This is a genomic window from Pseudomonas sp. TAE6080 (genome assembly GCF_018732265.1).
Classification (GTDB): domain Bacteria; phylum Pseudomonadota; class Gammaproteobacteria; order Pseudomonadales; family Pseudomonadaceae; genus Aquipseudomonas; species Aquipseudomonas brenneri.
On the sequence record NZ_JAHIDY010000008.1, the window covers coordinates 57672 to 168666 of the forward strand.

At 60.2% G+C, this 110995-nt stretch carries 96 protein-coding genes (1 of these 96 running past the window's edge); 58 read left to right on the forward strand and 38 right to left on the reverse strand.

The genetic code is table 11. The features are described from left to right. A protein-coding gene (locus tag KL786_RS08385) for a mechanosensitive ion channel family protein (protein WP_032863262.1) crosses the window boundary here: on the forward strand, nucleotides 1-1100 show its 3' portion. It extends 1078 nt beyond the left edge of the window; the window shows 1100 of its 2178 coding nt (coding positions 1079-2178); the start codon falls outside the window, past its left edge; its stop codon occupies nucleotides 1098-1100. Here the strand turns inward: KL786_RS08385 and KL786_RS08390 are convergent. Next, nucleotides 1076-1789, reverse strand: a complete 714-nt coding sequence (locus KL786_RS08390) for a UTRA domain-containing protein (RefSeq protein WP_076964627.1) — start codon at nucleotides 1787-1789, stop codon at nucleotides 1076-1078. The two genes, KL786_RS08385 and KL786_RS08390, sit on opposite strands and share 25 nt — an antisense overlap. Before the next feature lie 349 nt (nucleotides 1790-2138). Between KL786_RS08390 and KL786_RS08395 the strand changes: the two genes are divergently transcribed. The 6 genes from KL786_RS08395 to KL786_RS08420 all read left to right on the forward strand — a co-directional run bounded on the left by KL786_RS08395 (nucleotide 2139) and on the right by KL786_RS08420 (nucleotide 7447). Then, nucleotides 2139-3206 carry an ABC transporter substrate-binding protein gene (locus tag KL786_RS08395; RefSeq protein WP_076964626.1) on the forward strand — a complete coding sequence of 356 codons (1068 nt, stop codon included), beginning with the start codon at nucleotides 2139-2141 and terminating at the stop codon, nucleotides 3204-3206. 133 nt (nucleotides 3207-3339) lie between these two features. Next, nucleotides 3340-4146 carry an alkaline phosphatase family protein gene (locus KL786_RS08400; RefSeq protein ID WP_032863265.1) on the forward strand — a complete coding sequence of 269 codons (807 nt, stop codon included), beginning with the start codon at nucleotides 3340-3342 and terminating at the stop codon, nucleotides 4144-4146. Further along, nucleotides 4143-4988 carry an ABC transporter permease gene (locus KL786_RS08405; protein WP_215517307.1) on the forward strand — a complete coding sequence of 282 codons (846 nt, stop codon included), beginning with the start codon at nucleotides 4143-4145 and terminating at the stop codon, nucleotides 4986-4988. The genes KL786_RS08400 and KL786_RS08405 overlap by 4 nt, the downstream gene beginning before the upstream one ends. Continuing rightward, entirely contained in the window at nucleotides 4975-5775 is an 801-nt protein-coding gene (locus KL786_RS08410) for an ABC transporter permease (RefSeq protein ID WP_032863267.1), read from the forward strand. The genes KL786_RS08405 and KL786_RS08410 overlap by 14 nt, the downstream gene beginning before the upstream one ends. Beyond that, nucleotides 5772-6761 (forward strand): ABC transporter ATP-binding protein, encoded by a 990-nt coding sequence (locus KL786_RS08415; protein WP_076964623.1) that lies wholly within the window; start codon nucleotides 5772-5774, stop codon nucleotides 6759-6761. Before KL786_RS08410 ends, KL786_RS08415 begins: the two co-directional genes overlap by 4 nt. A gap of 32 nt (nucleotides 6762-6793) precedes the next feature. Continuing rightward, nucleotides 6794-7447, forward strand: a complete 654-nt coding sequence (locus KL786_RS08420) for an HAD family hydrolase (RefSeq protein WP_215517308.1) — start codon at nucleotides 6794-6796, stop codon at nucleotides 7445-7447. 151 nt (nucleotides 7448-7598) lie between these two features. Here KL786_RS08420 and KL786_RS08425 read toward each other — a convergent pair whose 3' ends face one another. Next, nucleotides 7599-8561 (reverse strand): zinc-binding dehydrogenase, encoded by a 963-nt coding sequence (locus KL786_RS08425; protein ID WP_215517309.1) that lies wholly within the window; start codon nucleotides 8559-8561, stop codon nucleotides 7599-7601. Nucleotides 8562-8699: 138 nt separating this feature from the next. On the opposite strand from KL786_RS08425, the gene KL786_RS08430 reads away from it, so the two are divergent. Beyond that, nucleotides 8700-10781: a carboxy terminal-processing peptidase gene (locus KL786_RS08430; protein ID WP_174553792.1), complete on the forward strand. Its 2082-nt coding sequence runs from the start codon at nucleotides 8700-8702 to the stop codon at nucleotides 10779-10781. Nucleotides 10782-10899: 118 nt separating this feature from the next. Further along, nucleotides 10900-12657: a bifunctional diguanylate cyclase/phosphodiesterase gene (locus KL786_RS08435; protein WP_286675707.1), complete on the forward strand. Its 1758-nt coding sequence runs from the start codon at nucleotides 10900-10902 to the stop codon at nucleotides 12655-12657. 18 nt (nucleotides 12658-12675) lie between these two features. Here the strand turns inward: KL786_RS08435 and KL786_RS08440 are convergent, their stop codons facing one another. The 5 genes from KL786_RS08440 to bamJ form a co-directional block, all read right to left on the reverse strand. Next, on the reverse strand, nucleotides 12676-13062 hold the full coding sequence (locus KL786_RS08440) for a tetratricopeptide repeat protein (RefSeq protein WP_032863273.1): 387 nt from the start codon (nucleotides 13060-13062) through the stop codon (nucleotides 12676-12678). Beyond that, nucleotides 13063-13434, reverse strand: coding sequence for a hypothetical protein (locus tag KL786_RS08445; protein WP_076964618.1), 372 nt, complete (start codon nucleotides 13432-13434; stop codon nucleotides 13063-13065). Further along, nucleotides 13431-13769 (reverse strand): helix-turn-helix domain-containing protein, encoded by a 339-nt coding sequence (locus KL786_RS08450; protein WP_215517311.1) that lies wholly within the window; start codon nucleotides 13767-13769, stop codon nucleotides 13431-13433. The genes KL786_RS08445 and KL786_RS08450 overlap by 4 nt, the downstream gene beginning before the upstream one ends. Nucleotides 13770-13866: 97 nt before the next feature. Then, on the reverse strand, nucleotides 13867-14322 hold the full coding sequence (locus KL786_RS08455) for a YkvA family protein (protein WP_076964616.1): 456 nt from the start codon (nucleotides 14320-14322) through the stop codon (nucleotides 13867-13869). Between the two features lie 444 nt (nucleotides 14323-14766). Further along, nucleotides 14767-15495 (reverse strand): BamJ family beta-barrel-assembly machinery protein, encoded by a 729-nt coding sequence (gene bamJ / locus KL786_RS08460; protein ID WP_032863277.1) that lies wholly within the window; start codon nucleotides 15493-15495, stop codon nucleotides 14767-14769. A gap of 258 nt (nucleotides 15496-15753) precedes the next feature. Here bamJ and KL786_RS08465 point away from each other — a divergent pair, with 258 nt between their 5' ends. Together KL786_RS08465 and KL786_RS08470 are read left to right on the forward strand one after the other, a co-directional pair. After that, complete coding sequence (locus tag KL786_RS08465; RefSeq protein WP_215517312.1) at nucleotides 15754-17562, forward strand: di-heme-cytochrome C peroxidase; 1809 nt, start codon at nucleotides 15754-15756, stop codon at nucleotides 17560-17562. A gap of 29 nt (nucleotides 17563-17591) precedes the next feature. Then, on the forward strand, nucleotides 17592-18725 hold the full coding sequence (locus tag KL786_RS08470; RefSeq protein WP_215517313.1) for a catalase family protein: 1134 nt from the start codon (nucleotides 17592-17594) through the stop codon (nucleotides 18723-18725). Between the two features lie 49 nt (nucleotides 18726-18774). Here the strand turns inward: KL786_RS08470 and KL786_RS08475 are convergent, their stop codons facing one another. The 3 genes from KL786_RS08475 to KL786_RS08485 are packed head-to-tail and all read right to left on the reverse strand — an operon-like array spanning nucleotide 18775 to nucleotide 23405. Beyond that, on the reverse strand, nucleotides 18775-19734 hold the full coding sequence (locus tag KL786_RS08475) for a LysR substrate-binding domain-containing protein (RefSeq protein ID WP_215517314.1): 960 nt from the start codon (nucleotides 19732-19734) through the stop codon (nucleotides 18775-18777). A 50-nt stretch (nucleotides 19735-19784) separates the two neighbouring features. Continuing rightward, nucleotides 19785-21794 carry a CocE/NonD family hydrolase gene (locus KL786_RS08480; protein WP_215517315.1) on the reverse strand — a complete coding sequence of 670 codons (2010 nt, stop codon included), beginning with the start codon at nucleotides 21792-21794 and terminating at the stop codon, nucleotides 19785-19787. 27 nt (nucleotides 21795-21821) lie between these two features. Further along, nucleotides 21822-23405 (reverse strand): BCCT family transporter, encoded by a 1584-nt coding sequence (locus tag KL786_RS08485; protein WP_215517316.1) that lies wholly within the window; start codon nucleotides 23403-23405, stop codon nucleotides 21822-21824. A 395-nt stretch (nucleotides 23406-23800) separates the two neighbouring features. Here KL786_RS08485 and tal point away from each other — a divergent pair, with 395 nt between their 5' ends. After that, nucleotides 23801-24727, forward strand: a complete 927-nt coding sequence (tal, locus tag KL786_RS08490; RefSeq protein ID WP_032863284.1) for a transaldolase — start codon at nucleotides 23801-23803, stop codon at nucleotides 24725-24727. Between the two features lie 134 nt (nucleotides 24728-24861). Here tal and rssC read toward each other — a convergent pair whose 3' ends face one another. Beyond that, nucleotides 24862-25344, reverse strand: coding sequence for an anti-sigma factor antagonist RssC (rssC, locus tag KL786_RS08495; RefSeq protein WP_032863286.1), 483 nt, complete (start codon nucleotides 25342-25344; stop codon nucleotides 24862-24864). Continuing rightward, nucleotides 25344-26525, reverse strand: coding sequence for a two-component system response regulator RssB (gene rssB, locus KL786_RS08500; protein WP_032863287.1), 1182 nt, complete (start codon nucleotides 26523-26525; stop codon nucleotides 25344-25346). Before rssB ends, rssC begins: the two co-directional genes overlap by 1 nt. A gap of 277 nt (nucleotides 26526-26802) precedes the next feature. Here rssB and KL786_RS08505 point away from each other — a divergent pair, with 277 nt between their 5' ends. Next, complete coding sequence (locus tag KL786_RS08505) at nucleotides 26803-27099, forward strand: PilZ domain-containing protein (protein ID WP_032863288.1); 297 nt, start codon at nucleotides 26803-26805, stop codon at nucleotides 27097-27099. Between the two features lie 60 nt (nucleotides 27100-27159). Here the strand turns inward: KL786_RS08505 and KL786_RS08510 are convergent, their stop codons facing one another. Next, nucleotides 27160-27846: an MlaA family lipoprotein gene (locus KL786_RS08510; protein WP_032863289.1), complete on the reverse strand. Its 687-nt coding sequence runs from the start codon at nucleotides 27844-27846 to the stop codon at nucleotides 27160-27162. Between the two features lie 196 nt (nucleotides 27847-28042). Between KL786_RS08510 and pcrP the strand changes: the two genes are divergently transcribed. Next, complete coding sequence (gene pcrP, locus KL786_RS08515; protein ID WP_215517317.1) at nucleotides 28043-28654, forward strand: HAD superfamily inactivated hydrolase PcrP; 612 nt, start codon at nucleotides 28043-28045, stop codon at nucleotides 28652-28654. Nucleotides 28655-28764: 110 nt separating this feature from the next. Then, the gene (locus tag KL786_RS08520; RefSeq protein WP_154843437.1) at nucleotides 28765-29031 is read left to right on the forward strand and encodes a DUF4404 family protein; all 267 of its coding nucleotides are present in this window, start codon (nucleotides 28765-28767) and stop codon (nucleotides 29029-29031) included. Nucleotides 29032-29167: 136 nt separating this feature from the next. Here KL786_RS08520 and queF read toward each other — a convergent pair whose 3' ends face one another. Both queF and copI read right to left on the reverse strand, forming a co-directional pair. Then, nucleotides 29168-29998 (reverse strand): NADPH-dependent 7-cyano-7-deazaguanine reductase QueF, encoded by an 831-nt coding sequence (gene queF / locus KL786_RS08525; protein ID WP_215517318.1) that lies wholly within the window; start codon nucleotides 29996-29998, stop codon nucleotides 29168-29170. Between the two features lie 67 nt (nucleotides 29999-30065). Further along, complete coding sequence (gene copI, locus KL786_RS08530) at nucleotides 30066-30590, reverse strand: copper-resistant cuproprotein CopI (RefSeq protein WP_032863293.1); 525 nt, start codon at nucleotides 30588-30590, stop codon at nucleotides 30066-30068. 156 nt (nucleotides 30591-30746) lie between these two features. Between copI and KL786_RS08535 the strand changes: the two genes are divergently transcribed. Both KL786_RS08535 and KL786_RS08540 read left to right on the forward strand, forming a co-directional pair. Then, nucleotides 30747-31427, forward strand: a complete 681-nt coding sequence (locus KL786_RS08535; protein WP_032863294.1) for a heavy metal response regulator transcription factor — start codon at nucleotides 30747-30749, stop codon at nucleotides 31425-31427. Continuing rightward, entirely contained in the window at nucleotides 31427-32788 is a 1362-nt protein-coding gene (locus tag KL786_RS08540; RefSeq protein WP_286675708.1) for a heavy metal sensor histidine kinase, read from the forward strand. Before KL786_RS08535 ends, KL786_RS08540 begins: the two co-directional genes overlap by 1 nt. A gap of 106 nt (nucleotides 32789-32894) precedes the next feature. Here the strand turns inward: KL786_RS08540 and KL786_RS08545 are convergent, their stop codons facing one another. From KL786_RS08545 to KL786_RS08555, 3 genes are read right to left on the reverse strand one after another with little or no spacing between them, the layout of a single operon-like run. Beyond that, on the reverse strand, nucleotides 32895-34139 hold the full coding sequence (locus tag KL786_RS08545) for a lipoprotein-releasing ABC transporter permease subunit (RefSeq protein WP_169992488.1): 1245 nt from the start codon (nucleotides 34137-34139) through the stop codon (nucleotides 32895-32897). A 60-nt stretch (nucleotides 34140-34199) separates the two neighbouring features. Continuing rightward, nucleotides 34200-34883, reverse strand: coding sequence for a lipoprotein-releasing ABC transporter ATP-binding protein LolD (gene lolD, locus KL786_RS08550; protein ID WP_167360824.1), 684 nt, complete (start codon nucleotides 34881-34883; stop codon nucleotides 34200-34202). A 7-nt stretch (nucleotides 34884-34890) separates the two neighbouring features. After that, nucleotides 34891-36141, reverse strand: a complete 1251-nt coding sequence (locus tag KL786_RS08555) for a lipoprotein-releasing ABC transporter permease subunit (protein ID WP_215517320.1) — start codon at nucleotides 36139-36141, stop codon at nucleotides 34891-34893. Nucleotides 36142-36235: 94 nt separating this feature from the next. Between KL786_RS08555 and KL786_RS08560 the strand changes: the two genes are divergently transcribed. After that, nucleotides 36236-36820, forward strand: a complete 585-nt coding sequence (locus tag KL786_RS08560) for a PilZ domain-containing protein (RefSeq protein WP_032863301.1) — start codon at nucleotides 36236-36238, stop codon at nucleotides 36818-36820. A 44-nt stretch (nucleotides 36821-36864) separates the two neighbouring features. Beyond that, complete coding sequence (locus KL786_RS08565) at nucleotides 36865-37587, forward strand: glycerophosphodiester phosphodiesterase (protein WP_029300106.1); 723 nt, start codon at nucleotides 36865-36867, stop codon at nucleotides 37585-37587. A 42-nt stretch (nucleotides 37588-37629) separates the two neighbouring features. Here KL786_RS08565 and sthA read toward each other — a convergent pair whose 3' ends face one another. Then, the gene (sthA, locus tag KL786_RS08570) at nucleotides 37630-39024 is read right to left on the reverse strand and encodes a Si-specific NAD(P)(+) transhydrogenase (RefSeq protein ID WP_024074093.1); all 1395 of its coding nucleotides are present in this window, start codon (nucleotides 39022-39024) and stop codon (nucleotides 37630-37632) included. Between the two features lie 190 nt (nucleotides 39025-39214). Continuing rightward, nucleotides 39215-40228: an FAD:protein FMN transferase gene (locus KL786_RS08575; protein ID WP_215517321.1), complete on the reverse strand. Its 1014-nt coding sequence runs from the start codon at nucleotides 40226-40228 to the stop codon at nucleotides 39215-39217. 262 nt (nucleotides 40229-40490) lie between these two features. Between KL786_RS08575 and KL786_RS08580 the strand changes: the two genes are divergently transcribed. After that, nucleotides 40491-41789, forward strand: coding sequence for an MFS transporter (locus tag KL786_RS08580; protein ID WP_032863304.1), 1299 nt, complete (start codon nucleotides 40491-40493; stop codon nucleotides 41787-41789). A 160-nt stretch (nucleotides 41790-41949) separates the two neighbouring features. On the opposite strand, the gene KL786_RS08585 is transcribed toward KL786_RS08580, so the two are convergent. Beyond that, nucleotides 41950-43413, reverse strand: a complete 1464-nt coding sequence (locus KL786_RS08585; RefSeq protein WP_215517322.1) for a glyceraldehyde-3-phosphate dehydrogenase — start codon at nucleotides 43411-43413, stop codon at nucleotides 41950-41952. 338 nt (nucleotides 43414-43751) lie between these two features. Here KL786_RS08585 and mfd point away from each other — a divergent pair, with 338 nt between their 5' ends. From mfd to KL786_RS08600, 3 genes are read left to right on the forward strand one after another with little or no spacing between them, the layout of a single operon-like run. Next, nucleotides 43752-47201 carry a transcription-repair coupling factor gene (gene mfd, locus KL786_RS08590; RefSeq protein ID WP_215517323.1) on the forward strand — a complete coding sequence of 1150 codons (3450 nt, stop codon included), beginning with the start codon at nucleotides 43752-43754 and terminating at the stop codon, nucleotides 47199-47201. A 10-nt stretch (nucleotides 47202-47211) separates the two neighbouring features. Then, complete coding sequence (locus tag KL786_RS08595; protein WP_215517324.1) at nucleotides 47212-47778, forward strand: CsiV family protein; 567 nt, start codon at nucleotides 47212-47214, stop codon at nucleotides 47776-47778. Nucleotides 47779-47787: 9 nt separating this feature from the next. Further along, entirely contained in the window at nucleotides 47788-50481 is a 2694-nt protein-coding gene (locus KL786_RS08600) for a DEAD/DEAH box helicase (protein WP_215517325.1), read from the forward strand. A 95-nt stretch (nucleotides 50482-50576) separates the two neighbouring features. On the opposite strand, the gene nagZ is transcribed toward KL786_RS08600, so the two are convergent. After that, nucleotides 50577-51587, reverse strand: coding sequence for a beta-N-acetylhexosaminidase (gene nagZ / locus KL786_RS08605; protein WP_215517326.1), 1011 nt, complete (start codon nucleotides 51585-51587; stop codon nucleotides 50577-50579). A 140-nt stretch (nucleotides 51588-51727) separates the two neighbouring features. Continuing rightward, nucleotides 51728-52435, reverse strand: coding sequence for a transcriptional regulator PsrA (psrA, locus tag KL786_RS08610; RefSeq protein WP_032863310.1), 708 nt, complete (start codon nucleotides 52433-52435; stop codon nucleotides 51728-51730). A 263-nt stretch (nucleotides 52436-52698) separates the two neighbouring features. On the opposite strand from psrA, the gene lexA reads away from it, so the two are divergent. Together lexA and sulA are read left to right on the forward strand one after the other, a co-directional pair. Further along, the gene (gene lexA, locus KL786_RS08615) at nucleotides 52699-53307 is read left to right on the forward strand and encodes a transcriptional repressor LexA (RefSeq protein WP_029300096.1); all 609 of its coding nucleotides are present in this window, start codon (nucleotides 52699-52701) and stop codon (nucleotides 53305-53307) included. Between the two features lie 10 nt (nucleotides 53308-53317). Next, nucleotides 53318-53797: an SOS-induced cell division inhibitor SulA gene (gene sulA / locus KL786_RS08620; protein WP_032863311.1), complete on the forward strand. Its 480-nt coding sequence runs from the start codon at nucleotides 53318-53320 to the stop codon at nucleotides 53795-53797. A 149-nt stretch (nucleotides 53798-53946) separates the two neighbouring features. Here the strand turns inward: sulA and KL786_RS08625 are convergent, their stop codons facing one another. The 6 genes from KL786_RS08625 to fadB all read right to left on the reverse strand — a co-directional run bounded on the left by KL786_RS08625 (nucleotide 53947) and on the right by fadB (nucleotide 61400). Next, complete coding sequence (locus KL786_RS08625) at nucleotides 53947-54180, reverse strand: hypothetical protein (protein WP_029300092.1); 234 nt, start codon at nucleotides 54178-54180, stop codon at nucleotides 53947-53949. A 137-nt stretch (nucleotides 54181-54317) separates the two neighbouring features. Further along, nucleotides 54318-54839, reverse strand: a complete 522-nt coding sequence (locus KL786_RS08630; RefSeq protein WP_032863313.1) for a DUF6586 family protein — start codon at nucleotides 54837-54839, stop codon at nucleotides 54318-54320. Between the two features lie 140 nt (nucleotides 54840-54979). After that, nucleotides 54980-57601, reverse strand: coding sequence for a type I DNA topoisomerase (topA, locus tag KL786_RS08635; RefSeq protein WP_215517327.1), 2622 nt, complete (start codon nucleotides 57599-57601; stop codon nucleotides 54980-54982). A gap of 114 nt (nucleotides 57602-57715) precedes the next feature. Next, the gene (locus KL786_RS08640) at nucleotides 57716-57952 is read right to left on the reverse strand and encodes a DUF1653 domain-containing protein (RefSeq protein WP_071483627.1); all 237 of its coding nucleotides are present in this window, start codon (nucleotides 57950-57952) and stop codon (nucleotides 57716-57718) included. A 95-nt stretch (nucleotides 57953-58047) separates the two neighbouring features. Continuing rightward, complete coding sequence (gene fadA, locus KL786_RS08645; RefSeq protein ID WP_029300086.1) at nucleotides 58048-59223, reverse strand: acetyl-CoA C-acyltransferase FadA; 1176 nt, start codon at nucleotides 59221-59223, stop codon at nucleotides 58048-58050. A gap of 29 nt (nucleotides 59224-59252) precedes the next feature. Beyond that, complete coding sequence (gene fadB, locus KL786_RS08650; RefSeq protein WP_032863316.1) at nucleotides 59253-61400, reverse strand: fatty acid oxidation complex subunit alpha FadB; 2148 nt, start codon at nucleotides 61398-61400, stop codon at nucleotides 59253-59255. 17 nt (nucleotides 61401-61417) lie between these two features. Between fadB and KL786_RS08655 the strand changes: the two genes are divergently transcribed. Continuing rightward, the gene (locus KL786_RS08655; RefSeq protein ID WP_215517328.1) at nucleotides 61418-61759 is read left to right on the forward strand and encodes a hypothetical protein; all 342 of its coding nucleotides are present in this window, start codon (nucleotides 61418-61420) and stop codon (nucleotides 61757-61759) included. 238 nt (nucleotides 61760-61997) lie between these two features. Here the strand turns inward: KL786_RS08655 and KL786_RS08660 are convergent, their stop codons facing one another. Then, entirely contained in the window at nucleotides 61998-62435 is a 438-nt protein-coding gene (locus tag KL786_RS08660) for a hypothetical protein (protein ID WP_215517329.1), read from the reverse strand. A 105-nt stretch (nucleotides 62436-62540) separates the two neighbouring features. Here KL786_RS08660 and KL786_RS08665 point away from each other — a divergent pair, with 105 nt between their 5' ends. Beyond that, on the forward strand, nucleotides 62541-62978 hold the full coding sequence (locus KL786_RS08665; RefSeq protein WP_032863318.1) for a universal stress protein: 438 nt from the start codon (nucleotides 62541-62543) through the stop codon (nucleotides 62976-62978). Nucleotides 62979-63072: 94 nt separating this feature from the next. On the opposite strand, the gene KL786_RS08670 is transcribed toward KL786_RS08665, so the two are convergent. Continuing rightward, nucleotides 63073-64989 (reverse strand): ATP-binding cassette domain-containing protein, encoded by a 1917-nt coding sequence (locus tag KL786_RS08670; RefSeq protein WP_065942391.1) that lies wholly within the window; start codon nucleotides 64987-64989, stop codon nucleotides 63073-63075. A gap of 212 nt (nucleotides 64990-65201) precedes the next feature. Here KL786_RS08670 and KL786_RS08675 point away from each other — a divergent pair, with 212 nt between their 5' ends. After that, nucleotides 65202-67130 (forward strand): transglycosylase SLT domain-containing protein, encoded by a 1929-nt coding sequence (locus KL786_RS08675; protein ID WP_215517330.1) that lies wholly within the window; start codon nucleotides 65202-65204, stop codon nucleotides 67128-67130. Between the two features lie 62 nt (nucleotides 67131-67192). Here KL786_RS08675 and KL786_RS08680 read toward each other — a convergent pair whose 3' ends face one another. Next, on the reverse strand, nucleotides 67193-68968 hold the full coding sequence (locus tag KL786_RS08680) for an ABC transporter transmembrane domain-containing protein (protein WP_215517349.1): 1776 nt from the start codon (nucleotides 68966-68968) through the stop codon (nucleotides 67193-67195). 245 nt (nucleotides 68969-69213) lie between these two features. Between KL786_RS08680 and KL786_RS08685 the strand changes: the two genes are divergently transcribed. After that, nucleotides 69214-69387 carry a PA1571 family protein gene (locus KL786_RS08685; protein WP_032863322.1) on the forward strand — a complete coding sequence of 58 codons (174 nt, stop codon included), beginning with the start codon at nucleotides 69214-69216 and terminating at the stop codon, nucleotides 69385-69387. Nucleotides 69388-69430: 43 nt separating this feature from the next. Here the strand turns inward: KL786_RS08685 and pdxB are convergent, their stop codons facing one another. Then, nucleotides 69431-70576 carry a 4-phosphoerythronate dehydrogenase PdxB gene (pdxB, locus tag KL786_RS08690; RefSeq protein ID WP_215517331.1) on the reverse strand — a complete coding sequence of 382 codons (1146 nt, stop codon included), beginning with the start codon at nucleotides 70574-70576 and terminating at the stop codon, nucleotides 69431-69433. A 142-nt stretch (nucleotides 70577-70718) separates the two neighbouring features. On the opposite strand from pdxB, the gene KL786_RS08695 reads away from it, so the two are divergent. Further along, the gene (locus KL786_RS08695) at nucleotides 70719-72101 is read left to right on the forward strand and encodes an MATE family efflux transporter (protein ID WP_215517332.1); all 1383 of its coding nucleotides are present in this window, start codon (nucleotides 70719-70721) and stop codon (nucleotides 72099-72101) included. Between the two features lie 142 nt (nucleotides 72102-72243). On the opposite strand, the gene tusA is transcribed toward KL786_RS08695, so the two are convergent. Both tusA and rlmM read right to left on the reverse strand, forming a co-directional pair. Then, nucleotides 72244-72495, reverse strand: a complete 252-nt coding sequence (tusA, locus tag KL786_RS08700) for a sulfurtransferase TusA (RefSeq protein ID WP_032863325.1) — start codon at nucleotides 72493-72495, stop codon at nucleotides 72244-72246. Between the two features lie 38 nt (nucleotides 72496-72533). Next, nucleotides 72534-73607 (reverse strand): 23S rRNA (cytidine(2498)-2'-O)-methyltransferase RlmM, encoded by a 1074-nt coding sequence (gene rlmM / locus KL786_RS08705; protein ID WP_032863326.1) that lies wholly within the window; start codon nucleotides 73605-73607, stop codon nucleotides 72534-72536. Nucleotides 73608-73797: 190 nt separating this feature from the next. Here rlmM and acnA point away from each other — a divergent pair, with 190 nt between their 5' ends. The 10 genes from acnA (at nucleotide 73798) to KL786_RS08755 (ending at nucleotide 91858) form a co-directional block, all read left to right on the forward strand. Further along, nucleotides 73798-76539: an aconitate hydratase AcnA gene (gene acnA, locus KL786_RS08710; RefSeq protein ID WP_215517333.1), complete on the forward strand. Its 2742-nt coding sequence runs from the start codon at nucleotides 73798-73800 to the stop codon at nucleotides 76537-76539. Between the two features lie 209 nt (nucleotides 76540-76748). Next, a complete protein-coding gene (locus tag KL786_RS08715; RefSeq protein ID WP_032863328.1) occupies nucleotides 76749-77540 on the forward strand; it encodes a CPBP family intramembrane glutamic endopeptidase in 792 nt (263 codons plus the stop codon). Between the two features lie 221 nt (nucleotides 77541-77761). Continuing rightward, nucleotides 77762-78913, forward strand: a complete 1152-nt coding sequence (gene wecB / locus KL786_RS08720; protein ID WP_215517334.1) for a non-hydrolyzing UDP-N-acetylglucosamine 2-epimerase — start codon at nucleotides 77762-77764, stop codon at nucleotides 78911-78913. After that, the gene (gene wecC, locus KL786_RS08725; RefSeq protein WP_215517335.1) at nucleotides 78910-80172 is read left to right on the forward strand and encodes a UDP-N-acetyl-D-mannosamine dehydrogenase; all 1263 of its coding nucleotides are present in this window, start codon (nucleotides 78910-78912) and stop codon (nucleotides 80170-80172) included. The genes wecB and wecC overlap by 4 nt, the downstream gene beginning before the upstream one ends. Before the next feature lie 10 nt (nucleotides 80173-80182). After that, the gene (locus KL786_RS08730; protein WP_215517336.1) at nucleotides 80183-83794 is read left to right on the forward strand and encodes a glycosyltransferase family protein; all 3612 of its coding nucleotides are present in this window, start codon (nucleotides 80183-80185) and stop codon (nucleotides 83792-83794) included. Nucleotides 83795-83884: 90 nt separating this feature from the next. Continuing rightward, complete coding sequence (locus KL786_RS08735; RefSeq protein ID WP_252193649.1) at nucleotides 83885-86080, forward strand: heparinase II/III domain-containing protein; 2196 nt, start codon at nucleotides 83885-83887, stop codon at nucleotides 86078-86080. A gap of 13 nt (nucleotides 86081-86093) precedes the next feature. After that, complete coding sequence (locus tag KL786_RS08740; protein ID WP_215517337.1) at nucleotides 86094-87800, forward strand: hypothetical protein; 1707 nt, start codon at nucleotides 86094-86096, stop codon at nucleotides 87798-87800. Between the two features lie 11 nt (nucleotides 87801-87811). After that, the gene (locus tag KL786_RS08745) at nucleotides 87812-89023 is read left to right on the forward strand and encodes a glycosyltransferase (RefSeq protein ID WP_215517338.1); all 1212 of its coding nucleotides are present in this window, start codon (nucleotides 87812-87814) and stop codon (nucleotides 89021-89023) included. Continuing rightward, complete coding sequence (locus KL786_RS08750) at nucleotides 89020-90198, forward strand: glycosyltransferase family 4 protein (RefSeq protein WP_215517339.1); 1179 nt, start codon at nucleotides 89020-89022, stop codon at nucleotides 90196-90198. The genes KL786_RS08745 and KL786_RS08750 overlap by 4 nt, the downstream gene beginning before the upstream one ends. 94 nt (nucleotides 90199-90292) lie before the next feature. After that, a complete protein-coding gene (locus KL786_RS08755) occupies nucleotides 90293-91858 on the forward strand; it encodes a methyl-accepting chemotaxis protein (RefSeq protein ID WP_065942356.1) in 1566 nt (521 codons plus the stop codon). Between the two features lie 83 nt (nucleotides 91859-91941). Here the strand turns inward: KL786_RS08755 and KL786_RS08760 are convergent, their stop codons facing one another. After that, complete coding sequence (locus KL786_RS08760; protein ID WP_215517340.1) at nucleotides 91942-92634, reverse strand: alpha/beta family hydrolase; 693 nt, start codon at nucleotides 92632-92634, stop codon at nucleotides 91942-91944. A 79-nt stretch (nucleotides 92635-92713) separates the two neighbouring features. Between KL786_RS08760 and ccoN (KL786_RS08765) the strand changes: the two genes are divergently transcribed. From ccoN (KL786_RS08765) to hemN, 16 genes are all read left to right on the forward strand, one after another. Then, nucleotides 92714-94138, forward strand: a complete 1425-nt coding sequence (gene ccoN / locus KL786_RS08765; protein WP_029300057.1) for a cytochrome-c oxidase, cbb3-type subunit I — start codon at nucleotides 92714-92716, stop codon at nucleotides 94136-94138. 10 nt (nucleotides 94139-94148) lie between these two features. Further along, a complete protein-coding gene (gene ccoO / locus KL786_RS08770; RefSeq protein WP_029300055.1) occupies nucleotides 94149-94757 on the forward strand; it encodes a cytochrome-c oxidase, cbb3-type subunit II in 609 nt (202 codons plus the stop codon). 3 nt (nucleotides 94758-94760) lie between these two features. Next, nucleotides 94761-94979, forward strand: coding sequence for a cbb3-type cytochrome oxidase subunit 3 (locus KL786_RS08775; RefSeq protein WP_032863336.1), 219 nt, complete (start codon nucleotides 94761-94763; stop codon nucleotides 94977-94979). Further along, on the forward strand, nucleotides 94976-95899 hold the full coding sequence (ccoP, locus tag KL786_RS08780; protein WP_032863337.1) for a cytochrome-c oxidase, cbb3-type subunit III: 924 nt from the start codon (nucleotides 94976-94978) through the stop codon (nucleotides 95897-95899). The genes KL786_RS08775 and ccoP (KL786_RS08780) overlap by 4 nt, the downstream gene beginning before the upstream one ends. Before the next feature lie 536 nt (nucleotides 95900-96435). After that, nucleotides 96436-97878 carry a cytochrome-c oxidase, cbb3-type subunit I gene (ccoN, locus tag KL786_RS08785; protein ID WP_215517341.1) on the forward strand — a complete coding sequence of 481 codons (1443 nt, stop codon included), beginning with the start codon at nucleotides 96436-96438 and terminating at the stop codon, nucleotides 97876-97878. Then, on the forward strand, nucleotides 97878-98486 hold the full coding sequence (gene ccoO / locus KL786_RS08790; protein WP_029300047.1) for a cytochrome-c oxidase, cbb3-type subunit II: 609 nt from the start codon (nucleotides 97878-97880) through the stop codon (nucleotides 98484-98486). The genes ccoN (KL786_RS08785) and ccoO (KL786_RS08790) overlap by 1 nt, the downstream gene beginning before the upstream one ends. Nucleotides 98487-98491: 5 nt before the next feature. After that, nucleotides 98492-98677 (forward strand): CcoQ/FixQ family Cbb3-type cytochrome c oxidase assembly chaperone, encoded by a 186-nt coding sequence (locus KL786_RS08795; RefSeq protein WP_003175465.1) that lies wholly within the window; start codon nucleotides 98492-98494, stop codon nucleotides 98675-98677. Then, nucleotides 98674-99648 (forward strand): cytochrome-c oxidase, cbb3-type subunit III, encoded by a 975-nt coding sequence (gene ccoP / locus KL786_RS08800; RefSeq protein ID WP_032863339.1) that lies wholly within the window; start codon nucleotides 98674-98676, stop codon nucleotides 99646-99648. Before KL786_RS08795 ends, ccoP (KL786_RS08800) begins: the two co-directional genes overlap by 4 nt. A gap of 158 nt (nucleotides 99649-99806) precedes the next feature. After that, nucleotides 99807-100061 (forward strand): type II toxin-antitoxin system Phd/YefM family antitoxin, encoded by a 255-nt coding sequence (locus KL786_RS08805; protein WP_215517342.1) that lies wholly within the window; start codon nucleotides 99807-99809, stop codon nucleotides 100059-100061. Next, nucleotides 100061-100471 carry a type II toxin-antitoxin system VapC family toxin gene (locus KL786_RS08810; RefSeq protein ID WP_090291672.1) on the forward strand — a complete coding sequence of 137 codons (411 nt, stop codon included), beginning with the start codon at nucleotides 100061-100063 and terminating at the stop codon, nucleotides 100469-100471. The genes KL786_RS08805 and KL786_RS08810 overlap by 1 nt, the downstream gene beginning before the upstream one ends. 207 nt (nucleotides 100472-100678) lie before the next feature. After that, a complete protein-coding gene (gene ccoG, locus KL786_RS08815; RefSeq protein ID WP_215517343.1) occupies nucleotides 100679-102094 on the forward strand; it encodes a cytochrome c oxidase accessory protein CcoG in 1416 nt (471 codons plus the stop codon). Nucleotides 102095-102108: 14 nt separating this feature from the next. Next, on the forward strand, nucleotides 102109-102648 hold the full coding sequence (locus KL786_RS08820) for a FixH family protein (protein ID WP_169873946.1): 540 nt from the start codon (nucleotides 102109-102111) through the stop codon (nucleotides 102646-102648). A 121-nt stretch (nucleotides 102649-102769) separates the two neighbouring features. Further along, on the forward strand, nucleotides 102770-105220 hold the full coding sequence (locus KL786_RS08825; RefSeq protein WP_215517344.1) for a heavy metal translocating P-type ATPase: 2451 nt from the start codon (nucleotides 102770-102772) through the stop codon (nucleotides 105218-105220). A gap of 22 nt (nucleotides 105221-105242) precedes the next feature. Further along, complete coding sequence (gene ccoS / locus KL786_RS08830; RefSeq protein WP_032863344.1) at nucleotides 105243-105470, forward strand: cbb3-type cytochrome oxidase assembly protein CcoS; 228 nt, start codon at nucleotides 105243-105245, stop codon at nucleotides 105468-105470. Next, entirely contained in the window at nucleotides 105463-106146 is a 684-nt protein-coding gene (locus KL786_RS08835; RefSeq protein WP_215517345.1) for a sulfite exporter TauE/SafE family protein, read from the forward strand. The genes ccoS and KL786_RS08835 overlap by 8 nt, the downstream gene beginning before the upstream one ends. A 102-nt stretch (nucleotides 106147-106248) precedes the next feature. After that, entirely contained in the window at nucleotides 106249-107631 is a 1383-nt protein-coding gene (gene hemN, locus KL786_RS08840; RefSeq protein ID WP_215517346.1) for an oxygen-independent coproporphyrinogen III oxidase, read from the forward strand. A gap of 6 nt (nucleotides 107632-107637) precedes the next feature. Here hemN and KL786_RS08845 read toward each other — a convergent pair whose 3' ends face one another. Beyond that, complete coding sequence (locus KL786_RS08845) at nucleotides 107638-108108, reverse strand: hypothetical protein (RefSeq protein WP_215517347.1); 471 nt, start codon at nucleotides 108106-108108, stop codon at nucleotides 107638-107640. 154 nt (nucleotides 108109-108262) lie between these two features. Here KL786_RS08845 and fnr point away from each other — a divergent pair, with 154 nt between their 5' ends. Beyond that, on the forward strand, nucleotides 108263-108997 hold the full coding sequence (gene fnr, locus KL786_RS08850; RefSeq protein WP_032863348.1) for a fumarate/nitrate reduction transcriptional regulator Fnr: 735 nt from the start codon (nucleotides 108263-108265) through the stop codon (nucleotides 108995-108997). 90 nt (nucleotides 108998-109087) lie between these two features. After that, on the forward strand, nucleotides 109088-109636 hold the full coding sequence (locus KL786_RS08855; RefSeq protein WP_032863448.1) for an adenine phosphoribosyltransferase: 549 nt from the start codon (nucleotides 109088-109090) through the stop codon (nucleotides 109634-109636). 63 nt (nucleotides 109637-109699) lie between these two features. Here KL786_RS08855 and KL786_RS08860 read toward each other — a convergent pair whose 3' ends face one another. Continuing rightward, nucleotides 109700-110848, reverse strand: a complete 1149-nt coding sequence (locus KL786_RS08860; RefSeq protein WP_215517348.1) for an acyl-CoA dehydrogenase family protein — start codon at nucleotides 110846-110848, stop codon at nucleotides 109700-109702. Nucleotides 110849-110995 lie beyond the last annotated feature (147 nt).

Here is a 110995-nt window from a genome sequence, read left to right on the forward strand (position 1 = left end):
TTTCCGCCGGCGACACCAGCACCGCGCTGCGCCAGTCGCTGTTTTGCACGGTGTTGCTGGTGTTGTGCATGGTGATCAATGGCCTGGTGCGCCGCCAGGCCCTCAAGCCGCAACGCGGGCACAAGCGTCATGCGCTGTATTCCGAGCGGCTGAAAAGCTTCTTCTACACCCTGGTCCACCTGTTGGTATGGCTGGTATTTATCGAGCTGGGCCTGCGCGTCTGGGGCTGGTCGCTGATCCGCTTTACCGAAGGCGACGGGCATGAAATCAGCGTCAAGCTGTTTGGCCTGGCCGGTACGCTGCTGTTTTCGTGGCTGATCTGGATCCTCGCCGATACCGCGATCCATCACGCACTCACCCGCTCACGCAAAGGCCTGGCCAACGCGCGGGCGCAGACCATGATGCCGTTGATCCGTAACGTGCTGTTCGTGACGATCTTTATCATCGCCGCCATCGTCGCCCTGGCGAACATGGGCATGAACGTCACGCCCCTGCTGGCCGGTGCCGGTGTGATCGGCCTGGCCATCGGCTTTGGTGCGCAGTCCCTGGTGGCGGACCTGATCACCGGCCTGTTCATCATCATCGAAGACTCCCTGGCCATCGATGACTACGTGGACGTCGGCGGCCACCTGGGCACCGTCGAAGGCCTGACCATCCGCACCGTGCGCCTGCGTGACATCGACGGCATCGTCCATACCATCCCGTTCAGCGAGATCAAGAGCATCAAGAACTACTCGCGGGAATTCGGCTACGCGATTTTCCGCGTCGCGGTACCCGCCAGCATGGACATCGACACCGCGATCAAGCTGATGCGCGATGTGGGGCAGAAAATGCGCGCCGACCCGCTGCAACGTCGCAATATCTGGTCGCCCCTGGAGTTCCAGGGTGTGGAGAGTTTCGAGTCCGGCAACGCCATCCTGCGCGCACGCTTCAAGACCGCGCCGATCAAGCAGTGGGAGGTGTCGCGGGCGTTCAACCTGTCGCTCAAGCGGCATCTGGACGAGGCCGGGATGGACCTGGCGATGCCGCGCTTGAGTGTGCAGGTGGTGACAGCGGCGAGCGGCCCGCAGGACACTCAGGTCACATCCACCCCCACATGAATCGCGTCATGGCGCCAGAACTCCAGATCGCAATCGATCAGCCGCTCATGTTGATCGTAGTTGACCCGGGCGATCCGCAGCCCGGGGCTGCCCACTGAGACTTTCAGGGCCGCTGCCGCTTCTACCTGCAATGAGGTCGGCACAATCTCGAAGCGCACGCGCCCGTAATGCAGGTCGTACTTGCGGGCATACAACTCGGTCATCGATTCATTCAAGTCGCACGCCAGGATCCCCGGGAAATACTGGGGATTGAGGTAGTGTTCGACATACAGCACCAATCGCCCATCAATCCGTCGCCTGCGGCAGATCTGGATCACACTGGACAGGGCCGGCAGTTGCAACCACGCGCAGACTGCCGCCGACGCCGGTTGCAGGCGTGCCGAGATGACCTCGGTAGACGGCACCCGACCCTGGGCGCTGACCATGGCGTGGAAGTGGCTGCGCTGCATCAGGTTGTAGGCCAAACGGGGCGGCGAGACAAACCAGCCGCGGCGTTCTTCGCGGTAGATCTGGCCCTGGGCCTCCAATTGCAGCAAGGCTTCGCGCACCGTTATCCGGGTGGTACCAAACAACTCACTGAGTTTGCGCTCGGCCGGCAATTTGCTCGCAGGCGTCAATAAGCCGTGGCTGATCTGCTCTTGCAGCGCCTGGCCAATGGCTGTCACCGCTTTGGTTGCCTCATCACGCATCAACGTTACCTATCTGGACTAGGCCAGCACTGTTTGGGTGCACCAAATGCCCCTGGAATGGGCGGCGGTCATTGCGTGCAAGCCTAGGCATCACACATGACCGACAGATGACAGCGCCTTGCGCCGCTGCCTCATACGCCCTGCAATACATCGGCCAAGTCCTGTAAATACGGGGCCCATGCATTGGTCTACGCTTACCCGGCAGGCGCCTGCGCAGGCGTTATAAAAACGACATCGACATGAAACTGTCATCCAGCGCGCCTAAATTGGCTCGTGTATTGCTGACCTAGACCAAACCAACCGCGCATCATAAAAAACGCAGCGTTGAAAACGCCCAAAGGAGCTTCGGATGAAACAGCTTTTCCTGGCATCACTGTTAGGCTCGACCATTGCCATGTGCACCGCCGCCATGGCCGCTGACACCGACTTGAAAACCCTGGAGGCTGCCGCCAAGGCAGAAGGCGCTGTGAACAGCGTCGGCATGCCCGATGACTGGGCCAACTGGCGCGGCACCTGGGAAGACCTGGCGGCCAAGTACGGCCTCAAGCACATCGATACCGATATGAGCTCGGCCCAGGAAATCGCCAAGTTCGCCGCAGAAAAAGACAATGCCAGCGCCGATATCGGTGACGTGGGCGCAGCCTTTGGCCCGATTGCGGTCAAGCAGGGCGTGACCCAACCCTACAAGCCAAGCACCTGGGAGCAGATCCCGGCCTGGGCCAAGGACAAGGACGGCAACTGGGCACTGGCCTACACCGGCACCATCGCGTTTATCGTCAACAAAAAGCTGCTGCACGGCTCCGAAGTCCCGACCAAGTGGGCTGACCTGAAGACCGGCAAGTACAAGGTCTCGATTGGTGACGTGAGCACCGCCGCCCAGGCCGCCAACGGTGTGCTGGCCGCAGCCCTGGCCAACGGTGGCGACGAAAAGAACATCCAGCCGGCGCTGCTGATGTTCGCCGAGATCGCCAAGCAGGGGCGGATCTCCCTGGCCAACCCGACCATCGCCACCATGGAAAAAGGTGAAGTGGAAGTAGGCGTGGTCTGGGACTTCAACGGCCTGAGCTACAAGGCCAAGATGGCCAACCCGGATGATTATGTGGTGCTGATCCCATCGGATGGCTCGGTGATTTCCGGCTACACCACCATCATCAACAAATACGCCAAGCACCCCAACGCCGCCAAACTGACCCGCGAATACATCTTCAGTGATGCCGGGCAGATCAACCTGGCCAAGGGCAATGCGCGGCCGATCCGTGCCGAACACCTGACCCTGCCCCCAGAAGTCCAGGCCAAGCTGCTGCCCAACGAGCAGTACAAGGGCGTGACCCCGATCAAGGACGCCGATGCCTGGGAGAAGACCTCCAAGGCGCTGCCGCAGAAGTGGCAGGAAGAAGTCATTATCAATATGCAGTAAGCCCAGCACCCACATTGGCAATCCACTGGAGATCCAATGTGGGAACAGGCTTGTGTGGGAGCGGGCAAGCCCGCTCCCACAGCTTTGACCCTGTTCCTCCAGACATACCGATGTTTACTGTTGCGGAGCCCCTATGAAGCACAACGTCATCCTTGTGGTGCTCGACGGTCTGAACTACGAGGTCGCCCGGCATGCCATGGGGCATCTCCAGGCCTACGTCGGCGCAGGACGCGCAGCGCTGTACAAGCTGGAATGCGAATTGCCCTCCCTCTCCCGCCCGCTGTACGAATGCATCCTCACCGGCGTAGCGCCGATCGACAGCGGCATCGTCCACAACCACGTCTCGCGCCTGTCCACCCAGCGCAGCATTTTCCATTACGCCACAGATGCCGGCCTGAGCACCGCAGCGGCGGCTTACCACTGGGTCAGCGAGCTGTATAACCGCTCGCCCTTCAGCGCAGCCCGCGACCGGCATACCGATGACGAGGCCCTGGCGATCCAGCACGGGCATTTCTACTGGAGCGATCATTACCCGGACGCCCACCTGTTTGCCGATGCCGAAAGCCTGCGCCTCAAGCACGCGCCGAACTTTTTGCTGGTACACCCGATGAATATCGACGACGCCGGCCACAAGCACGGCCTCGACACCCCGCAATACCGCAACAGCGCCCGCTCGGCCGACATCATCCTGGCCGACTACCTGCAAGGCTGGCTCGATGCCGGTTACCAGGTGCTGGTCACCGCCGACCACGGCATGAACAACGACCGCTCGCACAACGGCCTGCTGGCGGAAGAGCGCGAAGTACCGCTGTTTGTACTGGGAGATGCGTTCAGCCTCGACCCCAAGGCCCAGCCCAAGCAAACCGAAATCTGCGGCACCGTTTGCGCCCTGCTTGGCGTGGCCCACGACAAACCTGTCTGCCAGGAGCTGTTGAAGTGAATTCAGTAATCCGTGGCAAATGGCTGGCCGCCCTGTGCCTGGTGCCCTTCGCCCTGTTCTTTATCGTGTTCCAGATCGCGCCGCTGTTCTGGGTGATGGTCAACAGCCTGCAATCGGAAGAGTTCGGCTGGGGGCTGGCCAACTTCAGCAAGATCTTCAGCTCGAAGTTCTACGTGCAGGCAATCAAGCACAGCCTGGAGATCAGTTTCTACTCCAGCATCTTCGGCATCATCATCGCGTTGCTGGGCAGCTATTCCCTGCGCAAGGTGGATTCGCCGCTGCGCAACTTCGTCACTGCGTTTGCCAACATGACCAGCAACTTCTCCGGCGTGCCCCTGGCCTTTGCCTTCATCATCCTGCTGGGGTTCAACGGCAGCATCACCATCATGCTCAAGCAGGCCGGGATCATTCAGGACTTCAACCTGTATTCCAAGACCGGCCTGATCATCCTGTACACCTACTTCCAGATCCCCCTGGGCGTGTTGCTGCTGTACCCGGCCTTCGATGCCCTGCGCGAAGACTGGCGCGAATCCGCCTCTTTGCTGGGGGCCAATGGCTGGCAGTACTGGCGGCATATCGGCCTGCCGGTGCTGACCCCGGCGCTGCTGGGCACCTTCGTGATCCTGGTGGCCAATGCCCTGGGCGCCTACGCCACGGTCTATGCGTTGACCACCGGCAACTTCAACGTGCTGCCGATCCGCATCGCGGCGATGGTTTCCGGCGATATTTCCCTGGACCCGAACATGGCCAGTGCCCTGGCCGTGATCCTGGTGGCGCTGATGACCGTGGTCACCGTGGTCCATCAACTGCTGCTCAAGAGGAGCTACCATGTCTCGCGCTGAAGCCAGCCCCGTCGCCCTCTATCATCGCGTGGTGGTGTACCTGCTGTTCGCAATCCTGGTGCTGCCGTTGATTGGCACCCTGGTGTATTCCCTCGCCAGCAGTTGGTCGGCAACCATCCTGCCCTCTGGCTTTACCTTCAAATGGTATGTGCAACTGTGGAGCGATCCGCGCTTCCTGCACGCCTTTGGTCAGTCATTGCTGGTCTGCGTCGGTGCGCTGATCCTGTCGGTGGTGCTGATCCTGCCGCTGCTGTTCGTGGTGCATTACCACTTTCCCAAGCTCGACGCGCTGATGAACATCCTGATCCTGCTGCCCTTCGCGGTGCCGCCGGTGGTGTCGTCGGTGGGGCTGTTGCAGTTATACGGCTCGGGGCCACTGGCGATGGTCGGCACGCCGTGGATCCTGATTGGCTGCTACTTCACCGTGGCGCTGCCGTTCATGTACCGCGCGATCACCAACAACCTGCAAGCGATCAACCTGCGCGACTTGATGGATGCCGCCCAACTGCTCGGCGCCAGCACCTGGCAGGCCGCGATCCTGGTGGTGTTGCCTAACCTGCGCAAGGGCCTGATGGTGGCGTTGCTGCTGTCGTTCTCGTTCCTGTTCGGCGAGTTTGTGTTCGCCAATATCCTCGTCGGCACGCGCTACGAAACCTTGCAGGTGTACCTCAACAACATGCGCAACAGCAGCGGCCACTTCACCAGCGCCGTGGTCATTTCCTATTTCCTTTTCGTGCTGCTGCTCACCTGGGCCGCCAACCTCTTGAACAAGGACAAAAGCCAATGAGCTTCGTCAGCGTCCAGCACCTGCAAAAAAGCTATGCCGCCACCCCGGTGTTCAGCGATATCAATTGCGAGATCGCCAAGGGCGAATTCGTCACCCTGCTCGGCCCGTCCGGTTGCGGCAAGTCCACGCTGCTGCGCTGCATCGCCGGCCTGACGCCGGTGGACAGCGGGCAGATCCTGCTGGACGGCCAGGACATCGTTCCTGTTAGCCCACAGAAGCGCCATATCGGCATGGTGTTCCAGAGCTACGCGCTGTTCCCCAACATGACCGTGGAGCAGAACGTCGCCTTCGGCCTGCGTATGCAGAAGGTCAACAGCGACGACAGCCATAAGCGTGTCCAGGAAGTGCTGCAACTGGTCGAACTCAAGGATCTGGCCGGGCGCTACCCGCACCAGATGTCCGGCGGACAGTGCCAGCGCGTCGCCCTCGCCCGCTCCCTGGTCACCCGGCCGCGCCTGTTGCTGCTCGATGAGCCGCTGTCGGCGCTGGACGCACGGATTCGCAAGCACCTGCGCGAACAGATCCGCCAGATCCAGCGTGAACTGGGGCTGACCACGATTTTCGTGACCCATGACCAGGAAGAAGCCCTGGTCATGTCCGACCGCATCTTCCTGATGAACCAGGGCAAGATTGTGCAGAGCGGCGACGCCGAAACCCTGTACACCGCCCCCGTGGACGCCTTCGCGGCCGGTTTTATCGGCAACTACAACCTGCTGGATGCCGAGCAGGCCAGCAAACTGTTGCAGCGCCCGGTCAGCAGCCGCATTGCGATTCGCCCCGAATCCATCGAACTGAACCACAGCGGTGAACTGGACGCCCTGGTCCGCAGCCATAGCCTGCTGGGCAATGTGATCCGCTATCGGATCGAAGCCCGGGGCGTGGAATTGGTGGTGGACGTACTCAATCGCTCGGCCCAGGATCTGCACGCGGATGGCCAGCGCCTGGCACTTTCTATCGATCCCGCTGCCCTGTGTGAGGTAGCCTGAGGGATGCCGCGTTTATTGAGGAAGCATGACTGATGGCTTTGGTAATTTTTGATCTGGACGACACCCTGATCCACGGCGACTGCGCCACCTTGTGGAGCGAACAGATGGGCCGCCTGGGCTGGGTCGACCCCGACTCGTTCATGCGCAAGAACCATGAGCTGATGGCCGCCTACAGCCGGGGCGAACTGGCCATGGAAGAATTCATGGACTTCAGCCTGGAACCGATGATCGGGCGCACCCCGGAAGAAGTCGCCCACCTGGTAGAGCCCTGGGTGGAAGATATTATCGAACCGCTGATCTACAGCGACGCCACCCGGACCATCGCCCGCCACCGCCAGAACGGTGACCGGATCCTGGTGATCTCGGCCTCGGGCACGCACTTGGTCACACCGATAGCGGCGCGTATTGGCATCGATGAGGTGCTGGGGATTGAACTGGACGTGGCGCATGAGGTGTACAGCGGCAAGACCGTCGGTGTACTGACCTACCGTGAAGGCAAGATCACCCGGCTGATGCAATGGCTGGAGCAGGAAGGTGAAAGCCTGGAAGGCGCGTACTTCTATTCGGATTCGCGCAATGACTTACCGCTGTTGAGCAAAGTCGATTACCCACAGGTAGTGAACCCGGATCCCGTGCTGCGGGCCCACGCAGAACAGGCCGGCTGGCCGATCCACCAGTGGACCTGACACCCCTTTTCCTGAATTGAAACCCAATCAAAATGTGGGAGCTGGCTTGCCTGCGATAGCGGTGTATCAGGTTAAGACTTGTTACTGATCCACCGCTATCGCAGGCAAGCCAGCTCCCACCTTCGGCTGCATTTCAACCCTGGATTGGTATTTAAACCAGGCTTGCGTCGATCACCAACACCAACTTCCCGGAAATCTGGTTGGTCGCCAACTCCGCAAACGCAGCCTCGGCATCCGTGATCGCAAAGGTCTTGGCCAACTGCGGGCTCAACCGCCCTTCGCCAAACAACGGCCACACATGCTGACTCAGATCACTGAACAAATCGGCCTTGAACTGATCATCACGGCTACGCAAGGTCGAGCCCAGCACCTGCACGCGTTTTGCCAGCACCTGCGCCAGGTCCAACTGAGCCTCGCGCCCGCCCATCAGGCCGATCAACACCCAGCGCCCATCGCGGGCCAGCAGCTTGAGGTTGATCGCGGCGTAATTGCCGCCCACCGGGTCAAGAATCACGTCGAACGGGCCGAAATCGCGCAAAGCCTCGATACCGTCGGTACGTACCACACCGCCCTGGGCGCCGAGGGCTTCGCAATAGGCCAGGCGATCCGCCGAGCCGACACTGACCCAGCACGGGCTGCCAAACGCCTTGCACAGCTGGATCGCTGCCGAGCCGACGCCACTGGCGCCCGCGTGCAACAGCACCTTTTCACCGGGCTTGAGCGCCGCCAACTGGAACAGGTTGAGCCAGGCCGTGCTGTACACCTCCGGCAACGCCGCCGCCTCGGCCAGGGACAACCCCTCCGGCACCGGCAGTACGTGGCGTGCATCCACCACCACTTCTTCGGCCATGCCACCGCCCGCCAGCAGCGCACAGACCCGGTCTCCCACTTGCCAGGCCGAACCGGCGCCGACTTCGCTGATGACCCCGGAACACTCCAGGCCCAGCACTTCGCTAGCCCCTGGCGGTGGCGGATAGAGCCCTGCACGCTGTAATAAGTCGGCCCGATTCAAGCCGGCTGCCGCCACACGAATACGAACTTGACCTACATCACATGTAGGACTTGGGGTCTCAACCCACTCCACATGACCTTCAACGCCTTGCAATGCTTTCACAGTGCCTCCATAGTGAGTCTGGACTGAGCCCGTTGCTGTAGCGCCGGGCTTTTTGCATTATGCGACCGGCCCAAATGGAACCGGCGACTTCAAAGACGGCCTAATATGCGTTATCAATTGCCCCCGCGTCGAATCAGCATGAAGCATTTGTTCCCCAGCACCGCCCTCGCTCTTTTCATTGGTCTCGGCCTGTTGCCGCTGTCGACCAATACGTTCGCAGCCAACAGCTGGGACAAGCTTCAGCCCGATCGCGACGAGGTGATTGCCAGCCTTAACGTCGTTGAGTTGCTCAAGCGCCACCATTACAGCAAGCCGCCGCTGGACGATGCGCGTTCGGTGATCATCTATGACAGCTACCTCAAGCTGCTGGATCCCTCGCGCAGCTACTTCCTGGCCAGCGATATCGCTGAGTTCGACAAGTGGAAGACCCAGTTCGACGACCTGCTCAAGAGCGGCGACCTGCAGCCTGGCTTCACCATCTACAAGCGTTACCTGGACCGTGTCAAAGCGCGTCTGGACTTCGCTCTGGGTGAGCTGAACAAAGGCGTCGACAAGCTCGACTTCACCCAGAAGGAAACCCTGCTGGTGGATCGCAAGGACGCCCCTTGGCTGACCAGCACCGCCGCCCTGGATGACCTGTGGCGCAAGCGCGTCAAGGATGAAGTCCTGCGCCTGAAGATCGCCGGCAAAGAGCCCAAGGCGATCCAGGAACTGCTGACCAAGCGCTACAAGAATCAATTGAGCCGCCTGGAGCAGACCCGCGCCGAAGATATCTTCCAGGCCTATATCAACACCTTCGCGATGTCCTACGATCCGCACACCAATTATCTGTCGCCAGATAACGCGGAAAATTTTGATATCAACATGAGTCTGTCCCTCGAAGGCATCGGTGCCGTGCTGCAGAGCGACAACGATCAGGTCAAGATCGTGCGCCTGGTGCCGGCAGGCCCGGCGGACAAGACCAAGCAGGTGGCTCCGGCCGACAAGATCATCGGCGTGGCCCAGGCTGACAAAGAAATGGTCGACGTAGTCGGCTGGCGCCTGGACGAAGTGGTCAAGCTGATCCGTGGGCCGAAAGGCAGCGTGGTGCGCCTGGAAGTGATTCCGCACACCAATGCGCCGAACGACCAGACCAGCAAGGTGGTGTCGATCACCCGCGAAGCGGTGAAGCTCGAAGACCAGGCCGTGCAGAAGAAAGTCCTCAACCTCAAGCAGGATGGCAAGGACTACAAGCTGGGTGTGATTGAAATCCCGGCCTTCTACCTGGACTTCAAGGCCTTCCGTGCTGGCGATCCGGACTACAAGAGCACCACTCGCGACGTGAAGAAAATCCTCACCGAGCTTTCCAAAGAGAAAGTTGACGGTGTGGTCATCGACCTGCGCAACAACGGTGGCGGCTCCTTGCAGGAAGCCACCGAGCTGACCAGCCTGTTTATCGACAAGGGTCCGACCGTGTTGGTGCGCAACGCCGATGGCCGCGTAGATGTGCTGGAAGACGAAAACCCGGGGGCCTTCTATAAAGGGCCGATGGCGTTGCTGGTCAACCGCCTCTCGGCTTCGGCCTCGGAGATTTTTGCCGGGGCGATGCAGGATTACCACCGCGCATTGATCATCGGTGGCCAGACCTTCGGCAAAGGCACGGTGCAGACTATCCAGCCGCTCAACCATGGCGAGCTCAAGCTGACGTTGGCCAAGTTCTACCGGGTTTCCGGGCAGAGCACCCAACACCAGGGCGTGCTGCCGGACATTGATTTCCCGTCGATCATCGACACCAAGGAAATCGGCGAAAGCGCCCTGCCCGAAGCCATGCCGTGGGACACCATCCGCCCGGCCATCAAGCCTGCCTCGGACCCCTTCAAGCCGTACCTGGCCCAGCTCAAGACAGAACATGACGCTCGCTCCGCCAAGGATGCCGAGTTCGTGTTTATCCGCGACAAGCTGGCCCTGGCCAAGAAGCTGATGGCCGAGAAGACCGTCAGCCTCAATGAAGTGGACCGTCGTGCGCAGCACACCGACATCGAAAATCAGCAACTGGCCCTGGAGAACATCCGACGCAAGGCCAAGGGTGAAGAAGCCCTCAAGGAGCTGAAGAAAGAAGACGAAGACGCGCTGCCGACCGAACCTGAAAAGACCAAGCCGGAAGATGATGCCTACCTGAGCGAAACCGGGAGGATTCTGCTGGACTACCTGAAAATCAGCAAGACGGTGGCCAAGCAGTAAGTGATGGCAATTTAATGTGAGCGCTCCACGGAGCGTCATCAAATAGACATCATTCTGTCGTGAAATGAAGGACCGGGCGCCCCAGGCACCCGGTCCTTTTTTTTCGACCGAGATCATCATGACCATGACCGAACAGCTGAATGCCCTGGGCTCCATCCTGGCTCAAGGCAGTTTGCACAGTCTGTTCCAACCGATCATTTGCCTCTCCGAACGTCGCATCCTCGGCTACGAAGCCCTGAGCCGCGGCCCGTCCAACAGCCCGTTGCACTCGCCCCTGGCGCTGTTTTCGGTCGCACGCCAGGGCGGGCTTCTCAATGAGTTGGAGATGGCGTGCCGGCAAAGCGCATGTCGGCGCTTCAGCGAGCAACAGTTGCCGGGCAAGCTGTTTCTCAACGTCTCACCGGAATCGTTGCTGGAGACCACCCACCAACCAGGGCGCACCTTGCACATGCTGCGCGACTTCGGCATCGCGCCCAGCCAGGTGGTGATCGAACTCACCGAACAATCACCGACCGACGACTTCCAACTGCTGCAAACCGCCCTGCATCACTACCGCAACATGGGGTTTTCGATTGCCCTGGATGACTTGGGTGCCGGCTATTCGAGCCTGCGGCTGTGGTCTGAATTGCGCCCCGACTATGTGAAGATCGACCGACACTTTATCGACGGGATCCACCAGGATGCGCTCAAGCGTGAGTTTGTCGGCTCGATCCTGCAAATCGCCAGGGCCTCCCGCGCGCAGGTGATTGCCGAAGGTATCGAGTTGCAGGAAGAGTTGGCGGTATTGACGGAAATGGGTGTGGACCTGATCCAGGGCTACCTGCTGTGTCGTCCCCAGGAGCATCCACCCCAGGAAGCGCGGTTGATGCTGGCCAGGCCCGACAGCACCAGCGTCTCGCTCAACGAAGAAGCCAGCGACCTCAGCGCCCTGCTCAACGAACAACCCGCCGTGGCCCAGCACACGCCTACCGCCAATGTGCTGGAAGCCTTTCGCCGCCAGGCCAACCTCAATTCCCTGGCGGTGCTGGACGAGCTTGGCCAGCCCATCGGTATCGTGCATCGGCACTCGTTGTCTGATGTGCTGCTCAAGCCGTTTGCCACCGACCTGTTTGCGCGCAAGCCCATCAGCCGCTTGATGAGCGATGACTTCCTGGCCGTGGAGCTGAGCCAGTCGTTGCAACAGGTCAGCCGCCTGCTGACCAGTCGGGCGCGGCAACGGATCGAAGAAGATTTCATCATCACCCAGAACGGCAACTACCTGGGGTTGGGCCGGGTGATCGACGTGCTCAAGTTGATTACTGAGCTGAAAATCCAACAGGCGCGCTACGCCAACCCGCTGACCCTGCTACCGGGCAACGTGCCAATCCAGCAGTGCCTGACACGGCTGTTGCAGCAGCAGCGCGAGTCAGTGATTTGTTATGTGGATATCGACAGTTTCAAGCCGTTCAACGATATCTATGGCTATGGGCGTGGCGATGAAGTGCTGCTGTGCCTGGCACAATGCCTCAACGACCGGGTGGACCCCAGCCGCGACTTTGTCGGGCATATTGGTGGCGATGACTTTTTGCTGGTGCTCGGCGCCCAGGATTGGCGTAAGCGGCTCAACCAGTTGGTGGATGATTTCCAGACCCAGTGCCGGCGTTTCTACCGCAGTGAGCATCTGGAGGCCGGCTGTTTTATCGCCCTGAATCGCCAAGGCCTGCGTCAGGAGTTTGCCCTGCTGTCGTTGTCCATCGGCGTGGTGCATCTGCATCCATTGAGCTGTGGCCACCTGGATGCCAGCCAACTGGCCGAATTGGCCTCGCAGGCCAAGCATCACGCCAAGAACGTGGCCGGCTACAGCATCCACGTGATCGACAGCCGCGAACTCCTGTAGGAACTGGCTTACCGGCGCCTACAACTGCTCCAGGCGTATCTGCGCCAGCGGATGCCCGGCCTTGGCGGCGATGGTCCACCAACGTGCGGCTTCAGCCGGGTCCGGGGCCTTGCCCAGGCTGCCTGCCAGGCTCAGCACACCGACTTGATAGGCCGCCTTGCCATCGCCTGCCTGCCCCGCCAGGCGCAGCAAGCGCACGCCTTCTTCCCGCGCGCCCAGCCCTTGGCCACGAAAGGTCAGGATATGCCCATAAAAACTTTGTGCATCGACATTGCCCAGGTTGGCCATGCGTGCGAACTGGCCCTCCAGCCAGTGCCAGCCACGGGGCTGACGCACAAACCATGACCAATGAAACAACCGGCGTGCCAGCCAATAGCTGGCATACGCTTTGAGCTTCCAGAACACTCAGGCCTCCGCTGATTCAGGATATTGGTACTCGAACACTCGGACCACTTCCGAGGCATGCCAGGATGCTGCGGCGACACCATCGGAAGGTCCACAGAAACGCCCAAGGCGTTCGACACATTCAAAAAAACCGGTACGCGGCAACCGGCTCGCGCCCTGGCTGATTACCAGGGAACTGCGTAGCGGTTGCTCGGCCTTGGCATCCAGGGCAGCCAGGTGTTCCAGGGCCGCGGTCAGGGTTTGCATCGCCGGCGTCGGAAACTGCAGGCGCTCAAGCAATGCACGATAAGTCAAAAGATGGCGTTGGCGACGGGCCTGATCAAGTTCGTTGAGCAACCCATCCCAATGTTGACGGCTGATGCGCACACTCACGTTTCATCCCTCCACCCAGCAATCCCCAACTCCCAGGCCAGGCTGCGACGGATCGCGGCATCCGGCTGGCGTTCACCACTTTCAATCAAGCCCAGGTAGGACGGGCTGATGCCCACGGTGCGGGCCAATGCCTCAATGGCCAGGCCCTTGGCTTCGCGCAGGTTGCGCAAGTGCGCCAGGGGGCGTAGATCCGTCGCGGTCGCGACGGGAGGGGTCTGTACAGCAGGAGTGCTTGGTTGCTGCAGGCCGGCGGCTGTTAACAGCGCCTGGTACTGAGCCCATGGCAGAACCGCATATTCGGGTTCGCCATCCCGTGAAATGATCTGTATATCCATGACTGCCCCGTAGGATCACAACACTTACGAAGTAAGTACTTTCCTTAGGAGTGTAATCCTAACAGCCGCAAAGAGCGCAGGGGGATAATCCGCGCCTTCAGTTTTTTTTCGGGTTTTCCTGCTCCAGAAGCTGCGGTGTGGCGGGCAAGCGCTCGACCACCACCAGCTTCTCCGGGCGTTGGCGTTCACGCCAGGCGCGGAAGGCACTCAACTCACCGTCCAGGGACTTCATGACCCAGGCCAGTACCGCGATGTCATCGAGCATGCCGAACATGGGCAAAAAGTCCGGGATCGCATCAATCGGGCTGAGAAAGTACATCAGCCCCGCTACCACCGATATCAGCGCCTTGGGGCTGATCGCCCGGTACTCGCCACGCCAGTAGGCCAGGCACAGCGCCTGGAGCAGCTTGAGGTCGTCCTTGAGCTTGCCCAGGCGGTTACCCTGGCTTGAGCCTTTGGCGGCGACCGCGAACAACAAGGTCGGCAGGCGTCCACGCCCGAGCAGCCGTGCGGCCAACGGTAGGAAGCGGGTGAAATTCCAGGGTGCTTTCATCGTCACTCCAGTTCCAGGCGAGAGAAAAGGTTATCCACACAACTTGTGGATAACCTTGTGAACAGAGGCCATTTTCGCGGCTGAAAGCCCCGTAATACAAGGCCTACAGTCAGATCGGGCGTTTTTTGCGCACATAAAAAAATCCCAAGATTTCATTGACTTGGGGTGCATCTGCGGCTACCCGTGCCGAGGTATAGCATCAGACTGCTCTAAGTCGCAGGCGTTCGTTCGGATTTAACCCACGCCCCTCCACAACCACGGTCAACTGTGGGAGCTGTCGAGCTTTAGCGAGGCGGCGATGGCGGCGGCATTACCAGCAGCAATGTTGCCTGACCCACTGCTATCGCAGCCTCGCCGGGGCTCGACAGCTCCCACACGGATCAAGCCCTGGCCCAGAAACAACAACGCCCCGTATAAACGGGGCGTTGGATGTTCAACTGCTGCTTACTTGGCAGCAGGTGCCTCAGGAGCCTCGGCCTTGGCCGGGTCCTTGATTGCCAGCAGCTCCAGGTCAAAGACCAGTACGGAGTTGGCTGGAATCGCCGGGCTCGGGCTCTGGGCGCCGTAGGCCAGGTCGGACGGGATGTACAACTCGACCTTCTCACCCACGTGCATCAGTTGCAGGCCTTCGACCCAACCCGGGATCACGCCGCTGACCGGCAGGTCAATCGGGCTGCCGCGATCCACGGAGCTGTCAAAGGTGGTGCCGTTGGTCAGCTTGCCGGTGTAGTGCACAGTCACTACGTCGGTCGGCTTGGGCTGGGCGCCTTCGGCCTTCTTCACGATCTTGTATTGCAGACCGGAAGCGGTGGTGACCACGCCGTCTTTCTTGGCGTTGTCTTCGAGGTATTTCTTGCCGGCGGCTGCCGACTCTTCGCTCATCTTGGTCATGCGCTCTTCAGCACGCTTTTGCAGTGCGGAAAAGGCTTCAACCAGTTCTTCGTCCTTCAGCTTCTGCTCTTTCTTGCCGACGGCATCTTCGATGCCTTGGGCAACTGCCTTGGAGTCCAGGTCATCCATACCTTCCTGAGCCAGGCTTTTGCCCATGTTCAGGCCGATACCGTAGGAAGCTTTCTGCGCCGGGGTTTTCAGCTCTACGCTGGTTTGCGAATCACAACCCGCAAGTACCAGGCTAACCAGGGCCACCGCCGCCGCCAACCGATGCTGTTTCATGCTATTTCCTTGTTCATGCGCCAAAAGGGCATTCGAATAAAGTCGCGAGCTTATCAGGCGGCCACGACCAATGGCTACCGGCATGTGAGCAGGAAACTTCTGATAAGTTCACGTGTTTAAAAGCATTTTCATCTGCGTCAAAGTCCGACGAAGGACAGCAGGCAAGCCGAAAACCGCCGGTGCAGACCGATCATGGCTACTTGCCGCCTGCCTCGCTCGGTGGCATAAGGACGCAACAACTCGACAAGGATAGTTATCTTGCGCATTTTTTCCCGTGTTTTACTCCTGATCCTGTCACTTCTGGGACTGGCTCTGGCCGTGGTGCTTTATTACGTGCTCAACCCGAAGCTGCCGGATTACGTGCCGGTGGACCAGGTGCACTACCAGGACCAATGGACCACCGCCGACCGCCAGGTCTACTACTTCACGCCCCAGGGCACCCAGGTCAAGGGCCTGCGTTATAACTGGTTCACCGCGCTGGAGCTGCCGTTTTCCGAGCAGCGCTTTGCCGAACCGGCTTACCTTGCGCGGTTCGGTTTCCTGGTAGACCCGCGGCAACAGGCCACACCCCAGAACCCCGGCAACCTGCCCGCTGGCTTCGCCCGGCACAAGAATGCCGGCAGCAACGCGGAGTTTCTCGATATCACCTGCGCCGCCTGCCACACCGGCGAGTTGCGCTTCAATGGCCAGGCGCTGCGCATCGACGGGGGCGCAGCGCAACACGTGCTGCCCTCCAGCGTACCGACCCTGCGCGGTGGCAGCTTCGGCCAGGCCCTAGTGGCCAGCCTCGCCGCCACCTATTACAACCCGCTGAAGTTCAGGCGTTTTGCCCACAACGTGCTGGGGGATCAATACGACGCCCAGTACGATCAGTTGCGCCAGGACTTCAAAAAGTCCCTGGACACCTTCCTCAAGGTGGCCTGGAACGATACCCACCGTGGCCTCTACCCCACCGAAGAAGGCCCGGGGCGCACCGACGCCTTCGGTCGTATCGCCAACGCCAGCTTTGGTGATGCCATTTCGCCGGACAACTACCGTATCGCCAACGCGCCGGTGGACTACCCGCAGTTGTGGGACATGTGGACCTTCGACTGGGTGCAATGGAATGGCTCGGCCCAGCAACCCATGGCGCGTAATATCGGCGAGGCGTTGGGCGTGGGCGCGACCCTGGACTTCTTCGACAGCGCCGGCCAGCCGCTCAAGGGCGAGGCGCGCTACCCCTCCAGCGTGCGGGTGCGTGACTTGAACCTGATCGAAGAAACCCTGCAACGGCTCAAACCACCGACCTGGCCTGAAGCGTTGTTCGGTGCCGTGGACAAACCCCTGGCCGCCAGGGGCCGCGCGCTGTTTGCCGAAAACTGCGCCGGCTGCCACGTACCCAGCGTAACCCTGGTCAACGGGCGCCCGGTGCAACAACTGAAAATGCTGCCCGTGGACTACATCGGCACCGACCCCGGCACCGCCAGCAATATTGCCAACCAGCGCTATGACCTCAGCGCCCTGCAATGGGACCCGGCCGAGTTGGCGCAGTTGAATGTCGAGTTGCACCCGACACCGACCGAACCGCTGGACCTGCGCAGCCTGTCTGTGGCCAAGGGCCTGGCTTATGTCACCGCATTTGTCGAAGAACACGCCTACCGCGCCGCCGGCATCACCCCGGCAGAACGCCCACGCCTGGACGGCTACGGCCTGCCCATCGGCGTGCGCGAACTGTGGGCCTACAAGGCCCGCCCACTGGCCGGCGTGTGGGCCACGCCGCCGTTCCTGCACAATGGCTCGGTGCCTACGCTCTACCAGTTGCTTTCGCCACAGTACGAGCGCAGTCGTACCTTCTATAAAGGCACCTTCGATTACGACCCGCGCCACCTGGGTTATCGCACCGAAGCCTTTAAAAACGCCTTCCTGTTCGATACAAACATCACCGGCAACCACAACAGCGGCCACGAATTTCGCGCAGGCAAGCGTGGCAACGGGGTGATTGGCCGGGGCCTGGAGCCTGAGGAACGCTGGGCGCTGCTCGAGTACCTGAAAGTACTGGGCGGCCCGTTGGAGCAGCAACTGCCATGACTTCCCCCTTTCGATACAAGGATCGTTCCATGCTCGCTCGACTGTGGTTGCGCCTCGGCGCATTTCTCGGCAAGACACTGTTATGGCTGGTGGGCCTGGGCTTGCTCGGCTGGCTGGCGGCCACCCTGTGGTTCGCCTGGCACCACAGCGGCCCGGTGCCTGTAGAGGAACAGATCCCGCCCGGCGAAGCCGCCATGACCCAAGGCATCATTCAGACGGCGGTGCGCATCGTCGACCAGCATCGCGAAGGCACCCGCTACCTGCGTGATGCGCATGCCAAGGCCCACGGCTGCGTGAAAGCCGAAGTCAGCGTGCTGCCGGGCCTCGACCCGGCGTTGCGCCAGGGCGTGTTCGCTGAACCGGGCAAGACCTGGCAGGCGCTGATGCGCCTGTCCAACGGCAACGCTTATCCACAGTTCGATAGCATCCGCGACGCCCGCGGCATGGCGATCAAACTGCTGGACGTGCCGGGCAAGCAACTGCTGGCCGATCAACAGGCGCGTGCCGAGCAGGACTTTGTGATGTTCAGCCACCCCAACTTTTTCGTCAGCGACGTGGCGGAGTACGCGCAAAACATCGGGGCCCAGGCCGATGGCCAGAAAGCCATGGCGTTTTTCCCCAGCCTAGACCCACGCAGTTGGCAGGTGCGACATCTGTTTATCGCCCTCGCGACGCTGGCGCCGGCGCCGGCCAGCCCGACAGAGGCGACGTACTTTTCAGTATCGCCCTACAAGTTTGGTGCGGCCAACGCCAAGTTCCGCGTTGCGCCAGACCCGCAGAGCTGCCCGCCATACAGCCTGCCGAAACAGAACCAGGACTTGCCGAACTTCTTGCGCAGCGCCTTGAACCAGCAGTTGTCCACCGACCGTATCGACGCGTGTTTTGTGTTGCAGATCCAGCGCCAGAACCCACAGAAATACATGCCTATCGAAGACACCAGTATCGAATGGAAGGAAAGCGACGCGCCCTACGAGAGCGTGGCGAAAATTCGCATTCCGGCGCAGGATTTCGACACACCTGCGCTGAACCTGGCCTGTGACAACCAGTCGTTCAACCCGTGGTTTGGCGTGGAGGAACACCGGCCGATTGGTGGGATCAACCGGTTGCGCAAGGCGGTGTATGAGGCGGTGAGTGATTATCGGCATAGCCGTAACACTCCCTGACTAAACCCTGGAGGAGCTGGCTGGCCAGCGATGACAATCAGGGTGTCAGTCACCCAGCGTTATCGTTGACGACCATCGCGGGCAAGCCCGCTCCCACAGGATTGGCCAGCAACCATTGCTGAAAGCTGCGCGCCGCCGAGGGCGGGTTGCGGTGCTGCGGTTGCATCAGTTGCAGGCGGCCACGGCTGTGCATGTGGTGGGGCAAGGCCAGTTGCAGGCGGCCAGCCGCCAGTTCACCCTCCAGCAAGCACTTCCAGCCCAGGGCCACACCGTGCCCCATCACCGCCGACTGCATCAGCAACTGATAGCTGTTGGTGCGCAAGGCATGACGGGGCGTGTGGTATTGCGCACCGATATCGGCGAACCAGTCGGCCCAGGTCAGCCAGTCGTGATAGTGGTCTTCGACGATCAACAAGGTGTGACTGTGCAGCAGGTGTTGGGCATCGCGGATCGTGCCGTGACGCTCAATGTAGCCGGGGCTGCACACGGTAATGACCTGTTCGCTGGCAAATACCGGGGTCAGTTCCAGGCCGTGGGGCGGCGGCAGTTCGTCCAGGTGATAGAACAGGCCCAGGTCATATTCGCTGACATCCAGGTGGCTTGGGCTTTCACTGCACAAGATGCGGATATCCAGGTCCGGGTGCTCACGCTGGAAGGCCGGCAGCAGCGCAGCAAGCCAGATGGAACTGATAGTCGGCGTGCTGGCCAGGGTCAGTTGGCGATCGGCGCCACGCCGGCGCAGCTCCGCCGACTCGCGATCAAGCTCGCGCAGCAGCCGCTGGATGGTGCGAAAGTAACGCACGCCGGCCGGTGTCAGGCTCAGGCCCAAGGCCAGCCGATAAAACAGCGGCCGCGCCAGGTCTTCCTCCAGGCGCTTGATCTGCCGGCTCACCGCGCTTTGGGTCAGGTTCAGCTCATGGGCCGCCTGGGTGAAACTCAAATGACGGGCGGCCGCTTCAAACGTCTGCAAACAATTGAGCGGTGGAAGATCGACGTTTCGGCGCGACATGCAGGGGCCCGTGGTTGATCAGACAAGCAGGCATCCTGCCATTTGCCCGCTCACAACGCGACCCGCGCGACACGTTTGTTCCAGGTTCGGTGATGGACCTGTACCCCGTTTTCCCGCGCGTGCTGTTGGGCCTCGACGTAGAACCACTGGGCGTCGGCATGCACCTGCAGGCGGCTGTCGACTTCCACCGACCACGGCCCGCGCTCGACGCGGTAGTGCCACTGGATATCGGCCCGGGTCGACAACGGGTCCCAGGGCAAGGTGCGATAGAGCTCGGTGCAGCGCTGGTCCACCGCCAGACCGTGCTCGGTGAAGCGCACAGCGCCCAGGTCGTCCTCGATTTTCACGCAGACTTCGCCACTGCCCACATCCTCGATCAACGTGCGCTTGGGTGCGGCCGCCCGCAGAGTCTGCAGTGCCGCCGGGGCAGCCGCTTGCGGTGCGCCGAATGGGCATGGCACCGCCGCACCACTGAAGATCGGCAATTGCACACGTTGCAGGGCGGGTAGCACGGTCAGGGTGGTCAGCTCACGGCTGGGCCACAGCAACGGAAAACTCGCGGTGCTGAGGGCCAGGCGCAGACGATGGCCAGCCGGCACCCGCGTGCCGATGTGATCCAGGCTCAACTGCACGTCCATGGGTTCGCCTGGCACGGGTGGTGTCAGACGCGAGGCATCTTCACGCAGGGCAAGGTTAAGCACGCCGTAGGTGATCTGCGTGACCTGGCCGTCGGGCGCCACGGCATTCAGTCGCGCCACCAGTTGCCCGCAGGTGGTATCGCTGGCCAGGCGCAGTTGCAAACGCACATCGCCCAGCAGCGCCAGGGGTTCGGCCAGTGGCTGGGAGTCGAAACACAGCGATTGCGCATCGTCGCGACGCTGATCGGTCGGGCCGTCAGGGCCGAACCAGATGGCGCAGTATTCGCCCTGGTGCAGGCCAGTGGTCAGTGGCGAACAGATCCTGCGTGCGCTGCCCAGTGGCTGCAGGCCGGGCGTGAGGCCACGGTCGTCGAGGCTGTAGTCAGTCCATTGGACCTGGGAATCGGGCCAGCCCGATGTCTGCACCCAGATGCCCGGCCGCTCGGCATAACTGCCTTTGGGTGCCAGTACATCCTGTAGGTAAAAGGTGCAGGCTGCGTCGTCCATTACCCCATTATCGATACCTTTGAGCCAATGGTCCCACCAGCGCTTGGCCTCCTGCAGGAAACCAATGGCCGGGTTGGGCACGGCAAAATGCGGGTACTTGTGGATCCATGGGCCGATCATGGCTTTCTTCGGGCCTGGCAGATGCTGCATCAGGCGCGGCACCGCATTCTTGTAGGCGTCGCCCCAACCGCCCACGGCGTACACCGCCGCCTTGATCGCCGAGTAGTCCTCGCAGACCGAGCCGTGACGCCAGTAGGCATCGCGGGTCTGGTGCTGCAACCAGGTTTCGGCCAGCAACGGCATGGCGTCCAGGCGTTGATGCCACAGGGTTTTCCAGGCATCGCCGACCAGTTGCGGGTCCGGCACCGCCGCGCTGAAGTTGAGCATGGTTGCGGCCCAGCCGAAGTTCTCCAGCAGCAGGTTGCCGCCCTTGTAATGGATGTCATCGGCAAAGCGGTCATCGGTGGAGCACAGGGTGATGATCGCCTTCAACGCCTCGGGCTGGCGCGCCGCGACTTGCAGGCTGTTGAAACCACCCCAGGAGATGCCCATCATCCCCAGGTTGCCGTCGCACCAGGGTTGCTGGCACAGCCATTCGATCACTTCGAGGGCGTCATTCTGTTCCTGCAACAGGTACTCGTCGGCCATCAAGCCCTCGGATTCGCCGTTGCCGCGCATATCAACGCGCACGCAGACATAGCCCTGCCCCGCCATCCACGGATGGGTCAGCGCATCGCGCACCGCCGTGCCATCGCGCTTGCGATAGGGCAAGTATTCGAGGATCGCCGGGAAGGCCTGCGCGCTGGCGGTTTCAGGCAGCCAGATGCGAGCCGCCAGTTGCGTACCGTCGCTCATGGGGATCAGGCAATGTTCTATTTCACGGACTGTGTAGGCAAATTCGGTGACGATTTCCATCGGTAACTCCAGCAACAAACAGGCAAGTCAGCGGGCAAAATCCGCCACGGGGCTGGCATCACGCAGGCCAGGCTCAATCGTCGGTGCCACTGCCTTTACCTCCAGCAGCGCCGGGTTCTTCAACCAGTAGATCAACGACGTGCTGGCCAGCAGCACCAGGATCATTCCCGGCAAGCCGCCGAGGTTGGAGAGCATCTTCACCCCGTCGATACCGACAAAGGCCACCATGACCCAGGACACCGTGCCGATGATCACGCCCCAGACGATCTTCAGCAGCGGGTTGCCGTCCAGGTCCGAATCAGCGGTAACCCCCTTGCTGCACAGGTTGGCGATCACGTCGGTGCTGGAGTCGGCGGCAGTGACGAACGAGATGAACGCGACAAACAGCAGGAACGCAATCATCAAGCCGCTGGCCGGCAACTGCTGGAACATCTGGTACAACACATGCTCCACGCCTTGTTCGTTGAGCACGCGGTTCAAACTGCCGTCGCCCAGCGCATCGAAGTACAGGCTGCTGCCGGAAAAGATGCAGATCCACAGCGCGGTGAACAACGCCGGGTACAGCATGTTGATATGGATAAATTCGCGCACCGTGTAGCCCCGGCCGATCTTGCCGAGAAACAGCGCACTGACCGGGGCCCAGGCGAACCACACCGACCAGTAGAACACCGTCCAACTCTGCGGCCAGCTGTCGCCACTGGCAGCGCCGGTGAACAGGCTGCGGCTGAAAAAGGTGTCGAGGTAGACCCCCAGGGACTCGACGCCCAGGCTGAACATGTACAGGGTCGGCCCGCACAGCAATACAAACCCGCCCAGGGCCAGCATGATCCAGGTGTTGAACGACGACAGCATGACGATGCCGCGTTGCAGGCCGCTGGCAGCCGAGGCCACGAAAGTGATGACGATCACCGCGATGATCAGCGCCAGGCGCAACGGCGTGGTTTCGCCGCCGATGTATTGGCTCAGGCCGCCGGACAAGGTCAGCGCGCCGGTGCCCAGGGACGAGGCCATGCCCGTCACCAGGGCGAACATTGCCAGGGTGTCGATCAGCCCGGCATACCGCTTGACCCGCGCGGCGCCGAGCAAGGGTTGCAACATGGCGCCAATCGAGAAATGGCTGCGCAGGTTGTAGAACACCAGGGCAAAGACCAGGGAGGGCACCAGGTAAATCGCGTAAGGGGTGATCGTCCAGTGCAGGAACATCGTCGACAGGGCAAAACTTTTGGCCGCCGCGCTGCCCGCCTCGATCGGCAGGCTGCTGGGCGGTGAATACACATGGTAGAGCGGTTCGGCCGTGGTCCAGAACAACACGCCCACCGCCAGGGTGGTACACAGCGCGACCATGAACCAACGCCATTTGCTCAACAGGGGCGTAGCGCCCTCTCCGCCGATGCGCACCTTGCCCAGGGGCGAAAAATAGACGATCGCGGTCAGTACCACCATGGCAAAGGAACCGGCGCTGAACAGCCAGGAAAAGTTTTGCAGGATCACCGTATTGAGTTGCTTGCTCACGGCGAGGAATGCCTTGAGGTCGACGTAGCTGGCGATCACCGCCACCAGCAGAATCAGAAAGGTTGGCCAGAAGACCAAAGGACGCAATGGGTATTTCATCTCGTGCGCTTCCCCAGACAGACTATTTTTATTGCCTTTGCAGGCCATTGTTAGAAAGCGGGCACCGTGAGCGCCCGCCTTGAAGTCTTCGCGTGGGTATAGATAAGCGTGAGTGCCGGCTGCGATGCAATCGACCAATAGGTATGGGGGTATTCCGTCAGCTCATGAGCTGATCAGAGACTTTCAACAAAAGCAGAATGACATTCACTTGATCTATGAAGGTCAAAAATGTGAGAGCTTGCTTGCCTGCGATGGCGAGGATAGGTGCAAGTGTATGGTCATTCAAACGACTGTTTTCAGGTTGTTGCCCTCGCAAACGATCGAATGCATTTGCGCCCTTGAGCGGCTATCGACCCTCGGGTAATGTCATCAGACCCATAGGATAGAGCACGCCCATGACTTCCAAGCTGGAACAACTCAAGCAATTCACGACGGTAGTGGCCGATACCGGCGACTTTGAAGCTATCGCCCGCGTCAAGCCGCAGGATGCCACCACCAACCCGTCCCTCTTGCTCAAGGCTGCGTCAATTCCAGCCTACGCCAAGCTGCTGGATGCCTGCGTACAGGATTGCAACGGTGATGTGGGCCTGGCCAGTGACCGTTTTGCGGTGGCCGTCGGGCAAGAGATCCTTAAAGTGGTGCCAGGGCGTATTTCCACCGAGGTGGATGCCCGCCTGTCGTTCGACACTGACGCGGTACTCAAGCGCGCACATCGCCTGATCGGCCTGTACGAAGACGCTGGCATTGGCCGCGACCGCGTGCTGATCAAGATCGCATCCACCTGGGAAGGCATTCGCGCCGCCGAGCAGTTGGAAAAGGAAGGTATCCAGACCAACCTGACCCTGTTGTTCTCCTTCGCCCAGGCCGTGGCCTGCGCTGAAGCCGGGGTGTTCCTGATTTCGCCGTTCGTGGGTCGTATCTACGACTGGTACAAAAAGGCCAATGGCAACGACTACACCGGTGCCGATGACCCAGGCGTGCAGTCGGTAACGCGCATCTACAACTACTACAAGGCCAATGGCTACAAGACTGTGGTGATGGGCGCGAGTTTCCGCAACCTGAGCCAGATCGAAGAGCTGGCCGGCTGCGATCGCCTGACCATCAGCCCGGATTTGCTGGAGAAGCTGGCAGCCGACAATGGCAAGCTTGCGCGCAAGTTGGCCCCAGGCCATGCCGGTGAAGCCCGTGTGCACATGACCGAGGCGCAATTCCGTTGGGAGTCCAACGAGGATGCCATGGCCACTGAGAAGCTGGCTGAGGGCATTCGTCAGTTTGCTCGTGACCAGGAGAAACTGGAGGCGTTGTTGAGCGCCAAGCTGTAAAAAGCGGGCGCGGTAAAAAGGGCGGTATCCGTTAGGATGCCGCCCTTTTTTGTACCGTTCAGTATGTGTTGGCTGGGCTGGCGCTATCGCAGGCAAGCCAGCTCCCACATTTTGACCGTGCTCCAACAGTCAGATCAGTGGCGCTCCAGGGCGTTGACCAGGTCGTGGAACGCTTCGCGGTTGGATTCGTTCAAGCCCATCAGGATCTTGTGCGCCTCCAGCACCTTGAGTCGTACCACTTCCTCGGACTGGTCCTGGGAGGGCAAGTCGGTCAGGCATTCCGGGCACGGGATCGGGCGGTCAACGATGTTGAACACTTGATCGAAACCCATCGACTGCAAGAGCCGAGTGATGTCTTCGTGGGTGGTGACGACGGTCGGCAGCAGTCCGACCTTCTGCCGAGACAGAATGGACAACTTGGCCAACAGCCCAAGGGTGGTGCTATCGATGCTGCGGGTTTCGGTCAGATCGATCACGATCGCCGAGAAGTTCAAGGCTGTGAAAATCCGCTCAATCGTTGCATCCAGCGCCGAACACAAGGTCAGGCGCACTTCACCGACAAATTTCAGGACGAAGGTCCCTTCTTGTTCGGCGAATTGGATTCTTCCGGTACTCATCAAAGATTCCTGCTCAACACCAATAGGGCGATATCATCCGGCATCTCCCCTAGCGTGGCCAATCCAAAAACCTGCCGCAGACCATCCAGGCTGCCGCCCGCCGACCTGACCCGTTGGGGTAAGGCGGCTTCTTTCTCCTTGAGTGTAGGCTCTGGAAGAAGGTCCAGGATGCCGTCGGACATCAGCGTCAGGCTGAAGGCCGGCGGCAGTTCCAGGATGTGGTCTTCATAGGTGGCTTCATTGAACAAGCCAACCGGCAGACCACGCCCTTCCAGATAACGCACACTGTCTGGAGTGTATAAAACCGGCAATGGCAGGTGACCGCCAATGCTATAGGTCAAAAGACCGGTTTCTTCGTCAATCACGCCGCCTACCATCGTCACGTGCTTGCCCAGCTTGCAGCTGATCAGGCCCCGGTTGATGTGGCCCAGCACTTGCGAGGGGGTGAACTCTGGCAAGGTGCCATTGCGCTTGGATTCGAACAACAACCGTGTGGTCATGAACTTCAACAACACGGTGACAAAAGCGGAGGAAGCACCGTGTCCGGAGACGTCGGCCAGATAAAACGCGACCCGGCGCTCATCCACACGGAAATAGTCGACAAAATCACCCGACAGGTACAGCGACGGAATGATCTGGTGGGCGAACTGGAACTCGTCGATGCTCCACGGACTCACCGGCAGCATGTTCATCTGCACCTGGCGACCGGCGTTCTGGTCTTCCTGGAGCAGGTTGAGGCTGGCTTCGAGTTCACGGTTGGCGGTTTCGAGCTTCTCGCGGTAGCGCTGGTTTTCCAGCAACAGGCGGGCACGATCCAGCGCACGGCGCACCGAGTGCTCCAGTACGGCCAGGTCTTCCAGGGGCTTGATCAGGTAATCGGCGGCGCCCAGGCGCAAGGCTTCCACGGCGTCGTTCATCACCCCGGCACCGGACACGACAATCACGGGTGTCTGTGGGGCAAGCTCGGTCACCTGGCGGATCAGCTCAAGGCCGCCCATCTGGGGCATGCGCAGGTCGCAGATCACCAGGTCGGGCTGGTCGCGCTCGAACACCTGGAGACCCTGAAGACCATTGCCGGCCTGCAGGACGCTGAAGCCACTGTCTTCCAAATAGGCCGCGAGACTCGCGCGCACTACTTCGTCGTCATCGATTATCAGCAGCGTGGCACTGGTTTTCTGCATGTGGGCAAACGGCGCCAGAATTAGGTTGGCGTAGGCAGTCAGGCAATGGCCCGGCTCGCACTACTGGATTCGCTTTCTAGCCTCTCTGTCCTACAAAACATGCGCTTTTAACCGACGCACAAAGGTAAAGCAGAGGTGCCCTTCTAAGGCGCAGACGGTACTCCCATCCGTCAGGGGTTTCAAGCTCATGCCGATGGTCGCTGGGCGTCTTTACATCGCAAATCACCGGGAGTTATAAGAACAGGCAAAACCACAACGCAATGGACGGATGAAACCTATGAGCGCAAATGAACGTGACTATGCAGAAAAGCGCGATTTCATCCGCATGCGTGTGGATGCTGGCGTGTCGTTGATCCATGCCGGGCAGGAGATTGCCGGGGTCTGCCTGGACCTCTCCAGCTCTGGAATGCAGGTTCAGGCGCAGCACCCATTCAATGTGGGTGACCAACTGAAGGTGCGCATCGACTCAGAGCACGCCGCGCTCAAAGGCCTGGAAGCCGACACTGAGGTGGTATGGGCCCGCAAAGAAGGCGACGACCAGCACCTGGGCCTGAAAATCCTCAAGATGTACTGAAATCAATGCACACAAAAAAGGCGGCCCCGAAGGCCGCCTTTTTCATTCAAGGCATGTGCCTTAAAAGTCATCCACCACATTGCCGTCTTTTACCTTGAACTCGCGGTTCTGCAGGTAGGCATTGCGGATAAAGGTGTATTTGTCACCGTTGATCAGCTTTTCCGCCGACAGCAGGCTGGCGCGGGTATCAATGATATCGAGGCCAAAGGCGCTGTTGCGCGATGGAATGTCGTTCATATAGCGGTACGGTTCGGTGTAGCTGTCGACGTACTTGGACGGCGCATCACGCAGGGTGCTTGGGCCCAGCAGTGGCAGCATCACGTAGGGACCGCTGCCTACGCCCCAGTAGCCGAGGGTCTGGCCGAAGTCTTCATCACTGCGCTGCAGCCCCATTTTGGTGCCGACGTCAATGAAGCCCAACACACCAAACGTGGTGTTGACCAGCAGGCGCGCAGTATCGACACCGGCCTGATGGGGCTTGAGTTGCAGCACGTTGTTGGCCAGGTTGCCTACATCGCCGATGTTGCGGAAGAAGTTGTGGATACCGTCTTCGACAAATTGCGGGGTGATGAACTGGTAGCCCTGGGCCAAAGGCTTGAGTGCGTAGGTATCAACGGTATCGTTGAAGGTGAAAATCGGGCGGTTGATGCTTTCCCACGGATCCTCTTCCGCAGCCTGGGCGGCGAAAGGCACCAGCAGGACGCTGGCACACACGGATAGTTGAGCAAGACACTGGCTCCAGCGCATAGCTTGAACTCCTTGATTGATTTGTCACGGGCGCTATGCCCTGAATAAGGCCGCCAGTATATGACGTAAGTGTAAGATTAGGCAGCTTGAAGGAATTGTCATTCAGAAAATGTACAATTTCCCCACAATCTCATCAGATGTCATCTGCCTGTCACGGACCTCCGATAGCGTCACAGCTATTTTCAGGGACGTCGAAATGCCTCACCCCCAGATCGTTGCAGACAACGCCCCCTCCTTGACCGCCGTGTTGTTTGGCCTCAGTGGTTGCCTGGTGGACTTCGGTTCCATGGCCCATGCTGACTCCGTACCCGCGAGCGAAACCCTGGCCACCCCTGGCGCCCTGAAAATTCTGCAATGGCTCAATGATCAAGGCACCCCCTGTGCCTGGCTGGATGAACTGCCGCCCACCGTCACGACACCGCTGGCCGCAGCCCTGCCGCAGTGGCTCCAGGGCACCCGCCCCGCCACCACGCCCTGGCCTGCGCCCCATGCCTGCTGGCAAGCCCTGATGGACCTCAACATCGAACGCCTGGATGGCTGCGTGCTGGTCAGTGGCGAGCCGCGACTGCTGCAAGCGGGGCTCAACGCCGGGCTCTGGACGATTGGGCTGGCGTCCTGCGGGTCATTGTGCGGGCTCTCTCCGACCCAATGGCAGGCACTGAGCGAACAGGCGCGCGAACACAAACGCGCCAAGGCCACCGTCGCGCTGTACGGGCTGGGCGTGCACTCGGTGATCGATCATCTGGGTGACTTGGGCACGTGCCTGGCAGACATCGGCCTGCGCCGGCTCAAAGGCGAGAAGCCCTGATCAAGATCATGCACAGTTGCTGCCAGTGGATTAATCTACAGGTCATCCCGTAGACCTTTCTCGGCGTGCCGTGGTCTATGCCAGTGCCTATCGATAAAAGGAAGAACGTCATGCCTGCCCGCGAAAAACTGCAAGAACAGGTCTCCATCCTGCGCGAGCAATTGAATCAGGAGCCGCCCCTGCCGCTCGAAAAACGCGAAGCGCTGGAAGCCTTGATTGCCAAGTTTGAAGTGCAACTGGAACTGGAGCCTGCCACTCAGCCACCCAGCATCGCCGATGATGTGAACCTGGCAGTCGAACGTTTCGAACTGGACCATCCGGGCATTGCCGGGACATTGCGCAATATTGTGGTGGCCTTGGGCAATATGGGCATCTGACCCAAATCCCAAGCCAAGCCCAGAACCCAATGTGGGAGCTGGCTTGCCTGCGATGGCGGTGTATCAGTCACCTGATTGTTGACTGAAAGACCGTTATCGCAAGCAAGCCAGCTCCCACATTTGTTGGATGTGAAGCTTACTGCCGGGCCAGGCGCAGGTTCTTGAACGCCACATCCTCGGTACTGCGATACGGGTTGATATCCAACCCGCCCCGACGCACATACCGCGCATACACCGTCAATTTCTCAGGCTTGAGCAACCGCTGCAGGTCGAGAAAGATCCGCTCCACACACTGCTCATGAAAGTCCGAGTGCTGGCGGAAACTCACCAGGTACGCCAACAAGCTGGCGTGATCCAGCGCCGCGCCGCGGTACTCCACCGCCACGCTGCCCCAATCCGGCTGGCTGGTCACCGGGCAGTTGGATTTGAGCAGATGGCTATGCACGCTCTCCTCCACCACGCGGGAATCGTCACAGCGCAGCAGTTCCGGCCGTGGGTGCTCGTAGTTGCTGACACTGATATCCAGCTCATCGATACACACGCCCGGCAGGCTGCCCACACCTTCGCCTTCCACTTCGGCCAGGCTGCGAATGCGCACGCCTACCGACTTACCGGCTGCCGCACTCAGATCCACGCGCAGGGTCGCCTCAAGACTTGGCACGTCGGCAAACGGCGTCTGGTTCAACGAGTTGAGGTAAAGCTTGAAAGATTTCGACTCGATGATGTTCGGCGAGTCAGCCGGGATGCTGAACTCACCGATAGCCACCACCGGCTTGCCAGAGGGCAGCAGCCAGGACAATTCAAAGCAGTTCCAGAAATCCACGCCTTTATAGGGCAGCGTCTCGGCGCTCAGGCCCAGCTCGGCCCACTTGGCCGCGCGCGGAATCGGGAACAGCAATGAAGGGGTGTAAGTGGAGATGTATTCACTGGACTTGCCCAGCGGCGAATGTTCGGCTGCGGGATGCATGGCGGAAACCTGGCTAAATAAACCCCGCCAGTCTAACAGCCTTTGCTCCCGCCTTTGAGCTCCGGGTTTACTTGCTGATAGTCAGCTTGCCGACCATCCCTGCCTGATAGTGCCCGGGGATATTGCAGGCAAACTCCAGCGCACCGGCCTTGCTGAAGGTCCAGGTCAGTTCGGCGCTCTTGCCCGGCTCCACCAGCACGCTATTGGGATCGTCATGTTTCATGCCGCCCATGTCGCCATGGCCCATGGCTGCGTGGTCCATCTGGCCCATGCCGGTGGCGGTCAGCATGCCACTGGCCTGCATCTTGAGCATTTCCTTCTGGTGATCGGCATGCATGGTCGCGTCACCCAGGTTGAATTCGTGCAGCAACTGGCCCTTGTTGACCAGCACAAAGCGCACCGTCTCACCTGCTTTTACGTCAAGAGACGTAGGGGCAAAGGAAATATCCTGCAGCACCACCTCCACTGTACGAGTGGCCTTGGTTGCCGGCGCAGCCTCGCCAAACGCGAAAGTGTGGGCGCCATCGGCCAGTGCCGGGACGCTCAACACCAGCAGGCAACTTGCCAACCACCAAGATTTACGCAAAAACATGTTTATCCTCCGAAGGTATAGGAACAGCCTGTGGGACACTCTAATAATGCACCGCTGCCAGCTACCTGACTGCTAGATTACAAAATTGTCAGGTTGTGCCAGTCCCCCGGTGCGCACGGTATAAAGCCCGCTGCTACCCGTTGCCATGAGTTGCCTATGAAACTGCTGATCGTCGAAGACCAACCTAAAACCGGCCAATACCTGCGCCAGGGCCTGGCCGAAGCCGGATTCAATACCGAACTGGTGGCCGACGGCACCACCGGCCAGCACCTGGCGCTGACCGGCGACTACGACTTGCTGATCCTCGATGTGATGCTCCCGGGTCGCACTGGCTGGCAAATTCTCCAGGCGGTGCGCAGTGCCGGTCTGGAAATCCCGGTATTGTTTCTGACCGCGCGGGATGCGGTCGAGGACCGGGTCCACGGCCTGGAGCTGGGCGCCGATGATTATCTGGTCAAGCCTTTCGCGTTCTCCGAACTGCTGGCCCGGGTGCGCAGCCTGTTGCGCCGGGGCAGCAGCACACCCCAGGAGACCAGCCTGCACCTGGCCGACTTGCGCCTGGACTTGATCCGGCGTCGCGTGGAGCGCAGCAACCAGCGCATCGACTTGACCGCCAAGGAGTTCGCCCTGCTGGAAATGCTCCTGCGCCGCCAGGGCGAAGTGCTGCCCAAGTCGCTGATTGCCTCCCAGGTCTGGGACATGAACTTCGACAGCGACACCAATATCATCGAAGTGGCCATTCGCCGCCTGCGCTTGAAGATCGATGACGGTTTTCCCAACAAGCTGATCCACACCGTACGCGGCATGGGCTATGTGCTGGAAGAGCGGTTCAGTTGATGAAACGCATCTCCCTGTCCAGCCGCCTGGCGTTGTTGTTTGCCGGCTGCACCGCCGTGGTCTCGCTGCTGGCAGGCGTGTTGTTCAGCCAGGCCAGCGAAAAGCACTTCATCGAACTGGACCAGCAACTGCTCGACAGCAAGCTGATGGCCCTGCGCAGCGCCCTGCAAGACGCCGATTCCCAGGCGCTGTTCGCCCAGCGCCAAGGCGCACTGGCAGACGAACTGAGCCATCAACCCGACCTGTCCGTGCGCATCAATGCCGCCGATGGCCAGCGCTGGTTTGACAGCTCACCGCGCATTCCCGCCGAACTGCCCACCACACCCGGCCTGCACAGCCTGCAAAACGCCGGCACCAATTACCGGGTGTACAACGCCCCCTTGAACCCAGGCAAACCGGGCTCCGCGCAGTTGATCCTGATGCTGGACATCACCCATCACCAACACTTCCTGCAACGCATGCAACACCTGATCTGGCTGACGGTCGGCCTGTCTGCCCTGGCAACCGCGCTCCTCGGCGCCTGGGCCGCACGCAGCGGGCTGCGGCCCCTGCGGCGGATGACCGAAGTGGCCAGCCGCGTGCGCGCCCACTCCCTGACCCAGCGCCTGCCCCAGGAACAGATGCCGGCCGAACTGGCGGAACTGGCCCAGGCCTTCAACGCCATGTTCAGCCGCCTGGACGATGCGTTCCAGCGGCTTTCGGCATTCTCCGCCGATATCGCCCACGAACTGCGCACACCTTTATCAAACCTGCTGACCCAGACCCAGGTCATCCTTACTCAGCCTCGGCCGCTGGAGGACTACCGCGAAGCGCTGCACAGCAACCTGGAAGAACTGCAATGGATGGCCCAACTGGTCAATGACATGTTGTACCTGGCCAAGGCCGACCACGGTTTACTCAACCCCAGACGCGAGCCCCTGGCCCTGGCCGACGAGGTAGATGCCTTGCTGGAGTTCTTCGCGCCATTGGCCGAGGATGCCCAGGTCAACCTGTTGCGCGACGGCAGCGCCAGCGCCGCCGGTGACCGCAGCATGCTGCGCCGGGCGTTTTCCAATCTGCTGGACAATGCCCTGCGCTTTACCCCGCCGGGCGGTGAAGTACGGGTGAGGATCAGCGAAAACGCCCAGGGCGTGAACCTGAGCGTGGAAAACACCGGAACCGGGATTCCCCAGGGGTTGTTGACCAAGTTGTTTGACCGCTTCTACCGCGTGGATCCGGCACGGCATGAAGGCAGTAGTGAGCATGCGGGGCTGGGGTTGGCGATTACCCAGTCGATAGTGCGGGCGCATGGGGGGAGGATTTTCTGTGAGTCACAGCCGGGGTGGACGCGGTTTGTGATTGAGTTGCCCAAGGGGGATTGATGCAAGCTGGGCGGGCCTCATCGCGAGCAAGCCCGCTCCCACATTTTGATTTGTGAATACCGTCAAAATGTGGGAGCTGGCTTGCCTGCGATAGCGATCTCAAAACCTACGAATATCTCAGGGCATGCGCCGGCTCAATCTTCGCCGCGCGATACGCCGGGTAGATTGTCGCCAAAAAGCTCAACACAAACCCGGCACTGCAAATCAGCAACACATCGCCGCCTTGCAGTTCCGAAGGCAGGTTGCTGACAAAATACACGTCCGAACTGAAGATATGCTGCCCAGTCACGCGCTCCATCCAGCCCACCAGTTCACTGACGTTGAGCGCGGCAATCACCCCCAGTACGCCGCCAATCAGGGTGCCGACGATACCGATCACCGTGCCCTGGACCATGAAGATCGCCATGATCTGCCGCGGCGTGGCGCCAATGGTGCGCAGGATCGCGATGTCCGCGCCCTTGTCGTTCACCACCATGATCAGCGTGGCGATGATATTGAAAGCCGCGACAGCCACGATCATCAGCAGCAACAGGCCGATCATGGTCTTTTCCATCTTCATCGCGCTGAACAGGCTGCCCTGGGTATGGGTCCAGTCGTCCGCCTTATAGGCTGCGCCGAGGCCGGTGGCGATATCCGCCGAAACCTTGGGCGCCGCATACAGATCCTTGACCGCCAGGCGCACGCTTTGCACCTGGTTGGGCTGCCAACGCAGCATTTGTGCGGCATCGGCGACGTGGATCAGGGCCATCGAACCATCCAGCTCGGCACCGACCTTGAACACGCCCACCACGTTCAAACGCTGCATGCGCGGGGTGATGCCGCCGGGGGCAGTGCTGATTTCCGGGACGATCAACGTCAACTTGTCGCCCACATTCAGGCGGAAACGGCGCGCGGTAATTTCCCCGATCACCACGCCGAACTCACCCGGCTGCAGGTTTTCCAGGCTTCCCTGGACGATATGCTGGGTGACGATGGACACCTTGCCTTCCTGGGCCGGATCAATGCCACTGATCTGGATCGGCTGCATCGAGCCCTTGTACGACAGCATGCCTTCCATTTCGGTGAACGGCACGGCCGCCGTGACTTCCGGGTTCTTCAGGGCCGCCGCCGCCACCGGTTGCCAGTCGCTGATCGGGTTGACGCCGACGATGGTGGCGTGCGGCACCATGCCAAGGATGCGTGAGCTCATTTCCCGCTGGAAACCGTTCATCACCGACAACACCACGATCATCGCCAGCACGCCCAGGGCGAGGCCGATCATCGAGGTCATCGAGATAAACGAGACAAAACGGTTGCGGCGCTTGGCGCGGGTATAGCGCGTGCCGATGAAAATCGATAACGGTCTGAACATTCGCTTGCACCGCCTGGAAAAATAGAAAACCCAGGCACGAGGGCCCGGGCTTGAAACAGGTCAGATGGCGACCAGATGACCTTCCTGCAGGTGCAGCACACGGTCCATCTGCCGGGCCATGCTCATGTCATGGGTCACCACCAGGAACGCGGTGCGCATCTGGGTGCTCAGCTCCAACATCAAGTCTTTGATGCCCTGGGCAGTGTGGGAGTCGAGGTTACCGGTCGGCTCGTCGAGCATCACCAGGCCCGGGTTGTTCACCAGGGCACGGGCAATCGCCACACGCTGGCGCTCGCCGCCGGACAACTCTGCCGGTTTGTGCTCCAGGCGATGGCCAAGGCCAACGCGCTCCAGCAACGCCGTGGCACGCTGGCGAGCCTGCGGGATCGCGGTCTTGCCGATCAACAGCGGCATGCACACGTTTTCCAGGGCAGTGAACTCTGGCAGCAAGTGGTGGAACTGATACACAAAGCCCAGGGAGCGATTGCGCAACTGGCCACGGGCCTTCTCGTTCAAGGCCGAGAGTTCTTCACCGGCCAGCCACACGCTGCCATGGGACGGCGTATCGAGGCCGCCCAACAGGTTGAGCAAGGTACTTTTGCCGGAGCCGGAACTGCCGACGATCGCCACGCGCTCGCCAGGGTGGAGTTCAAGCTGCAGGTTGGACAACACCACCACCGATTCCGGGCCTTCCTCGTAGGATTTGCCCAGGTTGCGGCAGCTCAGGATTGCTTTTTCACTCATGCCCGATTCACTCATAACGTAAAGCCTGCGCCGGCTGGGTACGTGCCGCGCGCCAGGCTGGATACAGGGTGGCAAGGAAACTCAGGACCAACGCGGCACCGCCCACCATCAACACATCCTGGCTCTGCACCTGGGATGGCAAATAGTCGATGAAGTAGACGTCGGCGTTGAGAAACTTGTGTCCGATCAGGGTTTCGACACCGGCGATGGCGGCGCTGACGTTCAGCGCGGCGAAAATCCCCACCACCGTGCCGATCAAGGTGCCGACTACGCCAATCACCGTACCCTGGACCATGAAGATCGCCATGATCTGCCCCGGCGTGGCGCCGAGGGTGCGCAGGATGGCGATATCGCCCTTCTTGTCGTTCACCACCATCACCAGGGTGGAGATGATGTTGAAGGCCGCCACCGCGACAATCAGCAGTAATAACAGGCCGATCATGGCTTTTTCCATGCGGATCGCCTGGTACAGGTTGCCGTGGGTACGGGTCCAGTCGCGGGCATAGTATTGGCTTTCACCCAACTGCTGGGCGATTTCCCAGACACCGCGCGGGGCCTCGAACAAGTCGTTGAATTTCAGGCGCAGGCCCTGCACCTGATCCGGCTTCCAGCGGTGCAGGCGGGCCAGGTCGGTAAGGTTGGTCAAGCCGAGGAAGCCGTCGATCTCGCCGGCACCGACATGAAAGATGCCGACCACGGTAAAGCGCTTCATGCGCGGGAACATACCAGCCGGAGTCACCGTGACTTCTGGGGCGACGAAGGTCAGCTTGTCGCCGATGGCCACGCCCAGCTTGGCTGCTGCGCGGTCACCAATGACGATGCCGAAGCTGCCAGGCGTAAGGGCATCGAGTTGGCCCTGCTGCATGAACTGGTCAATGATCGAGACCTTGCGCTCCTGCGCCGGATCGATGGCATTGAGCAGGACTTTCTGCACCTTGCCATCGTTGGTCAACAGACCCTGCATCTGGGTAAACGGCGCGACGGCCAGCACCTTGGGGTTCTGCTTGACCTTATCGGCCAGGCCTTGCCAGTCAGCCAGGGGCTCACCGGACTCGATGGTCGCGTGGGGCACCATGCCCAGCACGCGGGTGCGCATCTCATGATCGAAGCCATTCATCACCGATAGCACCACGATCATCACGACCACGCCCAGGGCGAGTCCGATCATGGAGGTCAGGGAAATGAACGACACAAAATGATTGCGACGCTTTGCACGGGTATAACGCGTGCCGATAAATACGAAGAGAGGTCTGAACATGTCGGGGCTTGTTCGGAGGAAAAGAAGACGTCCCGGTGGCGGGGTCTGGTAAGCAGCTTTACACTCAGACCATTACCGTTACCTGGGGTTCGCCATGACGACATTAGATGAAGAAGATCGCCGCGAATACTACCGTATCGACGACATGATCGCACTTCAAATCAAAAGCCTGCCTGCCGCCCAAGCGGTGAGCAAGGAAGTGTTGCTGGATGATTCCCCACTGTTCAATCTGCTCAGTGAACTGCACCTGAGCGAATTCGAATCCCAGCACCTGCTGCGCCAGCTTGGCGAGCGCGACCGCACCCTCGCTGCCTTCCTCAAGGTGCAGAACAAACGCATGGATTTACTCAGCCAGGTCATGGCGCAAAGCCTGCTAGGCGAGATCGGCGCGCCGCAGCCGGTGATCATCTCCGAAGGCGGCATCGACTTCCAGCACCCCACGCCACTGCCGCCGGGCAGCCACCTGGCGGTCAAGCTGGTGCTGATGCCCCAGGCCCTTGGCCTGCTGCTAAGAGCCAAAGTCACCCATTGCGACCCCAAAGGCAGCGGCTTCGACGTTGGCACCGAGTTCGAGTCCATGACCGACGCCCAGCGCCAGTTGCTGGCCCGCTACATTTTGCAAAAACAGGCCCAGGAACGGCGCCTGGCCCGCGAACAAAACGACGGCCTAGACACCTGATTTCGTATATATCCAGCCAGGACACCTGGCGCAAAGGAGCATCTGTGACCCTGATTTATGGCCATCGCGGCGCCAAAGGCGAAGCACCGGAAAACACCCTGACCAGCTTCCAGCAATGCCTCAAGCACGGCGTGCGCCGTTGCGAACTGGACTTGCACCTGTCCATGGACGGCGAGTTGATGGTGATCCACGACCCGACCCTCAAGCGCACCGCCGACCGCCGTGGCAAGGTGGTGGAATACTCCGCCGCCGACCTGGTGAAGATGGACGCGCGCAAGGGCGGCCCGGGCTGGGTCACCCCCTGCCCGATCCCACGCCTGGAAGAGCTGTTCGAAAAGTGCGACTTCGACCACTGGCAACTGGAAGTCAAAAGCGCCTCGCGCACCCGCGCCGCGACCACCGTGCTGGCGATTCGGGAAATGGCCCAGCGGTTTGGCCTGTTGGACAAGGTCACCGTGACCTCAAGCTCGCGGGAAGTGTTGAAGGCCGCATTGGACCTGACGCCGGACCTGTCCCGTGGACTGGTCGCCGAATATGCCTGGCTCGACCCGCTGAAGGTCGCGCAGAACTACGGCTGTGAGATTCTGGCGTTGAACTGGACGCTGTGCACCCCTGAGCGACTGGAAAAAGCCCAGCGCCAGGGCCTGCACGTGTCCGTGTGGACAGTCAACGAACCCGCGCTGATGCGCAGGCTCGCCGACTTCGGCGTAGATAGCCTGATTACAGACTTTCCCGGTTTGGCCACTGCCACTCTCGGGAATTACTGAAATCGGTCTCCCCGGCCGGCTCAGGCCACCGGCCGGAGCCGCTCAAAAAAGCCGGTTGAGGCCGTCGTACGCGGCAACCCGATAGGCTTCGGCCATGGTCGGGTAGTTGAACGTGGTGTTCACAAAATACTTCAAGGTATTTTGCTCACCCGGCTGGTTCATGATCGCCTGGCCGATGTGCACGATCTCCGAGGCCTGGTAGCCGAAGCAATGCACGCCGAGCACTTCCAGGGTCTCGCGGTGGAACAGGATCTTCAGCATGCCTTGCGGCTCGCCGGCGATCTGCGCACGCGCCATGCTCTTGAAGAACGCCTTGCCCACTTCGTAAGGCACCTTGGCCTTGGTCAGTTCGTGTTCGTTCTTGCCGATGGAGCTGATCTCGGGAATCGTGTAGATCCCGGTCGGCACATCATTCACGTAGCGCCAACTGCCATTGTCGACAATGCTGCCAGCAGCCGAACGGCCCTGGTCGTGGGCGGCACTGGCCAGGCTCGGCCAGCCGATCACATCGCCCGCACCGTAGATGTTGGTGACGCAGGTGCGATAGTTCTCATCCACCTCGATCTGGCCACGGCTGTTGACCTTGACCCCGATGTTTTCCATGCCCAGCTTGTCGGTGTTACCGGTACGGCCATTGCACCAGAGCAAGGCATCGGCCTTGATCTTCTTACCGGACTTGAGGTGCAGGATCACCCCGTTGTCCAGGCCTTCAACGCGGTCGTATTCCTCGTTGTGGCGCACGGTGATGTTGTTGTTGCTGAAGTGGTAACTCAACGCCTGGGAAATTTCCGAGTCGAGGAAGCTCAGCAACTGGTCGCGGTTGTCCACCAGCTCCACCAGTACACCCAGGCCGCTGAAGATCGAGGCGTATTCACAGCCAATCACGCCGGCGCCATAGATGATCAGTTTGCGCGGGGTGTGGCCCAGGCTGAGGATGGTGTCGCTATCGTAGATACGCGGGTGGTGGAAATCGATATCCGCCGGGCGATACGGGCGCGAGCCGGTGGCGATGATGATGTGCTTGGCCACCAGTTTCTCGACCACGCCATTGGCGCAGACCACCTCGACGGTTTGCTCGTCAGCAAAGCTGCCGGTACCAAAGAACAGGTCGACGCGGTTACGGGCGTAGTAGCCGGTACGCGAGGCAACTTGCTTGGAAATCACCTTCTCGGCGCTTTTCAGTACGTCCGGGAACGAGAACCAACGCGGCTCACCAATGGCCCGGAACATCGGGTTGGTGTTGAACTGCATGATCTGGCGCACCGAGTGACGCAGGGCCTTGGACGGGATGGTGCCCAGGTGGGTGCAGTTACCGCCGACCTGACGCCGACTATCGACCATCGCCACCTTGCGCCCAGCTTTGGCGGCGTTCATCGCCGCACCTTCTCCAGCTGGGCCGGAACCCAGTACCACCACGTCGTAGTTGTAGACAGCCATGCGTACTCCTCAGAACAGGCCAGGGCGCACGGTTGGGCGCCTGGCTAAATCATGCCGCGGCCAGCGGTCATGAAGGATCAAATAGGCTCAGGTGTGTGAGCCGGGGCACAGTCTATATAAGGCTCAACGCCGCGCACATTAACCCTTGGTCGCGTCGTAGGCCAGTTTTGCCTTTACTACACCGTATTGATTACGGCTTGACCGGGGTCAGTTGTTCGAACGCTTTGTTGCTGCGTGTGACGAAAGCTTCCCCCTCACGCATCACAAAAAAAGCCGCAATTCGGTGTTTTTCTGCATAGTCCCAGCCTTCTTCAGGCCCCAGCACCAACAGCAATGTGGACAAACCGTCGGCCATCAACGCCGAAGGATCCAGCACCGTGACCGACGCCAGGTGATGGGTGATCGGCGCCCCGCTGCGGGCATCGAGGGTGTGGGAATAGCGGCGACCATCCTGCTGGAAATAATTGCGGTAGTCACCTGAAGTCGATACGCCGAAACCGTCCACCGCGATAATCCGCTCGGCGACCTGCTGGTCATCACGCGGTTCTTCCAGGGCCACACGCCAGGGCGTACCGTCGGGTTTGCGCCCGGCGGCCTTGAGTTCGCCAGTCACTTCGACCAGGTACCGCTGAATACCCAACTGCTCAAGCCGCCCGGCAATCCGGTCCACCGTGTAGCCGGCGGCGATGCTGTTGAAGTCCACTTGAACCGCCGCATCCTTGCACAACTGGCCAGCCTCGATGCGCAGATGCTGATGGCCGACGCGCTGGCGTGCCAGGGCCAATGCCATGGGGTCCGGGACCTTTACTTGCCGCGCCTGGGGACCGAAGCCCCACAGGTTCAGTAGTGGCTCGACCGTCAGGTCAAAAGCGCCGCCACTGGCCTGGGACAACTGCTCGCCGGTGCGCACCAGGTGCAGGATCGGCTCGGGCATCGGCTGGCAACTGTTGGCCGGTAGATCGTTGAAGCGCTCGATGTCGGAATCACTGCGATAGGTCGACATCTGCCGGTCGACCTCGGCAAGGATGCTCTCGACCTGCGGCTGGACAACCCCGGCCACCGGCGTACCGGGGGTGCGCACGTATTTGATCGAATACAAGCTGCCCATGGTCGGGCCGCCAAACGCCTCCAGCACCTCACCGTTGCCACAGCCCGCCAAGATCGCCAGCAAAGCCCCCACCGCTACGTATCGCAAACCGCCCATAGGCCACACACCCTTATCGCTACTGAAACTGAATGAAGCCGCACTCAAGCATATTTTCGGGGCGGGCCATTATGCGGCATGTCGTCGCCTGATGAGGCCCGGCCAGGGGCTAATAGCCAGCTTGCTAACGGTTTTTGTTGCTCACCACCACGGATACACATATGGTTACAAAAATCTTTGGCGCCGCCGCGCGCCTAGATCCTGCAGCACGGACGAACAACAACCAGGGATTTCCAACAAGATAGCCAGTTGAGTAAATGACATGTCCAGCACCACGGGCAAAGGCAAGGCGATCTTTCGCGTTGTCAGCGGTAACTTCCTCGAAATGTTCGATTTCATGGTCTACGGCTTCTACGCCACGGCCATCGCCAAGACCTTCTTCCCTGCCGACAGTGCCTTTGCGTCCCTGATGCTGTCCCTGGCGACCTTCGGTGCCGGGTTCCTGATGCGCCCGCTGGGGGCAATTTTCCTCGGCGCCTACATCGACCGCCACGGCCGTAAAAAAGGCCTGGTGATCACCCTGGCCATGATGGCTGCCGGCACCGTGCTGATCGCCTGCGTCCCTGGCTACGCCACCCTCGGAGTGGCCGCACCGCTGATCGTGCTGTTTGGCCGGTTGCTGCAAGGCTTTTCTGCGGGTGTCGAGCTGGGCGGGGTCTCGGTGTACCTGGCAGAAATCGCCACCCCGGGGCGCAAGGGTTTCTTTGTCAGTTGGCAATCCGCCAGCCAACAAGCCGCCGTGGTATTTGCCGGCCTGCTGGGCGTAGGCCTGAACCATTGGCTGAGCCCCGAGGAAATGGGTGAATGGGGCTGGCGCGTGCCGTTCCTGATCGGTTGCCTGATCGTGCCAGTGATCTTCGTGATTCGCCGCTCCCTAGAGGAAACCCCGGAATTCCAGGCGCGCAAACATCGCCCTACCCTGCAGGAAATCATCCGTTCCATCGGCCAGAATTTCGGCATCGTCCTGGCTGGCATGGCGTTGGTGGTGATGACCACGGTGTCGTTCTACCTGATCACCGCCTACACACCGACCTTCGGCAAGGCCGAGTTGCACCTGTCAGACCTGGATGCGTTGCTGGTTACCGTATGCATCGGCTTGTCGAACTTCTTCTGGCTGCCGGTCATGGGGGCAGTGTCGGACAAGATTGGCCGCAAACCCCTACTGCTGGGGGCGACTATTCTGGCCATCCTCACGGCGTACCCGGCGCTGTCGTGGCTGGTGGCCAACCCCAGTTTCAGCCATCTGCTGATCGTCGAGCTGTGGTTGTCGTTCCTTTATGGCTCGTATAACGGCGCCATGGTGGTCGCTCTGACCGAGATCATGCCAGTGGAAGTGCGCACCACCGGTTTCTCCCTGGCCTACAGCCTGGCGACCGCGACCTTTGGCGGCTTTACTCCAGCGGCCTGTACCTACTTGATCCATGTGCTGGATAACAAGGCCGCGCCGGGGATCTGGCTCAGTGGGGCGGCGGTGCTGGGGTTGGTTGCGACCCTGGTGCTGTTCAAGGGTAACCGGCATGAACTGCGCACTGCGCAGGCTTCGGTGGTCGGTGGGGCCTGATAGATCGCTATCGCGGGCAAGCCCGCTCCCACATTTGAATGTATTCGCAAATCAAACTGTAGGGCGGGCTTGCCCGCGATGAGGCCTTCAAACCCACCACAATCCCCCAGACACAAAAAAGCCCCGAACCAGTCGGGGCTTTTTCATTTAGCGCTGATGCTTAGCGTGGGAACGCAGGCGGGTTGACCCCGGCCATGTCTTCCATCACACGAACCACCTGGCAGCTGTAACCGAACTCGTTGTCGTACCAGACGTACAGTACAACGCGGTTATCCTGGGTGATGGTCGCTTCAGCATCCACCACACCGGCGTGGCGTGAGCCCACGAAGTCGGTCGATACCACTTCCTGCGAGTTGACGAAGTCGATTTGCTTATGCAGATCGGAGTGCAGCGCCATGTAGCGCAGGTACTCGTTCATCTCTTCACGGGTGGCGGCTTTCTCAAGGTTGAGGTTGAGAATGGCCATCGACACGTTCGGCGTTGGCACACGGATCGCGTTACCAGTCAGCTTGCCGGCCAGCTCAGGCAGGGCCTTGGCAGCAGCGGTGGCCGCACCGGTCTCGGTGATGACCATGTTCAGCGCGGCGCTACGGCCACGGCGATCGCCCTTGTGAAAGTTGTCGATCAGGTTCTGGTCGTTGGTGTACGAGTGAACGGTTTCGACGTGGCCGTTGATGATGCCGAACTTGTCATTCACTGCCTTGAGCACCGGCACGATGGCGTTGGTGGTGCAGGAAGCGGCGGACACGATCTTGTCGTCAGCGGTGATTTCGTTGTGGTTGATGCCGTGAACGATGTTCTTCAGCTTGCCCTTGCCAGGCGCGGTCAACACAACGCGATCGACACCCGGGCAGGCCAAATGCTGGCCCAGGCCTTCGGCATCACGCCATACGCCGGTGTTATCCACCAGCAGTGCGTTCTGGATGCCGTACTGGGTGTAATCCACCTCGGTCGGGTTCTTCGCGTAGATCACCTGGATCAGGTTACCGTTGGCGGTGATGGTGTTGTTTTCTTCGTCGATGGTGATGGTGCCATTGAACGAACCGTGTACCGAGTCGCGGCGCAAGAGGCTCGCGCGCTTGGTCAGGTCATTCTCGGCGCCTTTGCGCACGACAATGGCCCGCAGGCGCAGGCCGTCGCCACCGCCGGTTTTTTCGATCAGGATGCGTGCCAGCAGGCGGCCGATACGACCGAAGCCGTACAACACAACGTCGGTGCCTTTGCGGGCCGCGGCGTTTTGCTGGCCAACCACGTCGGCCATTTCTTCACGGACGAACTGCTCGGCAGTACGGCCATTGCCTTCGTTGCGGAACTTGTAGGCCAACTTGCCCAGGTCCACCGAAGCCGCGCCGAGCTTGAGCTCGCTCATGGCTTTAAGCAGAGGGAATGTTTCGTGGACGGAGAGTTCGCTATCGTCGGCAGAACGATGGCGAGCAAAGCGATGAGCCTTGAGAATCGCGATGACTGATTGGTTGATCAGGCTGCGGCCATAGATCGAGCTCACCACATTGTTATTGCGGTACAGCTGACCGATAAGCGGAATCATCGCTTCAGCGAGTGCTTCACGGTCGATCCATTCACCAAGACACTGGTCGGGCTTCTGAGTCACGGGAACCTTCCACATGTAGGGGCAGAAAAAAGGGGCTACATTATGCCGCCCGACCGCCCTCGGAGCAATGCGCACCACGCAACAAAAGCCCTTGCACATAATTTTCGCCGCGCTACAGCCCAGTAAATACGCGGCTTCCAGCGTACCCCTCGGAGAAAGACCCGGGCGACTTGTCCGTAACCCTCCGAAACATCCATGCATTTTTGCACTACATATCGAGACAAAACCGCGCATTGTTTGTCTTAGCCACTACATTTCCTACAAACCGTAATAGGCACAGTCAGCAACTGACAGGCGGCACTCCGGGCCGTTACAATTACCGACTTTGTCGCAACGCTGGAGCTCAACCTTCCGTGCCCGTCCTGCGTCTACCGCTACTCCCTGCCGAGGCAGGTAAACAGCACTGGGGCAATCTGCCCGGTGCCGCCCTGAGCCTGGCCATTGCCGAGGCTGCCAGTGCAGCCAAGCGCTTTACCCTGCTACTGACCGCCGACAGCCAAAGTGCCGAACGGCTGGAGCAGGAGCTGAGCTTCTTCGCCCCCGATTTGCCGGTGCTGCATTTCCCGGACTGGGAAACCCTGCCCTACGACTTGTTCTCGCCGCACCAGGACATCATCTCCCAGCGCATCGCCAGCCTGTACCGCTTGCCGGAACTGGCCCACGGCGTGCTGGTGGTGCCGATCACCACCGCCCTGCACCGCCTGGCCCCGACCAAGTTCCTGCTCGGCAGCAGCCTGGTGCTGGATATCGGCCAGAAGCTCGATGTGGAGCAAATGCGCACCCGCCTGGAAGCCAGCTGCTATCGCTGCGTCGATACGGTGTACGAGCATGGTGAATTCGCGGTGCGCGGCGCGCTGATCGACCTGTTCCCGATGGGCAGCAAACTGCCCTACCGCATCGACCTGTTCGACGACGAAATCGAGACCCTGCGCACCTTCGACCCGGAAAACCAGCGTTCCATCGACAAGGTGCAGTCGATCAAGCTGCTGCCGGCCCGGGAATTCCCGCTGCAAAAAGACGCGGTTACACGCTTCAAGGCGCGCTTTCGCGAACGCTTTGACGTGGACTTCCGCCGTTGCCCGATCTTCCAGGATTTGAGCAGCGGGATTACCCCCGCCGGTATCGAGTACTACCTGCCGCTGTTCTTCGATGAAACCTCGACCCTGTTCGATTACCTGCCCCAGGACACCCAGGTGTTCTCGCTGCCAGGCATCGAACAGGCAGCGGAAAACTTCTGGAACGATGTGCGTAACCGTTATGAAGAGCGCCGCGTCGATCCATCCCGGCCTTTATTGCCGCCTGCCGAACTGTTCCTGCCGGTAGAAGACTGCTTCGCCCGCCTGAAGAACTGGCCGCGCGTGGTTGCCAGCCAACAGGATGTGGAAGCCGGTGTCGGTCGCGAACGCTTCCCGGCCCAGGCCCTGCCGAACCTGGCCATCGAAGCCAAGGCCGCCCAGCCACTGCAAGCGCTGTCCGACTTCCTCGGCGACTTCCCGGGCCGCGTGCTGTTTACCGCCGAATCCGCCGGGCGCCGCGAAGTGCTGCTGGAGTTGCTGGAACGCTTGAAGCTGCGGCCAAAAACCGTCGACAGCTGGCCGGACTTCGTAGCCGGCAAAGACCGCCTGGCGATCACCATTGCCCCGCTCAACGAAGGCTTGCAACTGGATGATCCGGCCCTGGCGCTGATTGCCGAGAGCCCGCTGTTCGGCCAACGCGTGATGCAGCGCCGGCGCCGGGAAAAACGTGCGGACGCCAACAACGACGCGGTCATCAAGAACCTCACCGAACTGCGCGAAGGCGCACCGGTGGTGCATATCGACCACGGTGTGGGGCGCTACCTGGGCCTGCAGACCCTGGAGATCGACAACCAGGCCGCTGAATTCCTCACCATGGAATACGCCGAGGGCGCCAAGCTCTACGTGCCCGTGGCCAACCTGCACCTGATCGCGCGCTACACCGGCAGCGACGACGCCCTCGCGCCGTTGCACCGCCTGGGCTCCGAGACTTGGCAGAAAGCCAAGCGCAAGGCCGCCGAACAGGTGCGCGACGTGGCCGCCGAACTGCTGGACATTTATGCCCGCCGCGCGGCCCGCGAAGGTTATGCGTTCGCCGACCCGAAGGCCGACTACGCCACCTTCAGCGCCGGCTTCGCCTTCGAAGAAACCCCGGACCAGCAAACCACCATCGATGCGGTGCGCGCCGACATGCTCGCACCCAAGCCCATGGACCGCCTGGTCTGTGGCGATGTGGGCTTCGGCAAGACCGAAGTGGCGATGCGCGCCGCGTTTATCGCGGTGCATGGCGGCCGCCAGGTGGCGATCCTGGTGCCGACCACCCTGCTCGCCCAGCAGCACTACAACAGCTTCCGCGACCGTTTTGCCGACTGGCCGGTAACCGTGGAGGTGATGAGCCGCTTCAAGTCGGCCAAGGAAGTGAATGCCGCTGTCGCCGATCTGGCCGAAGGCAAGATCGACATCGTCATCGGTACGCACAAATTGCTGTCGGACGACGTGAAGATCAAGAACCTGGGCCTGGTGATCATCGACGAAGAGCACCGCTTTGGCGTGCGCCAGAAGGAGCAGCTCAAGGCCTTGCGCAGCGAGGTCGATATCCTCACCCTGACCGCCACGCCGATCCCGCGCACGCTGAACATGGCGGTGTCGGGCATGCGCGACCTGTCGATCATCGCCACACCGCCAGCGCGGCGCTTGTCGGTGCGCACGTTCGTCATGGAGCAGAACAACAGCACGATCAAAGAGGCCCTGCTGCGCGAGTTGCTGCGCGGCGGCCAGGTCTACTACCTGCACAACGATGTGAAAACCATCGAGAAATGCGCCGCCGACCTCGCCGAACTGGTGCCGGAAGCGCGGATCGGCATCGGCCACGGGCAGATGCGCGAGCGCGAACTCGAACAGGTGATGAGCGACTTCTACCACAAGCGCTTCAACGTGCTGATCGCCTCGACCATCATCGAGACCGGCATTGACGTGCCGAGCGCCAACACCATCATTATCGAGCGTGCCGACAAGTTCGGCCTGGCACAACTGCACCAGTTGCGTGGCCGGGTCGGCCGCAGTCACCACCAAGCCTATGCCTACCTGCTGACGCCACCGCGCCAGCAAATCACTGGCGACGCCGAAAAACGCCTGGAGGCCATCGCCAACACCCAGGACCTGGGCGCGGGCTTTGTGCTGGCCACCAACGACCTGGAAATCCGTGGCGCCGGTGAACTGCTGGGCGACGGCCAGAGCGGGCAGATCCAGGCCGTGGGCTTCACCCTTTATATGGAGATGCTGGAACGCGCGGTGAAGGCCATCCGCAAAGGCGAGCAGCCGAACCTCGACCAACCACTGGGCGGCGGCCCGGAAATCAACCTGCGTTTGCCGGCGTTGATTCCCGAGGACTACCTGCCAGATGTGCATGCGCGGCTGATCCTGTACAAGCGCATCGCCTCGGCCACCGACGAAGAAGGCCTCAAGGACCTGCAAGTGGAGATGATCGACCGCTTCGGCCTGTTGCCGGAACCGACCAAGAACCTAGTGCGCCTGACCCTGCTCAAGTTGCAGGCCGAGCAACTGGGGATCAAGAAGGTCGACGCCGGCCCCCAAGGCGGGCGTATCGAGTTCGAAGCGCAGACGCCGGTGGACCCATTGGTGCTGATCAAGTTGATCCAGGGCCAGCCCAACCGCTACAAATTCGAAGGTGCCACGCTGTTCAAGTTCATGGTGCCGATGGAACGTGCAGAAGAGCGCTTTAATACACTGGAGGCGCTGTTTGAACGCCTCATCCCGAAATCTGCTTGAAGGACGCCCCATGCGCCTGTTCCATATCCTGAGCCTGTTGCTGGTGGTAGTCGCACCTTCGGCATTTGCCGACAGCCTCTACCAGGTGGAAATGATCCTGGTCCGCCAGAATGCGGAACCCCAGCTCAACAGCCGGCCCGCCCCGGAAAACTGGGCTGTCGACGCGCGCCAGGGCATCGAGAAAATCAGCCCGCCACGCCTGAACAATATCGTCGAGAAACTCCAGGCCAGTGGCGACTACACCGTGCTGCTGCACAAGGCCTGGGAACAGAACCTGGGCGAACAGGCGGTCAAGCTGAAGATCACCGACGGCCAGGAACAGTTCGGCCAGTTCCCCATCCAGGGCACCCTGGACCTGCAACTGGGGCGTTTCACCCGGATTGATGCGAGCTTCTGGCTCAACCAGTTCGACAACAACGGCAGCGTGATTGCCAGCGAACACCTGAGCCAGCCGGACGTACGCACCAAGAACAACCAGCTCAACTACCTGGACGGCGGCCATCTGGCCCTGCTGGTCAAGATCACCTCCCTCACCGCCAAGCCACCGAGCGTACCACCGCCCGGCCTGGCGGACTGATCCAGCACCATGTCCCTGCCGTCGCCGCTGACCAAACCCCTGGCGCCTTCCTGGGCCAACCGCTTCAAGGAGCAAAGCCTGGAGCGCGGCCGGCGCTACGCCCTGGAAAACCGCGTACGCATCGTCGAGTCGGGCGACAGCACCATCATCGCCAGTTGCGAAGGCTCAGGCGGCAATGTCTACCGCCAGACCATCTCCCTGCGCGAATCGGCCAAAGGCACCTTGATCCTGGTGGACAGCCGCTGCACCTGCCCCGTGCACACCAACTGCAAACACATTGCGGCGGTGTTGCTGCAAGTCCAGGAAACCCTGGCCTTTCCCGCGGCGGCCAAGGATGCCGAGCTGCTGGAAAAGCTCCAGGCCGTACTGGATAACCGTGTAGTGCTGCCACAAGTGGTACTCGAAGACGTGCAGCCGATCCCGCGCCTGTGGCTGGCCAGCATCGAGTTCAGCGCCTTTGAGCCGCGCAACGGCAAGATGCAGCGCTACATCCAGCACCGCGCGGCGCTGTCGTTCAACTATCTGGGCAACTACGTCAGCGGCCAGAAAAACGCCGATATCGTAGTCCGCCAGGAAACCCAGAGCCTGCGGATCAAGCGCCACCCCGAGGTCGAGCAACAGTTTCGCGAACAATTGCGCCTGCTCGGTTTCAAGATCGCCACCCGCCAGAGCAAGGCCTTGCCAGAAAGCGCCGGCGAGCTGTTTGAGATGGTCAATGACAGCGCCTGGCTGAACTTCACCCTCAACGCCTCGCCGACCCTGCGCGCCGAGGGTTGGGAGTTGCAGATCGATGAGGACTTCGGCTTCGACCTGAGCCCCGTCGATGACTGGTACGCCAGCGTCGATGAAATGCCGGAACGCGACTGGTTCGACCTGGAGCTGGGGATTATCGTCAATGGCGAACGCCTGAGCCTGTTGCCGATCCTGTTGAACCTGATGCGCTCCCACACCGAAATTCTCAACCCGGAAAAACTCGCGCGCCGCCGCGACGACGAACTGATCCTGGTGAACATCCCCGGTTTACCCAATGGCGGCCACGGCCCGCTGCAAGTGGCGCTGCCCTATGGCCGGCTCAAACCGGTGCTGGCGACCCTCGGTGAGTTCTACCTGCAAGAGCCCGGCAGCACCGCCTTGCGTCTGGCCAAGGCCGACGCCATTCGCCTCAACCCGCTGGAAGACCTCCCTCTGCAATGGGAAGGCGGCGAGCAGATCCGCAACTTTGCCCAGCGCCTGCGGGATATCAAGGACTTCACCTGCACGGCGCCCGAGGGCCTGAACGCGACATTGCGCCCGTATCAGCTCGAAGGTCTGAGCTGGATGCAGTCCCTGCGGCAACTGGAAGTGGGCGGGATTCTCGCGGACGACATGGGCCTGGGCAAAACCCTACAGACCCTGGCGCATATTCTCAGTGAGAAAATCGCCGGGCGCCTGGACCGACCGTGCATGGTGGTGATGCCGACCAGCCTGATCCCCAACTGGCTCGACGAAGCGGCGCACTTCACTCCTCAGCTCAAGGTCCTGGCGCTGTACGGAGCCGCACGCAAGAAGCACTTCGCGCAACTGCAAGATTACGACCTGCTGCTGACCACCTATGCCCTGTTGCCCAAGGACATCGAGCAACTGGCCGCGCAGCCGCTGCATGTGCTGATCCTCGACGAAGCCCAATACATCAAGAACCCCACCAGCAAGGCCGCCCAGGCCGCCCGCGAGCTGAATGCACGCCAGCGCCTGTGCCTGAGCGGCACGCCGCTGGAAAATCACCTGGGCGAGCTGTGGTCGCTGTTCCATTTCCTGCTGCCGGGCTGGCTGGGTGATGTTAAGAGCTTCAACCGTGATTACCGCGTGCCCATCGAAAAACGCGGCAGCGAGGTGCGATTGCAGCACCTCAACGGCCGGATCAAACCGTTCCTGCTGCGCCGCACCAAGGAACAGGTGGCCACCGAGCTGCCGCCCAAGACCGAGATCATCCACTGGGTCGACCTCAATGAAGCGCAGCGCGACGTGTACGAAACCATGCGCCTGGCCATGGACAAGAAGGTCCGCGACGAGATCACCCGCAAGGGCGTGGCCCGCAGCCAGATCATCATTCTTGAAGCGCTGCTCAAGCTGCGTCAGGTCTGTTGTGACCTGCGCCTGGTCAACGATGCCACCCTGCCCGCACGCGGCAGCAGCTCGGGCAAGCTCGATAGCCTGATGGAGATGCTTGACGAGCTATTTGCCGAAGGGCGCAGGATTCTGCTGTTTTCCCAGTTCACCTCAATGCTCAGCCTGATTGAGATCGAGCTGAAAAAACGCGGAGTCGCCTATGCCTTGCTGACCGGCCAGACCCGCGACCGCCGCACACCGGTGAAAGATTTCCAGAGCGGCACGTTGCAGATCTTCCTCATCAGCCTCAAGGCCGGTGGCGTCGGGCTTAACCTGACCGAAGCCGACACCGTGATCCACTACGACCCGTGGTGGAACCCGGCCACGGAAAACCAGGCCACCGACCGCGCCTATCGCATCGGCCAGGAAAAACCGGTGTTTGTGTACAAGATGATTGCGCGCGGTACCGTGGAGGAAAAGATCCAGGCGTTGCAGCAGGAAAAGTCAGACCTGGCGGCGGGCGTGCTGGATGGACGCACCACTGGCGACTGGAAGTTGGGCAATGAGGATATCGAGGCGTTGTTTGCGCCGCTGCCCAATAAGCAAGAGAAGCGCTGACTGTTAGGCCGCTATCGCAGGCAAGCCACACATTTTGATCTGTGAATACATTCAAATGTGGGAGCTGGCTTGCCTGCGATAGGCGCACCTCAATCTCATTCGATCAACTGAGCATCCCGAAGCGCGCCGAGCGCCGCCAACCACCGCGGATTCTGCTTATAGTCAGTCGACGCAATCGCCTGCCCGCGCATCCGGGCAATCCGCGCCGACGGCGTGACCTTCATGCGCTGGGCGGCACTCAGGGCCAGTTCAGCGGCCGCACGGTCATTGCACACCAGCCCCATATCGCAACCTGCGCTCAAAGCCGCTTCGATACGGCTCGCCGCATCCCCCACCACATGAGCACCGGCCATGGACAGGTCATCACTGAAAATCACCCCATCGAACTGCAACTCACCGCGCAGGATGTCTTGCAACCAGCGGCGCGAGAAACCTGCCGGCTGATTATCGACCTGCGGGTAGATCACATGCGCAGGCATCACGGCAGCCAATTGCTTGCTCAGGCGTGCGAACGGCACCAGGTCATGGGCGCGAATCTGTTCCAGGCTGCGCTCGTCATTGGGAATGGCGACGTGGGAATCTGCCTCGGCCCAGCCATGGCCCGGGAAATGCTTGCCGGTGGCCGCCATGCCGGCGCTGTTCATGCCCCGGATAAAGGCCCCAGCCAACAGCGCGGCACGCTCAGGATCGCCTTCGAACGAGCGGGTGCCTACGACGGCGCTGCGCTGGTAGTCGAGGTCCAGCACCGGGGCGAAGCTAAGGTCCAGGCCGACGGCCAGTACCTCAGTAGCCATGACCCAGCCGCATTGTTCGGCCAGGTGTTCGGCATTGGGATTGTCCGCCAGGGCGCGCATGGCCGGCAGACGCACAAAGCCCTGGCGCAGGCGCTGCACTCGCCCGCCTTCCTGATCGACAGCCAGCAGCAGGTCCGGGCGTACCGCGCGAATAGCCGCGCTCAACTCCCGCACTTGCCGTGGATGTTCGATGTTGCGCGCAAAAATGATCAGGCCGCCCACTTCAGGCTGGCGCAACAAGTGACGATCTTCAGCCGTCAGCCAGGTGCCGGCGACGTCCACCATCAAAGAGCCTTGTAGGGCAGCAGTCATAATTTTTCCTTGAATGACGCGCGCACCCCGCTGCCTCGCCAGGTCAAGCCTGGCAAGGCGGCGGGGTGCGGGTAACTGTTTGAAATCGGCATGGGCGGCTAGCTTAGCGGATGCAAGCGGTGGCGCCCAGACGCCAGTGGTTAAACCTTGGCAGGCACGGGCACAGACTTGCTCCGGGGACGCAACTGCGCGGCCACCATGGCCGGGTCGGTGACACCACTTTCGGCACGCATGCCGGCCGCCAGGAAAGGCACCATCAGGCGCATCACCTGTTCAATGGAGGTGTTGACCCCGAAATCGGTCTCGGCAATGGCGCGCAAGGCCTTGATCCCGGACATGCTGAACGCCGCCGCACCGAGCATGAAGTGCACGCGCCAGAACAATTCGATAGGGGGAATACGCGGGGCCGCCTCGTTGACCAGCAACATATAGCGACGGAATACCTTGCCGTACATGTCTTCGAGATAACGTCGCAAGTGGCCCTGGCTCTGACTGAAAGCCAAGCCCAGCAGGCGCATGAAGATCGACAGGTCGTTGCCACTGCGCGGTTGTACCACCAGGGCCTGTTCAACGAGGATTTCCAGCAGGTCTTCCAGGCTTGGCTTGTTGTCAGGCTTGGCCTGGCGCCGCTCCAGCTCACGGTCGAGGCTGATACAGAACGGTCCGAGGAAGCGTGAGAACACCGCCTGGATCAAAGCCTTTTTCGAGCCAAAATGATAATTCACTGCCGCCAGGTTGACCCCGGCCTTGCTGGTGATCAGCCGCAATGAAGTTTCAGCAAATCCTTTTTCCGCGAACAACTGCTCGGCAGCATCGAGAATGCGTTCAACGGTTTCCGACTGGGCCATGGCTACTCCGCCTGACAAACACTTGTTTGAAACATACGTTTCACCTTGTGCAATGTCAAGCCTGCAGGTCCGTTTTCCGGCCGGGCAGTCACCCGATTCGCACCTATTTAATCACATCTTCAACGGCCTGTTGGCAGCGCTATCCCAAGGCTTTGCAAGGACCGACGGATGACCGTCCGGCGGAGTCGGTAAAAACGATGATTGCCAAGCGCAGTTCACTGTATATAATCCCAGTCACTGTATAAAAAGACAGAGCGATCAACATGCTAAAACTGACGCCACGCCAAGCTGAGATTCTCGCTTTTATCAAGCGCTGCCTCGACGACAACGGCTATCCGCCGACCCGGGCCGAAATCGCCCTGGAGCTGGGGTTCAAATCCCCCAACGCTGCCGAAGAACACCTGAAGGCCCTTGCCCGCAAGGGCGCGATCGAAATGACCCCAGGTGCATCGCGCGGCATTCGTATCCCTGGCTTTGAAGCCAAGGCTGACGAATCGACCCTGCCGATCATCGGCCGGGTCGCTGCCGGTGCGCCGATTCTTGCACAACAGCACGTCGAAGAGTCTTGCAATATCAACCCGACCTTCTTCCATCCTCGCGCCGACTATCTGCTGCGGGTCCATGGCATGAGTATGAAGGACGTGGGCATTTTCGACGGCGACCTGCTGGCCGTCCACACCACCCGCGAAGCGCGCAACGGCCAGATCGTCGTGGCCCGCATCGGCGATGAAGTGACGGTCAAGCGCTTCAAGCGCGAAGGCAGCAAAGTCTGGCTGCTGGCAGAAAACCCCGAGTTTTCGCCGATTGAAGTCAACCTGAAGGATCAGGACCTGGTGATCGAAGGCTTGAGTGTCGGCGTTATTCGCCGCTAACGGAGGCATCATGCAGTTCCCACACGTGCAACAACACACACAACTGCCGCTGTTTGAGGCCTTTTTGGCCCAGCCACTTGCACCTATCCTCAACGAGACGGTGCAGTCCCCATGGACCGCCACCGCTGAACCCGAGGTATTCAGTGAATTGTCGTTGCGCGGCGCTGCCGGGAACTGCCTGAGCCTGCTGGCCCCCATTCTTCGCAACCTGAGCGAAGAACAGGACGCCCGCTGGCTGACCCTGATCGCCCCGCCCTCCAGCCTGACCCAGGCCTGGTTGCGGGATGCGGGCCTGAACCGCGAACGCATCCTGCTGCTGCAACCACGCGGCACCCAGAGCGCCCAGCAACTGACCTGTGAAGCGCTGCGCCTCGGGCGTAGCCACACGGTGGTCAGTTGGCTGAATCCACTGGGCGCTTCGGCCAAGCAGCAGTTGATCAGCGCAGCGCGTACGGGCGATGCACAGAGCTTGAATATTCGTTTGGGATAAGCCCGAGCCTGACGCGCAACGCGTTATCGGGAGTGGTACAGGTCGTCCGATTGCAGCCTGACGTCAGGTCAGTGCCTGCGATGGACGCTAGGCTTCTACAGAATTGAGAAGCCGATTGAGCATTTGAATCTTAAAAACGACAAACGGACTCAGTGAAGAATCCGTGGACCGTCATCTTTCTCCGGCTCGCCTTCAGCCAGGCGCCCCGCCATCTGCACACCAACGCTCAGCATGGCTTTTGCCACTTCCACGTGTTGGCCTTGCAGGAATGCCTTGGCGTCCTCGGAAAAATCCAAAGTCACCAGAGAACCCTCGTCCTCAGCCCTGCGCAGCTCAATTCGGCCGTCGGGCAGTTCAACAATTTCCAGAAAGGACGTTGGCATAAAAATCTGTTCTCCACGAAAGGCCGGCATTATATCAGTCATCAACGCGGCCTCGCTCAGGATCTGAACAGCTTTCTTTGCGGCTTGATGAATGGTCTGTAGGAGCTGGCTTGCCGGCTCCTACATTGCCCTGCCACTCAGCACTCGTTCAAGCCATCCCGAAAGCGGATAGCCAGCTTCTTCAGCTCCTGGCGCCAGCTCTCCAACTCGGCCCGGCTCAGTGGCTCGGGACCTTCCTCTTCCAGGCTGACCGCAACGATCAGCGGCTGGGTCACATCACCCTTGGGCTTGTGCGGCACACGCGGCGGCTGGAACATCGCCGAATGCGCAGCCAGCAAACGTGCCAGCCAGCTGTCAGGGCTGCGGGCCATTTCCACCAACTCGGCCAACTCAGGGATGGCCAAGGACTCTAGCACCTCGCGGGTCAGGATATCCTCGGCCCGTGGCGCATGCGCCTGGGGCAAGCGATAGAAGCCGGCAATTTCATGACACAGACCCAGCAAGGCGCCGTACAGATGGAATAACGCCGACTCTCGCCCCGCCTGGACCAGCGCGATAGCGTTCATCTCCTTTCCTTCCTCGGCACGGCCAAGGGCGTCCAGGGACAAACCCGCGAAGTAAATTTTCTGGTTGGTACGGGTATAGAGTTCGTTAGCCATGACAGCAGTCTCCACAACGACATAAGTATGATACGGCCTGTAGGAGCGAGCTTGCTCGCGAAAAACCTGAGAGCACCGCAGTGCACCAGGTTTATCGCGTCATCGTTAACGACCTTCGCGAGCAAGCTCGCGCCTACAGATCAAGCGCCCTGGCGCTTGTCCTCGACCTTCCACTTGCCGCCGTCGTAGAACGCTTTCCAACCCGTAGGCTTGCCGTCTACTTCGGTCTGCACGTACTGCTCCTTGGTCTTGCGGCTGTAGCGGATCACGGCCGGACGACCGTCGGGATCCTTCTTCGGCGCTTCACACAGGAAGTGGTACTTCGGATCGATCTCGTCCTTGTGCGGCACGATCTCCATCACCAGGGGTGCACGGGTCTCGCGGTTTTTCGGGAACTGGCTGGCCGCCAGGAACAGGCCCGAAGCGCCGTCACGCAGGATGTAGGTGTCGTTGACCTTCTCGCACTTGAGCTCAGGCATCTTCACCGGGTCCATCTTCGGCGGCGCCGCGTCACCGCTTTTCAGCAGTTTGCGGGTGTTCTTGCAGGTCGCATTGGTGCAACCGAAGAACTTGCCGAAACGGCCGGTCTTGAGCTGCATCTCGCTGCCGCACTTGTCGCACTCCAGGCTCGGCCCTTCATAGCCCTTGATGCGGTAGGTGCCTTCTTCGATTTCGTAGCCGTTGCAATCCGGGTTGTTACCGCAGATGTGCAACTTGCGCTTCTCATCCAGCAGATAAGCATCCATGGCGGTGCTGCAGATCGGGCAACGGTGCTTGCCACGCAGTACCAGCGACTCGGACTCACCCTCGTCATCGGCAGCGATTTCATCACCTGGCACCAAGTTGACGGTGGCCTTGCAGCGCTCTTTAGGCGGCAGGCTATAACCCGAACAACCGAGGAACACACCGGTAGACGCAGTGCGGATCTGCATCGGCCGACCGCAGGTGGTGCACGGAATATCCGTCATCACCGGCTGGTTGGCACGCATACCGTTTTCCGGGTTCTCGGCTACTTCGAGTTTCTTCTTGAAGTCGCCATAGAACTCGTCGAGTACATTCTTCCAGTCCCGCTCGCCCTGGGCCACGTCATCGAGATTCTCTTCCATACCGGCGGTAAAGCCGTAGTCCATCAGGTTGGAGAAACTCTCGGACAGACGCTCGGTGACGATATCGCCCATCTTTTCCGAATAGAAACGACGGTTATGCAGGGCCACGTAGCCACGATCCTGGATGGTGGAAATGATCGCCGCGTAGGTCGAAGGACGACCAATGCCACGTTTTTCCATCTCTTTTACCAGGCTGGCTTCCGAATAACGCGCAGGCGGCTTGGTGAAGTGCTGGGACGGATCAAGCTTGATCAGCTTCATCACATCGCCCTGGGCCATGTCTGGCAGCACGTCATCATCGCCGGGCTTGGCGATTTGCGGCATCACACGGGTGTAGCCGTCGAACTTGAGGATACGACCCTTGGCACGCAGCTCGAAGTCCCCGGCACCCACGGTGACGGTGGTGGACAGGTATTGCGCCGGCAGCATCTGGCAGGCCAGGAACTGGCGCCAGATCAGCTCGTAGAGGCGCTCAGCGTCGCGCTCCATGCCCGTGAGCTTGCTTGGCTCGGTATTGGCGTCAGACGGACGAATCGCTTCGTGAGCCTCTTGTGCGCCTTCCTTGCTGCTGTAGACGTTCGGCTTCTCCGGCAGGTACTTCTTGCCGAATTCGCTTTCAATATAAGTGCGCGCCATCGCCACCGCGTCTTGCGACAGGTTGGTGGAGTCGGTACGCATATACGTGATGTAGCCCGCTTCGTACAAACGCTGGGCCATCATCATCGTCTTCTTCACCCCGAAGCCCAGGCGGTTGCTCGCGGCCTGTTGCAGGGTGGAGGTGATGAACGGCGCGGATGGCTTGCTGCTGGTCGGTTTGTCTTCGCGCTTGACGATGCTGTAGCTGGAAGCCTTGAGCTTCTCCAGCGCGGCCATGGCCTGGGCTTCGTTAAGCGGCTTGAAGGCCTCGCCTTTCTCGCGGGCCACATCAAAGCGCACGGTCGCGCCCTTGGCGGTGCCGAGGTCAGCGTGGACTTCCCAGTATTCTTCAGGGATGAACGCACGGATCTCGCGCTCGCGCTCCACTACCAGCTTGACCGCGACCGATTGCACACGGCCAGCGGACAAGCCACGGGCGATCTTCGCCCACAGCAACGGCGAGACCATGTAGCCCACGACGCGGTCGAGGAAGCGCCGCGCCTGCTGGGCATTGACGCGGTCAATGTCCAGCTCGCCTGGCTTGGAGAAGGCTTCCTGGATCGCCTTCTTGGTGATTTCGTTGAACACCACGCGTTTGTAGCGGCTGTCGTCCCCACCAATGGCTTCGCGCAGGTGCCAGGCAATGGCTTCCCCTTCGCGGTCCAAGTCCGTTGCGAGATAGATGGTGTCAGCATCCTTGGCGAGCCGGCGCAGCTCCTCGATGACCTTTTCCTTGCCCGGAAGGATTTCGTACTTGGCCTTCCAGCCATGATCCGGGTCCACACCCATGCGCGAGACCAGCTGCTTGCGCGCCTTCTCTTTAGGCGAGAGCACCGGACCTTCGCCCGCAGCCGCCTTGCCGCGCTTGGCAGCAGGCTCCTTGCTGGCGCTAGCCGAACCGCTGGTGGGCAGGTCTCGGATATGGCCGATACTCGACTTCACCACGTACTCGTTACCCAAGTACTTGTTGATGGTCTTGGCCTTAGCCGGGGATTCCACAATGACCAGCGATTTGCCCATGGATCGGAAAATTCCTGAATTCGAGAAGAGAAAGGCGGTTGGCGCCTGACGCGGCAACGCTATATATAGTGGCAACACAGTGAGGTCAAGCGCAGCATTCTGCGCAACCGGCCGTTACTGCCCTGAAAAAAGGCTGGGTTCGACCTGCACCAAAGCAAAGCGCGGGACCTGCTTGCCGTCAACTTCGACGGTTTCCAGGAACATGCTCAAGGGGCGCACCCAAAAGCCGTAATCGCCATACAGTGCTTGGTAGAACACCACTTCTTCTTCGGTCTCGGAGTGCCGCGCCACATTAAAAACGCGGTACTGGGGACCTTTATAATGCTGGTAGAGCCCTGGTTCGACTTTCATGCTCTGGCCCTCTTACAAAATTTATTAAAAAAAAATTAAAAATTCCAAAAAACAAAAACCGGGGCACTGGGCCCCGGCTTCCGTCAACTCAACGCTTAGACGCGTTCGAAGACGGTAGAAATGCCTTGGCCGAGACCAATGCACATGGTTGCAACCCCAAGGTTGCCGCCATTTTGCTTCATCACGTTAAGCAAAGTGCCGGAAATACGTGCACCGGAGCAACCGAATGGGTGGCCCAGGGCAATCGCACCGCCGTGCAGGTTAACCTTCTCGTTCATCTTGTCGAGTACTTTCAGATCTTTCAGCACGGGCAGGGCCTGTGCGGCGAAAGCTTCGTTGAGCTCGAAGAAGTCGATGTCGGAGATGCTCAGACCTGCGCGCTTCAAGGCTTTTTGTGTGGCCGGTACTGGACCATAGCCCATGATCGCCGGGTCCACACCCGCCACGGCCATGGAACGGATCACTGCCAGAGGCTGGATCCCCAGGTCCTGGGCGCGCTGGGCCGACATCACGATCATGCACGAGGCACCATCGGTGATCTGCGACGAAGTACCGGCAGTCACGGTGCCGCCCTTTGGATTGAATGCCGGCTTCAAGGCCGCCAGGCTTTCCAGGGTGGTATCCGGACGAATGGTTTCGTCGTAGTCGAACAGCTTCAGGAAACCGTTCTCGTCGTAGCCGTTCATCGGGATGATCTCATCCTTGAACTTGCCTTCCAGGGTTGCCTTGTGGGCGAGCTGGTGCGAGCGCAGGCCAAAAGCGTCCTGGGCTTCACGGGTAATGCCGTGCATCTTGCCGAGCATTTCTGCGGTCAGGCCCATCATGCCCGAGGCTTTGGCCGCGTACAGCGACATGTGCGGATTTGGATCGACGCCGTGCATCATGCTGACGTGGCCCATGTGCTCCACGCCGCCGACCACGAACACATCACCGTTGCCGGTCATGATCGCCTGGGCGGCAGTGTGCAGTGCGCTCATGGACGAACCACACAGGCGGCTGACGGTCTGGCCGGCAGCAGTATGCGGGATCTGCGTCATCAGGGACGCCATGCGGGCGATGTTCCAGCCCTGCTCCAGGGTCTGGTTGACGCAGCCCCAGATCACGTCCTCGACTTCGTTCGGGTCGACCTTGACGTTGCGCTCCAGCAGCTTGCTGATCAGGTGCGCCGACATGTCTTCGGCACGGGTGTTGCGGTGCATGCCGCCCTTGGAGCGGCCCATCGGAGTACGACCGAAGTCGACAATCACGACGTCTCTTGGATTCAAGCTCATAAATATTCTCGCTCTAGTCGTCTGGGCACTTAACCGAAGAAGCTCTGGCCGTTCTTGGCCATCTCGCGCAGCTTCGCAGTCGGGTGGTACAGCGGGCCCAGATCAGCGTACTGATCAGCCAGGGCAACGAACTCGGCCACACCGATAGAGTCGATGTAACGCAGCGCACCACCACGGAATGGAGGGAAACCAATACCGTACACCAGGCCCATATCGGCTTCGGCGGCGGTTTCAACGATGCCATCTTCCAGGCAACGCACGGTTTCCAGGCACAGGGCGATCATCATCCAGTTGATGATGTCCTCGTCGGACACTTCACGCTGTTCGTAGACGATCGGTGCCAGCACTTCGTGAACCGATGGATCGGCAACTTTCTTCTGCTTGCCTTTCTTGTCGGTCTCGTAGGCGTAGAAACCCTTGCCGTTCTTCTGGCCCAGGCGCTTGGCCTCGTAGAGCGCATCAACGGCCGAACGACGGTCGTCTTTCATGCGGTCCGGGAAGCCTTCAGCCATGACGTCGCGACCGTGGTGGCCGGTGTCGATACCGACCACGTCCATCAGGTACGCCGGGCCCATTGGCCAGCCGAATTTCTCCATGACCTTGTCGATACGCACAAAGTCCACGCCAGCGCTGACCAGCTTGGCGAAACCGCCGAAGTACGGGAACAGCACGCGGTTGACCAAAAAGCCCGGGCAGTCGTTGACGACGATCGGGTTCTTGCCCATTTTCTTGGCGTAGGCAACGGTGGTGGCAACGGCCAGCTCGCTGGACTTCTCGCCACGGATCACTTCCACCAGCGGCATCATGTGCACCGGGTTGAAGAAGTGCATGCCGACGAAGTTTTCCGGACGCTTGAGGGCCTTGGCCAGCAAGGTGATAGAGATAGTCGAGGTGTTGGACGCCAGGATGGTGTCGTCCTTGACCTGGGCTTCAACTTCAGCCAGTACCGCTTGCTTGACCTTCGGGTTCTCGACAACCGCTTCGACCACCAGGTCGACGTGGCCGAAATCGCCGTAGGACAGCGTAGGACGAATGCCGTTGAGCACTTCAGCCATCTTCGCAGCCGTCATGCGACCTTTATCAACGCGGCCCACCAGCAGCTTGGCGGCTTCTGCCAGGCCTTGCTCGATACCGTGCTCGTTGATGTCTTTCATCAGGATCGGCGTGCCTTTGGACGCCGACTGATAAGCGATACCGCCACCCATGATACCGGCGCCGAGGACGGCAGCCTGTTTCACGTCCTTGGCGATTTCGTCGTAGGCCTTGGCCTTTTTCTTCAGCTCCTGATCGTTCAGGAACAGGCCGATCAGGCTCTGGGCAGCAGACGTCTTGGCCAGTTTGACGAAGCCGGCGGCTTCGATTTCAAGGGCCTTGTCGCGACCGAAGTTCGCGGCTTTCTGGATGGTCTTGATCGCTTCGACCGGAGCCGGGTAGTTAGGACCCGCTTGACCGGCGACGAAACCCTTGGCGGTTTCGAACGACATCATTTGTTCGATGGCGTTGAGCTTGAGCTTTTCCAGCTTCGGCTGACGCTTGGCCTTGTAGTCAAATTCGCCGCTGATGGCGCCCTTGATCAGGTTCAGTGCAGCTTCTGCGAGTTTATCCGGAGCAACCACGGCATCGACTGCACCCACTTTCAGCGCGTCTTCAGCACGGTTTTCCTTGCCGGCGGCAATCCACTCGATGGCGTTGTCGGCACCGATGATGCGTGGCAGGCGCACGGTACCGCCGAAGCCTGGGTAGATGCCCAGCTTGACTTCCGGCAGGCCGATTTTCGCGCTGGAGGCCATGACGCGGAAGTCCGCGGCCAGGCACATTTCCAGACCGCCGCCCAGGGCGATGCCATTGATCGCGGCAACGGTCGGCACGTTGAGGTCTTCGAAATCGCTGAAAATCTTGTTGGCTTCGAGGTTGCCAGCCACAAGCTCGGCATCGGGCAGCTTGAAGTTGTCGACGAATTCGGTGATGTCAGCGCCGACGATGAACACGTCCTTGCCGCTGGAGACGATCACACCTTTGATCGATGCATCAGCCTTGATGGTGTCTACGGCCTGACGCAGTTCGTTCAGGGTTAGACGGTTGAACTTGTTGACGGACTCACCCTTGAGGTCGAATTTCAATTCGACGATGCCACTTTCAAGAGCCTTAACCGTGATGGCTTTACCTTCGTAAATCATCAACTGATCTCCACGATATGGAAGCTGAACAGTACACACTGGACGCTGGCCTCTGGTCGGGCATTGATCATTACGTCAATGCTTACGCCAATGCGCCAGGCACACCCGCCAATGCGATAGTCGGGATTATGTCTGAGATGTCTGACAGACAAACACTCAATTCATACGCCCGTTTGATTTGGGTACGCCACCTTCAGCCAATTTCCGACAATTGTCAATCGCTCGAAAGGGCCGCTAAAACGCGACTTTTCAGTCATTTCAGAACCGCCAAGGCGAATCAATGCGCAGGCATTCACATAATCAATAATGCAAAAAGCTTAGAAAAGGCCTGTACAGCGGCGAATATCCGGCTAGGCTAGCCGCACGTTTGAACGCCTGTGCGAATGCGCGGCGCGATGAATCGAAGAATTACCGGCCTGCCTGGCCAACTCCAGCCCGATGATGATGTCGGGCTTTTTATTGCCTGTGATTTCGTCATTGTAGGAGCGAGCTTGCTCGCGAAAAACCTGAGCGCACCGCGTTAAACCAGGTTTGGCGCGTTATCGTTGACGATTTTCGCGAGCAAGCTCGCTCCTACAGTGGAACAGTGGAACGCTGTCAGGCCAGGGCCTTGAGCAAGGCATTGATGTCCTGCAAGACGCTCAATTCGCCTTTCTCACCCCAATACAAGGCGATCATTTGCCCGTCGGCTTCGATTTTGTAGACGTTATCCGGCAGCTTTGCAAAATGCGGCAACAACTTCTCGTCAACGCAGATTTCCCGCCACTGATTGACCCACACCCCCGGCTCCAACTGCCAGTAACACCAGAGGGCCGGCTGACTGCCACGCCGTGGCCGACAGTACTGCGCACAAGGGCTGGGCGGCTCCTGCTTGAGCCAGTGCGGCCATTCCTGGGGCGACAATTGCATCGCCAGGCCAATGCGGCGGGCCTCCATGCGCAGGGCCATGCGCCCGCTCTGGTGGCGCGAAGGTCGCAGCCATGCCAGGGGGCTCAACACCACCACAAGGATTGACACCACTATCCAGACCGTCATATGTGTACTCCCGAATTTCTAGATGAGCGGATTTGACCTGACGCAACCCCATCCGCTTGAAAGCAGCCATACTGAACTTATTGCAGTCCCCTGGAGGAACGCCTCATGACTTACGAACATATTCTGGTCGCCGTGGACCTGACCGAAGAGTGCGATCCGGTGATCAAGCGCGCCGTGGCCATCGCCGGCGATAGCGTCAAGCTGTCCCTGGTGCATATCGTCGAACCCATGGCCATGGCCTTTGGCGGCGATGTGCCGATGGACCTGTCGCAACTGCAACAGCAGCAGTTCGATCAGGCCAAGGAGCGCCTGGACCGGCTGATTGCCAAGTATCCCGCGTTGAAAAAAGACCAAAGCCACCTGACCTATGGCCAACCACGCCAGGAAATCCATCACCTGGCCAAAGAACAGAACTGCGACCTTATCGTCGTTGGCAGCCATGGGCGTCATGGCCTGGCGCTGCTGCTGGGCTCCACGGCCAATGATGTACTGCACGGCGCGCCGTGCGACGTACTGGCAGTGAAGCTGGTAAAGAGCTCGTAAGAACACTGCAAATCAAATGTAGGAGCTGGCTTGCATTTCATATAAAAAAACCGGTGCTCCTAAGAGCGCCGGTTTTTTATTGCCGCCGAATCAATCAGGCATCCAGCTCGGCCCAACGCTCAACCAGCACTTCCAGCTCCTGGTTCAGCTTCTCCAGGGACTCGATGACCTTGGCCGTTTCCGCCGCAGGACGCAGATAGAAACCCGCGTCAGCCATTTCGGCTTCCACAGCAGCGATCTGCTGCTCCTTGGCGTCGATATCACCCGGCAAGGCTTCCAGCTCACGCTGCAACTTGTAGCTGAGCTTTTTCTTGGCCGCCGGCGCAGCGTCCTGAACAGGTTCAGCAGCGGCAGGTGCAACCACCGCAGAGTTCAAGTCGGCCTTGCCGGACTTGCTCTCGGTCACGCCCAGCAGGCGCGGCGATCCGCCTTGGCGCAGCCAGTCCTGATAACCACCGACGTATTCACGCACCTTGCCTTCACCTTCGAAGACCAGGGTGCTGGTGACCACGTTGTCGAGGAATGCCCGGTCGTGGCTGACCATCAGCACGGTGCCGTTGAAGGTCAGCAGGACCTCTTCCAGCAGTTCGAGGGTTTCCACGTCGAGGTCGTTGGTCGGCTCGTCAAGCACCAGCAGGTTGGCCGGTTTGCTGAACAGCTTGGCCAGCAGCAAGCGCGCTCGCTCACCACCAGACAAGGCCTTGACCGGTGTGCGGGCACGTTGCGGGCTGAACAGGAAGTCGCCCAGGTAGCTCAGCACGTGGCGGCTCTGGCCGTCGATATCGATAAAGTCGCGGCCTTCAGCGACGTTGTCGATCACGGTCTTTTCCAGGTCCAACTGGTGGCGCAACTGGTCGAAGTAGGCCACATCGATGCGCGTGCCCTCTTCCACGGTGCCGCTGGTCGGTTGCAGACCGCTGAGCATCAGCTTGAGCAAAGTGGTCTTGCCGGTACCGTTGGCGCCCAGCAGACCGATACGGTCGCCGCGCTGCAGGACCATGGAGAAGTCCTTGATCAGGAACGGGCCATCCGGGTGATGGAAGCTGACGTTCTCCAGGACCATGACCTGCTTGCCCGACTTGTCGGCGGTATCGAGCTGGATATTGGCCTTGCCGGTGCGCTCGCGACGTTCGCTACGCTCGACACGCAAGGCTTTCAGGGCACGTACACGGCCTTCGTTACGGGTGCGGCGCGCCTTGATGCCCTGGCGGATCCAGACTTCTTCCTGGGCCAGTTTCTTGTCGAACAGCGCGTTGGCGGTTTCTTCAGCGGACAGCGCGGCTTCCTTGTGCACCAGGAAGCTGGCGTAGTCGCCGTTCCAGTCGATCAGGCCGCCGCGATCCAGTTCGAGGATGCGCGTAGCAAGGTTCTGCAGGAAAGAACGGTCGTGCGTGATAAACAGCACGGCGCCCTGGAAGTCCTTGAGGGCTTCTTCCAGCCAGGCAATCGCGCCGATATCCAGGTGGTTGGTCGGTTCGTCGAGCAGCAGCAGGTCCGGCTCTGACACCAGGGCCTGGGCCAGCAGCACCCGGCGACGCCAGCCGCCGGACAGTTCGGCAAGGGTCTTGTCGGCCGGCAGTTGCAGGCGGCTCAAGGTGCTGTCGACCAGTTGCTGCAAGCGCCAGCCATCACGGGCTTCAAGGTCTTGCTGGACGTGCATCAGCTTGTCCAGGTCTTCCTCGGTGACGCAGTTCTGCGCCAGGTGATGGTATTGGGCAAGCAATTCGCCTACACCGTCGAGGCCTTCGGCAACCACGTCGAACACGGTCCGTTCGTCGGCCACCGGCAATTCTTGCGGCAACTCGCCGATCTTCAGGCCCGGGGCACGCCACACAGAGCCGTCATCGGGCTTCTGGTCGCCCTTGACCAGCTTCATCATGCTGGACTTGCCGGTGCCGTTGCGGCCGATGATGCACACCCGCTCACCACGGGCGATCTGCCAGGACACCTTGTCCAACAACGGCATAGCGCCGAAAGCAAGGGACACATCGCTGAATTTGAGCAGGGTCATACGCTTCTCCAAAAACTGGGCGCGCATTCTACCTGAGTTGGGGGCTGAAGCGGCCGGCATTTTCATGCCCGACACGTTCTGTAGGACATTTCCTGAGAACTTCAGCGAAGCGGCCTGCAAAGCTTTCACCGGCTGCGGGCAAAAGGCTAAGCTAGGGGCAATCAGTGTCGGCGGCGCCGGCACTAGTCCTGATTTCTTTGCACGGACGTCTCATGCGCAGTCGCCTTTTCAGCTTTTTATCTTGCCTGCTTCTTTCCTCCACCGCCGTCCAGACTGCCCAGGCAGTGGACCTGACCACCCAACGCCAATATTACGACCAAGCCAAGCGGGCCCTGGCCAAGGGCGACACCGGCCCGTACATGCAATACAGCCAGGCCCTGGCCGATTACCCGTTGACGCCCTACCTGGCCTACGACGAACTGACCGCGCGCCTCAAATCCGCGAGCAACCAGGAAATCGAACAGTTCCTGGCCAAGCATGGCGACCTGCCCCAGGCCAACTGGATGAAGCTGCGCTGGTTGCGCTGGCTCGCCGAGCGTGGCGACTGGAAGACCTTTGAAAAGTACTACGACGCCAAGCTCAACTTCACCGAGCTGGACTGCCTGCACGGCCAATACCAGTTGAGCAACAACCTCAAGGCCGAAGGCTACAAGACCGCCGAAGCCCTGTGGATGACCGGCAAATCCCAACCGGCTGCCTGTGATGCCACCTTTGGCCAATGGGCCGCCGCCGGTCAATTGACCGAGCAGAAGATCTGGGGCCGCGCCAAACTCGCCGCCGAAGCCCGCAACTATCCGCTGGCCAACAGCCTGGTGAAAACCCTGCCCACCCTGGGTGCCCAGGGCCGCCTGATGGTGGACGTGGCGCAAAAGCCCGCCATGCTCAGTGACCCCTCGCGTTTCCTGCCGGCCACTGAAGCCATGTCCGACGCTGTCGGCCTGGGCCTGCGCCGCCTGGCGCGCCAGGACCCGGAACAAGCCATGGCCCTGCTGGATGGTTATGCCAGCAGCATGCACTTCTCCCGTGACGAAAAAGTGTCCATCGCCCGGGAAATCGGCCTGACCCTGGCGCGACGCTATGACCCCCGCGCCCTGGACGTGATGACCAAGTACGACCCGGAGCTGCGTGACAACACCGTCTCCGAATGGCGCCTGCGCCTGCTGCTGCGCCTGGCCCGCTGGGAAGATGCCTACCAGTTGACACGCAAGCTGCCTCAGGACCTGGCCACGACCAACCGCTGGCGCTACTGGCAGGCCCGCGCCCTGGAACTGGCCGAGCCGAAGAACCCGCAAGCGCTGGTGCTGTACAAAGGCCTGGCAAAGGAGCGGGATTTTTATGGCTTCCTCGCAGCGGATCGCTCCCAGGCCCCCTATCAGTTGAACAACCAGCCTCTGGTCATGAGCCAGGCCCTGATCAACAAGGTGCGCAACACCCCGGGTGTGCGCCGCGCCCTGGAGTTTTATGCCCGTGGCCAGATCGTCGACGGCCGCCGCGAGTGGTATCACGTCAGCCGCCACTTCAACCGTGACGAAATGGTCGCCCAGGCCAAGCTCGCCTATGACATGAAGTGGTACTTCCCGGCGATCCGCACCATCAGCCAGGCCAAGTACTGGGACGACCTGGATATCCGCTTTCCCATGGCCCACCGCGACACCCTGGTCCGTGAAGCCAAGGTCCGTGGCCTGCATTCGAGCTGGGTGTTTGCCATCACTCGCCAGGAAAGCGCCTTCATGGATGACGCCCGCTCCGGCGTTGGCGCCAGCGGCCTGATGCAACTGATGCCCGCCACCGCCAAGGAAACCGCGCGCAAATTCAGCATCCCATTGGCGTCACCGCAGCAGGTGCTGGACCCGGACAAGAACATCCAACTCGGCGCCGCCTACCTGAGCCAGGTGCACAGCCAGTTCAACGGCAATCGCGTGCTCGCGTCTGCCGCCTACAACGCCGGGCCTGGGCGCGTGCGCCAATGGCTGCGCGGCGCCGATCACCTGAGTTTCGACGTGTGGGTGGAAAGCATCCCGTTCGACGAAACCCGTCAGTATGTGCAGAACGTGCTGTCTTATTCGGTGATCTACGGGCAGAAGCTCAACTCGCCACAACCGCTGGTGGATTGGCACGAGCGTTATTTTGATGACCAGTAACAACAGCCGAAAGCGGCAAGCTTGAAGCAGCAAGTGCCCGCGTTGTGAAACGCGGGCATTTTTTATAGGGCTTCGTGATTGTCGTTGAATTGCAGGGCTGCCAGGCGCGCATACAGCGCATTAGTGGCGATCAGTTGCTGATGCGTGCCCACCGCCACCAATTTCCCCTGATCCATCACCGCAATCCGGTCGGCGTTTTTCACTGTGGCCAGGCGGTGGGCGATCACCAGGGTGGTACGCCCTTCCATCAGTTGCGGCAGCGCCTGCTGGATCAGATGCTCGCTCTGGGCGTCGAGGGCGCTGGTGGCTTCGTCCAGCAGCAGGATCGGCGCATCGACCAGCAAGGCCCGGGCGATGGCCAGGCGCTGGCGCTGCCCACCGGAAAGGCCCATGCCACCATCCCCCAGATGTGTCTGGTAGCCCTGGGGCATTTGCAGGATGAAATCATGGGCGTGGGCGATGCGCGCCGCTTCTTCGACCTGGGCGGGCGTGGCCTTGGGGTTGCCATAGCGGATGTTTTCTTCAACGCTGCCAAAAAACAGCGCCGGGCTCTGGGATACCAGGGCAAAACAGCGGCGTAGATCCAACGGGTCCAATGCGCTCAGCGGCTGGCCTTCCAGCAGCACTTGCCCCTGTTGCGGGTCGTAGAAACGCAGCAACAGATCAAAAATCGTTGATTTACCGGCACCGGACGGCCCAACCAAAGCCAGGGTTTCACCGGCATTGATGCTCAGGCTCAGCCCATCGATGGCGTAGCGATCGGGACGCGACGGGTAGGAAAAATGCAGGTTTTGTAGCTCCAGGCGACCACTGACCCGTTCTGGCAGCTTGACCGCACCATCGGGCGGGGCCTGGATTTCATTGCGCGACTGCAATAACTCGGCGATCCGCTCCGCCGCCCCGGCCGCGCGCTGTAACTCGCCAATCACTTCGCTCAAGGTACCAAAGGCGCTGCCCACGATCAGGCTGTAGAACACAAAGGCCGCCAGTTCGCCACCGGAGATCCGCCCGGCGATCACATCCATGCCGCCCACCCACAGCATCACGCCCACGGCGCCCAGCACCAGCACAATCACCAAAGTGATCAGCCAAGCGCGCTGCACGATACGCTTGCGCGCGGTGGTGAATGCGTCCTCGACCGTCACGGCGAAGCGCTGCTCATCCTGCACCTGATGGTTATAGGCCTGCACCGTCTTGATCTGGCCCAGGGTTTCAGACACGTAGCTGCCGACGTCGGCAATCCGGTCCTGGCTCAGGCGTGACAGGCTGCGCACGCGGCGGCCGAAAATCAGGATCGGCGCCAGCACCAGCGGCAACGCCACCACCACGATGCTGGTGAGTTTTGGATTGGTGACAAACAGCAACACAATCCCGCCGATAACCATCAATGCGTTGCGCAGGAACAGCGACAGGGATGAACCAATCACCGATTGCAGCAAGGTGGTGTCGGCGGTCAAGCGTGACTGGATTTCCGAGCTGCGATTGTTTTCATAAAACCCTGGATGCAGGTAGATCAGATGGTTGAACACCAGCCTGCGAATGTCTGCCACCACACGCTCACCGATCCACGACACCAGGTAGAAACGAGTAAAGGTGCCCACCGCCAGGCCCAGCACCAGGATCATGAACAGGCCGATGGACTGGTTGAGCAGGTGCGGCGATTGAGTCATGAAACCCTGATCCACCAACAGGCGGATGCCCTGGCCCATGGACAAGGTAATCCCTGCGGTGACAATCAGGGCGAGCAAGGCACCGACGGCCTGCCAGCGATACGGGGCGATAAAGCGCATGGCCAGGCGGATGGCGCGGCGTTGACGGGCTGAAAGCATGGAGAGCATCACCTGAGGAAGACACCCTCAAGCCTACACCGCAATCGGATTGAACTTGGGTAAATCACAATGAGTCAGGTTAATTATGCCCGGCAAGACTAGGCCCTAGAGGCTATCGGTCTAAAGTCCGGCTGGAAATTCGGCGCGATTTCTGCTGGACTGGGCATTCGATCCACCGACGGGCCCTGGAGTTGTAACAGCTCGGTCACGCGGGGGAATTAGAGTAGGTACACAACCTGATGAGGAGACAGGCCATGTCCTTGCAAACCAGCAGCACTGACAAAGTTGAAGTAATCCGCCAGCCACAGCAGTTGCCCTGCTCGTACATCGATGCCCAGGGTCGCGAAGTGCAGATTACCGAAGAGATGATCCAGGGCGCGTGCGCCGAACTGGAGCAGAAACTGGTCAAGCCTGCCCAGCAAGGCTGATACGCCCCAGCTCTTTCAGAACCGGCCCCAGTGGCCGGTTTTTTTATGCGTTTTTTTGTGCTCCCAGTGCGGCGACGATGCTCGACAAAGCTGGCGACTCACCATTGATCCGCACCTTCAAACCATCGATCTCGCGGCGCTCCGGGTAGTGCTTGCGCAGCAGGTCGAATGCCTTGCGCTGTTCTTCCACTGTTCCTACCAGGCTACGGCGAAAGTCCGCATCGTCACGGCGCGGGTCGTAGACGCTGCGGCACAACGTCGCCAGGGCCCAGGCCGGATCGGTGCTGGCATTGAGGGTGACCTCGGCCAGCCAGGGTTCAGGCAGCAGGTCACTCAACGAAATAGTCGCCGGCTGACCAAGGTGCGTGCACAACGCCTGGTAGATCTGCGCGGTGCCGCGCTGCTTGCCGTCCAGGCTGTAGCCGGCGATATGTGGGGTTGCCAGCACGCACAGCTCGGCCAATTCGACATCCACTTGCGGCTCGCCTTCCCACACGTCCAGCACCGCCTGCAGGTCTTCGCGCTCCAGCAACACCTCGCGCAGCGCCGCGTTATCCACCACCGGGCCACGGCTGGCGTTGATCAGCCAGGTGCCCGGCTTGAGCTGCTCAAGACGCTGGCGATCCAGTAAATGCCAGGTCGAGCCACTGCCGGACTTTTTCAGCGGGGTGTGCAGGCTGATCACATCACACTGTTCGATGATCTGTTCCAGGCTGACGTAATCACCATCTTCGGCGACCTGGCGCGGCGGATCACAGACCAGCACGTTCCAGCCCAGGCCCTTGAGTACCTTGACCAGCCGCCCACCTACCTCACCGGCACCGACGATGCCATAGGTGCGCCGGGTCAGGTCCGACCCTTCGATTTCGGCCAGGGTCAGCAGGCTGCCCAGCACATAGTCCACCACCCCCCGGGCGTTGCAGCCCGGCGCGCTGGACCATTGGATAGCGGCCTTGTGAAAGTAGTCGAGGTCCAAATGATCGGTACCGATGGTGCAGGTGCCGACAAAACGCACCGGCGTGCCTTCCAGCAGCGCACGGTTGACGTTGGTCACCGAACGCACCAGCAACACATCGGCCTGTTCAATCGCGGCGCGGTCGATGGCACGCCCTGGCACCCGGCGGATCTCGCCAAACCCTTCGAAGAACGCATCGAGCAGCGGGATATTTTCGTCGGCAACAATCAGCATGGCAGGCTCCTTTGGCGGATCCGCAGTGTACAGGCACCGGCCCGTGGAACGTTTACAAATCCGCTACACAGGTATTTTCCTGACTCACCCGTCAAGGCGTAGAATGCGCCGTCCTGCGCTCCCCCTTATCGGACATCTGTACGTGAACACTGCCACTCTGCCCCTCTCCCGCCCTGCCCGCGTTCGCCGGGAAGTCCATAGCCTGTTGGCGCTAGCCCTGCCGATCATGATCGGGCAACTGGCAACCACCGCCATGGGCTTTGTCGATGCGGTGATGGCCGGGCGCGTCAGTTCGCGGGACCTGGCGGCGGTAGCCCTGGGCAACTCCATCTGGATCCCGGTGTATCTGTTGATGACTGGCACCTTACTGGCCACCACCCCCAAAGTCGCCCAGCGCTTTGGCGCCGGCAGCCACACCGAGATCGGCCCGCTGGTGCGCCAGGCGTTGTGGCTGGCGCTAGTGGTGGGGTGTACCGCGTCAGTGCTGCTGATCAGCGCCGAACCGATCCTGCATGCGATGAATGTCGACCCCGAACTGATCGCACCCTGCATGGGCTACCTGCACGGCATTGCCGCGGGCATGCCGGCAGTGGCGCTGTATTACGTGCTGCGCTGTTTCAGTGACGGCCTGGGCCGCACACGTCCAAGCATGATCCTCGGACTGGCCGGGCTGGCGTTGAATATTCCGCTGAACTACGTGTTCATCTATGGTCATTTCGGTGTGCCGGCCATGGGCGGCGTGGGCTGCGGCTGGGCCACCGGGATTGTGATGTGGGCAATGATGCTGGGCTTCGCCGGCTGGACCCGCTGGGCACCTGTCTATCAGGCCAGCGAGCTGTTCAAGCGCTTCGACTGGCCACAGTGGGCGGTGATCAAGCGCATCCTGGGCATTGGCCTGCCGATCGGCATTGCGATTTTTGCCGAGTCGAGCATCTTTGCGGTGATCGCCCTGCTGATCGGCAGCCTGGGCGCGACCGTGGTGGCCGGGCACCAGATCGCCCTGAACTTCAGCTCGCTGGTGTTCATGATTCCCTACTCCCTGAGCATGGCGGTGACCGTACGCGTCGGCCAGGCCCTGGGCCGTGGCGAGCCCCGCGAAGCGCGCTTTGCCGCAGGCGTGGGGATGGGCACCGCACTGGCCTATGCCTGCGTGTCGTGCAGCCTGATGTTGTTGTTCCGCGAGCAGATCGCCACGATCTACACCGCCGACCCGCTGGTGGTCCAGGTGGCGGCGATGCTGATTGTGTTTGCGGCGCTGTTCCAGTTTTCCGATGCGATCCAGGTCACGGCGGCAGGCGCCTTGCGCGGCTATCAGGACACCCGGGTGACGATGATCCTGACCCTGTTCGCCTATTGGGGCGTGGGCCTGCCGGTCGGTTACTTGCTGGGGCTGACCGACTGGCTGGGCCAGGCCAACGGCCCGAGCGGCTTGTGGCAGGGGCTGATCGTTGGCCTCAGTTGCGCGGCGGCCATGTTGGTGGTGCGCCTGGCACGTAGTGCGCGCAAACGCATTCGCCAGGTTTAAGCGCGTCCGCCCACTGTAGGAGCGAGCTTGTCTCCGGGCGGCGTTCCGACGAGAAACGTTAACGATAACGCGAGAAAACTGACACCCTGCGTCGCTCTCAGGTTTTTCGCGAGCAAGCTCGCTCCTACAGTAGACATCCGCCTCAAGTGGACTTCTTGCGGATCCAGTACAGGTAAGTGCCAGCCTCTTCGCGCTGCTCCACCAGTTCATGGTCGAGGAACACGCAAAACTTGGGGATATCGCGGCGGGTCGAGGGATCAGTCGCGATGACCTTGAGCAGGCCGCCGGGCGCCAGGTCGCGGATGTGCTGGTGCAGCATCATCACCGGTTCCGGGCAGTTGAGGCCGGTGGCGTCGAGGGTGCCGTCGACGGCAGGGTCAAAAATGTCACTCATCGTTCACTCCTAAACAGCCGGTTCCTACAAGGTTGCGCTTACCGGGCCTTGGGTTTCTTTACGTCCAGACGGCGCAAGTGGCAGGTGACTTCCTCGCGGTCGTGGTACAGCTGCTTGCAACCGATCTCCACCCGAATGCCCCGCGCCTTGAAGCCTTCTTCGATGCGCTCCAGCAGGCGCTTCACTTCGGCGTAACGCTGCTTCATCGGCAACTTGAGGTTGACCACCGCTTCGCGGCAATGCCCTTCACCGATCCAGGTTTCCAGCAGGGCCGCGTTGCGCGCCGGTTTCTCGACGATATCGCAGACCATCCAGTCCACCGGCTGCTTGGGGGTGAAGGTAAAACCATCGGCCATCAAGTGTTGCACCAGACCGGTATCCATCAGGCTTTCGGCCATTGGCCCGTTATCGATCGCCGTCACCAGCATGCCGCGGTTGACCAGTTGCCAGGTCCAGCCGCCTGGCGCTGCGCCGAGGTCTACGCCGGTCATGTCACCGTGCAGGCGCTCGTCCCACTGGTCCCGGGGGATAAAGTGGTGCCAGGCCTCTTCCAGCTTCAAGGTCGAGCGACTGGGTGCGTCGCGGGGGAATTTCAGGCGGGGGATCCCCATCGGCCACATCGCCGAGTTGTTTGACTCGGCCAGCCCCATGAACACTTCGCGGCCGCTCTTGAAGGTCAGCAGCAGGCGCGGCTTGCTGGCATCTTCCACCAGTTTGCCGGCGCCCAGCAGGGCCTTGCGCAGGTGCACTTCGAATTTCTTGCAGAAGTTCGACAGCTCCTTACCGTCATTGGTATCGACCATTTCCAGCCACAGGCTGCCGCACACCGGGAAGTCCCGCAGGTGCGCAAGAATGACGCTGATGCGGTCGGTTTCCGGCAAATCGATGAAAACCCCACGCGCCCACTGCCTCGGGAAGATCAGCTCGGCAAAGCGTTGGCCGCGCATCAGGCGCTGGGCGCCGTCTTCCTCGGTGCAGACAAATTCGGCGCAGGCGCTGCCGGTCTTGGCCTTGGCATAGCCCGAAACGTTCAGGCGCGCGGCGTGTTCCGCGATCTCGGAACAGACTTCGCCTTCAAAACCCGGGCGGCAGTGCATAAAAAGGGTGTTCATCAACTCTCCTGGCAACTGGCTTGCTCTATCGCAATGCCTGTCATGAAAACGCGCGCATGATAACTGACTTCGGAACCTTGGACTTGTCCATAGAGTCCAGTTATTAGCCAGCTACTGAAAACAAGGCTAGGTTAGAAGCTCTGTTCGTCCCGTCAGGTCCGTAGCCGTGCGGACCATAAGGAGTTATGTAATGTCATCCGTTGATAGCCTGAGAACCCTTAAGACCCTGCAAGTCGACAGCAAGACTTACCACTACTTCAGCCTGCCCGAAGCCGCCAAGAGCCTGGGTGACCTGGATAAACTGCCAATGTCCCTCAAGGTGCTACTGGAAAACCTGCTGCGCTGGGAGGATGAAAAAACCGTGACCGGCGCCGATCTCAAGGCGCTTGCCGCCTGGCTCAACGAGCGCCGCTCCGACCGCGAGATCCAGTACCGCCCGGCCCGGGTGCTGATGCAGGACTTTACCGGCGTGCCCGCCGTGGTCGACCTGGCCGCCATGCGCGCCGCCGTGGCCAAGGCCGGTGGCGACCCGCAGCGCATCAACCCGCTGTCGCCGGTGGACCTGGTAATTGACCACTCGGTGATGGTCGACAAGTTCGGCAATGCCGACGCCTTCGAACAAAACGTCGATATCGAGATGCAGCGCAACGGTGAACGCTATGCGTTCCTGCGCTGGGGCCAGAGCGCCTTTGATAATTTCAGCGTGGTCCCGCCGGGTACGGGCATCTGTCACCAGGTCAACCTGGAATACCTGGGCCGCACGGTGTGGACCAAAGACGAAGACGGCCGTACCTATGCCTTCCCCGACACCCTGGTGGGCACCGACTCCCACACCACGATGATCAACGGCCTTGGCGTTTTGGGCTGGGGCGTGGGCGGTATCGAGGCGGAGGCGGCGATGCTCGGCCAGCCGGTGTCGATGCTGATCCCGGAAGTGATCGGCTTCAAGCTCACCGGCAAATTGAAAGAAGGCATCACCGCCACCGACCTGGTGCTGACCGTCACGCAGATGCTGCGTAAAAAAGGCGTGGTGGGCAAATTCGTCGAGTTCTATGGCGACGGCCTCGCCGACCTGCCCCTGGCCGACCGCGCCACGATTGCCAACATGGCACCGGAATATGGCGCCACCTGCGGCTTTTTCCCGGTGGATGAAGTGACCCTGGACTACTTGCGCCTGTCCGGCCGCCCGGTCGCCACGGTCAAGCTGGTCGAGGCCTATACCAAGGCCCAGGGCCTGTGGCGCAAGGCCGGTGAAGAACCGGTGTTCACCGACAGTCTGGCCCTGGACATGGGCAGCGTCGAAGCCAGCCTGGCCGGGCCGAAACGTCCGCAGGACCGGGTCTCGCTGCCCAACGTTAGCCAGGCATTCACTGACTTTCTCGACTTGCAGTTCAAGCCGGCGAGCAAGGAGGAAGGTCGCCTGGAAAGCGAAGGCGGCGGCGGTGTCGCCGTGGGCAATGCCGACCTGGTAGGCGAAGCCGACTACGACTTCGAAGGCCAGACCTATCGCCTGAAGAACGGCGCGGTGGTGATCGCCGCCATTACCTCCTGCACCAACACTTCCAACCCGAGTGTGATGATGGCCGCCGGCCTGGTCGCAAAAAAAGCCGTGGAAAAGGGCCTGACCCGCAAGCCGTGGGTAAAAAGCTCCCTGGCACCGGGCTCCAAGGTGGTCACCGACTACTACAACGCCGCCGGCCTGACGCCGTACCTCGATCAACTGGGCTTCGATCTGGTCGGCTACGGCTGCACCACCTGCATCGGTAACTCCGGGCCACTGCCGGAACCGATCGAAAAAGCCATCCAGAAAGCCGACCTGACCGTGGCGTCAGTGCTGTCCGGCAACCGTAACTTCGAAGGCCGCGTGCATCCGCTGGTGAAAACCAACTGGCTGGCCTCGCCGCCGCTGGTGGTGGCCTATGCGCTGGCCGGAACCGTGCGGATCGACATCAGCAGCGAGCCCCTGGGCACCGGCAAGGATGGCCAGCCTGTGTACCTGCGCGATATCTGGCCCAGCAGCCAGGAGATCGCCGACGCCGTGGCGCAAGTCAGCACCAGCATGTTCCACAAGGAATACGCCGAGGTGTTTGCCGGTGACGAACAGTGGCAAGCCATTGAAGTGCCACAGGCTGCGACTTATGTGTGGCAAAAGGACTCCACCTATATCCAGCACCCGCCCTTCTTCGATGACATCGCCGGCCCCTTGCCGGTGATCAAGGATGTGCAAGGCGCCAATATCCTGGCCCTGCTCGGCGATTCGGTGACCACTGACCACATCTCCCCGGCCGGCAATATCAAGGCCGACAGCCCGGCCGGCCACTACCTGCGCGAACAGGGCGTGGAACCACGGGACTTCAACTCCTACGGTTCACGGCGCGGCAACCATGAAGTGATGATGCGCGGCACCTTTGCCAACATCCGTATCCGCAACGAAATGCTCGGCGGCGAAGAAGGTGGCAACACCCTCTACATCCCGACAGGCGAGAAAATGCCGATCTACGACGCCGCCATGCAATACCAGGCGTCCGGCACGCCGCTGGTGGTGATCGCCGGCCAGGAATACGGCACCGGCTCCAGCCGTGACTGGGCTGCCAAGGGCACCAACCTGCTAGGGGTCAAGGCGGTGATTGCCGAGAGCTTCGAGCGGATCCACCGCTCCAACCTGGTGGGCATGGGCGTGCTGCCGTTGCAGTTCAAGCTGGACCAGAACCGCAAGGCGCTGAAGCTGACCGGCAAGGAGAAGATCGACATCCTGGGCCTGACCGCTGCCGAGGTCGAGCCACGCATGAACCTGACGCTGGTGATCACTCGCGAAGATGGCCGCAGCGAGAAGGTCGAGGTGCTGTGCCGGATCGACACCCTCAATGAAGTGGAATACTTCAAGGCGGGTGGGATTCTGCATTACGTGCTGCGTCAGTTGATTGCTTCCTAACGCGCCAGGCCAGACAAAACACCGCCTTCGGGCGGTGTTTTCATTTTAGCGTTCAGTCACCGCCGCTATAATGCGCACCTATTTCCCTGTAGGAGCGGGCCTGCTCGCGAAGGTCGCCAACGAAAACGCGGGCAGCCTGGGCGCGCGAGGTGCCTTGAGATTTTTCGCGAGCAAGCTCGCTCCTACATCGACCCGTGTAAGGATTTTCAATGCCCGCTTTACCCTGGCTGTACCTGGTACTTCTTTCCATTGGCTATGGACTGGCCCTGACCTACGGGCAACTGGGTTTACTGGCCCTGGTATCTATCGGCCTGTTACTGGTGGCCGGGTATGCCGTGCGCCAACAACGCAACCCATGGGCGCGCTACCTCGGCCATGGCCTGTTCATCGTACTGGCCCTGGGCCTGGCGATGCATTGGCTGCCCGGTTTCTACAACGGTCGCGGGATCGACCCGCAGCGCTTCACCGCCGATGCGGTGCCCTTCTCGATGTACTTGAACCAGGACAAACCGCTGATTGGCTTGTGGCTGCTGCTCGCCTGTCCATGGATCGTCGCCCGCCGCCCGTTGCGCCTGTCGATCTATGCCACGGCCCTGGCCTTGACCCTGACAACGATTGCCGCCCTCGGCGGTGCGGTGCTGCTGGGCATCATCAGTTGGGCGCCAAAATGGCCGGACCAGGCATGGCTATGGGTGCTGAACAACCTGTTACTGGTGACCCTGGTCGAGGAGGCGCTGTTTCGCGGCTACATCCAGGGCGGCTTGAGCCGACGCTTCCAGCAACTGCCCTATGGCGAAAACCTCGCCTTGTTGCTGGCCTCGCTGCTGTTTGGCCTTGTACATGTGGGCGCTGGCTGGCAATGGGTACTGCTGGCCAGTATCGCCGGCGCGGGTTATGGCCTGGCGTACCGCTTCGGTGGCCTGGGCGCGGCGATTGCTACGCACTTTGGCTTGAATCTGCTGCATTTTGGGTTGTTTACCTATCCGATGCTGGCGGGCTGAACCAGTCCCTACTCACTGAACAGCAAAGCCGCCTTCGGGCGGCTTTGCTGTTTTCAGAGTTCGATAAACCTAGCCGAACAGTCAGTGGTCACCCACAACGCTGTTCGGCAAGAATGCCTAGGAGCTTTCGTACTCACCCAACCAGCACAGGTTTGATGTGCCGGGACTGTGTTGAGGGAACCCACGCCTTTGTATCAGGCATCCAATAAGAATCCTCCCCCATGTCTCTCAAGACTCTGTCCATCTTCGGTACTCGTCCAGAAGCCATAAAAATGGCCCCCCTGGCGCTCCAACTGGCAAGCGATGTCCATTTCGACTCGAAAGTCTGTGTCACCGCGCAGCACCGCGAGATGTTGGACCAAGTGCTTGAGCTGTTTGAACTGGTGCCCGACTACGACCTGAACCTCATGAAGGCCGGCCAGAACCTGACAGATGTCACCACGGCCATCATCCAGGGGCTGCAGGCGGTGCTGGACGACTTCAAGCCGGATGTGATCCTGGTTCATGGCGACACTGCCACCACCTTTGCCGCGAGCCTCGCAGCCTATTACCGGCAGATCCCGATTGCCCACATCGAGGCCGGGCTGCGCACCAACGACCTTTACTCGCCATGGCCCGAGGAAGGCAATCGGCGCCTGACCGGCAGCCTGGCGACGATTCATTTTGCGCCGACGCACACATCCCGGCAGAACCTGCTCAATGAAGGCATCGCACCTGAACGCATCCATGTCACAGGGAACACGGTGATCGATGCGCTCCTCAGTACGGTAGAGAAACTGGGCCCCCCCTCATCACCGCTGCGTATCGCGCTGGATCGCCAATTCGCCTTCCTGCCCGAGGGGCAACGCATGGTCCTGGTGACCGGCCACCGCCGGGAAAACTTTGGCGACGGCTTTGAACGCATTTGCCAAGCCCTGGCCGAAAGCGCCCGCTGCTTTCCAGAGGTAGCCTTTGTTTATCCGGTACACCTGAACCCCAATGTGCAGACGCCAGTAAAGCGCCTGCTGACGGGGATCGACAATGTGCATCTGATCGCTCCCCAGGACTATCTGCCGTTCGTATACCTGATGACCCGTGCGTACCTGATCCTCACTGACTCAGGGGGTATCCAGGAAGAGGCACCCGCGCTGGGCAAGCCGGTGCTGGTGATGCGCGATACCACCGAGCGCCCCGAAGCGGTCGAAGCGGGGACGGTCAAGCTGGTCGGCACCGATATCGGCTGTATCACCCACCACCTGAGCAGGCTGCTCGAAAACGAAGCCGATTATCGGCAAATGAGCATCGCCCATAACCCTTATGGCGACGGCGATGCGTGCATCCGCATTCGTGCTGCGCTGTTGAGCCTTGCTCAAAAGAGCGAGGCAGTTGCATGAGTGTTGCAAGGATTTGTGTGATGGGCCTCGGCTATATCGGCTTACCGACGGCCGCCATTTTTGCCTCGCGCAAAAAGCAGGTGATCGGGGTGGATATCAACCAGAGCACCGTGGACATCATCAATCGCGGGGCCGTGCATATTGTCGAGCCCGAACTGGAGCTTTTGGTACATGCGGTGATCACCCAGGGCTATCTGCGAGCAACCACCACGGTGGAGCCTGCGCAAGCGTTCCTGATCGCCGTCCCCACACCGTTCAAGGACAACCATGAGCCTGACCTGAGCTACATCAGGGCGGCTGTCGAAGCCCTAGCCCCGGTTCTGAAAAAGCGCGACCTGGTCATCCTTGAATCCACTTCACCGGTGGGCACCACCGAGCGCATGGCCCAGTGGCTCGCCCGGGCGCGCCCCGACCTGACCTTCCCCACCACCCATGGCGAAGCCAGCGATATCCGTGTTGCCCACTGTCCGGAGCGGGTGTTGCCGGGCCATGTCCTACGCGAACTGGTGAGCAATGACCGGATCATCGGTGGCATCACGCCCGCCTGTTCCGCTGCCGCCGCACAGCTCTACCAGACGTTCGTCAAAGGCCAGTGCATCATTACCGACGCGCGTACGGCAGAGATGTGCAAGCTCACTGAAAACAGCTTTCGCGACGTCAACATCGCCTTCGCCAATGAGCTTTCAATGATCTGTGCACAATTGAAAATCAACCCCTGGGAACTGATTCGCCTGGCCAACCATCACCCGCGGGTGAACATACTCCAGCCAGGGCCAGGGGTCGGCGGCCACTGTATCGCCGTCGACCCGTGGTTCATCGTCAGCAAGACCCCTGAGCTGGCGCAATTGATCCGCACGGCCCGCGAAGTCAATGACAGAAAGCCGCAGTGGGTCATCCAACAGGTCAAGCTGGCACTGGCAAACCTGTTGCTCAAGCGCGCGGACTTGCGGGCCGGCAACGTACGCATTGCCTGCTATGGCCTGGCGTTCAAAGCCGACATTGATGATCTACGCGAGAGCCCTGCACTGTTTATCGCCCGGCAGTTGGGGGAGGAGCTTGGGGTAACGCTGTTGCTGGTGGAGCCGAACATTGAGGCGCTGCCCACTGACATGTCCATGCACTCATTGACCGATACCGCCGACGCTCTGGAGCGCGCACAGATTCATGTGTTGCTGGTCAAACACCGCGAATTCGCCTCGATGTCCAGCAGGGGCGCGGACCTTCTGGTGATTGACGCTGCCGGCGTGCTGGCGGCCTGAGGGGGTGGCAATGAATACAGTCGAACGCTCCTTGCGCCAACAACTGTCCCAGACCCAGCAGGAACATCACACGGCCACCGAACAGATCCATCAGCTCCAGACCGCCCTCGTCCAGGCCCTTGAACAAGTCGCAGCCAGCCATGAGCAACTGCACACCGCCAACGCCAGGCGCCACCTGGCGGAGCAACGGCTGATCAAGACGCGTGCGAGCATGACTTATCGACTGGGCTATGAGCTGAAGGTGGGCACTCGCACCCTGGGCGGCTGGTTGCGCCTGCCGGCGACGCTGCTCAAGTTGTACCGCCAGGCCCGCAAGAACCGTGCGTTCACCCAAGCCAATGCGCGCATCGAGCGAGCGCCACTGCCGGCCGTGCACGCCATCATGGCGACACCCACGCCCCAGCCCCTGGAGAATGCCCGGCACATTCGCAACCACCTGCTGCCTGGTGCCAACCACAGTAGCAAGGGCCTGAAAGTCGCCTGTGTAATGGACGAATTTTCCTACGAGGCGTACCGCCACGAATGCCAGCTATTGCAACTGACACCCACCAACAGCCTGGCCGAGTTGCAGGCATTCCAGCCCGAACTGCTGTTTATCGAGTCGGCCTGGTGCGGCAAGGACGCCTTATGGAAAAACAAGGTGGGGCACAACAGCGAGGAACTGCGAAGTGTCTTGAGTTGGTGCAAAACACACGGCGTACCCACGGTGTTCTGGAACAAAGAAGATCCGGTGCACTTCGAGACGTTCCTTTCCACCGCCAAGCAATTCGACAGTGTCTTTACCACCGATATCGACTGCATTCATCGCTACAAAGGCGCACTGGGCCATGAGCGCGTCTACTTGCTGCCTTTTGCCTGCCAACCGGTACTGCACAATCCGATTGAACTGTATCAGCGCAAAGATGCGCTCTGCTTTGCGGGTGCGTACTACGTCCGCTATCCCGAACGAACCCGTGATCTGGACCATTTCCTACGGGATTTACCGCAGTTTCGTCCGCTGGACATCTTCGATCGCAACCTGGAAAAACAAGACCCCAACTATCAGTTCCCCCTCGCGTATCGACCGTACATTGTCGGTACGCTGAGCAGCGCACACATGGACTTGGCCTACAAAGGCTATCGCTACGGGGTCAACCTCAACTCGATCAAGCAATCGCAATCCATGTTTGCCCGACGCATTTTCGAGCTGCTCGGTTCCAACACCCTGACGGTCAGCAATTTTTCCCGTGGCCTGCGCTTGTTGTTTGGCGATCTGGTGATCACCAGCGACAACAGCGAGCAGGTCCTGCAACGTCTCAAAATGCTCACGGACACCCCCCAGAACAGCGCCAAACTACGCTTGGCCGGGCTGCGCAAAGTCATGCAGGAACACACTTACGCGCACCGCTTGAGTTATGTCATGGCCAAGGTAAACGGCAGTGCCAAACGCGATAGCCTGCCATCGATTTGCCTCCTCGCCACTGCGGCAGACGATACCGAGTTCCAGGCACTGGGCCGGCACTTGCAGCGCCAGCGCTACGCCAATGTCGTCATGTATGTTGCAGCGAATTTTGAGGCCCGCCCGCTGGACCCACGTTTACGCCGACTCAGCGACCAGCAACTCAACACCCTCACATTGGAGGAACTGGCCAACGGCGCCTCCTGGTTCGGCACCATGCTGGCCGAGGACTACTACGGGGCCAACTACCTGCTGGACCTGGCCCTGGCAGCGGGCTACAGCCAAGCCACGGTGATCGGCAAGGTGACTCATTACGCGGCGAACAGCGGCGCTATCCAGTTGCAAAACGCCGATCAGGAATACCGACATGCAAGCGCCATCCCGGCGCGTTGTTCGCTGATCAAAACCTCATCCCTGCCCAGGCAAATCGCAAGCGATTGGCTCAACGGCTCGCAAACCCTTGAACACCAGGATCTACAGGGCCTGGCGATCGACGCTTTCAATTACTGCCGGAATGCCGCGAACCTCAACGAGCAGCACGTCAGCGAGACCGTTGACGATCTTGAGCTCAACACCGGTATCCACATCGATCGATTACTGCAGCGGGCAGAAGCCATCCCGGCGCAGAAAACAAGCACCCGCAACGCGCAATTCAGCGGCCAGACATTGGCCCGGCAATTTGGCCCGATCAGCAGCAGAGCGTTGCAGGATCGAATAGATGGGGAGACCTGGCATATCAGCTCATCCCTCGCGGACGGCAAGCACGAGTACTGGTACGCCAAGCAGGAATTGAGTGTTGCGCAACTGGGCGGCGAGCCACTAAAACTGTGCCTGGACGCCACACCCGGTTTGAACATCCAGTTGGTCGTCCTGTTCCTGGATGCGCATAAACAACGCATCGGTCACTCCATGGCACCGGCCAATCGCAATCAAACCTGTGACATACCGCCGGAAACGGCACACCTGCGCCTGGGGCTGCGGGTCTACGGCAGTGGAACTGCAGCCATCACAGCACTGTTGCTAGGGCATCGAAACCTGCAACCCTCGACCCTCCTCGCCAAGGCCCGGCACTTGCTGCTGACCAACCATTACCCGGCCTATGACGACCTGTATCGCAACGGCTTCGTTCACACACGTGTTATCGCCTACCAGAAGCGCGGTATTGCAGTCGATGTATTCCGTCTACGCGCCAATCAATCAGCGGGTTATCAGGAGTTCGAAAACGTCGATGTGATGACCGGCTCCCAGGACAGCCTGGCGAAAATGCTTGAGTCGGGGTCGTACAGCGTGGTGTTGGTGCACTTTCTGGATCCTTCGATGTGGGAAGTCTTGCGCCGATACGGGCAGAACATCCGGATAATCGTCTGGGTCCATGGCGCCGAGATCCAGCCATGGTGGCGTCGCGCATACAACTGCAACAGCGACGAGCAACGGCAGTTGGCCAAGCTCGACAGCGAAAAACGCATGCACTTCTGGCGCAACCTGCTTGCGTCCATGCCTGCCAACCTCAAGCTGGTATTCGTATCCCGTCATTTTGCCGAAGAAGTCATGGAGGATCTGGGTTTTCGTTTGCCAGACACCCAGTACGAGATCATTCACAACCCGATCGACACAAGCCTGTTTTCCCATGAAGAAAAGCCCGTCGAGCAGCGTAGGAAGATCTTGTCGATTCGCCCCTATGCCTCTGCGAAATATGCCAATGACTTGAGCGTGCGGGCGATAGAACTGCTCGCACTCAAGCCTTACTTTGCACAGCTGGAGTTCCACTTGGTGGGCGACGGCGCCCTGTTTGAGGAAACCCTGGCCCCGCTGCGCAAATACCCGAATATAAAGATAGAAAAGCGCTTCCTCAGGCAGCAGGAAATTGCGGCCTTGCATAAGCATTACGGGATTTTCCTGTGCCCCAGCCGAATGGATGCACAAGGTGTTTCCCGCGATGAGGCAATGGCTTCGGGGCTGGTTCCCGTCACTAATCGCGTGGCCGCTATCCCCGAATTTGTCAACGAACACTGTGCAATCCTGGCGCCCGCCGAAGACGCCGATGCCCTTGCGGCGGGTATCGCCAGACTTGTAGAAAACCCCCAACTATTCCTCGAACTATCTGTCGCCGCACGAGCACGGATAGAACGCCAAACCTCAATGAACAGGATCATGGCGCGGGAAATAACATTGATCAAAGTTTAGTCAACAACTGATTGCCCAACACATCTAAACATTACCCATGCTCAATAGACGTGGGTTGCCACTTCCATCGACTGAGCCCAAATAGAGCCCATGATAAAAAAAACACCAGCTACTATTTCTCGTCCGGAACATGGCAATCCAGACCGACAATTAGAAAGCAGCCTGCACTTTACCAATAAGGTTTGCGGTGCAAACTATTACGCACTTGAAACGACAGCTTTCAAGGGTAATGCCAGAACACGCATCACTGCTTGCGGCTTGGGCTTTTTATTCCATGAAGATAAAAAGACACACCAAATAAGATTTTCACTGCCAAAACCTTATTTGGCAAACGGTCTCACTATCCGCTTTAAGATTTCAAACTGGCAGTCATTAAAATACATGGCCATCGGCTTTAACTGCGCAGAAGGCTATCAACACGTAAAGCTGGCGAATGTCGCCATCAATCAATGGATAGACTTTTCGATTGGTCACGGCGACTTGGTTTTTGGTATACAAAACGACTGGCAACCCAAAGCCGACTTAATGATTTCGCAAGTAAAGATATTCTTCAAGGGCCAACCACTGCCCGAAGGTTCCGAACTGGAAATAGAAGAAATTGTCTGCTGGAAAGAACGTATAACCCCTGAGTGGCTGGGCGTGCTTGATCACACTGAACGCCAACCACACAATAAAATACCCCGCTTGCCGGCGGCACTTACCGACAAGCTGCATAGCTATTTCGAGAAGTGCTTCACTCATTCCGAACGGCAAGTACAGGCCTACCTCACCCATGGCAACTGTCCTCTTTACGGAGAAGTCAGTCTGGCCTGGCCTGCCGACAAGAAGCTTCCCAAGGACCTGCACGCGACCGGAACGTATAGGTTTGCGTGGCATGCACTGCACCCAGCCTCAATGCTGATGGTCTATGCCCGCAACCATGAGGATATCGCCGCTGTTTTTTCTGCCCGGGAGTTTATCGGCAACTGGCTCGAACACAGCTATTTCACCCATGACGCCGATAAAAAGTATGCCTGGTACGACCACGGCACGGCCGAACGAATGCTCGCGTTTATCCTGATGTGGGACATGGGTGCACAGTACAATTTCGACCGACGCTTCATGTCACGCTTACGCAGTGCAATGTTCAGGCACGCGCAGTTGCTGGCCTCCGAGGCCTTTTATGCTTCGCACCAGCTGACGCGTTATCACAACCATGCGTGGTTTCAGGATACGGCACTCTTGGCCGCCGCATTAGCCATGCCAGAGCTGCCTTGTGCGCAAAACTGGGCTTGCAGGGCACAGGTACGCCTTGAAGATCAGTTGGATAACTTGATCATCCGCGACAATGGCTACGCCATCTTTATCGAAAACTCGATTGGCTACCATCAAGGCGTGCAACGCCTGATTACCTTTGCTGGCGAATTGACCTTATTGAATGATAAAAACAGCAGCATCCCGGACATAGCCCGTGAACTTGTGCAGTTTTCGGAGCTATTGAAGTACCCCGACAATAGAACCCCCGCGCAAGGCGATACATTTCGCAAGGCCAACCCTACGAGTGCATCAGGAGCATTCGCACCTTACAACAATAATAGCGTCGATATACTCTCAAAGGCTGGCTATGCAGTCATCAAAAGCAACCACCAGAAGCACGCTTATATGCTGTGTTTATTTGCAACCTCCCTGTGCCAGACTCACAAGCATGAGGATAACCTGTCGCTCACACTTTACATGGAAGGTATTGAATGGTTGATAGACCCAAGTTTTAACTCTCACGAATATAAAAAACCATTGGAAACATTCCTCAGAAGTGCATGGGCACATAACAACGTCGTGATCAAGGGCGCCCATTACAGCATTGAACCAGGTCTTGCACAGCTTACCGGCGCGCTAGAGAACTCAGCTTTTCACATGCATGGCTCGCACTCTGCCTACCACGGACATGTGGTTTCAAGGTCCATTGAAGGCACACTCGACGTGCTGGATTTTCGTATCACGGACACGGTGACGGGTGACGGGACTAGCGAGGCGTTCACCCTCTTTCATTGTGGCGATGGGGTCGTCGTGACCCCCGTCGAACAGGGGGTACAGTTGTCGCACCCCCATGCACAATGCAGCTTGAATATTCTCAGCAGCAATAGCTTCACCGTCATTTCTGGATGGCGCGAATCTACTGATCTAAATGCCATGGCCGGCCTCGGCTTCATGCAAGCACAGGCAACGACAGTGGTGGCGTTCAGAATCCCCCCGCCTGGGTGTTCAACCTTTCATATAACCGCCTCTTCAAACAGGCTTACCCCATAAACTCGGAGCTTGTATGCACCCTGCCGCTCCCTTGCACTGGTACTGCTCTGTCTGCGTAAAAGTCGTGCGCAGCGTTCCCGGTCATACATTTTTGCTGATCGTACTCATGCTGGTATCGCAGCTCAGTTTACTCAGTGCATTTTTCCTGCCGATAAAAGCCATTATCCTGATGGGGTCCCCCTTCATCCCGGATTACTTCCCCGCAGCACTTGCATCCTTGGGGCGCAAAACCCTCTTTACCTACTTGAGCATAGCGGCAATATTTTTATATCTGACTCATTTGCTTGCAGAGAATAAAATCAAGAGCCTTACCGAGCGCGGCGCCCAGCAACTTATCGTCAACTGCGCCAATATGATTCCGTTCGAAGACCAGGAAAATCTCACAACCCGTACATTCTCAAGATTGACCAGAAGCCTGGCAAACACGCTATTCATCACCGCTGCCCTGATGGTGCTGGGCATCATGTATAAAGGACTATTTTTCGCACTCCTGGGTATCTGCGCATTCGCGGGCAGCGTGTACATATTTGTACGGCCCGCGCCCACCACAGAGGTTCTAGAAATACCCAACACCGTTGCTTCACTGGGTTTTCTTGCCGCCTTCGGTTTTATATTTTACGACCTGCTGAATACAACATCCTCCAACATAATCGCAGTATTGATTGGGCTTATGTTGGCGCGCCAGATAATGCAACGCGCGGCCATCCTGATTCAGGACACCCATAGCTTGATGATTCAACATGTTAAAATTTCGAACTTGTTTTTTAACACGCCATGTCTCACAACTTCTGACAACAGCCCTGATATTTTATGGACACTTCTCAAGCCGGATGTACGCCACTTTCTTATCGGCAACGCCATCTCTGAAATTACAGGAGCCTCTTACAACGTCATCGACGCGAAATGGCACCAAATCGGAATACACGACATTGCGGCCTTCGAGGTCACCGCTCGCCATACAGCCACTGCGCAGAAACACCGGTTTCTTATAAAAATCTTCAACTCAAAAAGAAAAAACCTGGCCATCAACGAAGCGGTGTTACTGGCGAACATCCAGCCTATTAACTTACCCACTCTTCCGTTCCTGGGGGCCGGTGCTATGGAAAATTTCAACTGTCACGTCTTTGAATGGATCCCACTCGAAAAGTGCGACCCTTTATACATAAAGCACCCCATGCATAGCGTATTAAAAGACATGATGAGAACCCTGCCAGCGGCAAATCTGACTGAGCTGCTTTTAAACTCTCACCCCTTACTATGGGATCGCCTCACCCCACAAAATCTCTCACCATTTGAACTAGCGATCGACACCACTCACTATTCAGACATCCTGCAAGCGTTTATGGCAGCACGCGCAGACATAGTGTCCCATTTGAAAAAAGTCCCACTGCAAATAGCAAATTTCGACATACACAAAGATCATTTATTAAGCGACCCACAGGGCAAGCTCTATGTAAGCCACTGGGGCCTGTGGAGTCTCGAACCCGTCGGAGCAGGATGGCCCACTTCGAAAAAAGAGCTGCAACAACTGCACGGCATTTTTCATGACCTGCAACTGAATCGCGACGACACACGTCATCTTTCATTTCAACTATTCACCCTTTCAGTCCTGTTATCGGCGCTGGACAGGCTCGTGGCAAAGCAACACTTCATTTCGGCGGCCAAGTTACTTCCCCTCATCATGGCCGCCTATGCCCAGGAAACGGCCCCGCAACAGTAGGAATCGCGGATATGAAAAAGATCGCCATGATCGTCTGGAACGAGTTCCGTCACGACGCCCGCGTATTGAAACAGGCCCAGACACTGCAGGCGGCCGGCTATCAGGTCACGGTGTTTGCGCTGCACACCCCGGGCGTCACCCGGCAAAAAGAAACCCTCAACGAAGGCATCCAAGTGATACGCGTAGCCCGGCGCCCGTTCTGGCGGGTACGGGCCGCCGGGCCTGGCCACGCCGGGGGCCCATCGGCAACGGGGAACACATTGGCGCCAATGCGCCTTATCGCCCGGCTATGGACCCATGTCGGCCTGCTGGCACGCATGGCCCTGCATCGTGCGGCGGTCATCCACGCCCATGACGTTAATACACTGCCAACCGCTTGGTTGGCCGCCCGCCTCAGTGGCGCACAGTTGGTCTATGACGCTCACGAAATCAGCACCAGCCGCGAGGGCTACTCGCGCTTTCGTGGGTGTGTGGCGCGAACCGAGCAAGCGTTGATGCCCAGAACCCAGGCCACCCTGACCACCACGACGATGCGAGCAAAGTTTTTTGCCCGGGCCTATGGGATTGCGCGCCCGTTGGTCCTGCAAAATCGCCCGCGATTGACTGTGTGCCCGCCAACCCAACGTATTCGTGAAGAGTTGGGCTTGCAACAAGCCTGGCCAATCATCGTCTATCAAGGCGGGTTGCAGCAGGGGCGCGGGCTGGAGCGCCTGTTGCGAGTAGCCGCCAGCGTGCATGAGGCCTATTTTGTATTGATTGGCGCAGGCCGGTTGACCTTGCCACTCATGGCGCTAAGTCGCGAACTGGGCTTGAGCGAACGCGTGCATTTCATCCCCACCGTTTCCCTGGCCGATCTACCCAGCTATACCGCATCGGCCGATATCGGCGTCCAGCCTATCGAAAATACCTGCCTGAACCACTTCAGCACGGACTCCAACAAGCTATTCGAATACGTGATTGCCGGGCTGCCCGTGGTGGCTACAGACTTTCCGGAAATCCGCCGGGTCGTCAAAACCCATGACCTAGGGCTACTGGCCAACGCCGGTGACGACCTGCAACTGCGCACAGCCCTCCAAAGCCTGGTCGACTCCCCCACCCTGCGTCGCAAGTACGCTCGCAACGCATCCAGGGCCAGGCCACACCTGAACTGGGAACAGCAAGAGAGCCAATTGGTGAACCTCTATCAGCGCCTGCTCGCGGGAAAAGCGCAGGTTTATCCATGACTGTCCGTATTCTGCTGTTGAGCTTTCATTACCCGCCTGACCTTGCAGCGTTTCGCATCGAAGCACTCGTGGAGGCATTACTCGCCCAATCAACCCACAACGTACAGGTTGACGTGGTGACCACCCACCCCAGCCGCTATCCCTCACACTACACCCCCGGCGACTACGACCCGCCACGCCCGGGGCTGACCATTACACGCATTGCCCTGCCCAAGCATAAAAACGGCCTCCTGGGCCAGGCATGGGGCTTTTGTGTCTATGCCGATGGCGTGCGCAAAGCGCTGAAGAACAAGGAGTACGACGTGATCCTTGGTTCCTCCTCACGCCTGATGACCGCGGCCCTGGCCAGCGCTATCGCGCGCTGGCGCAAAACACCGCTGTACCTTGATATTCGCGATATCTTCGTCGATGTCTTGCCCGAGCTGTTCCCGGGAATCGTCGGCAAGATACTGGCCGGTATGTTTACACGGGTCGAACGGCTGACCATCAACCAGGCATCACGGATTAACCTGATCTCACCGGGGTTTCTCGCTTACTTCAAAGAGCGTTATCCCGACAAAAGCTTTTCCACTTTTACCCATGGTGTTGACGAACTGTTTCTTCAGCCCCTACTCCCGGCAGGCCTTTACCCAAACGCAGGTCGCTTGAAAATCGTGTATGCAGGCAACATCGGTGCAGGCCAGGGCCTGGAAAAAATCATCCCACACCTGGCAGAAAGGCTGGCTGAACGCGCGTACTTCTACGTCATTGGGCATGGCAACACACTACAAAAGCTACGCGACGCCCTGGAGCGCCGGCAGATAACCAATGTCGAGCTGATTGCCCCGACACCCCGCGCCGAGCTGATCCATTACTATCGCCAGGCCGATGTACTGTTTTTGCACCTCAATACATTCAAGGCCTTCCTCAAAGTCATCCCCTCCAAGTTGTTTGAGTACGCCGCTACCGGCAAGCCGATCCTGGCGGGCCTGGAAGGCTATGCAAAACACTTCACCAACACGCATATCGCCAATGCCTCGGTGTTTACCCCCGCCGACCTGGATTCGGCCGTTGCCGCACTGACGCGACTGCATCTGGGAACAACCGACCGGTCAGCATTCGTCCGCGATTACACGCGTACGACCATCCAACAACGCATGGCGCTGGACATATTGGGCACCGGGAGCAATCCATAGAACGGCACAAGACCCCGCCGATTATTGCAAAAATAAGCTAAATAAAAGCCCGCGCCGGCCGACAACCCGTCAAAGCCTTGCGGATTGATCAATCATGCGTAATAACCAACCCGTTACCCAGCGCGAACGTACCTTCCCCGCTCAACAACGGTTGATCTCCACGACCGATGCCAAAGGCGTGATCACTTACTGCAACGATGCGTTTGTCGAGATCAGTGGGTTTTCCCGGGATGAACTGATGCGCGCCCCGCACAACCTGGTACGTCACCCCGACGTGCCAGCCGCGGTGTTCGGGCATATGTGGGCGACGCTCAAACAAGGCTTGCCATGGATGGGCATCGTCAAGAACCGCTGCAAGACCGGCGATCACTACTGGGTCAATGCCTATGTGACCCCGGTATTCGACGGCGAACAGGTAATCGGCTACGAATCGGTACGGGTCAAGCCGACTGCCGAGCAGATCCGTCGTGCCGAAGCGCTGTACCAGCGGATCAACCAGGGCAAGTCGGCGATCCCGCGCAGTGATAAATGGCTGCCGGTGCTGCAGGACTGGCTGCCGTTTATCCTGGTCAGCCAGTTGAGTTTCCTGATTGGCATCTGGCTCAATTCCCACTGGGGCTTTGCCCTGGCCGCCGCCTTGTCGGTGCCGCTGGGCCTGCTCGGCCTGAGCTGGCAACAGCGTGGCCTCAAGCGCCTGCTGCGCCTGGCCGAACAGACTACCTCCGACCCGCTGATCGCGCAGATGTACACCGACAGCCGTGGCGCCCAGGCGCGACTGGAGATGTCGATCCTCAGCCAGGAAGCCCGCCTGAAGACCTGCTTGACCCGTTTGCAGGACACCGCCGAGCACCTCAACGACCAGGCCGCGCAGTCCAATACCCTGGCGCACAACAGCTCCACCGGGCTGGAGCGCCAGCGCGTGGAGACCGAACAGGTGGCCACCGCCGTCAATCAAATGGCCGCGACCACCCAGGAAGTCGCCAGCCATGTACAGCGCACGGCGGATGCCACCCAGGAAGCCAATCGCCTGACCAGCCGCGGCCGCGACATTGCCGGGGAAACCCGCGAAGCCATCCAGCGCCTGTCGGTGGTGGTCGGGGAAACCGGCGTGACCGTGACCCAACTGGCCAAGGACAGCGACGAGATCGGCGGCGTGGTGGATGTGATCAAAGGCATTGCCGACCAGACCAACCTGCTGGCCTTGAACGCAGCCATCGAAGCGGCGCGTGCCGGTGAGATGGGCCGGGGCTTTGCGGTGGTGGCCGATGAAGTGCGGCAACTGGCGCAACGTACCAGCGAATCCACCGGGCAGATCCATGCCCTGATCGCCAAGCTGCAACAGACCGCCAGCACCGCCGTGCAGACCATGGATGCCGGGCATCGCCAGGCTGAAGAAGGTGTGGCGCGGGTAATGGAAGCGGACGCGGCGCTGGTGGGGATCAGTGAAGCGGTGGCGCATATCACCGACATGACCACCCAGATCGCTGCGGCGACTGAAGAGCAAAGCTCGGTGGCCGAAGAGATCAGCCGCAATATCAGCACCATTGCGCTGTTGGCCGACCAGACCTCGGAGCAGGCGTTGAATTCGGCTCAGTTGAGTGAAGAACTGACCCATACGGCCAATACGCAGTATTCGCTGGTGGAGCGGTTTAACCGCTAGATCGCTATCGCAGGCAAGCCAGCTCCCACATTTTGAATGTATTCACAGGTCAAAATGAGAGCTGGCTTGCCTGTGATGAGGCTCTAACAGGCGCCTAAAAACCCAGCCACCTTCACCGCCGCAGCCTCCAAATGCTGCTCATGACTGAACCCCGAAGCCTTCAACGGCTTCAAATCATGATCCCCCGCCACCAGCCACATCACCTCGATGCTCGGCGACAGCACATAACCCTCCACCGTCGCCCGATTGCCCAGCGCATCGCGCTCGCCCTGCACGATCAACGTTGGCGTGTTCAGCCCGGCCAAGTGTTCGACCCGCGGTTTTTCCGGCTTGCCCACCGCATAGAACGGATAACCCAGGCACACCAGCGCATCAGCCGCCAACTCATCGGCCACTAGACTGGCCATCCGCCCGCCCATGGACTTGCCGCCAATCGCCAAAGGCCCAGCGACATGACGTCGCACCTGGGCATAGACCTCGCGCCAGCATTCCAGCAGTTTCGGCGCTGGGTTCGGTGGGCGCTTGCCCCCGTCCAGGCGACGCTGGGCCATGTACGGGAACTCGAAGCGCAACACGTTCACCCCATGCCCGGCAAGGCGTACAGCCATATCGCTCATGAAACCCGAGTCCATCGGCGCACCCGCACCGTGGGCCAGGATCAGCGTCGGTGATGGGCCTGCGCCAACGCGCGTAGCCGCATTCCACAACCAGCCCTGTTCACGCACACACTGCGCCCATTGATCCCCGTCAATACTGGCCTTGTGCTCTTTGCCCATGCTTGCCTCGCTTTTTAGTCTGCCTATAACTCCAGCCCAAGTGCCGCATCTGCTTGGGTTGAACCGTGGATGGGGAACCATGAACACTACTTTAAGTACCGCCTATAACTACAAGGTGGTCCGCCAATTCGCCATTATGACGGTGGTGTGGGGCATCGTCGGCATGGGGCTCGGGGTTTTTCTCGCTGCCCAGTTGGTATGGCCCGAACTCAACTTCAACCTGCCTTGGACCAGTTTCGGTCGATTGCGCCCACTGCACACCAACGCGGTGATTTTCGCGTTTGGTGGCTGTGCGCTGTTTGCCAGCTCCTTCTACGCGGTGCAACGCACCTGCCAGACCCAGTTGTTCGCGCCGAAAGTCGCCGCGTTCTGCTTCTGGGGCTGGCAATTGGTGATCCTGCTGGCGGCAATCAGCTTGCCATTGGGCTACACCAGTTCCAAGGAATACGCCGAGCTGGAATGGCCGATCGACATCCTGATCACCATCGTCTGGGTCGCCTACGCCATCGTGTTCTTCGGCACCGTGGCCAAGCGCAACACCAAGCACATCTACGTCGGTAACTGGTTCTTCGGTGCGTTCATCATCACCGTGGCGATCCTGCATATCGTCAACAACCTGGAAATCCCGGTCAGCCTGACCAAGTCCTACTCCCTCTACGGTGGTGCGACGGATGCCATGGTGCAGTGGTGGTACGGCCATAACGCCGTAGGTTTCTTCCTCACTGCTGGCTTCCTGGGGATGATGTACTACTTCGTGCCGAAACAGGCCGAGCGTCCGGTTTACTCCTATCGCTTGTCCATCGTGCACTTCTGGGCATTGATCACCCTGTACATCTGGGCCGGTCCTCACCACTTGCACTACACCGCGCTGCCGGACTGGGCACAGTCCCTGGGCATGGTGATGTCGCTGGTACTGCTGGCGCCAAGCTGGGGCGGCATGATCAACGGCATGATGACCCTCTCGGGTGCCTGGCATAAGCTGCGCAGCGACCCGATCCTGCGCTTTCTGGTGGTATCGCTGGCGTTCTACGGCATGTCGACCTTTGAAGGTCCGATGATGGCGATCAAGACGGTCAACGCCCTGTCCCACTACACCGACTGGACCATCGGCCACGTACACGCCGGCGCTCTGGGTTGGGTGGCGATGATTTCCATCGGCGCGCTGTACCACATGATCCCGAAAGTCTTCGGTCGCGAGCAGATGTACAGCCTCGGCCTGATCAACGCGCACTTCTGGCTGGCCACCATCGGCACCGTGCTCTACATCGCTTCGATGTGGGTCAACGGCATTGCCCAGGGCCTGATGTGGCGTGCGGTCAACGAAGACGGCACCTTGACCTACTCCTTCGTCGAAACCCTGGTGGCCAGCCACCCTGGCTTCATCGTGCGGTTGGTGGGCGGTGCGATCTTCCTCAGCGGCATGTTCCTGATGGCTTACAACACTTGGCGCACCGTGCGTTCGGCACAACCTGCCGAAGTAGCCGCTGCGGCGCAGATGGCCTGAGGAGTCGATGATGAAACACGAAACGATTGAAAAGAACGTCGGCCTGCTGATGCTGCTGATGGTGCTGGCCGTGAGTATCGGCGGCCTGACGCAGATCGTCCCGCTGTTCTTCCAGGACGTGACCAACAAGCCGGTCGAAGGCATGAAGCCCTATACCGCGCTGCAACTGGAAGGCCGCGACATCTACATCCGCGAAGGCTGCGTACAGTGCCACTCGCAAATGATCCGGCCATTCCGCGCCGAAACCGAACGCTACGGCCACTACTCGGTTGCTGGCGAAAGCGTGTGGGACCACCCGTTCCTGTGGGGCTCCAAGCGTACCGGTCCGGACCTGGCCCGGGTGGGCGCCCGCTACTCCGACGACTGGCACCGCGCGCACTTGTACAACCCGCGCAACGTCGTGCCTGAGTCGAAGATGCCGGCCTACCCATGGCTGGTCACCGCGCAGGTGGACAGCAGCCACACCGAAACCAAGCTCAAGGTCATGCGTACCCTCGGCGTGCCGTACACCGACGCGGACATCACCGCGGCCGTGGACAGCCTCAAGGGCAAGACCGAAATGGACGCCCTGGTCTCCTATCTGCAAGTGCTCGGCACTGCAATCAAGAGTAAGAGGTGACCCATGGGTTTTGAACTGGATACCGGAATGATCCGCGGACTCGGCACGCTGGTGGTGGCGATTGCCTTCATCGGCCTGTCGCTGTGGGTGTTCAACGCCAAGCGCAACCCGGAGTTCGCCGAAGCCTGCCTGCTGCCATTTGCCGATGAGCCTAAGCCTGACGCCATTGGCACCCCATCCGACGCTCAAGAAGAGCCTGTAACAAGGAGCATTCGGCCATGACTACCTTTTGGAGTACATGGATCTGTGTACTGACCCTGGGCAGCCTGATCGGCCTGACCTGGCTGCTGTTCGGCACCCGCAAGGGCGAGACCAAGGGCAGCGTCGACCAGACCATGGGCCACGCCTTCGACGGGATTGAGGAATATGACAATCCCCTGCCGCAATGGTGGTTCCTGTTGTTCGCCGGCACCCTGGTGTTTGCCGTCGGCTACCTGATCCTCTACCCGGGCCTTGGCAACTGGAAAGGCGTATTACCGGGCTATGAAGACGGCTGGACCCAGAACAAGGAGTGGGACAAGGAAATGGCCAAGGCCGACGCCAAGTTCGGGCCGATCTTCGCCAAATTCGCAGCCATGCCCGTGGAAGAAGTGGCCAAGGACCCGCAAGCGTTGAAAATGGGCGGTCGCCTGTTTGCCTCCAACTGCGCGGTGTGCCACGGCTCCGACGCCAAGGGCGCCTACGGCTTCCCGAACCTGGCGGACGACAACTGGCGCTGGGGTGGTTCGGCTGATGCAATCAAGCTGACCATCATGAACGGTCGCCATGCCGCGATGCCGGCCTGGGGTGAAGTGCTGGGTGAAGACGGGGTGAAAAACGTCGCCGCTTACGTGCGTCACGACCTGGCTAAATTGCCGCTGCCGGCTGACAGCAAGGTCGACCTGGCCGCTGGCAAGCAAGCATACGACACCACTTGCGTGGCGTGTCACGGCCCAGAGGGCCACGGTGTTGAAGCCATGGGCGCGCCAAACCTGACGCAACCTGCCGGCTTCATCTACGGCACCAGCCTTGCGCAGTTGCAACAAACCATCCGCCATGGCCGCCAAGGCCAGATGCCGGCGCAGGAAGCGCTGCAAGGCAACGACAAGGTCCACTTGCTGGCCGCCTACGTCTACAGTCTGTCGCAGAAAGAGCAGAAGTAAGCTTTAAGCTACAAGCTGCAAGAGAAGAGTTCTCAACTCGGCTCTTGCAGCCCTCCCCCTCCCCGCTCCAAACTTGCCGCTTGCAGCTTGCTACTAACCGCTGCGCCCTGCGCCCTATTGTCACACCCTTCTAAAGCACACCTTTCCCCTCTCGCCATTCGGGTCTACGCTTGTTTCGACAGTGGGCCGGCGTTGATCGGTCGCAGCTCGACTTGCACTCGATGAGTCAGACATTCCAGCAGGGTGACAGGCGCAAGGGCTGACAGTTACCGGCTATCGCGCCACCGACCATTCGTCACCTTGGCAGCGTGTCCCTACACACCGCGTTGCAAGTACCTGCGCCCCTTCAAAATTCCTGTCCAACCCGTCAGCTTTTCATTTTTGATTTTGTCCTTACGCCAAACAGGGAAAGGGCGCAGAATCTGGCTTGAAACGCATTGACGCAGGTCAGCGTTACGTTGCAATGGCACTTCGCATTGTCCATACTTGCGGCCGATTTTTATCCTAATAAAACACCTAAACCGTGGAACCTTAGAATGAGCACAGCAATCAGTCCGACTGCTTATAACTATAAGGTAGTCCGCCAGTTCGCCATCATGACGGTGGTCTGGGGGATCCTTGGCATGGGGCTCGGTGTCTTCATCGCCTCGCAACTGGTCTGGCCGGAGTTGAACTTCGACCTGCCATGGACGACGTTTGGACGCCTACGCCCACTGCACACCAACCTTGTGATCTTCGCCTTCGGCGGATGTGCACTGTTTGCCACTTCCTACTATGTCGTGCAGCGAACCTGCCAGACGCGACTGATTTCCGACGGCCTCGCCGCCTTCACCTTCTGGGGCTGGCAAGCGGTAATCGTCGGCGCCATCATCACCCTGCCAATGGGCTTCACCACCACCAAGGAATACGCGGAATTGGAATGGCCCCTTGCCATCCTTCTGGCGATCGTCTGGGTGACCTACGGCATCGTGTTCTTTGGCACCATCGTCAAGCGCAAGACCAAGCACATCTACGTCGGCAACTGGTTCTACGGTGCCTTCATCGTGGTGACGGCGATGCTGCATATCGTCAACCACGCGTCCCTGCCGGTGAGTTTCTTCAAGTCCTACTCGGCCTACGCCGGTGCGACCGATGCGATGATCCAGTGGTGGTACGGCCACAACGCCGTAGGGTTCTTCCTGACCACCGGCTTCCTGGGGATGATGTACTACTTCGTGCCGAAACAGGCCGAGCGTCCGATCTACTCCTATCGCCTGTCCATCGTGCACTTCTGGGCGCTGATCACCCTGTATATCTGGGCCGGTCCTCACCACTTGCACTACACCGCACTGCCGGACTGGGCACAGTCCCTGGGCATGGCCATGTCGATCATCCTGCTGGCTCCAAGCTGGGGCGGCATGATCAACGGCATGATGACCCTCTCGGGCGCCTGGCATAAGCTGCGCACCGACCCGATCCTGCGCTTTTTGGTGGTATCGCTGGCGTTCTACGGCATGTCGACCTTTGAAGGGCCGATGATGGCGATCAAGACCGTCAACTCGCTGTCCCACTACACCGACTGGACCATCGGCCACGTACACGCCGGCGCTCTGGGCTGGGTCGCGATGATCTCCATCGGCGCGCTGTACCACATGATTCCCAAGCTCTACGGCCGTGCGCAGATGCACAGCACCAGCCTGATCAATACGCACTTCTGGCTGGCCACTATCGGTACCGTGCTCTACATCGCCTCGATGTGGGTCAACGGCATCACCCAGGGCCTGATGTGGCGTGCAATCAACGATGACGGCACTCTCACCTACTCCTTCGTCGAAGCGCTGCAAGCCAGCCATCCTGGTTTCATCGTACGTGCCATCGGTGGTGCGTTCTTTGCCAGCGGCATGCTGTTCATGGCCTACAACGTCTGGCGCACCGTGCGTGCCGCGGACCCTGTAGCCGCTGAAGCCGCCGCCAAGATCGCCGTCGTGGGAGCTCACTGATGAAGCATGAAGTAGTCGAGAAGAATATCGGCCTGCTGGCCTTCTTCATGGTCATCGCCGTGAGTATCGGCGGCCTGACCCAGATCGTTCCGCTGTTTTTCCAGGACGTGACCAACAAGCCGGTCGAAGGCATGAAGCCGCGCACCGCCCTTGAACTGGAAGGCCGCGACGTCTACATCGCCAACGGCTGTGTCGGCTGCCACTCGCAGATGATCCGTCCGTTCCGTGCCGAAACCGAACGCTACGGCCACTACTCGGTCGCCGGTGAAAGCGTGTGGGACCACCCATTCCTGTGGGGTTCCAAACGTACCGGTCCGGACCTGGCCCGTGTCGGCGGTCGTTACTCCGATGACTGGCAGCGTGCGCACTTGTACAACCCGCGCAACGTGGTGCCCGAGTCGAAAATGCCGGCGTACCCGTTCCTCGTGGAAAACAAGCTCGACGGCAAAGACACTGCCAAGAAAATGGAAGTCTTGCGCACCTTAGGCGTGCCTTACACCGACGAAGACATCGCCGGTGCCCAGGCAGCTGTAAAGGGCAAGACCGAAATGGACGCGCTGGTGGCCTACCTGCAAGGCCTGGGCACCATCATCAAAAGCAAACGGTGATCTGAATGGATATCGGGATGATTCGAGGCCTGGGCACCGTTGTCGTGATGGTGGCCTTTATCGGCCTGGCGTTGTGGGTGTTCAGCCCCAAGCGCAAGTCAGAGTTTGAAGACGCGACCTTGCTGCCTTTTGCGGATGATCCCGAAGCCATCAAGCACGTCGAGCAAGCTTCTAGGAGTAACAAAGAATGACTACGTTCTGGAGTCTGTACGTCACAGTCCTCAGTCTGGGTACCATTTTTGCCCTGACCTGGCTGCTGCTGTCGACCCGCAAGGGCCAGCGCGCCGAACAAACGGACGAGACGGTTGGCCACTCGTTCGATGGCATCGAGGAATACGACAACCCGCTGCCAAAGTGGTGGTTCATGCTGTTCGTCGGCACCATCATCTTCGCCCTGGGCTACCTGGTGCTGTACCCGGGCCTTGGCAACTGGAAAGGCCTGCTGCCGGGTTATGCCTACCTCGACAACGAGAAGCAAACCCCGTTCGCCAATGGCCAGAGCGGCTGGACCGGCGTGCACGAGTGGGAAAAGGAAATGGCCCGCTCGGACGCCAAGTTCGGGCCGATCTTCGCCAAGTTTGCCGCCATGCCCATTGAAGAAGTGGCCAAGGATCCGCAAGCCCTGAAGATGGGTGGCCGCCTGTTCGCCTCCAACTGCTCGGTGTGCCATGGTTCCGACGCCAAGGGCGCCTATGGCTTCCCCAACCTGACCGACGCCGACTGGCGCTGGGGCGGCGAACCGGAAACCATCAAGGCCACCATCATGGCAGGCCGTCACGCGGTGATGCCGGGCTGGGCTGAAGTGATCGGTGAACAAGGCGTAGCCGACGTCGCCGGTTTCGTGCTGACCAACCTCGATGGCCGCAAGCTGCCGGAAGGCGCCAAGGCCGACGTGGCCAACGGCGAGAAACTGTTCGCCGCCAACTGCGTGGCGTGCCACGGCCCGACCGGCAAAGGCACCCCAGCGATGGGCGCGCCTGACCTGACCCACCCGGGTGCGTTCATCTACGGTTCGAGCTTCGCCCAACTGCAGCAGACCATCCGTTACGGCCGCCAGGGCCAGATGCCTGCACAAGAGCAGTTGCAGGGTAACGACAAGGTGCATTTGCTGGCGGCGTATGTTTACAGCCTGTCACACAAAGAGCAGCAAGAGCAGAAGTAAGCGGCAAGCCGCAAGAAAAAGCCCCTGTCACCCTAGCGGTGACAGGGGCTTTTTTATTGCCGGTGAAACACATCGACCGCTTGTAGCTTGAAGCTTGTAGCGCCTCACTGCGACGTAGTAACGTAACTACATTCACCCACCCTACTGGGAGGCGCCCCATGACAATTACGACCATCTCCAGTCGCGAATTCAACCAAGACACAAGCGGTGCCAAAAAAGCCGCGCGCCAAGGACCGGTTTTTATCACCGACCGAGGCAAGCCTGCCCATGTCCTGCTAAGTATTGAGGACTACCAAAAATTGACAGGCATCAACGCCGATATCGTTGACCTGTTGGTGATGCCCGAAACGGCGGACATCGAGCTTGAAACCGAGCGTGCCGTGATTATCCATCGACCCGTGGACCTCTCTTGATGTATCTGCTCGATACCAATGTCATTTCCGAGTTACGCAAACCCCAGGCCGACAAAAATGTGGTGGCGTGGGCCAAAACCATCGCTGCGCCGCGCATGTACATTTCGGCGATCACCTTGAAGGAGTTGGAGACTGGGGTGCTGCGAATGGAGCGCCGTGACCCCGCACAGGGCAAGGTCTTGCGCACCTGGCTCAAACGCCATGTCATGCCGGCCTTCGATGCCAGAATCCTGCCAATCGACGCTGCCGTGGCATTACGCTGCGCCAGCCTGCATGTACCGGATCGTGCCAACGAAGGTGATGCGCTGATCGCCGCAACCGCTCTGGTTCACGGCCTGACCGTGGTCACCCGCAATGTCGCCGACTTCCAAAGCAGCGGTGTGACACTGATCAACCCATGGGACGAATGACCTTCGGGCCCTGAAAAACCGTCCATACTCAACCTGTCAATTGATTCAAGTCACGTACACCATCAATTGATTTCCCCCAACGCGACCAAAGGTCGCACCCGTTCGTCGGTACTACAGGCGTATCATTACGCCACTGCAAGACCCCTATTTTGACCCCGGCTGGCACGTACTGGCCGAGGCAAATCTCCACTGCCGTGGGATGCAATGATGAGCAACCAGATTCCGGTACATGACGTTACCCCGCCTGCCAAAAAAACCAGCAACACCGTTGATCTCTACGCCTCGCGAGAGAAAATCTACACCCGTGCCTTTACCGGGCTGTTCCGCAATCTGCGGATGCTCGGCGGTGCCGGCCTGTTCCTGTTGTACTTCGGTACGGTGTGGCTGAACTGGGGCGGGCACCAGGCAGTCTGGTGGAACCTGCCAGAGCGCAAATTCTTTATCTTCGGTGCGACATTCTGGCCCCAGGACTTCATCCTGCTGTCAGGCATCCTGATCATCTCGGCCTTCGGCCTGTTCTTTATCACGGTGTACGCCGGGCGTATCTGGTGTGGCTACACCTGCCCGCAAAGTGTGTGGACCTGGATCTACATGTGGTGCGAGAAGGTCACCGAAGGCGACCGCAACCAGCGGATCAAGCTGGACAAGGCGCCGATGAGCGCCAACAAGTTCCTGCGTAAATTCAGCAAGCACACGCTGTGGCTGCTGATCGGCTTTGTTACCGGCATGACCTTTGTCGGCTACTTCTCGCCGATCCGCGAACTGGTGTTCGAGTTCTTCACCGGCCAGGCCGATGGCTGGTCGTACTTCTGGGTCGGCTTCTTCACCCTCGCCACCTATGGCAACGCCGGCTGGCTGCGTGAGCAGGTGTGCATCTACATGTGTCCGTATGCGCGCTTCCAGAGCGTGATGTTCGACAAGGACACCCTGATCGTGTCCTACGACCCGCGCCGTGGCGAAGTGCGTGGCCCACGCAAGAAAGGTGTCGACTACAAGGCCCAGGGCCTGGGGGATTGCATCGACTGCACGATGTGCGTGCAGGTCTGCCCCACCGGTATCGACATTCGCGACGGCCTGCAAATCGAGTGTATTGGCTGCGCCGCCTGCATCGACGCCTGCGACACCATCATGGACAAGATGGATTACCCTCGCGGGTTGATCAGCTACACCACCGAACATAACCTGTCGGGGCAAAAGACCCACAAGCTGCGCCCGCGCCTGATCGGCTACGCGCTGGTGCTGCTGGCGATGATCAGCCTGCTGGCCGCGGCGTTCTTCATGCGCTCGCTGGTGGGTTTCGACGTCAGCAAGGACCGCGTGCTGTACCGCGAAAACGCCGAAGGGCGGATCGAGAACGTCTACAGCCTGAAGATCATGAACAAGGACCAGCACGACCACACCTACGTGCTGGACGCCACGGGTCTGCCGGACCTCAAGCTGCAAGGCAAGCGCGAGATCAAGGTCGCCGCCGGGGAAATCTTCACCATGCCGGTGGAACTGTCGAGCGCGCCGGAACAAATGCCGTCGACCACCAACGAGGTGAAATTCATCCTCAAGGATGCTGATGATGACAGCGTCCACGTTGAAGCCAAGAGCCGGTTCATCGGCCCACAAATTCGTTAAAAGAGAGCAGAACAATGCCCGTAGCAACTGCCGCAAGCCCCTGGTACAAGCACCTCTGGCCCTGGATCATCATTGCCATCCTGGCCTGCTCGGTGACGCTGACCTTGTCCATGGTGACCATCGCGGTGAACAACCCGGACAACCTGGTCAACGACAACTACTACGAGGCGGGCAAGGGCATCAACCGCTCCCTGGACCGCGAACTGCTGGCCCAGACCCTGCAAATGCGCGCCACGATGCACCTGGATGAGTTGACCGGCGAAGTCGAGTTGCACCTCACCGGCAACAGCGGGCCGACCACACTGGAACTGAACCTGATTTCGCCGACCCAGCCGGAGAAAGACCGCAAGGTCATGCTCACCCGTAGCGAGAGCGAGCCGGGTCGGTATATCGGCCAGATCACCGACAAGGTCGAAGGCCGGCGCTTCGTCGAGCTGCTGGGGGTGGAAGGCGACAGGACCTGGCGCATGTTTGAAGAGGAAGAAGTCAGCCACGGCACCGACCTGAAGTTGGGTGACGAGCCATTGCAGGGTGCTGAAGACCTGAAGAACTGAAAGCCTGCGCTTCGCGCATCGCCGGCAAGCCGGCTCCCACATTTGGACTACATTCTCCTGTGGGAGCGGCGGTGCGACTTGCCCGCGATGAGGCCCTCCCCGCCCACACAGATCCAAAGCCATGACCACCCCAATCCCCTGCTACCACTGCGCCCTCCCCGTCCCGCCCGGCAGCCGCTTCACCGCGGTGATCCTCGGCGAGCCCCGCGAGCTCTGCTGCCCGGGTTGCCAGGCGGTGGCCGAGGCGATTGTCGCAGGCGGCCTGGAGACTTATTACCAACACCGCAGCGAGGCCTCGGCCAACCCGGAAGCCTTGCCCGTGCAGTTGGTCGACGAACTGGCGCTATACGACCGCGCCGATGTGCAAAAACCTTTCGTGCGCCACGACGGCGACCTGGCCGAAGCCACCCTGTTGATGGAAGGCATCAGCTGCGCCGCCTGTGGCTGGCTGATCGAGAAACATCTGCGTAGCCTGCCGGCCGTGGCCGAGGCGCGGCTGAACCTGTCCAACCATCGCCTGCATGTACGCTGGGCCGACGCGCAATTGCCGTTGAGCCAAATGCTCAGCGAGCTGCGCCAGATCGGTTACGCCGCCCACCCTTATCAGGCCGACCGAGCCGCTGAACAGTTGGCCAGCGAAAACCGCCTGGCCCTGCGCCAACTCGGCGTTGCCGGCCTGTTGTGGTTCCAGGCGATGATGGCGACGATGGCCACCTGGCCGGAATTCAATATCGATCTCAGCCCCGAGCTGCACGTGATCCTGCGCTGGGTCGCGCTGTTTCTGACGACACCAATCGTGTTCTACAGCTGCGCACCGTTTTTCAAGGGCGCCATGCGTGACCTGCGCACCCGCCACCTGACCATGGATGTCTCGGTTTCGCTGGCCATCGGCGGCGCTTACCTGGCGGGGATCTGGACCGCCATCACCGGGGTCGGCGAGCTGTATTTCGATGCCGTGGGCATGTTCGCCCTGTTCCTGCTGGCCGGACGCTACCTGGAGCGCCGGGCCCGCGAGCGCACCGCTGCGGCCACCGCCCAGTTGGTCAACCTGCTGCCGGCCTCGTGCCTGCGCCTGAAAAGCGATGGCCATAGCGAACGCATCCTGCTCACCGAACTGGCCCTGGGCGACCGGGTGCTGGTGCATCCAGGCGCGATCCTGCCGGCAGATGGCGTGATCCTGGACGGCCAGTCGAGCATCGATGAGTCGCTGCTTACCGGCGAATATCTGCCACAACCGCGACAGGCCGGCGATAGCGTCACTGCCGGCACCCTCAACGTCGAAGGCGCGTTGACCGTGGAGGTGCGCGCCCTGGGCCACGACACCCGCCTGTCGGCCATCGTGCGCCTGCTGGAGCGGGCCCAGGCAGAAAAGCCACGCCTGGCCGAAATCGCCGACCGCGCTGCGCAATGGTTCCTCCTGTGCTCATTGATCGCTGCCGCCGTGATCGGCCTGCTGTGGTGGGAACTGGATTCGTCACGGGCATTCTGGATTGTCCTGGCGATGCTGGTGGCGACTTGCCCGTGTGCCCTGTCCCTGGCGACCCCCACCGCGCTGACTGCCGCCACTGGCACCCTGCACAAACTCGGCCTGTTGCTGACCCGCGGCCATGTGCTGGAAGGTTTGAACCAGATCGACACGGTGATTTTCGACAAGACCGGCACCCTGACCGAAGGCCGCCTGGCCCTGCGCGCCATTCGGCCGCTGGGCAGCATGAGCAGCGACCTCGCCCTGGCCTTGGCCGCCGCCCTCGAAAACCGCTCCGAGCACCCGATTGCCCGGGCCTTCGGCCGTGCGCCGATGGCCGCCGATGAGGTCCTGAGCACGCCTGGCCTGGGCTTGGAAGGCCGGGTCGGCGAACGCCTGCTGCGTATCGGCCAGCCGGCCTTTGTCTGCGAACTGAGCGGCTGTGCAATTCCCGACTCGCCGCAAGACGCCGGCCAATGGCTGCTACTGGGCGACACCGGCGGCGCCCTGGCCTGGTTTGTCCTCGATGATCGCCTGCGCAGTGATGCACCGGCGCTGCTGGCCGCGTGCAAGGCGCGGGGCTGGCGTACCTTGCTGCTGTCGGGGGATAGCTCACCGATGGTCGCCAGCGTCGCCGCCGAGCTGGGCATCGACGAAGCCCGTGGCGGCCTGCGCCCGGATGACAAGCTGCAAGTGCTGCAACAGTTGCACAAGGAAGGCCGCAAGGTGTTGATGCTCGGCGACGGGGTCAACGATGTGCCGGTACTGGCCGCCGCCGATATCAGCGTGGCCATGGGCTCGGCCACTGACCTGGCGAAAACCAGCGCCGATGCGGTGCTGCTGTCCAACCGCCTCGATGCCCTGGTCCAAGCCTTCAGCCTGGCACGGCGCACGCGCCGCGTAATCATTGAAAACCTGCTGTGGGCCGGGCTATACAATGGCCTGATGTTGCCGTTCGCCGCCCTTGGCTGGATCACGCCGATCTGGGCGGCGATCGGCATGTCCCTCAGTTCGTTGACTGTGGTGCTCAACGCCCTGCGCCTGACTCGCCTGCCGCGCGCCAGCGCCGCGAGCGCCACCCCTCAGCCCCGTCCGCTGCCGGCTTGAGCCGCACGGGCATGGAGTAGCGATGCCAGCTCTTTACGTAATGATTCCAGCGGCACTGCTGATCGTCGCCATCGCCATCTACATCTTCTTCTGGGCGGTGGACAGCGGCCAGTATGACGACCTCGACGGGCCGGCCCACAGCGTGCTGTTCGATGACCAGGACCCCAAGCACCTGGCCGCCGTCGACGAAGCCAGCAGCCATCCGCAGCCACCGAGCAAGCCTGACGAACCGGCGCCACCCCATGCTTGAGCTAGCGCCGCTGCTGGTTTCCGCACTGATCCTCGGCCTGTTGGGCGGCGGTCATTGCCTGGGCATGTGCGGCGGCCTGATGGGCGCGCTGACCCTGGCGATCCCTGTGGAGCAGCGCAGCCGGCGCTTTCGCCTGCTGCTGGCCTACAACCTGGGGCGTATCCTCAGCTACGCCACCGCCGGCGTGCTGATTGGTCTGGCCGGCTGGGCCGTGGCCAACAGCCCGGCGGCGATGTTCATGCGCATCCTCGCCGGCCTGCTGTTGATCAGCATGGGCCTGTACCTGGCCGGCTGGTGGAGCGGCCTGACCCGCATCGAAAGCCTCGGGCGCGGCCTGTGGCGCCATATCCAGCCGGTTGCCAGCCGGTTGCTGCCAGTGTCGAGCCTGCCCCGCGCCTTGCTGCTGGGCGCGCTCTGGGGCTGGTTGCCGTGCGGGTTGGTCTACAGCACGCTGCTCTGGGCGGCCAGCCAGGGCAACGCACTGGATAGCGGGCTGTTGATGCTGGCTTTCGGCCTCGGCACCTGGCCGGTATTGCTGGCCACCGGGCTCGCTGCCGAACGCATCACCGCGCTCTTGCGCAAGCGCAGTGTGCGCATGGCCGGCGGCCTGCTGGTCATCCTGTTCGGCATCTGGACACTGCCTGGCCCACACCAGCACTGGCTGATGGGCCACTAAAAGGCCATGTGGCATAGCGCCGCTCCCCGTTGATACAAATCAAGATGACCGCCCAGCCATGCCCCTAGACTCGGCCCACTAGCCATTCCGGGGAACGCCCGCATGCTCGACGCCATTCGTTGGGACACTGATCTGATTCATCGCTACGACCTGGCGGGGCCGCGCTATACCTCCTACCCCACCGCCGCGCAGTTCAATAGCCAGGTCGGCACCTTCGACCTGCTGCACGCCCTGCGCGACAGCCGCAAGGCCGTGCGCCCGCTGTCGCTGTATGTGCACGTACCGTTCTGCGCGAATATTTGCTACTACTGCGCCTGCAACAAAGTCATCACCAAGGACCGCGGCCGCGCCCAGGCCTACCTGCAACGCCTGGAACAGGAAATCCAACTGGTGGCCTGCCACCTGGACCCCAACCAGCAAGTTCAGCAACTGCACCTGGGTGGCGGCACACCGACCTTTCTCAGCCACGACGAACTGCGCCAACTGATGGCCCAACTGCGTCGCCACTTCAACTTGCAGGATGACGATTCCGGCGACTACGGCATCGAGATCGACCCCCGGGAGGCCGACTGGGCCACCATGGGCCTGCTGCGCGAACTGGGCTTCAATCGCGTAAGTATCGGCGTGCAGGACCTCGATCCCGAAGTGCAGCGCGCCGTCAATCGCCTGCAAAGCCTGGAAGAGACCCGCGCGGTGATTGATGCGGCGCGCACCCTGCAGTTTCGTTCGATCAATATCGACTTGATCTACGGCCTGCCCAAGCAGACACCAGAGCATTTCGCCCACACCGTGGCCGAGGTCATCAACCTGCAGCCTGATCGCCTGTCAGTGTTCAACTACGCCCATCTGCCGGAACGCTTCCTACCCCAACGGCGGATCAACAGCGACGACCTGCCGGCCCCTGCCGACAAGTTGCAGATGCTGCACAACACCATCGAGCAACTGACCGCAGCCGGCTACAACTATATCGGCATGGACCATTTCGCCCTGCCCGACGATGAACTGGCCATCGCCCAGGAAGAATCGACCCTGCAGCGCAATTTCCAGGGCTACACCACCCACGGCCATTGCGATTTGATCGGGCTGGGAGTCTCGGCCATCAGTCAGATTGGGGATTTGTACTGCCAGAACAGCAGCGACCTGAATCACTACCAGAACGCCTTGGCCGGCGCACAACTGGCCACCAGTCGCGGCCTGCTCTGCACAGCCGATGACCGCCTGCGTCGGGAAGTGATCCAGCAATTGATCTGCAACTTGCGCCTGGACTTCGAGCACATCGAGCAGGCATTCACCGTGGATTTTCGCGGTTACTTCGCCGAAGTCTGGCCGCAACTGCAAGTGATGGCCAACGATGGCCTGATCGCACTCGACGCCGAGGGGATTCGTGTACTGCCCGCCGGGCGCCTGTTGGTGCGCTCGGTGTGCATGGTGTTCGATGCCTATCTGCAACAGCAGAACAGGCAACGATTCTCACGGGTGATCTGAAACGGGTTACTTGGCGATCAACGAGGCCGCCTTCACCGCGTCCTCGGCACTCAAGTTCTTCATCGCTTCGTTCAAGGACGCATAGGCAGCGGTCAACGCAGCTTGCAGGCCGCCCAATGCCGATTGCACGCCGCCCAGTTTCGCCTGGGCCTGGTCGGGGCTCAGGCGCTTGTCGGCCATGATCGCCGTCATCTCAGCCATCTTTTCCGCGATTTGCTGCTTCAACTGACGAATCATTTTCAGCAGCTTCTGCACGTTCTCGTCCAGGCCACTTTCTTCGATATCGTTGTTGGCTGCTTTCTCGGCGTTGGCTGCCTTCAGCGAAGCGCCGGAAAAGGTCACGCTCACGCCTTCGGCAGGCTTGGTTTCACCCAGCGCTGCGGTCTCGCCCGCCTCGCTGACGGTGCTGTTTTTTTTCGGCTCAAGCAGAGTCGGCACCGTAGTGCGGGACGGGAGATTGCCGTCGATGGAAAGCATATCTTGAGCCTCCAAGCTCTTGGTCGATAGCAGTCCATCGGCCGCTGTGCAGAATTCTTTATACCCCTGACGGTTTTTTGTACAGGCTGGCCTGATAGTCCCTCAGTGCGGTACCCTTACGGCTTATGTGTGTTTTCCCACAAGGATTTAAGAAATGTCCGAGCCAGTTAAACTGCGCGCTCATAGCCAGGCTCACTGCAAGGATTGCAGCCTGGCGCCCCTCTGCTTGCCACTTTCGCTGAATCTGGAAGACATGGATGCGCTGGACGAAATCGTTAAACGTGGTCGCCCCCTGAAGAAAGGCGAATTTCTGTTTCGCCAGGGCGACAAGTTCGATTCCGTCTATGCAGTACGCTCGGGCGCCTTGAAGACCTTCAGCCTGAGCGATAGCGGCGAAGAGCAGATCACCGGCTTCCACCTGCCCAGCGAGCTGGTTGGCCTGTCGGGCATGGACACCGAGATTCACCCGGTGTCGGCCCAGGCCCTGGAAACCACGTCGGTGTGCGAGATTCCATTCGAGCGCCTGGATGAGCTGGCCCTGCAATTGCCGCAGTTGCGCCGCCAATTGATGCGCGTGATGAGCCGGGAAATCCGCGACGACCAGCAAATGATGCTGCTGTTGTCGAAGAAAACCGCCGACGAACGGATTGCCACATTCCTGGTCAACTTGTCCGCGCGTTTCCGCGCCCGTGGCTTTTCGGCCAACCAGTTCCGCCTGAGCATGTCGCGCAACGAAATCGGCAATTACCTGGGCCTGGCGGTGGAAACCGTGTCCCGGGTGTTCACCCGCTTCCAGCAAAACGAACTGATCGCCGCCGAGGGCAAGGAAGTCCACATCCTCGACCCGATCCAGCTGTGTGCACTGGCCGGCGGCTCCCTCGACGGCTGATCGCCGTACAAGGGATGCGACACTTGCGGCCAAGCCAACCGGCCGGGCCGCAGGTATACTGGCGAGTCTTTGCCCCCAGGACTCCCGATGATGGCCTTCGACTCATTCGACATCAAATCCCTGATTCGCCCCGTCATCGACTTCCCCAAGCCTGGGGTGATCTTTCGTGATATCACGCCGCTGTTCCAATCGCCCAAGGCCATGCGCCTGGTGGCCGACACCTTTATCCATCGCTACGTCGAAGCCGAGTTCACGCACATCGGCGCGATGGATGCCCGTGGTTTTCTGATCGGCTCGATCATCGCCTACCAACTGAACAAGCCGCTGATCCTGTTCCGCAAGCAAGGCAAGCTGCCGGCTGACGTGCTGTCCGAGGGCTACCAGACCGAATACGGCGAAGCCTTTCTTGAGGTGCACGCCGACAGCCTGTGTGAAGGGGATTCGGTGTTGATGTTCGATGATCTGATTGCCACAGGTGGCACCTTGATTGCTGCGGCCAACCTGGCACGGCGCATGGGTGCGCGGATTTTTGAGGCGGCGGCGATTATTGACCTGCCGGAACTGGGTGGCTCGCAGCGGTTGGAGGATATGGGGGTTCCGACGTTTTGTTTGACGCAGTTTGGGTTGACTGAGCGCTGATTTGCGGTGTCTTGGCGGGCCTCTTCGACTTGCTCGCGATAAGGCCCCTTAGAACACCATCAATCACAACCCCATCTGCTTACTGATGATCTCGTTCATCACCTCCCGAGTGCCGCCACCAATCGACAAGATCCGATTGTCCCGGTACAGCCGCTCCACCAGACTGCCGCGCATATAACCCAGCCCTCCAAGAATCTGCACCGCGTCATACGTCACGCGGTCGGCGGTGTCCGTGGCAAGATTCTTGGCCATGGAAATCTCCTTGATCACACTCTTGCCAGCCGCCATCTTCGCCGCCTGGCGATAAGTGAACTCCCGGGAAACCTCGACCGCCGTGGCCATCTCCGCCAGGCGATGCTTGAGCACCTGGAGCTTGCCGATCGGCTTGCCAAAGGCCTCGCGCTGGGCGGCCCACTTCAAGCTCTCCTCCAAGGCCATCTGCGCGGTCATATTGGCCATCAATGCCAACGCCAGGCGCTCGCTCTGGAAGTTGCCCATGATGCAGGCAAAACCCATGTTTTCGGCGCCAATCAGATTGCCTACCGGCACCTGGCAATCATCGAAGAACAACTCAGCCGTGTCCGACGCCCACCAGCCCATCTTCTTCAGCGGCTGACCAACGGTGAAGCCAGGCGTGTCCTTCTCGATCAACAGCAGACTGATGCCGGCAAACCCCGGCCCACCAGTACGCACGGCGACGGTGTAATAGTCGGCACGCACGCCACTGGTGATAAAGGTTTTGCTGCCACTGACCCGATAACAATCGCCATCACGCACGGCACGGGTTTGCAGGTTGGCGACATCGGAACCGCCACCGGGCTCGGTGACGGCCAGGGCCATGATCTTCTCGCCGGACAAGACTTGTGGCGCCACGCGCTCGCGCACTTCGGGACGCGCCCATTTGACGATGGGCGGCAGGCCGATATCCAGCGAGCCCAGCCCGGCCACCACGCCGCCGGAGCCACAGCGCATCAACTCTTCGCTGGCGGCGACCTTGGCGAACAGATCGCCTTCGTGGCTACCGCCCAGCACTTCGGGGTAGCCGATCCCGAGAATCCCCGCCGCGCCGGCCTTGAGGTACAACTCACGAGGGAAGTGCTCGGCCTCCTCCCATTGCTCGATGCCTGGCAACATCTCGCGCTCGACAAAACGGCGCACGCTGTCGCGGACCAATTGGTGGCTGGGATCGAAGTATTCCTGATAGGCAGACATCGGCAAGCTCCACGGAGAGGTGGAGCGAACTTACCAAGCGCTTGCTTGGTTATCAAGCCAAACAAAATTTTCGACCACACCAAAAATCCCCCTGGACTGCCCCCAAGAAGTTGGACACCAATCCAATTTCTTGGGGTGTTCACATGA

Excerpts from the sequence above, each read along its gene's own strand:
- KL786_RS08420 (WP_215517308.1), top strand. The coding sequence starts at position 6,794 with ATGGCTTTGGTAATTTTTGATCTGGACGACACCCTGATCCACGGCGAC.
- KL786_RS08400 (WP_032863265.1), top strand. The coding sequence starts at position 3,340 with ATGAAGCACAACGTCATCCTTGTGGTGCTCGACGGTCTGAACTACGAG.
- KL786_RS08390 (WP_076964627.1), bottom strand. The coding sequence starts at position 1,789 with ATGCGTGATGAGGCAACCAAAGCGGTGACAGCCATTGGCCAGGCGCTG.
- KL786_RS08685 (WP_032863322.1), top strand. The coding sequence starts at position 69,214 with ATGTCCTTGCAAACCAGCAGCACTGACAAAGTTGAAGTAATCCGCCAG.
- rssB (WP_032863287.1), bottom strand. The coding sequence starts at position 26,525 with ATGCAGAAAACCAGTGCCACGCTGCTGATAATCGATGACGACGAAGTA.
- KL786_RS08395 (WP_076964626.1), top strand. The coding sequence starts at position 2,139 with ATGAAACAGCTTTTCCTGGCATCACTGTTAGGCTCGACCATTGCCATG.
- fnr (WP_032863348.1), top strand. The coding sequence starts at position 108,263 with ATGTCCGAGCCAGTTAAACTGCGCGCTCATAGCCAGGCTCACTGCAAG.
- KL786_RS08670 (WP_065942391.1), bottom strand. The coding sequence starts at position 64,989 with ATGACCCTGCTCAAATTCAGCGATGTGTCCCTTGCTTTCGGCGCTATG.
- ccoO (WP_029300047.1), top strand. The coding sequence starts at position 97,878 with ATGAAGCATGAAGTAGTCGAGAAGAATATCGGCCTGCTGGCCTTCTTC.
- KL786_RS08435 (WP_286675707.1), top strand. The coding sequence starts at position 10,900 with ATGACCATGACCGAACAGCTGAATGCCCTGGGCTCCATCCTGGCTCAA.
- KL786_RS08485 (WP_215517316.1), bottom strand. The coding sequence starts at position 23,405 with ATGAAATACCCATTGCGTCCTTTGGTCTTCTGGCCAACCTTTCTGATT.
- sthA (WP_024074093.1), bottom strand. The coding sequence starts at position 39,024 with ATGGCTGTCTACAACTACGACGTGGTGGTACTGGGTTCCGGCCCAGCT.
- acnA (WP_215517333.1), top strand. The coding sequence starts at position 73,798 with ATGTCATCCGTTGATAGCCTGAGAACCCTTAAGACCCTGCAAGTCGAC.
- KL786_RS08480 (WP_215517315.1), bottom strand. The coding sequence starts at position 21,794 with ATGGAAATCGTCACCGAATTTGCCTACACAGTCCGTGAAATAGAACAT.
- KL786_RS08675 (WP_215517330.1), top strand. The coding sequence starts at position 65,202 with ATGCGCAGTCGCCTTTTCAGCTTTTTATCTTGCCTGCTTCTTTCCTCC.
- KL786_RS08600 (WP_215517325.1), top strand. The coding sequence starts at position 47,788 with ATGTCCCTGCCGTCGCCGCTGACCAAACCCCTGGCGCCTTCCTGGGCC.
- rlmM (WP_032863326.1), bottom strand. The coding sequence starts at position 73,607 with ATGAACACCCTTTTTATGCACTGCCGCCCGGGTTTTGAAGGCGAAGTC.
- KL786_RS08430 (WP_174553792.1), top strand. The coding sequence starts at position 8,700 with ATGAAGCATTTGTTCCCCAGCACCGCCCTCGCTCTTTTCATTGGTCTC.
- KL786_RS08415 (WP_076964623.1), top strand. The coding sequence starts at position 5,772 with ATGAGCTTCGTCAGCGTCCAGCACCTGCAAAAAAGCTATGCCGCCACC.
- queF (WP_215517318.1), bottom strand. The coding sequence starts at position 29,998 with ATGCATCCCGCAGCCGAACATTCGCCGCTGGGCAAGTCCAGTGAATAC.
- KL786_RS08660 (WP_215517329.1), bottom strand. The coding sequence starts at position 62,435 with ATGACGGTCTGGATAGTGGTGTCAATCCTTGTGGTGGTGTTGAGCCCC.
- KL786_RS08755 (WP_065942356.1), top strand. The coding sequence starts at position 90,293 with ATGCGTAATAACCAACCCGTTACCCAGCGCGAACGTACCTTCCCCGCT.
- KL786_RS08410 (WP_032863267.1), top strand. The coding sequence starts at position 4,975 with ATGTCTCGCGCTGAAGCCAGCCCCGTCGCCCTCTATCATCGCGTGGTG.
- KL786_RS08510 (WP_032863289.1), bottom strand. The coding sequence starts at position 27,846 with ATGCGCTGGAGCCAGTGTCTTGCTCAACTATCCGTGTGTGCCAGCGTC.
- tusA (WP_032863325.1), bottom strand. The coding sequence starts at position 72,495 with ATGAGTGACATTTTTGACCCTGCCGTCGACGGCACCCTCGACGCCACC.
- KL786_RS08760 (WP_215517340.1), bottom strand. The coding sequence starts at position 92,634 with ATGGGCAAAGAGCACAAGGCCAGTATTGACGGGGATCAATGGGCGCAG.
- ccoG (WP_215517343.1), top strand. The coding sequence starts at position 100,679 with ATGAGCAACCAGATTCCGGTACATGACGTTACCCCGCCTGCCAAAAAA.
- KL786_RS08595 (WP_215517324.1), top strand. The coding sequence starts at position 47,212 with ATGCGCCTGTTCCATATCCTGAGCCTGTTGCTGGTGGTAGTCGCACCT.
- lolD (WP_167360824.1), bottom strand. The coding sequence starts at position 34,883 with ATGAGTGAAAAAGCAATCCTGAGCTGCCGCAACCTGGGCAAATCCTAC.
- ccoO (WP_029300055.1), top strand. The coding sequence starts at position 94,149 with ATGAAACACGAAACGATTGAAAAGAACGTCGGCCTGCTGATGCTGCTG.
- KL786_RS08825 (WP_215517344.1), top strand. The coding sequence starts at position 102,770 with ATGACCACCCCAATCCCCTGCTACCACTGCGCCCTCCCCGTCCCGCCC.
- tal (WP_032863284.1), top strand. The coding sequence starts at position 23,801 with ATGACTTCCAAGCTGGAACAACTCAAGCAATTCACGACGGTAGTGGCC.
- KL786_RS08450 (WP_215517311.1), bottom strand. The coding sequence starts at position 13,769 with ATGGATATACAGATCATTTCACGGGATGGCGAACCCGAATATGCGGTT.
- KL786_RS08545 (WP_169992488.1), bottom strand. The coding sequence starts at position 34,139 with ATGTTCAGACCGTTATCGATTTTCATCGGCACGCGCTATACCCGCGCC.
- KL786_RS08580 (WP_032863304.1), top strand. The coding sequence starts at position 40,491 with ATGTCCAGCACCACGGGCAAAGGCAAGGCGATCTTTCGCGTTGTCAGC.
- KL786_RS08835 (WP_215517345.1), top strand. The coding sequence starts at position 105,463 with ATGCTTGAGCTAGCGCCGCTGCTGGTTTCCGCACTGATCCTCGGCCTG.
- rssC (WP_032863286.1), bottom strand. The coding sequence starts at position 25,344 with ATGAGTACCGGAAGAATCCAATTCGCCGAACAAGAAGGGACCTTCGTC.
- KL786_RS08730 (WP_215517336.1), top strand. The coding sequence starts at position 80,183 with ATGAATACAGTCGAACGCTCCTTGCGCCAACAACTGTCCCAGACCCAG.
- hemN (WP_215517346.1), top strand. The coding sequence starts at position 106,249 with ATGCTCGACGCCATTCGTTGGGACACTGATCTGATTCATCGCTACGAC.
- KL786_RS08475 (WP_215517314.1), bottom strand. The coding sequence starts at position 19,734 with ATGTCGCGCCGAAACGTCGATCTTCCACCGCTCAATTGTTTGCAGACG.
- ccoP (WP_032863337.1), top strand. The coding sequence starts at position 94,976 with ATGACTACCTTTTGGAGTACATGGATCTGTGTACTGACCCTGGGCAGC.
- KL786_RS08520 (WP_154843437.1), top strand. The coding sequence starts at position 28,765 with ATGCCTGCCCGCGAAAAACTGCAAGAACAGGTCTCCATCCTGCGCGAG.
- ccoS (WP_032863344.1), top strand. The coding sequence starts at position 105,243 with ATGCCAGCTCTTTACGTAATGATTCCAGCGGCACTGCTGATCGTCGCC.
- ccoP (WP_032863339.1), top strand. The coding sequence starts at position 98,674 with ATGACTACGTTCTGGAGTCTGTACGTCACAGTCCTCAGTCTGGGTACC.
- KL786_RS08560 (WP_032863301.1), top strand. The coding sequence starts at position 36,236 with ATGACGACATTAGATGAAGAAGATCGCCGCGAATACTACCGTATCGAC.
- KL786_RS08555 (WP_215517320.1), bottom strand. The coding sequence starts at position 36,141 with ATGTTCAGACCTCTCTTCGTATTTATCGGCACGCGTTATACCCGTGCA.
- KL786_RS08750 (WP_215517339.1), top strand. The coding sequence starts at position 89,020 with ATGACTGTCCGTATTCTGCTGTTGAGCTTTCATTACCCGCCTGACCTT.
- KL786_RS08855 (WP_032863448.1), top strand. The coding sequence starts at position 109,088 with ATGGCCTTCGACTCATTCGACATCAAATCCCTGATTCGCCCCGTCATC.
- wecC (WP_215517335.1), top strand. The coding sequence starts at position 78,910 with ATGAGTGTTGCAAGGATTTGTGTGATGGGCCTCGGCTATATCGGCTTA.
- KL786_RS08630 (WP_032863313.1), bottom strand. The coding sequence starts at position 54,839 with ATGGCTAACGAACTCTATACCCGTACCAACCAGAAAATTTACTTCGCG.
- wecB (WP_215517334.1), top strand. The coding sequence starts at position 77,762 with ATGTCTCTCAAGACTCTGTCCATCTTCGGTACTCGTCCAGAAGCCATA.
- pcrP (WP_215517317.1), top strand. The coding sequence starts at position 28,043 with ATGCCTCACCCCCAGATCGTTGCAGACAACGCCCCCTCCTTGACCGCC.
- KL786_RS08740 (WP_215517337.1), top strand. The coding sequence starts at position 86,094 with ATGCACCCTGCCGCTCCCTTGCACTGGTACTGCTCTGTCTGCGTAAAA.
- KL786_RS08535 (WP_032863294.1), top strand. The coding sequence starts at position 30,747 with ATGAAACTGCTGATCGTCGAAGACCAACCTAAAACCGGCCAATACCTG.
- KL786_RS08680 (WP_215517349.1), bottom strand. The coding sequence starts at position 68,968 with ATGCTCTCCATGCTTTCAGCCCGTCAACGCCGCGCCATCCGCCTGGCC.
- KL786_RS08775 (WP_032863336.1), top strand. The coding sequence starts at position 94,761 with ATGGGTTTTGAACTGGATACCGGAATGATCCGCGGACTCGGCACGCTG.
- copI (WP_032863293.1), bottom strand. The coding sequence starts at position 30,590 with ATGTTTTTGCGTAAATCTTGGTGGTTGGCAAGTTGCCTGCTGGTGTTG.
- KL786_RS08575 (WP_215517321.1), bottom strand. The coding sequence starts at position 40,228 with ATGGGCGGTTTGCGATACGTAGCGGTGGGGGCTTTGCTGGCGATCTTG.
- KL786_RS08810 (WP_090291672.1), top strand. The coding sequence starts at position 100,061 with ATGTATCTGCTCGATACCAATGTCATTTCCGAGTTACGCAAACCCCAG.
- KL786_RS08805 (WP_215517342.1), top strand. The coding sequence starts at position 99,807 with ATGACAATTACGACCATCTCCAGTCGCGAATTCAACCAAGACACAAGC.
- lexA (WP_029300096.1), top strand. The coding sequence starts at position 52,699 with ATGCTAAAACTGACGCCACGCCAAGCTGAGATTCTCGCTTTTATCAAG.
- KL786_RS08455 (WP_076964616.1), bottom strand. The coding sequence starts at position 14,322 with ATGAAAGCACCCTGGAATTTCACCCGCTTCCTACCGTTGGCCGCACGG.
- KL786_RS08860 (WP_215517348.1), bottom strand. The coding sequence starts at position 110,848 with ATGTCTGCCTATCAGGAATACTTCGATCCCAGCCACCAATTGGTCCGC.
- KL786_RS08655 (WP_215517328.1), top strand. The coding sequence starts at position 61,418 with ATGGAAGCTGAACAGTACACACTGGACGCTGGCCTCTGGTCGGGCATT.
- ccoN (WP_029300057.1), top strand. The coding sequence starts at position 92,714 with ATGAACACTACTTTAAGTACCGCCTATAACTACAAGGTGGTCCGCCAA.
- KL786_RS08665 (WP_032863318.1), top strand. The coding sequence starts at position 62,541 with ATGACTTACGAACATATTCTGGTCGCCGTGGACCTGACCGAAGAGTGC.
- KL786_RS08820 (WP_169873946.1), top strand. The coding sequence starts at position 102,109 with ATGCCCGTAGCAACTGCCGCAAGCCCCTGGTACAAGCACCTCTGGCCC.
- ccoN (WP_215517341.1), top strand. The coding sequence starts at position 96,436 with ATGAGCACAGCAATCAGTCCGACTGCTTATAACTATAAGGTAGTCCGC.
- sulA (WP_032863311.1), top strand. The coding sequence starts at position 53,318 with ATGCAGTTCCCACACGTGCAACAACACACACAACTGCCGCTGTTTGAG.
- fadB (WP_032863316.1), bottom strand. The coding sequence starts at position 61,400 with ATGATTTACGAAGGTAAAGCCATCACGGTTAAGGCTCTTGAAAGTGGC.
- KL786_RS08470 (WP_215517313.1), top strand. The coding sequence starts at position 17,592 with ATGCTCGCTCGACTGTGGTTGCGCCTCGGCGCATTTCTCGGCAAGACA.
- KL786_RS08735 (WP_252193649.1), top strand. The coding sequence starts at position 83,885 with ATGATAAAAAAAACACCAGCTACTATTTCTCGTCCGGAACATGGCAAT.
- KL786_RS08795 (WP_003175465.1), top strand. The coding sequence starts at position 98,492 with ATGGATATCGGGATGATTCGAGGCCTGGGCACCGTTGTCGTGATGGTG.
- KL786_RS08585 (WP_215517322.1), bottom strand. The coding sequence starts at position 43,413 with ATGTGGAAGGTTCCCGTGACTCAGAAGCCCGACCAGTGTCTTGGTGAA.
- KL786_RS08745 (WP_215517338.1), top strand. The coding sequence starts at position 87,812 with ATGAAAAAGATCGCCATGATCGTCTGGAACGAGTTCCGTCACGACGCC.
- KL786_RS08540 (WP_286675708.1), top strand. The coding sequence starts at position 31,427 with ATGAAACGCATCTCCCTGTCCAGCCGCCTGGCGTTGTTGTTTGCCGGC.
- nagZ (WP_215517326.1), bottom strand. The coding sequence starts at position 51,587 with ATGACTGCTGCCCTACAAGGCTCTTTGATGGTGGACGTCGCCGGCACC.
- KL786_RS08715 (WP_032863328.1), top strand. The coding sequence starts at position 76,749 with ATGCCCGCTTTACCCTGGCTGTACCTGGTACTTCTTTCCATTGGCTAT.
- bamJ (WP_032863277.1), bottom strand. The coding sequence starts at position 15,495 with ATGAAACAGCATCGGTTGGCGGCGGCGGTGGCCCTGGTTAGCCTGGTA.
- KL786_RS08505 (WP_032863288.1), top strand. The coding sequence starts at position 26,803 with ATGAGCGCAAATGAACGTGACTATGCAGAAAAGCGCGATTTCATCCGC.
- topA (WP_215517327.1), bottom strand. The coding sequence starts at position 57,601 with ATGGGCAAATCGCTGGTCATTGTGGAATCCCCGGCTAAGGCCAAGACC.
- pdxB (WP_215517331.1), bottom strand. The coding sequence starts at position 70,576 with ATGCTGATTGTTGCCGACGAAAATATCCCGCTGCTCGATGCGTTCTTC.
- fadA (WP_029300086.1), bottom strand. The coding sequence starts at position 59,223 with ATGAGCTTGAATCCAAGAGACGTCGTGATTGTCGACTTCGGTCGTACT.
- KL786_RS08640 (WP_071483627.1), bottom strand. The coding sequence starts at position 57,952 with ATGAAAGTCGAACCAGGGCTCTACCAGCATTATAAAGGTCCCCAGTAC.
- KL786_RS08625 (WP_029300092.1), bottom strand. The coding sequence starts at position 54,180 with ATGCCAACGTCCTTTCTGGAAATTGTTGAACTGCCCGACGGCCGAATT.
- psrA (WP_032863310.1), bottom strand. The coding sequence starts at position 52,435 with ATGGCCCAGTCGGAAACCGTTGAACGCATTCTCGATGCTGCCGAGCAG.
- KL786_RS08845 (WP_215517347.1), bottom strand. The coding sequence starts at position 108,108 with ATGCTTTCCATCGACGGCAATCTCCCGTCCCGCACTACGGTGCCGACT.